The sequence below is a fragment of the Actinoplanes derwentensis genome (genome assembly GCF_900104725.1).
In the GTDB taxonomy this organism is placed as follows: Bacteria; Actinomycetota; Actinomycetes; order Mycobacteriales; family Micromonosporaceae; genus Actinoplanes; species Actinoplanes derwentensis.
In genome coordinates, this window is sequence record NZ_LT629758.1 from 2,055,079 (window position 1) to 2,168,292 (window position 113,214).

Annotated in this window: 112 protein-coding genes, 1 pseudogene and 1 riboswitch (2 of these 114 cut by a window edge); of the genes and pseudogenes, 69 read left to right on the plus strand and 44 right to left on the minus strand. The window is 70.1% G+C overall.

Features of this window, described 5'->3' with window-relative positions; translation table 11 throughout:
* Both atzF and BLU81_RS09385 read left to right on the plus strand, forming a co-directional pair.
* Positions 1-961, plus strand: the 3' portion of a protein-coding gene (gene atzF, locus BLU81_RS09380) for an allophanate hydrolase (RefSeq protein WP_092543474.1). 689 nt of this gene lie to the left of the window's left edge; only the last 961 of its 1,650 coding nucleotides appear in the window; its start codon lies beyond the left edge, outside the window; it ends in the stop codon at positions 959-961.
* Entirely contained in the window at positions 958-1,527 is a 570-nt protein-coding gene (locus tag BLU81_RS09385; protein ID WP_231954334.1) for a biotin transporter BioY, read from the plus strand. Before atzF ends, BLU81_RS09385 begins: the two co-directional genes overlap by 4 nt.
* Positions 1,528-1,578: 51 nt before the next feature.
* On the opposite strand, the gene BLU81_RS09390 is transcribed toward BLU81_RS09385, so the two are convergent.
* The 5 genes from BLU81_RS09390 to BLU81_RS09410 form a co-directional block, all read right to left on the minus strand.
* Positions 1,579-2,193 (minus strand): hypothetical protein, encoded by a 615-nt coding sequence (locus tag BLU81_RS09390; RefSeq protein ID WP_092543476.1) that lies wholly within the window; start codon positions 2,191-2,193, stop codon positions 1,579-1,581.
* Between the two features lie 99 nt (positions 2,194-2,292).
* Positions 2,293-2,559, minus strand: a complete 267-nt coding sequence (locus BLU81_RS09395) for a GlsB/YeaQ/YmgE family stress response membrane protein (protein WP_092543478.1) — start codon at positions 2,557-2,559, stop codon at positions 2,293-2,295.
* A 131-nt stretch (positions 2,560-2,690) separates the two neighbouring features.
* A complete protein-coding gene (locus BLU81_RS09400; protein WP_092543480.1) occupies positions 2,691-3,716 on the minus strand; it encodes a hypothetical protein in 1,026 nt (341 codons plus the stop codon).
* A gap of 84 nt (positions 3,717-3,800) precedes the next feature.
* A complete protein-coding gene (locus BLU81_RS09405) occupies positions 3,801-3,974 on the minus strand; it encodes a CsbD family protein (protein WP_092543482.1) in 174 nt (57 codons plus the stop codon).
* Between the two features lie 70 nt (positions 3,975-4,044).
* Positions 4,045-5,097, minus strand: a complete 1,053-nt coding sequence (locus tag BLU81_RS09410; RefSeq protein ID WP_157751432.1) for a hypothetical protein — start codon at positions 5,095-5,097, stop codon at positions 4,045-4,047.
* Positions 5,098-5,289: 192 nt separating this feature from the next.
* Between BLU81_RS09410 and BLU81_RS09415 the strand changes: the two genes are divergently transcribed.
* Positions 5,290-6,006, plus strand: coding sequence for a CPBP family intramembrane glutamic endopeptidase (locus BLU81_RS09415; protein WP_092543486.1), 717 nt, complete (start codon positions 5,290-5,292; stop codon positions 6,004-6,006).
* A 33-nt stretch (positions 6,007-6,039) separates the two neighbouring features.
* Here BLU81_RS09415 and BLU81_RS09420 read toward each other — a convergent pair whose 3' ends face one another.
* The gene (locus BLU81_RS09420) at positions 6,040-6,621 is read right to left on the minus strand and encodes a helix-turn-helix domain-containing protein (RefSeq protein WP_092543488.1); all 582 of its coding nucleotides are present in this window, start codon (positions 6,619-6,621) and stop codon (positions 6,040-6,042) included.
* A 151-nt stretch (positions 6,622-6,772) separates the two neighbouring features.
* Between BLU81_RS09420 and BLU81_RS09425 the strand changes: the two genes are divergently transcribed.
* The 19 genes from BLU81_RS09425 to BLU81_RS09520 all read left to right on the plus strand — a co-directional run bounded on the left by BLU81_RS09425 (position 6,773) and on the right by BLU81_RS09520 (position 29,020).
* The gene (locus BLU81_RS09425; RefSeq protein WP_092543490.1) at positions 6,773-8,308 is read left to right on the plus strand and encodes a purine-cytosine permease family protein; all 1,536 of its coding nucleotides are present in this window, start codon (positions 6,773-6,775) and stop codon (positions 8,306-8,308) included.
* Positions 8,309-8,317: 9 nt separating this feature from the next.
* Complete coding sequence (gene speB / locus BLU81_RS09430) at positions 8,318-9,286, plus strand: agmatinase (protein ID WP_231954335.1); 969 nt, start codon at positions 8,318-8,320, stop codon at positions 9,284-9,286.
* Entirely contained in the window at positions 9,283-9,657 is a 375-nt protein-coding gene (locus BLU81_RS09435) for a YybH family protein (protein ID WP_092543492.1), read from the plus strand. Before speB ends, BLU81_RS09435 begins: the two co-directional genes overlap by 4 nt.
* Positions 9,654-10,982, plus strand: a complete 1,329-nt coding sequence (locus BLU81_RS09440; RefSeq protein WP_092543494.1) for an NAD-dependent succinate-semialdehyde dehydrogenase — start codon at positions 9,654-9,656, stop codon at positions 10,980-10,982. The genes BLU81_RS09435 and BLU81_RS09440 overlap by 4 nt, the downstream gene beginning before the upstream one ends.
* Before the next feature lie 349 nt (positions 10,983-11,331).
* Entirely contained in the window at positions 11,332-12,498 is a 1,167-nt protein-coding gene (locus BLU81_RS09450) for an NAD(P)/FAD-dependent oxidoreductase (RefSeq protein ID WP_092543498.1), read from the plus strand.
* On the plus strand, positions 12,495-12,749 hold the full coding sequence (locus BLU81_RS09455) for a (2Fe-2S)-binding protein (protein WP_092543500.1): 255 nt from the start codon (positions 12,495-12,497) through the stop codon (positions 12,747-12,749). The genes BLU81_RS09450 and BLU81_RS09455 overlap by 4 nt, the downstream gene beginning before the upstream one ends.
* On the plus strand, positions 12,742-14,151 hold the full coding sequence (locus BLU81_RS09460; RefSeq protein ID WP_092543502.1) for an FAD-dependent oxidoreductase: 1,410 nt from the start codon (positions 12,742-12,744) through the stop codon (positions 14,149-14,151). The genes BLU81_RS09455 and BLU81_RS09460 overlap by 8 nt, the downstream gene beginning before the upstream one ends.
* Positions 14,148-15,077, plus strand: coding sequence for a dihydrodipicolinate synthase family protein (locus tag BLU81_RS09465; protein WP_092543504.1), 930 nt, complete (start codon positions 14,148-14,150; stop codon positions 15,075-15,077). Before BLU81_RS09460 ends, BLU81_RS09465 begins: the two co-directional genes overlap by 4 nt.
* A 1-nt stretch (position 15,078) precedes the next feature.
* Positions 15,079-16,080 carry a proline racemase family protein gene (locus tag BLU81_RS09470; protein WP_092543506.1) on the plus strand — a complete coding sequence of 334 codons (1,002 nt, stop codon included), beginning with the start codon at positions 15,079-15,081 and terminating at the stop codon, positions 16,078-16,080.
* 11 nt (positions 16,081-16,091) lie between these two features.
* Positions 16,092-17,462 carry an aldehyde dehydrogenase (NADP(+)) gene (locus BLU81_RS09475; RefSeq protein ID WP_092556826.1) on the plus strand — a complete coding sequence of 457 codons (1,371 nt, stop codon included), beginning with the start codon at positions 16,092-16,094 and terminating at the stop codon, positions 17,460-17,462.
* Positions 17,463-17,529: 67 nt separating this feature from the next.
* The gene (locus BLU81_RS09480; RefSeq protein WP_092543508.1) at positions 17,530-18,198 is read left to right on the plus strand and encodes a GntR family transcriptional regulator; all 669 of its coding nucleotides are present in this window, start codon (positions 17,530-17,532) and stop codon (positions 18,196-18,198) included.
* Positions 18,199-18,472: 274 nt separating this feature from the next.
* Complete coding sequence (locus tag BLU81_RS09485; protein ID WP_092543510.1) at positions 18,473-20,167, plus strand: ABC transporter substrate-binding protein; 1,695 nt, start codon at positions 18,473-18,475, stop codon at positions 20,165-20,167.
* Positions 20,168-20,174: 7 nt separating this feature from the next.
* Entirely contained in the window at positions 20,175-21,128 is a 954-nt protein-coding gene (locus BLU81_RS09490; RefSeq protein WP_092543512.1) for an ABC transporter permease, read from the plus strand.
* A gap of 1 nt (position 21,129) precedes the next feature.
* On the plus strand, positions 21,130-22,116 hold the full coding sequence (locus BLU81_RS09495; protein ID WP_092543514.1) for an ABC transporter permease: 987 nt from the start codon (positions 21,130-21,132) through the stop codon (positions 22,114-22,116).
* On the plus strand, positions 22,113-22,925 hold the full coding sequence (locus BLU81_RS09500; RefSeq protein ID WP_092543516.1) for an ABC transporter ATP-binding protein: 813 nt from the start codon (positions 22,113-22,115) through the stop codon (positions 22,923-22,925). The genes BLU81_RS09495 and BLU81_RS09500 overlap by 4 nt, the downstream gene beginning before the upstream one ends.
* Positions 22,922-23,761 carry an ATP-binding cassette domain-containing protein gene (locus tag BLU81_RS09505; RefSeq protein WP_092543518.1) on the plus strand — a complete coding sequence of 280 codons (840 nt, stop codon included), beginning with the start codon at positions 22,922-22,924 and terminating at the stop codon, positions 23,759-23,761. The genes BLU81_RS09500 and BLU81_RS09505 overlap by 4 nt, the downstream gene beginning before the upstream one ends.
* On the plus strand, positions 23,758-25,044 hold the full coding sequence (locus tag BLU81_RS09510) for an alpha/beta fold hydrolase (protein ID WP_092556828.1): 1,287 nt from the start codon (positions 23,758-23,760) through the stop codon (positions 25,042-25,044). Before BLU81_RS09505 ends, BLU81_RS09510 begins: the two co-directional genes overlap by 4 nt.
* Positions 25,041-26,393 (plus strand): aminopeptidase P family protein, encoded by a 1,353-nt coding sequence (locus BLU81_RS09515; protein WP_092543520.1) that lies wholly within the window; start codon positions 25,041-25,043, stop codon positions 26,391-26,393. Before BLU81_RS09510 ends, BLU81_RS09515 begins: the two co-directional genes overlap by 4 nt.
* Positions 26,390-29,020 carry a beta-L-arabinofuranosidase domain-containing protein gene (locus BLU81_RS09520; protein WP_157751433.1) on the plus strand — a complete coding sequence of 877 codons (2,631 nt, stop codon included), beginning with the start codon at positions 26,390-26,392 and terminating at the stop codon, positions 29,018-29,020. The genes BLU81_RS09515 and BLU81_RS09520 overlap by 4 nt, the downstream gene beginning before the upstream one ends.
* Positions 29,021-29,038: 18 nt before the next feature.
* Here BLU81_RS09520 and BLU81_RS47785 read toward each other — a convergent pair whose 3' ends face one another.
* Genes BLU81_RS47785 through BLU81_RS09530 form a run of 3 tightly spaced genes read right to left on the minus strand, consistent with a single transcriptional unit; the run spans position 29,039 to position 32,249 of the window.
* Positions 29,039-29,209: a hypothetical protein gene (locus BLU81_RS47785; protein WP_157751434.1), complete on the minus strand. Its 171-nt coding sequence runs from the start codon at positions 29,207-29,209 to the stop codon at positions 29,039-29,041.
* Positions 29,210-29,217: 8 nt separating this feature from the next.
* The gene (locus BLU81_RS09525; protein ID WP_092543524.1) at positions 29,218-31,485 is read right to left on the minus strand and encodes a putative bifunctional diguanylate cyclase/phosphodiesterase; all 2,268 of its coding nucleotides are present in this window, start codon (positions 31,483-31,485) and stop codon (positions 29,218-29,220) included.
* Positions 31,486-31,544: 59 nt separating this feature from the next.
* The gene (locus tag BLU81_RS09530) at positions 31,545-32,249 is read right to left on the minus strand and encodes a hypothetical protein (protein ID WP_157751435.1); all 705 of its coding nucleotides are present in this window, start codon (positions 32,247-32,249) and stop codon (positions 31,545-31,547) included.
* Between the two features lie 131 nt (positions 32,250-32,380).
* Between BLU81_RS09530 and BLU81_RS09535 the strand changes: the two genes are divergently transcribed.
* The gene (locus BLU81_RS09535; RefSeq protein ID WP_157751436.1) at positions 32,381-32,935 is read left to right on the plus strand and encodes a BON domain-containing protein; all 555 of its coding nucleotides are present in this window, start codon (positions 32,381-32,383) and stop codon (positions 32,933-32,935) included.
* Here BLU81_RS09535 and BLU81_RS09540 read toward each other — a convergent pair.
* The 5 genes from BLU81_RS09540 to BLU81_RS09560 all read right to left on the minus strand — a co-directional run bounded on the left by BLU81_RS09540 (position 32,924) and on the right by BLU81_RS09560 (position 40,016).
* A complete protein-coding gene (locus BLU81_RS09540) occupies positions 32,924-34,597 on the minus strand; it encodes a sensor histidine kinase (protein ID WP_092543530.1) in 1,674 nt (557 codons plus the stop codon). The genes BLU81_RS09535 and BLU81_RS09540 overlap by 12 nt on opposite strands.
* A gap of 193 nt (positions 34,598-34,790) precedes the next feature.
* Positions 34,791-37,427 (minus strand): DUF7824 domain-containing protein, encoded by a 2,637-nt coding sequence (locus BLU81_RS09545; protein WP_092543532.1) that lies wholly within the window; start codon positions 37,425-37,427, stop codon positions 34,791-34,793.
* Between the two features lie 10 nt (positions 37,428-37,437).
* Entirely contained in the window at positions 37,438-38,463 is a 1,026-nt protein-coding gene (locus BLU81_RS09550; protein WP_092556830.1) for an NYN domain-containing protein, read from the minus strand.
* A gap of 38 nt (positions 38,464-38,501) precedes the next feature.
* Positions 38,502-38,852, minus strand: coding sequence for an STAS domain-containing protein (locus tag BLU81_RS09555; protein WP_092543534.1), 351 nt, complete (start codon positions 38,850-38,852; stop codon positions 38,502-38,504).
* 186 nt (positions 38,853-39,038) lie between these two features.
* Positions 39,039-40,016, minus strand: coding sequence for a pectate lyase family protein (locus tag BLU81_RS09560; protein ID WP_092543536.1), 978 nt, complete (start codon positions 40,014-40,016; stop codon positions 39,039-39,041).
* A 242-nt stretch (positions 40,017-40,258) separates the two neighbouring features.
* Between BLU81_RS09560 and BLU81_RS09565 the strand changes: the two genes are divergently transcribed.
* From BLU81_RS09565 to BLU81_RS09580, 4 genes are all read left to right on the plus strand, one after another.
* Positions 40,259-43,162, plus strand: coding sequence for a helix-turn-helix transcriptional regulator (locus BLU81_RS09565; protein ID WP_092543538.1), 2,904 nt, complete (start codon positions 40,259-40,261; stop codon positions 43,160-43,162).
* Positions 43,163-43,228: 66 nt separating this feature from the next.
* Positions 43,229-44,320: a hypothetical protein gene (locus BLU81_RS09570; protein WP_157751437.1), complete on the plus strand. Its 1,092-nt coding sequence runs from the start codon at positions 43,229-43,231 to the stop codon at positions 44,318-44,320.
* 88 nt (positions 44,321-44,408) lie between these two features.
* Positions 44,409-44,897, plus strand: a complete 489-nt coding sequence (locus BLU81_RS09575) for a hypothetical protein (protein ID WP_157751438.1) — start codon at positions 44,409-44,411, stop codon at positions 44,895-44,897.
* A gap of 65 nt (positions 44,898-44,962) precedes the next feature.
* A complete protein-coding gene (locus BLU81_RS09580) occupies positions 44,963-45,391 on the plus strand; it encodes a PPOX class F420-dependent oxidoreductase (protein WP_092543544.1) in 429 nt (142 codons plus the stop codon).
* Here the strand turns inward: BLU81_RS09580 and BLU81_RS09585 are convergent.
* Complete coding sequence (locus BLU81_RS09585) at positions 45,386-46,456, minus strand: hypothetical protein (RefSeq protein ID WP_092543546.1); 1,071 nt, start codon at positions 46,454-46,456, stop codon at positions 45,386-45,388. The two genes, BLU81_RS09580 and BLU81_RS09585, sit on opposite strands and share 6 nt — an antisense overlap.
* 87 nt (positions 46,457-46,543) lie before the next feature.
* Between BLU81_RS09585 and BLU81_RS09590 the strand changes: the two are divergent.
* Positions 46,544-46,738 (plus strand): annotated as a pseudogene (locus BLU81_RS09590) (hypothetical protein); the annotation flags it as partial.
* Between the two features lie 101 nt (positions 46,739-46,839).
* Here the strand turns inward: BLU81_RS09590 and BLU81_RS09595 are convergent.
* A complete protein-coding gene (locus BLU81_RS09595; protein WP_157751439.1) occupies positions 46,840-47,172 on the minus strand; it encodes a hypothetical protein in 333 nt (110 codons plus the stop codon).
* Positions 47,173-47,205: 33 nt separating this feature from the next.
* Here BLU81_RS09595 and BLU81_RS09600 point away from each other — a divergent pair, with 33 nt between their 5' ends.
* A complete protein-coding gene (locus BLU81_RS09600) occupies positions 47,206-47,478 on the plus strand; it encodes a hypothetical protein (RefSeq protein ID WP_157751440.1) in 273 nt (90 codons plus the stop codon).
* Positions 47,479-47,623: 145 nt separating this feature from the next.
* Here BLU81_RS09600 and BLU81_RS09605 read toward each other — a convergent pair whose 3' ends face one another.
* Both BLU81_RS09605 and BLU81_RS09610 read right to left on the minus strand, forming a co-directional pair.
* A complete protein-coding gene (locus BLU81_RS09605) occupies positions 47,624-48,265 on the minus strand; it encodes a nucleotidyl transferase AbiEii/AbiGii toxin family protein (protein WP_092543554.1) in 642 nt (213 codons plus the stop codon).
* Positions 48,262-48,606, minus strand: coding sequence for a hypothetical protein (locus BLU81_RS09610; RefSeq protein ID WP_092543556.1), 345 nt, complete (start codon positions 48,604-48,606; stop codon positions 48,262-48,264). The genes BLU81_RS09605 and BLU81_RS09610 overlap by 4 nt, the downstream gene beginning before the upstream one ends.
* 202 nt (positions 48,607-48,808) lie before the next feature.
* On the opposite strand from BLU81_RS09610, the gene BLU81_RS09615 reads away from it, so the two are divergent.
* The 5 genes from BLU81_RS09615 (at position 48,809) to BLU81_RS09635 (ending at position 53,687) form a co-directional block, all read left to right on the plus strand.
* A complete protein-coding gene (locus tag BLU81_RS09615) occupies positions 48,809-50,188 on the plus strand; it encodes an FAD-dependent monooxygenase (RefSeq protein WP_092543558.1) in 1,380 nt (459 codons plus the stop codon).
* A 101-nt stretch (positions 50,189-50,289) separates the two neighbouring features.
* A complete protein-coding gene (locus BLU81_RS09620) occupies positions 50,290-51,378 on the plus strand; it encodes a glycosyltransferase (RefSeq protein ID WP_092543560.1) in 1,089 nt (362 codons plus the stop codon).
* Complete coding sequence (locus BLU81_RS09625; protein ID WP_197686163.1) at positions 51,375-52,622, plus strand: lanthionine synthetase LanC family protein; 1,248 nt, start codon at positions 51,375-51,377, stop codon at positions 52,620-52,622. Before BLU81_RS09620 ends, BLU81_RS09625 begins: the two co-directional genes overlap by 4 nt.
* A 63-nt stretch (positions 52,623-52,685) precedes the next feature.
* Positions 52,686-53,225: an HAD domain-containing protein gene (locus tag BLU81_RS09630; protein WP_092543561.1), complete on the plus strand. Its 540-nt coding sequence runs from the start codon at positions 52,686-52,688 to the stop codon at positions 53,223-53,225.
* 51 nt (positions 53,226-53,276) lie between these two features.
* Positions 53,277-53,687 carry an SRPBCC family protein gene (locus BLU81_RS09635; protein ID WP_092543563.1) on the plus strand — a complete coding sequence of 137 codons (411 nt, stop codon included), beginning with the start codon at positions 53,277-53,279 and terminating at the stop codon, positions 53,685-53,687.
* 32 nt (positions 53,688-53,719) lie between these two features.
* On the opposite strand, the gene BLU81_RS09640 is transcribed toward BLU81_RS09635, so the two are convergent.
* Both BLU81_RS09640 and BLU81_RS09645 read right to left on the minus strand, forming a co-directional pair.
* A complete protein-coding gene (locus BLU81_RS09640; RefSeq protein ID WP_231954341.1) occupies positions 53,720-54,301 on the minus strand; it encodes a pentapeptide repeat-containing protein in 582 nt (193 codons plus the stop codon).
* Positions 54,298-55,305, minus strand: coding sequence for an aldo/keto reductase (locus tag BLU81_RS09645; RefSeq protein ID WP_092543567.1), 1,008 nt, complete (start codon positions 55,303-55,305; stop codon positions 54,298-54,300). Before BLU81_RS09645 ends, BLU81_RS09640 begins: the two co-directional genes overlap by 4 nt.
* Positions 55,306-55,612: 307 nt before the next feature.
* Here BLU81_RS09645 and BLU81_RS09650 point away from each other — a divergent pair, with 307 nt between their 5' ends.
* Positions 55,613-56,080, plus strand: coding sequence for a Panacea domain-containing protein (locus BLU81_RS09650; RefSeq protein ID WP_092543569.1), 468 nt, complete (start codon positions 55,613-55,615; stop codon positions 56,078-56,080).
* A 10-nt stretch (positions 56,081-56,090) separates the two neighbouring features.
* Positions 56,091-56,411 carry a hypothetical protein gene (locus BLU81_RS09655; RefSeq protein ID WP_092543571.1) on the plus strand — a complete coding sequence of 107 codons (321 nt, stop codon included), beginning with the start codon at positions 56,091-56,093 and terminating at the stop codon, positions 56,409-56,411.
* Between the two features lies 1 nt (position 56,412).
* On the opposite strand, the gene BLU81_RS09660 is transcribed toward BLU81_RS09655, so the two are convergent.
* The 3 genes from BLU81_RS09660 to mgrA are packed head-to-tail and all read right to left on the minus strand — an operon-like array spanning position 56,413 to position 58,852.
* A complete protein-coding gene (locus BLU81_RS09660) occupies positions 56,413-57,162 on the minus strand; it encodes a nucleotidyltransferase domain-containing protein (RefSeq protein ID WP_092543573.1) in 750 nt (249 codons plus the stop codon).
* Positions 57,159-57,833, minus strand: coding sequence for a nucleotidyltransferase domain-containing protein (locus BLU81_RS09665; RefSeq protein WP_092543575.1), 675 nt, complete (start codon positions 57,831-57,833; stop codon positions 57,159-57,161). Before BLU81_RS09665 ends, BLU81_RS09660 begins: the two co-directional genes overlap by 4 nt.
* Before the next feature lie 17 nt (positions 57,834-57,850).
* Positions 57,851-58,852: an L-glyceraldehyde 3-phosphate reductase gene (gene mgrA / locus BLU81_RS09670; RefSeq protein ID WP_373873294.1), complete on the minus strand. Its 1,002-nt coding sequence runs from the start codon at positions 58,850-58,852 to the stop codon at positions 57,851-57,853.
* A 53-nt stretch (positions 58,853-58,905) separates the two neighbouring features.
* Positions 58,906-58,995, plus strand: a riboswitch (glycine riboswitch).
* A 76-nt stretch (positions 58,996-59,071) separates the two neighbouring features.
* On the opposite strand from mgrA, the gene gcvP reads away from it, so the two are divergent.
* Entirely contained in the window at positions 59,072-61,882 is a 2,811-nt protein-coding gene (gene gcvP, locus BLU81_RS09675) for an aminomethyl-transferring glycine dehydrogenase (protein ID WP_092543579.1), read from the plus strand.
* A gap of 83 nt (positions 61,883-61,965) precedes the next feature.
* Here the strand turns inward: gcvP and BLU81_RS09680 are convergent, their stop codons facing one another.
* Positions 61,966-62,166: a DUF5999 family protein gene (locus BLU81_RS09680; RefSeq protein WP_092543581.1), complete on the minus strand. Its 201-nt coding sequence runs from the start codon at positions 62,164-62,166 to the stop codon at positions 61,966-61,968.
* Between the two features lie 119 nt (positions 62,167-62,285).
* On the opposite strand from BLU81_RS09680, the gene BLU81_RS09685 reads away from it, so the two are divergent.
* From BLU81_RS09685 to BLU81_RS09700, 4 genes are all read left to right on the plus strand, one after another.
* On the plus strand, positions 62,286-63,521 hold the full coding sequence (locus tag BLU81_RS09685; protein ID WP_092543583.1) for a chorismate-binding protein: 1,236 nt from the start codon (positions 62,286-62,288) through the stop codon (positions 63,519-63,521).
* A 202-nt stretch (positions 63,522-63,723) separates the two neighbouring features.
* Entirely contained in the window at positions 63,724-64,209 is a 486-nt protein-coding gene (locus BLU81_RS09690) for a sigma-70 family RNA polymerase sigma factor (protein WP_092543585.1), read from the plus strand.
* 96 nt (positions 64,210-64,305) lie between these two features.
* Positions 64,306-64,797, plus strand: coding sequence for a peptide deformylase (gene def, locus BLU81_RS09695; protein WP_092543587.1), 492 nt, complete (start codon positions 64,306-64,308; stop codon positions 64,795-64,797).
* Positions 64,778-65,512, plus strand: a complete 735-nt coding sequence (locus BLU81_RS09700) for a class I SAM-dependent methyltransferase (protein WP_231954348.1) — start codon at positions 64,778-64,780, stop codon at positions 65,510-65,512. The genes def and BLU81_RS09700 overlap by 20 nt, the downstream gene beginning before the upstream one ends.
* 46 nt (positions 65,513-65,558) lie before the next feature.
* On the opposite strand, the gene BLU81_RS09705 is transcribed toward BLU81_RS09700, so the two are convergent.
* Entirely contained in the window at positions 65,559-66,173 is a 615-nt protein-coding gene (locus tag BLU81_RS09705; protein WP_092543591.1) for a TetR/AcrR family transcriptional regulator, read from the minus strand.
* Between the two features lie 90 nt (positions 66,174-66,263).
* On the opposite strand from BLU81_RS09705, the gene BLU81_RS09710 reads away from it, so the two are divergent.
* The 4 genes from BLU81_RS09710 to BLU81_RS09725 all read left to right on the plus strand — a co-directional run bounded on the left by BLU81_RS09710 (position 66,264) and on the right by BLU81_RS09725 (position 70,908).
* Entirely contained in the window at positions 66,264-67,841 is a 1,578-nt protein-coding gene (locus BLU81_RS09710; protein WP_092543593.1) for an amidohydrolase family protein, read from the plus strand.
* Between the two features lie 124 nt (positions 67,842-67,965).
* Positions 67,966-68,586 carry an acyl-CoA-like ligand-binding transcription factor gene (locus BLU81_RS09715; RefSeq protein ID WP_092543595.1) on the plus strand — a complete coding sequence of 207 codons (621 nt, stop codon included), beginning with the start codon at positions 67,966-67,968 and terminating at the stop codon, positions 68,584-68,586.
* A gap of 196 nt (positions 68,587-68,782) precedes the next feature.
* On the plus strand, positions 68,783-70,282 hold the full coding sequence (locus tag BLU81_RS09720) for an FAD-dependent monooxygenase (protein WP_092543597.1): 1,500 nt from the start codon (positions 68,783-68,785) through the stop codon (positions 70,280-70,282).
* Entirely contained in the window at positions 70,279-70,908 is a 630-nt protein-coding gene (locus tag BLU81_RS09725) for a DinB family protein (RefSeq protein WP_307833791.1), read from the plus strand. Before BLU81_RS09720 ends, BLU81_RS09725 begins: the two co-directional genes overlap by 4 nt.
* 17 nt (positions 70,909-70,925) lie before the next feature.
* Here BLU81_RS09725 and BLU81_RS09730 read toward each other — a convergent pair whose 3' ends face one another.
* Positions 70,926-72,782, minus strand: a complete 1,857-nt coding sequence (locus tag BLU81_RS09730) for a glycoside hydrolase family 5 protein (RefSeq protein ID WP_092543599.1) — start codon at positions 72,780-72,782, stop codon at positions 70,926-70,928.
* Positions 72,783-72,828: 46 nt separating this feature from the next.
* Here BLU81_RS09730 and BLU81_RS09735 point away from each other — a divergent pair, with 46 nt between their 5' ends.
* Positions 72,829-73,473 (plus strand): GNAT family N-acetyltransferase, encoded by a 645-nt coding sequence (locus BLU81_RS09735; RefSeq protein ID WP_092543601.1) that lies wholly within the window; start codon positions 72,829-72,831, stop codon positions 73,471-73,473.
* Positions 73,474-73,478: 5 nt separating this feature from the next.
* Here the strand turns inward: BLU81_RS09735 and BLU81_RS09740 are convergent, their stop codons facing one another.
* Both BLU81_RS09740 and BLU81_RS09745 read right to left on the minus strand, forming a co-directional pair.
* Positions 73,479-73,958, minus strand: a complete 480-nt coding sequence (locus BLU81_RS09740) for a hypothetical protein (RefSeq protein ID WP_157751441.1) — start codon at positions 73,956-73,958, stop codon at positions 73,479-73,481.
* Positions 73,959-74,221: 263 nt separating this feature from the next.
* A complete protein-coding gene (locus tag BLU81_RS09745; RefSeq protein ID WP_092543605.1) occupies positions 74,222-75,130 on the minus strand; it encodes a TIGR03564 family F420-dependent LLM class oxidoreductase in 909 nt (302 codons plus the stop codon).
* Between the two features lie 83 nt (positions 75,131-75,213).
* Between BLU81_RS09745 and BLU81_RS09750 the strand changes: the two genes are divergently transcribed.
* Complete coding sequence (locus BLU81_RS09750; protein ID WP_092556837.1) at positions 75,214-75,786, plus strand: TetR/AcrR family transcriptional regulator; 573 nt, start codon at positions 75,214-75,216, stop codon at positions 75,784-75,786.
* Here the strand turns inward: BLU81_RS09750 and BLU81_RS09755 are convergent.
* From BLU81_RS09755 to BLU81_RS09765, 3 genes are all read right to left on the minus strand, one after another.
* Entirely contained in the window at positions 75,777-76,211 is a 435-nt protein-coding gene (locus BLU81_RS09755) for a hypothetical protein (protein ID WP_092543607.1), read from the minus strand. The two genes, BLU81_RS09750 and BLU81_RS09755, sit on opposite strands and share 10 nt — an antisense overlap.
* A gap of 67 nt (positions 76,212-76,278) precedes the next feature.
* Positions 76,279-77,022, minus strand: coding sequence for a hypothetical protein (locus BLU81_RS09760; RefSeq protein WP_092543609.1), 744 nt, complete (start codon positions 77,020-77,022; stop codon positions 76,279-76,281).
* 45 nt (positions 77,023-77,067) lie between these two features.
* On the minus strand, positions 77,068-79,050 hold the full coding sequence (locus tag BLU81_RS09765; protein ID WP_092543611.1) for an endo-1,4-beta-xylanase: 1,983 nt from the start codon (positions 79,048-79,050) through the stop codon (positions 77,068-77,070).
* A 116-nt stretch (positions 79,051-79,166) separates the two neighbouring features.
* On the opposite strand from BLU81_RS09765, the gene BLU81_RS09770 reads away from it, so the two are divergent.
* The 4 genes from BLU81_RS09770 (at position 79,167) to BLU81_RS49510 (ending at position 81,583) form a co-directional block, all read left to right on the plus strand.
* A complete protein-coding gene (locus BLU81_RS09770; RefSeq protein ID WP_231954349.1) occupies positions 79,167-79,577 on the plus strand; it encodes a GNAT family acetyltransferase in 411 nt (136 codons plus the stop codon).
* 199 nt (positions 79,578-79,776) lie between these two features.
* Positions 79,777-80,331 (plus strand): fluoride efflux transporter FluC, encoded by a 555-nt coding sequence (locus tag BLU81_RS09775; RefSeq protein ID WP_231954350.1) that lies wholly within the window; start codon positions 79,777-79,779, stop codon positions 80,329-80,331.
* Complete coding sequence (locus tag BLU81_RS09780) at positions 80,331-80,693, plus strand: fluoride efflux transporter FluC (protein WP_373873295.1); 363 nt, start codon at positions 80,331-80,333, stop codon at positions 80,691-80,693. The genes BLU81_RS09775 and BLU81_RS09780 overlap by 1 nt, the downstream gene beginning before the upstream one ends.
* 464 nt (positions 80,694-81,157) lie before the next feature.
* Positions 81,158-81,583 carry a hypothetical protein gene (locus tag BLU81_RS49510; RefSeq protein WP_197686491.1) on the plus strand — a complete coding sequence of 142 codons (426 nt, stop codon included), beginning with the start codon at positions 81,158-81,160 and terminating at the stop codon, positions 81,581-81,583.
* A gap of 41 nt (positions 81,584-81,624) precedes the next feature.
* Here the strand turns inward: BLU81_RS49510 and BLU81_RS09790 are convergent, their stop codons facing one another.
* A complete protein-coding gene (locus BLU81_RS09790; RefSeq protein WP_092543617.1) occupies positions 81,625-82,743 on the minus strand; it encodes an FAD-dependent oxidoreductase in 1,119 nt (372 codons plus the stop codon).
* Positions 82,744-82,796: 53 nt separating this feature from the next.
* Here BLU81_RS09790 and BLU81_RS09795 point away from each other — a divergent pair, with 53 nt between their 5' ends.
* From BLU81_RS09795 to BLU81_RS47790, 3 genes are all read left to right on the plus strand, one after another.
* Positions 82,797-83,489, plus strand: a complete 693-nt coding sequence (locus BLU81_RS09795) for a TetR/AcrR family transcriptional regulator (protein WP_092556841.1) — start codon at positions 82,797-82,799, stop codon at positions 83,487-83,489.
* A gap of 289 nt (positions 83,490-83,778) precedes the next feature.
* Positions 83,779-83,970 carry a hypothetical protein gene (locus BLU81_RS09800; protein WP_092543619.1) on the plus strand — a complete coding sequence of 64 codons (192 nt, stop codon included), beginning with the start codon at positions 83,779-83,781 and terminating at the stop codon, positions 83,968-83,970.
* Between the two features lie 358 nt (positions 83,971-84,328).
* Positions 84,329-84,469: a hypothetical protein gene (locus tag BLU81_RS47790; protein ID WP_157751442.1), complete on the plus strand. Its 141-nt coding sequence runs from the start codon at positions 84,329-84,331 to the stop codon at positions 84,467-84,469.
* On the opposite strand, the gene BLU81_RS09805 is transcribed toward BLU81_RS47790, so the two are convergent.
* Positions 84,466-84,813, minus strand: coding sequence for a peptidase inhibitor family I36 protein (locus BLU81_RS09805; protein ID WP_157751443.1), 348 nt, complete (start codon positions 84,811-84,813; stop codon positions 84,466-84,468). The two genes, BLU81_RS47790 and BLU81_RS09805, sit on opposite strands and share 4 nt — an antisense overlap.
* Before the next feature lie 132 nt (positions 84,814-84,945).
* Positions 84,946-85,371 (minus strand): hypothetical protein, encoded by a 426-nt coding sequence (locus BLU81_RS09810; RefSeq protein ID WP_092543623.1) that lies wholly within the window; start codon positions 85,369-85,371, stop codon positions 84,946-84,948.
* A 520-nt stretch (positions 85,372-85,891) separates the two neighbouring features.
* On the opposite strand from BLU81_RS09810, the gene BLU81_RS47795 reads away from it, so the two are divergent.
* The gene (locus BLU81_RS47795) at positions 85,892-86,287 is read left to right on the plus strand and encodes a hypothetical protein (protein WP_157751444.1); all 396 of its coding nucleotides are present in this window, start codon (positions 85,892-85,894) and stop codon (positions 86,285-86,287) included.
* A 392-nt stretch (positions 86,288-86,679) separates the two neighbouring features.
* On the opposite strand, the gene BLU81_RS09820 is transcribed toward BLU81_RS47795, so the two are convergent.
* Entirely contained in the window at positions 86,680-87,558 is an 879-nt protein-coding gene (locus BLU81_RS09820; RefSeq protein ID WP_092543627.1) for an alpha/beta fold hydrolase, read from the minus strand.
* Positions 87,559-87,606: 48 nt separating this feature from the next.
* On the opposite strand from BLU81_RS09820, the gene BLU81_RS09825 reads away from it, so the two are divergent.
* On the plus strand, positions 87,607-88,266 hold the full coding sequence (locus BLU81_RS09825; protein WP_092543629.1) for a TetR/AcrR family transcriptional regulator: 660 nt from the start codon (positions 87,607-87,609) through the stop codon (positions 88,264-88,266).
* Positions 88,267-88,521: 255 nt separating this feature from the next.
* Here the strand turns inward: BLU81_RS09825 and BLU81_RS09830 are convergent, their stop codons facing one another.
* Genes BLU81_RS09830 through BLU81_RS09840 form a run of 3 tightly spaced genes read right to left on the minus strand, consistent with a single transcriptional unit; the run spans position 88,522 to position 90,838 of the window.
* The gene (locus tag BLU81_RS09830; protein ID WP_092543631.1) at positions 88,522-89,700 is read right to left on the minus strand and encodes an MFS transporter; all 1,179 of its coding nucleotides are present in this window, start codon (positions 89,698-89,700) and stop codon (positions 88,522-88,524) included.
* A complete protein-coding gene (locus BLU81_RS09835; RefSeq protein ID WP_092543633.1) occupies positions 89,697-90,260 on the minus strand; it encodes a TetR/AcrR family transcriptional regulator in 564 nt (187 codons plus the stop codon). Before BLU81_RS09835 ends, BLU81_RS09830 begins: the two co-directional genes overlap by 4 nt.
* Before the next feature lie 8 nt (positions 90,261-90,268).
* Positions 90,269-90,838, minus strand: coding sequence for a sugar O-acetyltransferase (locus BLU81_RS09840; RefSeq protein ID WP_231954352.1), 570 nt, complete (start codon positions 90,836-90,838; stop codon positions 90,269-90,271).
* A gap of 33 nt (positions 90,839-90,871) precedes the next feature.
* On the opposite strand from BLU81_RS09840, the gene BLU81_RS09845 reads away from it, so the two are divergent.
* Positions 90,872-91,765: a phosphotransferase gene (locus tag BLU81_RS09845; RefSeq protein WP_092543635.1), complete on the plus strand. Its 894-nt coding sequence runs from the start codon at positions 90,872-90,874 to the stop codon at positions 91,763-91,765.
* Positions 91,766-91,914: 149 nt separating this feature from the next.
* On the opposite strand, the gene BLU81_RS09850 is transcribed toward BLU81_RS09845, so the two are convergent.
* From BLU81_RS09850 to BLU81_RS09860, 3 genes are all read right to left on the minus strand, one after another.
* Positions 91,915-92,484 (minus strand): hypothetical protein, encoded by a 570-nt coding sequence (locus tag BLU81_RS09850; RefSeq protein ID WP_092543637.1) that lies wholly within the window; start codon positions 92,482-92,484, stop codon positions 91,915-91,917.
* Between the two features lie 238 nt (positions 92,485-92,722).
* A complete protein-coding gene (locus tag BLU81_RS09855; RefSeq protein ID WP_092543639.1) occupies positions 92,723-93,883 on the minus strand; it encodes a DUF6745 domain-containing protein in 1,161 nt (386 codons plus the stop codon).
* A 249-nt stretch (positions 93,884-94,132) separates the two neighbouring features.
* Complete coding sequence (locus BLU81_RS09860; RefSeq protein ID WP_092543641.1) at positions 94,133-94,312, minus strand: hypothetical protein; 180 nt, start codon at positions 94,310-94,312, stop codon at positions 94,133-94,135.
* 272 nt (positions 94,313-94,584) lie between these two features.
* Here BLU81_RS09860 and BLU81_RS09865 point away from each other — a divergent pair, with 272 nt between their 5' ends.
* From BLU81_RS09865 to BLU81_RS09875, 3 genes are all read left to right on the plus strand, one after another.
* The gene (locus BLU81_RS09865; RefSeq protein WP_092543643.1) at positions 94,585-95,322 is read left to right on the plus strand and encodes a GNAT family N-acetyltransferase; all 738 of its coding nucleotides are present in this window, start codon (positions 94,585-94,587) and stop codon (positions 95,320-95,322) included.
* A gap of 1 nt (position 95,323) precedes the next feature.
* A complete protein-coding gene (gene infA / locus BLU81_RS50410; RefSeq protein WP_092543645.1) occupies positions 95,324-95,548 on the plus strand; it encodes a translation initiation factor IF-1 in 225 nt (74 codons plus the stop codon).
* Between the two features lie 126 nt (positions 95,549-95,674).
* Positions 95,675-96,862, plus strand: a complete 1,188-nt coding sequence (locus tag BLU81_RS09875) for a cytochrome P450 (RefSeq protein ID WP_092543647.1) — start codon at positions 95,675-95,677, stop codon at positions 96,860-96,862.
* 24 nt (positions 96,863-96,886) lie between these two features.
* On the opposite strand, the gene BLU81_RS09880 is transcribed toward BLU81_RS09875, so the two are convergent.
* The gene (locus BLU81_RS09880) at positions 96,887-98,056 is read right to left on the minus strand and encodes a glycosyltransferase (protein WP_092543649.1); all 1,170 of its coding nucleotides are present in this window, start codon (positions 98,054-98,056) and stop codon (positions 96,887-96,889) included.
* Positions 98,057-98,060: 4 nt separating this feature from the next.
* Positions 98,061-98,930, minus strand: a complete 870-nt coding sequence (locus BLU81_RS09885; RefSeq protein ID WP_092543651.1) for a TauD/TfdA dioxygenase family protein — start codon at positions 98,928-98,930, stop codon at positions 98,061-98,063.
* 161 nt (positions 98,931-99,091) lie between these two features.
* On the opposite strand from BLU81_RS09885, the gene BLU81_RS09890 reads away from it, so the two are divergent.
* Both BLU81_RS09890 and BLU81_RS09895 read left to right on the plus strand, forming a co-directional pair.
* On the plus strand, positions 99,092-100,126 hold the full coding sequence (locus BLU81_RS09890) for a methyltransferase (protein ID WP_231954354.1): 1,035 nt from the start codon (positions 99,092-99,094) through the stop codon (positions 100,124-100,126).
* Positions 100,127-100,136: 10 nt separating this feature from the next.
* A complete protein-coding gene (locus BLU81_RS09895) occupies positions 100,137-101,309 on the plus strand; it encodes a glycosyltransferase (RefSeq protein WP_092543653.1) in 1,173 nt (390 codons plus the stop codon).
* Here BLU81_RS09895 and BLU81_RS09900 read toward each other — a convergent pair.
* On the minus strand, positions 101,295-105,224 hold the full coding sequence (locus BLU81_RS09900; RefSeq protein WP_092543655.1) for a non-ribosomal peptide synthetase: 3,930 nt from the start codon (positions 105,222-105,224) through the stop codon (positions 101,295-101,297). The genes BLU81_RS09895 and BLU81_RS09900 overlap by 15 nt on opposite strands.
* Before the next feature lie 304 nt (positions 105,225-105,528).
* Here BLU81_RS09900 and BLU81_RS09905 point away from each other — a divergent pair, with 304 nt between their 5' ends.
* The 7 genes in view from BLU81_RS09905 to BLU81_RS09935 are tightly spaced (at most 22 nt apart) and all read left to right on the plus strand, a layout consistent with a single transcriptional unit that may run on beyond the window.
* The gene (locus tag BLU81_RS09905) at positions 105,529-106,515 is read left to right on the plus strand and encodes a polyprenyl synthetase family protein (protein WP_231954356.1); all 987 of its coding nucleotides are present in this window, start codon (positions 105,529-105,531) and stop codon (positions 106,513-106,515) included.
* Positions 106,516-106,520: 5 nt separating this feature from the next.
* On the plus strand, positions 106,521-107,480 hold the full coding sequence (locus tag BLU81_RS09910; protein ID WP_197686165.1) for a UbiA family prenyltransferase: 960 nt from the start codon (positions 106,521-106,523) through the stop codon (positions 107,478-107,480).
* A 22-nt stretch (positions 107,481-107,502) separates the two neighbouring features.
* Positions 107,503-109,176, plus strand: a complete 1,674-nt coding sequence (locus tag BLU81_RS09915) for a prenyltransferase/squalene oxidase repeat-containing protein (protein WP_092543661.1) — start codon at positions 107,503-107,505, stop codon at positions 109,174-109,176.
* The gene (locus BLU81_RS09920; protein WP_092543663.1) at positions 109,173-110,432 is read left to right on the plus strand and encodes an FAD-dependent oxidoreductase; all 1,260 of its coding nucleotides are present in this window, start codon (positions 109,173-109,175) and stop codon (positions 110,430-110,432) included. Before BLU81_RS09915 ends, BLU81_RS09920 begins: the two co-directional genes overlap by 4 nt.
* On the plus strand, positions 110,429-111,430 hold the full coding sequence (locus BLU81_RS09925) for an aminotransferase class I/II-fold pyridoxal phosphate-dependent enzyme (protein WP_231954362.1): 1,002 nt from the start codon (positions 110,429-110,431) through the stop codon (positions 111,428-111,430). The genes BLU81_RS09920 and BLU81_RS09925 overlap by 4 nt, the downstream gene beginning before the upstream one ends.
* Positions 111,427-112,743: a glycosyltransferase family 2 protein gene (locus BLU81_RS09930; RefSeq protein WP_092543664.1), complete on the plus strand. Its 1,317-nt coding sequence runs from the start codon at positions 111,427-111,429 to the stop codon at positions 112,741-112,743. The genes BLU81_RS09925 and BLU81_RS09930 overlap by 4 nt, the downstream gene beginning before the upstream one ends.
* Positions 112,744-112,747: 4 nt before the next feature.
* Positions 112,748-113,214: the 5' portion of a nucleotide disphospho-sugar-binding domain-containing protein gene (locus tag BLU81_RS09935; RefSeq protein ID WP_172890517.1), read on the plus strand. 727 nt of this gene lie beyond the right edge of the window; the window shows 467 of its 1,194 coding nt (coding positions 1-467); the start codon lies at positions 112,748-112,750; the stop codon falls past the right edge of the window.

Here is a 113,214-nt window from a genome sequence, read left to right on the forward strand (position 1 = left end):
GCCGTCGCGCGACGAACTGGCCGGGATGTCACCGGAGTGGCTGGACGCCTTCGAACAGGTCGCCAAAGACCTGGAGACCGCGGGCGCCGTGCTGCGGCCCCTGCGGCTCGCACCGTTCCTGGCGGCGGCGAAGCTGCTGTACGACGGCGGTTTCGTGGCCGAACGGTACGAGGCCGTCGGCGCGTTCGTCACCGAACACCTCGCCGACGTGGACCCGACCGTCGGCCGGATCATCGCGTCGGCCCGTGACATCCCGGCCCACGTGCTGGTCGCCGACACGGCCCGGCTCGCCCGGCTGCGCGACGAGGCGATGGCCGAATGGGGTGACGCGGACGCGCTGCTGCTGCCGACCGCGCCGCTGCACCCGTCGATCGCCGACGTGCTGGCCGACCCGGTCGGGGTCAACTCGCGAGTCGGGACGTACACCAACTTCTGCAACCTGTTCGACCTGGCCGCCGTCGCCGTACCCGCCCCCGGCCTGGGTGTTCAGGTGATCACCCGGGCGCACGCGGACGCGGTCGCCGCCGGGATCGCCGCCCTGATCGTCGGTGAACCGGCCCCACCGTCCGCCGCCACCGGGCTGCCGCTGATGGTCGTCGGCGCCCACCTCAGTGGTCAGCCGCTCAACGAGCAGCTGACCGCAGCCGGAGCGCGGTTCACCGCAACGGTCACGACGGCGCCGTCGTACCGGCTGCACGCGCTGCCCACCACCCCACCGAAACCCGGCCTGACCAGGGTGGACAGCGGCGGGGCCTCGATCGAGGGCGAGATCTGGGAGATGCCGCCCGCCGCTCTCGGACCGTTCCTGGCCGCCCTCGGTGAACCGATGACCCTCGGTAAGGTCCGGCTCGCCGACGGCACCAGCGTCACCGGCTTCCTCAGTGAGGCCGCCGCCCTGGCCGGTGCCCCGGACATCACCCACCACGGCGGGTGGCGTGCCTACCTCGCGGAGAACTCGTGAACAACCTGACACTTCATGCGCCCCGGTACGTCCTCGGGGACCTGATTCTGACCCGGCTCAGCCCGTACACCCGCAGTGTCCTGCTCGTTCTCGGCGGAGCCGTCCTGATCGGGGTGTCCGCGCAGATCGCGGTGCCGGTCCCCGGAAGCCCGGTCCCGGTCACCGGGCAGACCCTGGCGGTCCTGCTCACCGCGGCAGTCCTCGGGCCCTGGCGCGGCCCGGCCGCGTGTCTCACCTATGTGCTGGCCGGCCTGGCCGGCGTCTCCTGGTTCGCCGCCCCGAAAGCGGTCACGTTCGGTTACCTGCTGGGGATGCTGCTGGCGTCCGTCGTGGTCGGTGAGCTGGCCCGGCGCGGCGCCACCCGCACCCCGTGGCGGGTCGCCCCGACGATGATCCTCGGCAGCCTGCTCGTCTACGCCGTCGGCGCGCCGTGGATGGCGCTCTCCCTTGGCCTGGACGCGGCGACCGCCGTCCACACCGGCGTCCTGCCGTTCCTGGTCGGCGACGCCCTGAAGGTGCTGATCGCGACGGCTGTCCTCGCGCTGCTGCCGCGTCCCGCACGGTGATCCCGCCGCTGCTCGGGGAGGCGGCAACACCATCTCCCCGAGCAGCGGGAATCATCCGACGGTCTGCTTGAGTCTGGTCACGCCGGCGGTGACGGCGCTGGTCAGGGCCGCGCTGTCGGCGGCGTCGGCGGTGAAGGTGGCCAGGACGTCGCCGTGCGACACCACCACCGTGATCACCTTCTCGGTGGGTTCCTCGGGCTGCTCGATCGTCACCAGGAAACCGACGGTGGGGACACCGACCTGAGGGGCCTGCCAGCGGGAGTACGTGACACCCTTCGTCACCGTGGGGCAGCTGTCCAGCACGGCCTGGTGGCGTTTGAGCTGGTCGGCGGCGAGTTTCGCACCGATCGCGTTGATCGCCTCGGTGATGACCGTGCCGTCCCGGCCGCCCTTCTGGAACGAGACGGTGACGGATCCGCCCAGGCTGTCCACGAACTTCGGCGCGGCTGTCGTCTTGCAGGGTTCGGGGACGGTCTCCGGGACGACCGACGAGGCCATCACCATCCGGCTGTGGAACACGAAACCCGATGGTGCCTGTGCGGGGGCGAGCAGCGCCTGTTCCAGTTTCTCGACCGGCGGCACGGCCGCGGACGCGGGTGCTGCGGTGAAGGCGATGGTCGGCATGGTCAACGCGATCGACAGAACAGCGGCGATTCGGTTACTCATGGCGCCACCCTATGACGCTTAAAGTCCTGTCTGTCCGATAAAACGCCGAAAGACCGGCTCCGGCCACCTGCGGGTGATGACCGGAGCCGGAAGTGGGTCTCAGGGCTTGCGCCGCCAGGTGCCGGCGATGATCGCGACGCCCACCGCGGCCAGGCCGATCTGCAGCGCGATCTCGATCCAGTCGATGCCGGGGGTGTCGTCGACGCCGAGCAGTGCGGCGACGAAGGTGCCGATGACGGCGGCGACCACACCGATCAGCAGCGTCACCCACAGCGGGATGCTCTGCCTGCCGGGGATGACGAGCCTGCCGAGCGCGCCGATTACCAGGCCGAACAGGATGGCGGTGAAGAATCCGGTGACTTCCACGTTCTGCTCCTCGAGGGGTTGTACCTGAGGAGCGGGTTCCCGGCGCGGGGCACCGGGCAAACGCGGCGGCGGAGCATGTCACGCGACTGTCATGGCGGGACCGTCATGACAGGACTTTCATGACAGGACCGTCACGGCAGGCCGGCGAGGCTGTCCTTCTGCAGGAAACCGGCCAGGTAGTTGACGACGCCGAGCACCAGCGCGCCGATCCCGGCATAGAGCCCGAGCGTGAGCAGCGGCGTCCCCATTGGTGCGTCCGGGAAGTACAGGACCCGCCGGAGCAGAGTGGCGCCGGCGCCGGGTGGCAGGGCCTGGCCGAAGTCGTGCCAGAACACCGGCATGAGTGGCCCGGCGGTGGCGGCGCCGCTGATCGGTGCGCCGATCAGGAAGTAGAGCAGCCCGCCGACGGCCGCACCGGCCGACCCGACCAGGGACACCAGCGCGCTGGTGGACGCGGTCGCGGCCAGGTTGATCAGGGCCAGGCTGAGGGTCAGGTGTAGGAAGTCGACGTGGTCGCCGACCCCGAATCCCCTGGCCAGGCCGGAGATTCCAGCGCCCACGCACAGCGCGTACAGGACGAGGAACAGCAGCGGGAGTTCGCCGCGCGCCCACTTCGCGCGATACCGCGGGACGAGCCGGCCCAGCCCGATCGACCCGATGGTGCCGCCGAGAATCACCACCTGCAGCATCACGCCGAGGCCGCCGCCCGCCGAGTCGCCGGCCGGTAGGGGGGTGGCCTCGGTGACCGTCGGCGTGGCGGTGCCGGCGAACGCCTTGGTGACCAGGGCGGTCAGGGAGGCCGCCACCTGCGGGGACGCGGCGGTGGACTTGAGGAGTTCTACGCCGGTGTCGGTGACGATCAGCGCGCCGTAGACGTCGAGGCGGGCGATTCCGGTGAGGGCGGCGTCCCGGCTCTCGTAGTCGGTGATCTCCAGGGCGCTGCCTGCCTGCGTGCTGAGGGCCTGGCGGGTGGTCTCGGCGCCGACGTAACCGACCGGGATGTGATGCGGTGCCGGGGCGTGCGAGATGCTCAGCAGGGTCGCCCCGAGCAGGGCCACCACGGAGACCCCGAGAATCGCGAGCGCGATGGCCCGTACCCAGAAATGGTGTTCGCGTTTCCGCTCCTCGGCGGCCGGCAGTTCCGCCTCGGTCTCCATGGGACCGATTTTTCCAGACAAAACGAGAACTTTTCGGCGATACGAGAAACCCCCGGCCGGAACGGCCGGGGGTCACGGACGTGTTCAGGACTTGAAGACGTCCTTGATCTTCTCGCCGGCCTGCTTGAGGTTCGAGGCGCGCTGGTCGGCCTTGCCTTCGGCTTCCAGACTCTCGTCGTCGGTCGCCTTGCCGAGGCCTTCCTTCGCCTTGCCGCCGATCTCTTCGGCCTTGTTGTCGACCTTGTCGTCAAAAGCCATCAGACACCTCCACGTCGAATTCTGTACGTGTCAGTACCCGTCGCCCGCCGTCCCAACCGGACTGACCGTGTCAGTCCCGGGTGATCTCCAGGGAACCCAGTCCGGCCTCGGCGTCGATGTCCAGTCCGGGCCGCTCGGCGAGGTCACCGACCTGGACCGTCAGGCCCTCACCGACGCCGCCCTTCGGTCGCCCGTAGACCTTGACGTCACCGGCCCCGCTGGTGAACGCGATCTCCACCGGCACCTCGTCGGAGGTAATGATCCGCCACTTCTCCACCCCACCGGCCATCAGGATCGGCAGGATGCCGTCGAGGTTGCCGAGTTCGATGTCGATGGTCTGCGCGCCACCGATCAGGTCGATGTCGCTGACCGTGCCGCCGCCCATGTCCAGCGACGCCCGCCGCACTCCGGCGGTCATCCGCAGCCGCCACACGATGTCTTTGCTGAGCAGCACGTCGACCCGGCCGGAGCCCTTCACCGTGCCGTCCGGTTCGGCGCTGACCTTCAAGGTCTCGCCGGTGAACGCCGCGGTGACGTCCAGCCCGGAGTTCTTCGGCGTGGTGACCCGGAAGTTCTCCCCGTCCAGGTCGGCGGTCTTCACGTTCAGTTCGGTGACCCCGGTGACCAGGTCGAACCGGGCGGTGGTGATCGCGGCGGCCGGTGGCGTGGATTCCACCGGCGCGGCCGAGGCGGAGGCGGGCGCCGCAGCGGACGCGGAGACGGGCGCGGACGCCGAGACGGAAGGTGCGAGTGCGGAGACGGACGGCGCGGGTGCCGCGGGTGCGGCCGTGTTCTGCGGCTCCCGGTCGCCGGTGGGACGCATCAGCAGCAGGGTGCCGACGGCGATCGCGCCGACCAGCAGCCCGCCCACGACGGCGGTCCGCCCGCGCCGGGAGCGTTCCGGTGGCGGCTCCCCGAAGTCCGCGAAGTCGGGCGGTGTGCCACCGTTCCGTGGCCGGTTCGCGGTGTCCGGCCAGTAGTCGGCGATGTTGGGCAGGTTGACCTGCTGCGACCGGTCGCCGGGCTCGTATTCCGAGCCGGCCACGGGTTCCGCGTGCCCCGGCACGTACCCGCCGATCCGTAGTCCTGGGCGCTCGCGGTCGGCGCCGTTACTCTCCATCACACCCGTCTCCTGCCGGCCCCTCGATGTGATTCCCCGTGCAACATACGGACACGTAGCGTGGAGAGTTCAACCGGCGGTGAATCTCCTCGGACGGTGAGCAACTTACACGTTTCGTACAGCGGCGAGTTGTACGTCACACGCCGTCACGTTCATCCGATTTGTCGTACCGGAACCGGATAAGGTCTTGTCCTCGTGCCCCTCTCCCGCTCCCGCTTGACCCTGGTGTTCGGCGCCGTCGTCGTGATCCTGATCGCGGTCAATGTCGCCAACAAGTTCGGCCCGCACGGCACCGGCCTGGTCGCCGGCCCGCTGGTCGCGTTGCTCCTCGTCCTGCTCGGGCGGCGCGCCGGTCTCACCTGGCACGATCTCGGCCTGTCCCGCCGCACCCTGCTGCCCGGCCTGAAGTACGCGGTCGGGGCGATCACCGTGGTGGCCGTGGTCTACGCGGCCGGGGCGGCACTGCCGTTCACCCGGCCCGCCTTCCAGGACGTCCGTTACCACCTGCACTTGAGCGCGGCTCTGTTGACCGCGTTCGTGGTGGTCCCGCTCGGCACCGTCCTGCTGGAGGAGGTGGCGTTCCGGGGCGTGCTGATGGGCCTGGTCAACCGGCACCGTGGCGCGGTCTGGGCCAGCATCACGTCCTCGGTGCTGTTCGGCCTCTGGCACATCCTGCCGTCCCTGCGCCTCAACGAGGCCAACGGTGCGGTCGGTTCCACCGTCGGCACCGGTTCGACCGGGCAGGTCCTGGCGGTGGTGGCCGCGGTGGCGTTCACTGCCCTGGCCGGGCTGCTGCTGTGTGAACTGCGCCGCCGCAGCGGCAGCCTGCTCGCGGCCGTCGGCCTGCACTGGGCCACCAACGGCCTGGGCCTGCTGATCACCGCGGGCTTGGCCGCGGCCCAGCTCACGTAAGGCGCCGCAGCTCACCTGGAGCGACTGAAGCGCCTAGGGCGCCGGGGCCAGCACCCAGACGACCTCGCACGTGCCGTTCTCGTCGGCGTTGGACCAGGTGTGCGGCTCGCGGCCGGGGAAGGTGAAGGCGTCGCCGACGGCCAGCAGTACGGTCTCGGTGGCCAGGCGCAGTTCGAGGCGCCCGCGGATCACGTAGACGAACTCGACCTCGCAGTCCAGCGTGTACAGCTCCTCGCCACCGCTGCCGCCGGGTTCCACCGTCGAGTGGATGACCTGCAGGTGGCTCTGGGTGCCGGGGGTGAGCAGCAGTTCGCCGACCTTGCTGCCGCCGAAGTTGATCGGACGGCCCTCGCCGGCCCGGACCAGGGACGTGGCGGGCGGTTCGAACAGCTCGCCGACCCGGATGCCGATCACCTCGCAGATCGACACCAGCGACGCGACCGAGGGGGACACCTCGTCGCGTTCGAGCCGGCTGATGAAGCCCTTGTTGAGGCTTGTCGCGTCGGCGACCTGCTGCAACGTCAGCCCGCGGGCCTGCCGGGCGGCCCGCAGGCGGCCTCCGATCGCGGCACCGGCGGCCGGCGGCTGGGCCACCCGGCGTACCTGCCCTGCCATTACTCCTCCAGCCGGGTCGTCCTTCATCGAACATTCTCCAGGGTTGTCCGCCCGCCCTGAGCGCCGGGGTGTTAATTCCAAGCAACAAAGGTTGCGTGACAGGAAACTCGGCCCTAGTGTCGCCGCATCAGGTCTCACCTAAGGAAGCCCCATGACCGATAACCCGGCCGTCATCGCGCGGCCCAAGGTCACCGAGGTCGAGCAGCACGGCATCGACACCATCCCGGCGTCGCACCGGCACTCCCGGCCCATCGACCTGTTCCGCATCCAGTTCGGCGGCGCCAACACCTTCGCCACCGTCATCCTCGGCACCTTCCCGATCCTGCTCGGCCTGTCGCTCTGGCAGGCCGTCGCGGCCACCGTCACCGGTCTGCTCGTCGGCACGCTCTTCCTCGCCCCGATGGGCCTGTTCGGGCCGCTGACCGGCACCAACAACGCGGTCGCCTCGGGCGCGCACTTCGGGGTCCGCGGCCGGATCGTCGGATCGTTCCTGTCCCTGCTGACCGCGATCGCCTTCTACTCGATCTCGGTCTGGGTCAGCGGCGACGCGGTGGTCGGCGCCCTGGTCCGGCTGGCCGGGGTACCGGACTCCGACCTGCTGCGCGCGGTGGTCTACGCGGTGCTCGGCGCGATCGTGATCGTCGTGGTGATCTACGGTTACGCGTTCATGCTGCTGGTCAACAAGATCGTGGTGTTCGGCAACACCGCGCTCATGCTGCTCGGCATCCTGGCCTTCAGCGGCAGCCTCGACCTCGGTTACGACCCCGGCCCCGGCGCGTACGCCCTCGGCTCGTTCTGGCCCACCTTCGTGCTCTCCGCACTGATCGTGATGGGCAACCCGATCTCCTTCGGCGCCTTCCTCGGTGACTGGTCGCGGTACATCCCGGCGGGCGCCAAGCCGTCGCGGGTCCTCGGGGCCACCTTTGCCGCCCAGCTCGCCAGCCTCGTGCCGTTCATGTTCGGTGTCTTCACCGCGACCCTGGTCGCCGATCAGGCCGACTACGTCATCGCCCTGATCAACACCGCACCGGCCTGGTACGCGGTGCTGCTGATCGTGGTCGCGTTCCTCGGCGGCCTCTCCACCGGCATCACCGCCCTCTACGGCACCGGCCTGGACTTCTCCTCGGTCTTTCCGCGCCTGAACCGGGTGAAGGCGTCGTTGTTCATCGGCACGCTCGCGTTCGTCTTCATCCTCGTCGGCCGGCTCGCCTTCGACATGCTCGCGAGTGTGAACGCGTTCGTCGGCGCGATCGTCATCTGCACCACCCCGTGGATGGTGATCATGACGATCGGATGGTTCGTCCGCCGTGGCCACTACCGGGAGGCCGACCTCCAGGTCTTCAACCAGGGCCGGGAAGGTGGCGCCTACTGGTTCGACAAGGGTGTCAACTGGCGCGGCATGGCGGCCTGGATCCCGGCCGCGATCGCCGGTCTGCTGTTCGCCAACTACCCGCCGCTGATCGAAGGCCCGTTCCGCAACGCCGCCGGGGGAGTGGACATCAGCCTGCCCGTCTCGATCGGCCTGGCCGCGGTCCTCTACCTGGGGATGCTGTTCCTGTTCCCGGAGCCCCGCTACGTGTTCGGCCCGGACGGCCCGCGTCTGGTCCCGGCGCGAGACGCGGAGATGCCCGCCGTGGTCGACGATCACACCGCCTCCGAGCACCGCGTCAAAACCCGTACCAGCTAAGGAAAGATCTTGTCCGTTCCCCGTATCGTCCAGGACGGTCGTGTCGGCCAGGTCGACGCGACCGTGGTCCCCCGGTTCGCCGGGCCGGCCACCTTCGCCCGGCTGCCCCGCATCGACGAGGTCTCCGACGTCGACGTGGCAGTGCTCGGTGTGCCGTTCGACGCCGGAGTCTCCTACCGTCCGGGAGCCCGGTTCGGCCCCGCCCACGTCCGCGAGTCGTCGCGCCTGCTGCGGCCCTACAACCCGGCCGCCGACGTGTCCCCGTTCGCCAGCCAGCAGGTCGTCGACGCCGGTGACCTGGCGGTCAACCCGTTCTCCCTGGACGAGGCGATCGCTGCGATCGAGGCCGGCGCCCGGGACCTGCTGGAACGGGCCGGGCGCCTGGTCGGCATCGGCGGCGACCACACCATCGCGCTGCCGCTGCTGCGGGCCGTCGCCGCGAAACACGGGCCGGTCGCCGTCGTGCACTTCGACGCCCACCTGGACACCTGGGACACCTACTTCGGGGCCGCGCACACCCACGGCACCCCGTTCCGGCGCGCCTCCGAAGAGGGCCTGATCGACACGTCCGGCTGCCTGCACGTCGGCACCCGCGGCCCGCTCTACTCCAGCAGCGACCTGGCCGAGGACAAGGAACTGGGCTTCCACGTGGTACCCAGCGTGGAGATCGACGACCTGGGCGCCCGCGGTATCGCCGAGCGCATCCGCGACCGGGTCCAGGACCGCCCGGTCTACCTGTCGATCGACATCGACGTGCTCGACCCGGCGTTCGCACCCGGCACCGGCACCCCTGAGGCCGGTGGCATGACCAGCCGGGAACTGCTCGCCGTGCTGCGCAGCTTCGGCACGCTCAACCTGGTCGGCGCGGACGTCGTCGAGGTCGCACCGGCCTACGACCACGCCGAGATCACCGGCATCGCCGCGGCTCACACGGTTTACGAGATCCTGTCCGCCCTCGCACCCAGGAGTGCCCGGTGACCCCACAGCAAGCCGCCGACCGGCTCCTCGCCGCGTTCGCCGCCCACGACACCGCCGGCTATTTCGCCTGCTTCGCCGGGGACGCGACGTTCCTGTTCCACACGACGCCGGGGCTGTTGCGGTCGCGGTCCGATTACGAGCAGTTGTGGTACGGGTGGGAGAGTGACGGATTCCGGGTCCTGTCGTGCACGTCCTCGGACCAGGACATGCGTGTCTACGGCGATACCGCGATCTTCACCCATAGCGTACGAACGATCGTGTTCTCCGACGGTGCGGAGCAGACCCTCACCGAACGCGAGACGATCGTCTTCCGGCACGACGGCGACCAGTGGCTCGCCGTCCACGAACACCTGAGTGGAGATCCGTCGTGAGCAGCTACGAAGTCGTCGACCCGGCGACCGGGGAACTAGTCGCGTCGTTCCCGACCGCCTCGGACGCCGAGGTCACCGCGGCCGTCGGGCACGCCCATGACGCGTTCGTGACGTGGGCCCGGACCGTGCCCGTCGCCACCCGGGCCGCACTGATCGGCCGGGTCGCCGCCCTGCACACCGAACGGCGCCAGGAACTGGCCGAGGCGATCCGGCGGGAGATGGGCAAACCGCTCGACGACGCCCTCGGTGAGGTCGACTTCTCCGCGTCGATCTACCAGTACTACGCCGACAACGCCGCGTCGTTCCTCGCCGACGAGCAGATCGAACTGCTCGAGGGTGCGGGTTCGGCGGTCGTCCAGCGGCGCCCGCTCGGCGTACTCCTCGGGATCATGCCGTGGAACTACCCCGCCTACCAGGTCGCCAGGTTCGCCGGACCGAACCTGGCGGCCGGCAACACCATCGTGCTCAAACACGCCCCGCAATGCCCCGCCTCGGCGACCCTGCTCGCCGACATCTTCCGGGACGCCGGTTTCCCGGACGGCGCCTACGTCAACGTGTTCGCCACCAACGAGCAGATCGAGCAGGTCATCGCCGACCCCCGCGTGCAGGGTGTCTCGCTGACCGGTTCGGAACGGGCCGGGGCGGCGGTCGCCGAGATCGCCGGCCGGCACCTGAAGAAGGTCGTCCTGGAACTCGGCGGCTCCGACCCGTTCATCGTGCTGAGCAGCGACGACCTCGACGCCACCGTGGCGGCGGCGGTGGCCGCCCGGCTCGACAACACCGGGCAGGCCTGCAACGCCGGCAAGCGGTTCATCGTGCACCGGGACCTGTACGACGAGTTCCTGCCCCGGTTCACCGCGGCCGTGCTGGCCACCCCGCCCGCGCCGCTGTCCTCGGCGGCCGCCGCGTCCCGGCTGGAGTCGCAGGTCGCCACCGCGGTGTCCGGCGGGGCCACGCTGGAGACCGCCGGCTCCCGGGACGGCGCCTGGTACCCGCCGGGTGTCCTGACCGGTGTCACCGACTTCCCGGAGGAACTGTTCGGGCCGGTCGCGATCGTCTACCGGGCCGCCGACGAGGCGCAGGCCGTGGAGATCGCCAACGACACCCCGTACGGCCTCGGGTCCTATGTCTTCACCACCGACCCGGCGCAGGCCCTGCGGGTCGCCGACCACCTCGACACCGGCATGGTCTTCATCAACGGTGTCGGAGCCGAAGGCGCCGAACTGCCCTTCGGCGGTGTGAAGCGCTCCGGTTTCGGCCGCGAACTGGGCCGCTTCGGCATCGAGGAGTTCGTCAACCGCAAACTGATCCGCACCGTCGGCTAGAGCCGGTCCGGGTCACCGCACCGAAGACCATGCGGTGAGGGTGGGGACGCAGCGGTCGGCGAAGGCCTCGGCGTTCGGCTCCCATCGTGACCGCCCCGTATCCGTGGTCGGTCACCAGGATCTCCCCGCCCGGCGGAAGGTCGACGCTGCCCAGGACGGCGCTCGCACCGGCGCTGGCGTTCGGCACCAGGGCCAGCCGGTGGTGCGGGACGCCCATCGGGGAGTTGAAGCACAGTGAAATGTTACAGACGGGCTTCCTGTGCGGGAAGAAACCCAGGTGGCAACTGCGAACGGGGGTGAATGGGCGCTATCCATTCCCTGTAGCGAAGGCATGTGACATAGTACAGCGGTGTCCACTGCTCCTCAGGTTCTCGTCGTCGGGGCCGGCATCGTCGGTGCTGCGATCGCCCGGGTGCTGGCCCGCGCCGGTTGCGGCGTCGTCGTGGTCGATCGCGGCGCGACGGCGGGCGGCACCTCGGCGAGCGGGGAGGGCAACATCCTCGTCTCCGACAAGGGTCCCGGCGCCGAGTTGCGGCTCACCCAGCGGTCGCTGACCGCGTGGGACCGGGTGCGCGAAGAGCTGCGTGACGAGCTGCCGGCCGGGTTCCCTGATCTGGAGCTGGACCACAAGGGCGGCCTGGTCGTGGCCACCACCGGCACCGGCGCGACGGCGCTGCTGGAGTTCGCCGGGACCCAGCGTGGTGCCGGGGTGACCGCCGAGGTCGTCGACGACGTCCGGGCGCACGACCTCGAACCCGATTTGACCCGTGACCTCACCGCGGCGGTCTTCTACCCGCAGGACGCCCAGATCCAGCCGGTGATCGCCACCGAGGCCCTGCTCGCCGCGGCCCGCCGGCATGGCGCCGAGGTCCGCCAGCAGGTCGAGGTCACCGGCGGCATCGTGACCGGCGGTCGGCTGACCGGCGTGCGGACCACCGGCGGACCACTGCACGCCGACCTGGTGATCGTGGCGGCCGGTCCCTGGTCGGGCGCGGTCGCCGACCGGATCGGGGTGACGCTGCCGGTCCGCCCGCGCCGGGGCACCGTGCTGGTCACCGCACGGATGCCGCACCGGATCCACCGCAAGGTGTACGACGCCGACTATGTGGGCGCGGTCGGCTCGGGATCGGCCGACCTGCAGGTCTCCAGCGTGGTCGAGTCCACCGCGGCCGGCACCGTCTTGATCGGCTCGTCGCGCGAGCGCCGCGGGTTCGACGACCGGATCGAGGCGCGGGTGCTGTCCGTCCTGGCCGCCAAGGCCCTGCTGCTCTTCCCGTTCCTGGCCGACGCCCAGGTGATGCGGGCCTACGGCGGGTTCCGCCCGTTCGTGCCGGATCACCTGCCGATCATCGGGCCGGACCCGCGGCTGCCCGGACTGTGGCACGCCACCGGTCACGAGGGCGCCGGCATCGGCTTGAGCCTGGCCACCGCCGACCTGATGGCGGACCTGATCTTCGAGAGAGTCACCGAGAACGAGTTCCGGCTCGACCGGCCCGCTCTGGAGGGAGAGCTGTGAACATCCGAGTTCAGGTGGCCGGCGAGCAGGTCGAGGCCGAACAGGGCCAGACCGTCGCCGGAGTGCTGATGTCCGGCGGCCGGATCGCCTGGCGCACCAGCCGCAGCGGGAAGCCGCGCGGGGTGTTCTGTGGCATCGGCGTCTGCTTCGACTGCCTGGTGGTGGTCAACGACCTGCGGGACGTTCGCGCCTGCCAGCGCCGGGTGGCCGACGGCGACCGCATCGAGTTCCAGGAGGACGACCATGCCTGAGACGGTCGTCGTGATCGGTGGTGGCCCGGCCGGGATGGCCGCGACGCTCGCCGCGCGCCGCCGGGGCGCCCGGGTCGTCCTGATCGAGGCGGGCGACGACGTCGGCGGACAGTACTGGCGGCACCTGCCGGACTCCCGGGCCACCGCCGACGAGCACACGCTGCACCACGGCTGGGAGAAGTTCCGGACCATGCGGTCGGCAGTGCGCGACGATCCCGGCGTGGAGCTGATCCTGAACGGTCACGTCTGGTCGGTGGACCGGCGGGACGGACAGCCGCCGCTGGTGCACGTGATGATCGGTGCGGCCGACGGGCAGCGCCGGGTGGCAAGAACGTTCGTTCCGTCAGCTCTGGTCATCGCCACGGGGGCGCATGAACGGACGCTGCCGTTTCCGGGCTGGGACCTGCCCGGTGTCTTCACCGCGGGCGCGGCCCAGGCCCTGGCCAAGGGCGAGCGGGTCACGGTCGGCAAGAACGTGCTGGTGGCGGGCGCGGGCCCGTTCCTGCTACCGGTCGTCTCCAGCCTGGTCCGGGTCGGCGCGCGGGTCGCCGGGGTGGTCGAGGCGGCCGGATGGGCGCAGATCAGCCAGGGTTGGGGCACCCGTGGGTGGCGACTGGCGCAAGCGAACGCCAAAGCGGCCGAGCTGGTCGGATATGTCGCCGACCTGGCCAAGCATCGGATTCCTTACCGGGTGGCGAGTGCCGTGATCGCCGCGCACGGCACCGACCGCGTCGAGGAAGTCACCGTGGCCAGGCTGAACCCGGACTGGTCCCCGATCCCCGGCACCGAGACGAGGATCGTCACCGACGCGCTCTGCGTCAGTCACGGCTTCGTCCCCCGCACCGAACTGGCGATCTCCGCTGGCTGCGCGCTCGCGGGCGACATGGTCGAGACTGATCGGAATCAACAGACCAGCGTCCCCGGTGTGTTCAGCGCGGGTGAACTCACCGGCATCGGCGGCGTCGACCTGGCCCTGGCCGAAGGGGAGATCGCCGGGGCCGCGGCCGCCGGGAGACAGCCCCCACCGGCGGCGGTCCGGAGACGAGCCGTCTTCCGGGAGTTCGCCGGGCGGCTGGAGGCCGCCCATGGCATCCGTCCCGGCTGGCAGGCCTGGGTGGACGACACCACAGTGGTCTGCCGTTGCGAGGACGTCACCGCCGGAGAGCTCCGCGACACCGCCCGGATGACCGGGTCCCGCGGACTGCGCTCCCTCAAACTCACCACCCGCGCGGGCCTGGGCATCTGCCAGGGCCGCACCTGTGGACGGTCCGCCGAGGAGATTCTCGAGCAGGCCGTCCCGGGACCGGACGGCCTGCTCGACGCCGGCCGGACCGCTAACCGCCCCCTCGCGGTTCCCCTCAGACTGGGGGAACTCGCCATCACCGGAGAGGACGCCGGATGAGCCCCGAGCCCACCGATCTTCGCGGAGTCATCGTCGCCACCGCGCTGCCCTACAAGGAGAACCCGTCCGCGCCGGCCGGTCTCGAGGTCGACTACGACAAGTTCGCCGAGCACTGCGACTGGCTGATCAGCAACGGCTGCCGCGGTGTCGGCCCGAACGGCTCGCTGGGCGAGTACTCGTCGCTGACCGACGCGGAGCGCCGCAAGGTCATCCAGGTGGCCGTGGAGACGGTCGGTGATCGCGGTGTCGTGGTCGCCGGTGTGCACGGTCCGGGCTGGCACCAGGCCAAGCACTGGGCCGAGCTGGCCGCCGAGGACGGCGCGCACGGTCTGCTGTCGCTGCCGCCGACCATGTACCGGGCCAACGACTCGCAGGTCATCGAGCACTACGCCAAGCTCAGCGAGGTCGGCCTGCCGATCATGATCTACAACAACCCGATCGACACCAAGGTCGACCTGCGTCCCGACCTGGTCGCCGAGATCGCCAAGCTGCCGAACATCTCCGCGATCAAGGAGTTCAGCGGCGACGTCCGCCGGCTCTTCGAGATCAAGGAACTCTGCGACATCGACGTGGTCGCGGGCGCCGACGACGTGCTGTTCGAGCTGATGGCCGACGGTGCGGTCGGCTGGTTCGCCGGCTTCCCGAACGTCTTCCCGGCTGAGTCGGTGGAGATCTACGAGCACATGCTGGCCGGCCGGTTCCTGGAGGCCCGCGAGCTGTACAAGCACCTCGTAGCGGTGTTCCGCTGGGACTCCCGGGTCGAGTTCGTACAGGCCATCAAGCTCAGCATGGACCTCGTCGGCCGGTACGGCGGCCCGTGCCGCCCGCCGCGCGGCCCGCTGATCGCCGACCACCACGCCCAGGTCACCGCGGACACCGAACGGGCGGTCGCGGCACTGGAGAAGTACCGAGCGGTGGCGGCCTGACATGCGGGCGGCGCGGCTGTTCTCCGCCGTCGACTCGCACACCGAGGGCATGCCGACCCGGGTCGTGACCGGCGGTTTCGGCGTCATCCCCGGTGCGACCATGAACGAGAAGCGGTTGCACTTCATCGAGCACCTGGACCATCTGCGCCGCCTGCTCGTCACCGAACCCCGCGGGCACGCGGCGATGAGCGGGGCGATCCTGCAACCGCCGACCCGCCCGGACGCCGACTTCGGCGTGCTCTACATCGAGGTGTCCGGGCTGCTGCCGATGTGCGGGCACGGCACCATCGGGGTGGCCACCGTGCTGGTGGAGACCGGGATGGTCGAGGTGGTCGAGCCGGTCACCACGATCCGCCTGGACACCCCGGCCGGTCTGGTGGTCGCCCGGGTCGCGGTCAGCGACGGGCACGCTGACAGCGTCACCCTGGAGAACGTCCCGTCGTACTGCGAGCGCCTCGACGTCACGGTCGAGGTGCCCGGCTACGGCACGGTTCCGTACAGCCTGGCGTTCGGCGGCAACTTCTACGCGATGGTCGAGCTGGACGCGCTCGGCCTGCCGTTCGACCGGGCGCACAAGGACGAGATCCTCAAGGCCGGTCTGGCGATCATGGACGCGATCAACACGACCGCGCCGCCGAAACACCCGACCATCGACGGGGTGGACCAGTGTCACCACGTCGAGTTCCTCGCGCCCGGTTCCGACGCCGTCCTGTCCCGGCACGCGATGGCCATCCACCCGGGCTGGTTCGACCGTTCGCCGTGCGGCACCGGCACCTCGGCCCGGATGGCCGAGCTGCACGCCCGCGGTGAGCTGCCGATCGGCGCGGACTTCGTCAACGAGTCCTTCATCGGCAGCCGGTTCACCGGCCGTCTGGTGGGGCAGACCACGGTGGGCGACATCCCGGCGGTGCTGCCCACCATCACCGGCCGGGCATGGGTGACCGGGATCGGGCAGTACATGCTGGACCCGACCGACCCGTACCCGGCAGGTTTCGAGTTCTAGAAGGAGTGTTCATGACGATCGCGGCCGCACACGCCGCCCGTGTCCCCCTGCGCCGGTCGACCCCGGAGCAGCGAGCGGACTGGCTGGAAGCGGTGGCCTCGGCCCTCGACGCCGCGGCCGAGGAGCTGATCGGCATCGCGGCGGGGGAGACCCACCTGCCGCTGCCGCGGCTGACCGGGGAGCTCAAACGCACCACGTTCCAGGCCCGGCTGTTCGCCCAAGGTCTGCGGTCCGGGGAGCTTCTTCCGGTACGGATGGACGAAGCGGACCCGGAGTGGGGCATGGGCCCGCGTCCCGACCTGCGCCGCACGGTCGTGCCGATCGGCCCGGTGCTGGTCTTCGCGGCGAGCAACTTCCCGTTCGCGTTCAGTGTGTTCGGTGGGGACACCGTCTCGGCGCTGGCCGCGGGTTGCCCGGTGGTGGTCAAGGCACATCCCGGACATCCGCTGCTCTCCCGTCGTACGGCCGGGGTGGTTGTCGAATCTCTTGCCGAGGCCGGCGCCCCGGACGGCGCGTTCGCGCTGATCGAGGGGGTGGAGGCGTCACTGGAGGCGCTGCGGGACCCGCGGATCAAGGCGGTCGGGTTCACCGGCTCGACCAAGGGCGGCCGGGCGCTGTTCGACATCGCGGCGGCCCGTCCCGAGCCGATCCCGTTCTACGGTGAGCTGGGCAGCGTCAACCCGGTGGTGGTCACACCGGCCGCCTGGGCCGAGCGGGGCGCGGCGGTGGCCGAGGGCTGGGTCGGCTCGCTCACCCTGGGCGCCGGGCAGTTCTGCACCAACCCGGGCGTGGTGCTGGTCCCGGACCCGGACGGCTTCCTCAAGGCGGTGGACCTGCCGGTCCCCGGCCGGATGCTGACCACGGGCCTGGAGGAGGGTTTCGCCGCCGCGGTGGCCGAGGTGGGTGCCCACCAGGGGGTACGGGTGGCCGCCGAGAGCCCGGCCAACGACCAGGGGGTCCGGTCCAGCGTGCTGAACGTGGCCGCCGCCGACGTGATCGCCGATCCGGCGGTGCTGGACGTCGAGATGTTCGGCCCGGCCGGTCTGGTGGTCGGCTACACGTCTCAGGACGAGCTGCTCGAGGTGCTGCGACGTGTTCCCGGCCAACTCACCGGCACCATCCAGGGCCACAGCTCGGGAGACGACGCGGTGGCCGTGGAGGTCGCCGACGTGCTCGCCGACACGGCCGGCCGGATCGTCTGGAACGACTGGCCGACCGGGGTGACGGTCTCCGGCGCCCAGCAGCACGGTGGCCCGTACCCGGCCAGCACGGCACCGGCGTCGACGTCGGTCGGCCTGGCGGCGATCAGCCGGTGGCAGCGGCCGGTCGCGTTCCAAGGGGCACCGGATTCGGTACTGCCGCCGGAATTGCGGAACCGCTGAGTGCCGTACTCTGTGTTCGCTGAGCGAATCTGCGCAGTGTGACATTTTACAGATGGAGGGGTAGCCGGTGAGTTCGTCGGTCATCGGGCCGGTCGATGTGGGCGTCAGCCTGCGGGGCACCGTCGAGGACGCGGTCTCGGCCGCGATCGTCTCCGGAGAGCTCGCGCCGGGCACCCTGGTGACCGCGCCGACGCTCGCCGCCCGGTTCGGCGTGTCCGCCACGCCGGTCCGGGAAGCGATGCTCAACCTGCAGAAACGCGGGTTCGTCGACGTGGTGCGCAACAAGGGTTTCCGGGTCACCGAGGTCAGTGAGCAGGACCTCTGGGAGATCGTGCGGATCCGGCAGCAACTGGAGAGCCCGCCGATGCGGGAGATCGCCCGGACCCTGCAGCCCGAGCAGGCCGCCGGGCTCCGGGTGAAGGCGCAGGACATCGTGGACGCCGCGGCGGCCGCCGACCTGTCCGGTTACCTGGCCGCCGACCTGGTCTTCCACCTGCGGCTGCTCGATCTGCACGGCAATCGGCGGCTGGTCGAGCTGGTCAAGGACCTGCGGCAGCAGACCCGGATGGTGGGGCTGGCCGACATGATCGGGACGGCCGAACTGGCCCGGTCGGCAGCCGAGCACCACAGCTTGATCGACCTGCTCGAAGCACGGGACGGCCGGGGTGCCGAAACACTGATGAACGCGCACATCGGGCACGTGCTGGGCTGGTGGAGCGGGCGCGCAGAGGACTGAAACCCCTGGTCAGAAGGTCGGTCACCGTCACGGTGACCGGCCTTCTCGCTGTTCGGGCACCGTACCGCCGCAAGAATTTGATCTCCAGTAGGTAAAAAGTCTCGCGGGACCTTTCACGAGCGATGTGTGACATACTACTGTTCACTTCCAGTGACCGGGGTCGCAATGATCCGGCACTTCCGCCGGCTGGCGAACGCGCCGCCGCGGACGGTCCGACCCCGCATGGTGCGCCCACGATCCGTCGTCTGCGCCCTCTGAGGAAGGCAGAACCCCCTTGAAGCGAACCAAACCCCCGATCGCCCTGGCCGGGCTGACGGTCTCCGTTCTGGCCCTGCAGGCCTGCTCCGGCGGCGCCTCGCCCTCCACCAGCGGCAACGCGTCGGGTGGCACGGCGGTGAAGGGCGGCACCGTCACCGTCCTGCAGACCACCGACTTCTCGTACCTCGACCCGGCCCGCGGTTTCGACGGCGGCGTCAACGCGTTCTACCGCCTCGTCTACCGCACGCTGATCACCAAGGCGGCCAACGACGCCGCCGACCCCAACGCGATGGTGCCCGACCTGGCCGAAGGCCTCGGTCAGGTGTCCGCGGACGGGCTGACCTGGACGTACAAGATCAAGGACGGGGTCAAGTTCGACACCGGCGCACCGATCACGGCCCAGGACGTCAAGTTCGGCATCAGCCGCGCCTGGGACCCGGAGATCGGCATCGGCGCGCCCTACCTTCGCCAGCTGCTCGCCACCCCGGCCACCTACCAGGGCCCGTACCAGTCCGGGGAGAACCCGGCCATCGAGACCCCGGACGACAAGACCGTGGTCTTCAAGCTCAAGGCGCCGTTCCCGGAATTCGACGCGGTCCTGTCGATGCCCAGCGCGGTGCCCTTCCCGGTCGGAACCGGTGCCGGCACCACGTTCATCAACGACATCGTCGCGTCCGGGCCGTACGACCTGGACACCTTCACCCCGGGCAGCACGATCAAGCTCAAGCGCAACCCGAACTGGGACGCCGCCACCGACACCGAGCGCAAGGCCTACCCGGACGCCTGGAACTTCGCGATCGGCATCGACGGCGCCACCATCGACGAGCGACTGATCGCCGGTCAGGGCGCCGACGTCAACGCGATGGCCGGTTCGGTGCAGACCGCCACCATCGCCCGGTTGCAGACCCCGCAGCTGCAGGACCGCGTGGTCAAGGCCCCGTCCACCTGCCTGACCTATGTCGGCCTGAACACCAGTAAGAAGAACCTCAGCGACGTCCGCGTCCGGCAGGCCATCAACCTGGCGGTGGACAAGACCTCGCTGCTCAACGCCACCGGCGGCAACCAGTTCGCCACCATCGCCTCGACGATCATCCCGTCCAACGTCTCCGGGCACGCCGACTACGACCTGTACCCGAGCACCGGGAACACCGGTGACATCGAGAAGGCCAAGGCGCTGCTCACCGAGGCCGGGCTGCCGAACGGCTTCACCCTGACCCTGGACATCCGGACCCGTCCGGTGGCACAGGCCCAGGGCGAGGCGATCCAGCAGAGCCTCAAGCGGGTCGGAATCGACGTCAAGCTCAACGTGATCGACGCCGCCACCTACTACGAGACGATCGCCACCCCGTCGCAGCAGCACGATGCCGCGATCACCGGCTGGTGCCCCGACTGGGCGTCCAGCGCGTCGACGTTCCTGCCGCCGCTGTTCGACGGCCGGCAGATCACCGACAAGGGCAACCAGAACCTGGCCCAGCTCAACGACGTCACGGTGAACGCCGAGATCGACCGGATCAAGGCGCTCACCGACCTCGCCGAGGCCAACAAGGCCTGGGGCGAACTGGACCAGAAGATCATGGAGCTGGCGCCGGTCGTCCCGGTCAACGTGGAGAACCGGATCTACCTGCCCGGATCGAACGTGGCCGGTCTGGTGGCGCCGCAGGGCGACCAGGACTACGCCATCATCGGTCTCAAGGACGCGTCGAAGGGCTGACCTGACCGTGTCGATATCGTCCACCGAACTGGAAGCCGCGGGAGCGCCGGACACCGGCGCCCTCGTGGCGGCCCCGGACCCCCGCCGCAGCGTCTGGCACGTCCTGCTGCGCGACCCGTCGGCCATCGCCTGCCTCACCTACATCGGCATCGTCGTCCTGATGGCGCTGTTCGCGCCGCTCATCGTCCGCGTCAGCGGCTGGGGACCGTACGACTTCGATCAGACCGCGATCGACCCGAATCTGGGCGGCATCCCGCTCGGGCCGGCCGGTGGCATCTCCGCGGAGCACTGGCTCGGCGTGGAACCGCAGAGCGGCCGGGACATCTTCGCCCGGATCGTCTACGGCGCCCGTGCCTCGATGCTCATCGCGGTGAGCGCGACGGCGTTGACGACCGTGCTCGGGGTGGTGTTCGGCCTGCTCGCCGGATACTTCGGTGGACGTACCGACATGGTGATCTCGCGGCTCATGGAGTTCCTGATGGCGTTCCCCGCCCTGATCTTCATGATCGCGGTGCTCTCCGCGCTGCCCGCCGACAACCGGCAGTACCTGTTGGTACTGGTCATCTCGGTGTTCGGCTGGCCGTACCTGGCCCGGATCGTGCGGGCGCAGACCATGTCGCTGAAACAGCGCGAGTTCGTCGAGGCCGCCCTCGCCTCCGGGGCATCCCGGACCCGGCTGGTCTTCACCGAGATCCTGCCGAACCTGCGCTCCACCATCCTGGTGATGGTCACCCTGGCGGTGCCCGGTTACATCGGCACCGAGGCGGGACTCTCCTTCCTCGGTGTCGGCGTGGTGCCGCCCACCCCGTCCTGGGGACAGATGATCTCCAGCTCGGTCGGCTGGTACTCCGTCGTCCCCAGCTACTTCCTGGTGCCGGGCACGTTCCTCGCCCTGCTGGTGCTCTCCTTCATGGTCCTCGGTGACCGTGTGCGGTCGGCTGTCGATCCCGGAGGGCGCTGACATGACCCGCTACCTCGTTCACCGGGTACTCGGGATGCTCTTCGTCCTGTTCATGGTGTGCCTGTTCACCTACATGGTCTTCTTCCTGCTGTCGCCGGACCCGGCGGTGCAGATCTGCGGCAAGACCTGCACCCCGGAACGGATCGACCAGATCCGCGCCAACCTAGGCCTGGACGATCCTTTCCTGGCACAGTTCCTGCACTTCCTGCAGGGCCTGTTCACCGGCCGTGACTACGGCGCGGTGCACTGCTCGGCGCCCTGCCTGGGCTACTCGTTCCAGAGTTCGCAGGTCGTCACCGACATGATCGTGCAGCGCCTGCCGGTGACGGCCGTGGTGGCCGTCGGCGCGGCGGTGCTCTGGCTGCTCGCCGGCGTGATCGGCGGTCTGATCAGCGCGGTCCGGGAGGGCCGCTTCGCCGACCGGTTCATCACCGCGCTGACCCTCGGCGGCATGTCGGTCCCGAACTACGTCCTCGCCCTGGCCCTGCAGTACGTCTTCGTCGTTCAGCTCCAGTGGCTGCCCTTCCCGCAGGCCGTCCCGTTCGCCGACGACCCGGCCCAGTGGTTCCTCAACTTCATCCTGCCGTGGACCGTCCTGGCCGTCGGGTACGCCTCCTCCTACACCCGGCTCACCCGGGCCAACGTGATCGACACCCTGAGCGAGAACTTCGTGCGCACCGCCCGGGCCAAGGGCCTGCGACCACACCTGGTGTGGCGGCGGCACGCGCTGCGGCCGGCGCTCACCCCGATCGTCACCATCGCCGGCATGGACTTCGCCGGCCTGCTCGGCGGCGCGCTGATCACCGAGACGGTCTTCGGCATCAACGGCGTCGGCAAACTTGCCGCCGACTCGATCACCAAGAACGACCAGCCGGTGATCATGGCGGTCACCCTGCTCGCCGCGTTCTTCGTCGTGGTCGGCAACATGGCGGTCGACCTCCTCTACTCCGCGATCGACCCACGGGTCCGGGCAGGAGCGACATCATGAGCCTTCTGCGGGTGAACGGCCTGACCGTGAAGTTCGGCGACACGACAGTGGTCGACGGGCTCGGTTTCGAACTGCCGAAGGGCGGCTCGCTCGGCATCGTCGGCGAGTCCGGCTCCGGCAAGTCGATGACCAGCCTCGCCGTGATGGACCTGCTGCCCAAGGGCGCGCGGCGCACCGGCAGCATCGTCTTCGACGGCATCGAACTGCGGGGCCTGCCGGAACGCCGGATGCGGACGATCCGCGGCGACCGGATCGCGATGATCTTCCAGGACCCACTGTCGTCGCTGAACCCCTACTACACCGTCGGCACCCAGATCGCCGAGGCGTACCGGTCGCACCGCTCCGGCGTGAGCCGCCGCGCCGCCCGCCGGGTGGCGATCGAGGCGATGGAACGGGTGCACATCAAGGAGGCCGGGCGGCGCGTCGACGACTACCCGCACCAGTTCTCCGGCGGCATGCGGCAACGCGTGATGATCGCGATGGCGCTCAGCACCGAACCCGAGCTGATCATCGCGGACGAGCCGACCACCGCCCTGGACGTCACCGTGCAGGCCCAGATCCTCGACCTGCTCGCCGAGGTCCGCCGGGACACCGGCGCCGCCCTCATCATGATCACCCACGATCTGGCAGTGGTCAGCGAGGTCGCCGACACCGTCGTGGTGATGCGCTACGGCGACGTGGTCGAGACCGGCACCACCGAGCAGATCTTCTCCGATCCCCGGCATCCCTACACTCAGGCGCTGCTGGACGCCGTCCCGCGCATCGACGACACGATCGGCGACCTGCGTACCCTCGGAGGACACCCATGACCGGCGAACTCCTGCTGAGCGTCCGCGACCTGGTCAAACAGTTCCCGGTGGCCGGCACGGCCGGGCTGTTCACACCCGCGAAGCTGTTCACCGCGGTCGACGGCGTGTCCTTCGACCTGCACGCCGGACAGACCTTGGCCCTGGTCGGCGAGTCCGGCTCCGGCAAGTCGACCACCGCCCGGCTGGCCGCCCGGCTCCTCGACGTCACCTCCGGCAGCATCCAGCTGGACGGCCAGGACGTCACCACCCGCAAAGGCAAAGACCTCGCCGGAGTACGCCGGACCGTGCAAGTGGTCTTCCAGGACCCGTTCTCGTCACTGAACCCCCGGCACACCGTCGAGCGCATCGTCACCGCTCCCCTGCTCTACCAGCAGCGGGACATCCCGGGCGGGTCCCGCGACTTCACCCGGTCACTACTGGACCGCGTCGGCCTCAACCCCGACTGGCTCGACCGTTACCCGGCCCAGTTCTCCGGCGGGCAGGCCCAGCGCATCGGCATCGCCCGCGCCCTGGCTATCGGCCCCCGGGTGCTGGTCTGTGACGAGGCGGTCTCCGCCCTCGACGTGTCGGTCCAGGCACAGATCATCAACCTGCTGCGCGACCTGCAGGCCGAGGAGGGCTTCGGCTGCCTGTTCATCGCCCACGACCTGGCCGTGGTCCGGCAGATCGCCACCTCGGTCGCGGTCATGACCGCCGGTAAGATCGTCGAGGCGGGGGAGCGGGACGCGGTCTTCGGCGATCCGAAACACGAGTACACCCGCAGACTACTAGCCGCCGTCCCGCGGATCCGCCCTGAGTGGGAGGCCGCACGGCGGGCGAAAGCAGCAGCCCGATGACCATCGAATACCCCATTCCCGGCGCATGGGTCCGGGAGTACACCGTGCCGGTCCCGCTGGACTGGTCGGACGAGACAGCCGGGACCATCGAGGTCTTCGTCCGGGAACTGGCCGACCCGGACCGACGCCACGACGACCTGCCGCTGCTCACCTACCTGCAGGGCGGCCCCGGCGGCGCCAACCCGCGACCGCCCGCCGTGAACGGCTGGCTCGCCGAAGCCCTGCCCGACTACCGCGTGGTCCTGGTCGACCAGCGCGGCACCGGGCGCAGCACCCCGATCGACGGCACGGTGATCGCCGAGTTCCCGACCGGGGCGGCGGCAGCGGAATACCTGCTCAAGTTCCGTGCCGACTCCATCGTGCGGGACCTCGAGCACGTCCGGCGTACGAGCTACGGGTCGAAGAAGTGGGCGACGCTGGCCCAGAGTTACGGCGGATGGCTCACCCTGACCTACCTTTCGGTCGCGCCGGAGGCACTGACCGCGTGTTACGTCTGCGGCGGCATCCCCGGCCTGCCCCCCGACCCCGACGAGGTCTACCGGCGCACCTTCACCCGAGCCGCCGACAAGACCGCCGACTTCTACCGCCGCTACCCGCAGGACGTGGACACCGTGTCGGCCATCGCCGACCGGCTCGCCGCCGGCGACGTGCTGCTGCCCGACGGATCGCCGCTGTCGGTCCGGCGCTTCCAGACTCTCGGCGGTGACCTCGGCTTCGGCGGCGGTCACCTGCGCCTGCACTGGCTGGTCGCCGAGGCGTTCTCGCCCCGCGGGCACCTGACCGGCGGCTTCCTGGAGAGTATTCTGACGAAGACGTCGAACGAGGCCAACCCACTGTTCTGGACCCTGCAGGAGAGCATCTACGGCGACGGCGTCAACGGCCCGTTCCGCTGGTCCGCGCAGCGCGAACGCGACCGTCGTCCGGAGTTCGGCACCGACCGCCGACCCCTGTTGTTCACCACCGAGATGGCCTTCCCGTGGATGTTCCAGGAGGTCCGGGCCCTGCGGCCGTTCGCCGCCGCGATGGCCGAACTGGCCGAGATACGGACCTGGACATCGCTCTACGACACCGAACGGCTGGCCGACAACGAAGTCCCGCTGGCCGCGGTGGTCTACTTCGATGACGTGTTCGTTGACGAGGGACTGCAACTGACCACCCTCGCCCGCCTCGGCAACAGCCGGGCCTGGGTGACCAACGAGTTCGAACACGACGGCATCGGCAGCGGACGGGCCTTCACCCACCTGCGCGAGATGGTCCGCGACCGAGGAGGAGAACGACAGTGACGCAGCCCCGCCCCGCCTGGGCCGGAACCAAGCCGCCCCGCCTGGCCGACGACAGCCCCGGATTCCTGGCCTCGATCGGTCAGGGCTGGGCGGCCCGGAACGTGCCCGCACCGGTGGACGCCGCAGCCGCGAAGGCCGCCGCCGACCACCGGGAACGGCTCAGCGCCGCACTGCCCGGCGAGACGATCGTGCTCGCGGCCGGGACGGCGAAGAACCGCAACGGCGACGCCGACTACGCGTTCCGGGCCGACAGCGACTTCGTCTGGGCCACGTCCTGCCAGGTCGAGGAGTCGATCCTGGTGATGACACCGCGGTCCGGCGGCCACGACGCGGTGCTCTACATGCCGCCGCCGGCCCGGCCCGGCGAACGGAACTTCTTCGCCAGCGCCGCGTACGGCGAACTGTGGGTGGGACCGTCGGCCGGACTCGACGACTGGTCGTCGGCGCTGGACCTGCCGGTGCGGGACCGGGAGGCGTACGCGGAACCGTCCTCGTTCGTCACCGGCGGAACGGCCGCCTCCGGCCTGCGCATGATCAAGGACGACTGGGAGATCACCCAGATGCGGGCGGCGGTCGACGCCACCGTGGCCGGGTTCGCCGCGGTCGCCGGCGAGGTGCCCCGCGCGATCCGCGACAACCTCGGCGAACGATGGCTGCAGGGCACCTTCGACCGGTACGCCCGCACCTTCGGCAACGGCCCCGGCTACAGCACCATCGTCGGCTCCGGACCACACGCGCCGATCCTGCACTGGGTGCGCTGCGACGGCCCGATCCTGCCCGGCGAGACGCTGCTGCTGGACATGGGCGTGGAAGCGCGGTCGCTCTACACCGCCGACGTCACCCGGACCATCCCGGTCGGCGGCGGATTCACCCCCGCACAACGTCGGGTCCACGACCTGGTCGAGGCCTCCCACCGGGCGGGCATGGCCCAGGTGCGCCCCGGAGCGCAGTACTCGGACTTCCACTTCGCCTCGATGGAGGTCCTCGCCAAGGGCCTCGCCGACTGGGGACTGCTCGGGGTCTCGGTCGACGAGGCGCTCGCCCCGGCCGGGCAGCAGCACCGCCGCTACATCGTCTGCGGGATCGGCCACCACCTGGGACTCGACGTGCACGACTGCGGCGCCTCGGGGTACGAGGACTACCAGGGTGCCGCACTGCGCGAGGGCATGGTGCTGACCGTCGAGCCTGGGCTGTACTTCCACGCCCACGACGAGACCGTCCCGCCGGAGCTGCGCGGCATCGGGGTGCGGCTGGAGGACGACCTGCTGGTCACCGCGAACGGCCATGAGGTGCTGTCCGGCGCACTGCCGATCGACGCGGCCGGCCTGGAGCAGTGGGCCGCACGATGACCTTCTTCACGCTGGGCGAGGTCGGCCTGCACGACGGTGTGCACGCCCGTGCCCAGGAGCAGATGCTGCACCTGGCCCGGGTGTACCCGGTGGACCGGGTGCTCGCGGTGTTCCGCGCCAACGCCGGTATGGACACCCGGGACGCGCTGCCGCCGGGTAACTGGGAGGACTTCGGGCATCCCGAGGAACAGCCGTGGTCCGGGTCGGACTATCCGGGGGCGGGCGTGGCGCAGACCGCGTCGCTGCTGCGTGGCCACTATGCCGGGCACTTCCTGTCCATGCTGGCCATGGCCCACGCGTCCACCGGATCTTCGCTGTTCCGCGAGAAGTCCGATCATCTGGTGGCCGGGCTGGCGGAGGTCCAGGAAGCGCTGGCCGCCACCGGGCGGTTCAGTCATCCCGGCTTTCTGGCCGCGTACGGCGAATGGCAGTTCACCAGACTTGAGGACCTCGCGCCGTACGGGGAGATCTGGGCGCCCTGGTACACCTGCCACAAGATCATGGCCGGGTTGCTCGACGCCTATCAACACACCGGCAACAAGCAGGCCCTCGATGTGGTGACCGCGATGGGTCACTGGGCGGCGCGCAGCATCCTCGCCGTCGACCGGGTCCAGCGGCAGCGGATGTGGTCGCTCTACATCGCCGGTGAATACGGCGGCATGAACGAGAGCCTGACCGTCCTGCACCGGATCACCGGCGAGCAGACGTTCCTGGACGCCGCCGCGGCCTTCGAGATGGACACGTGGCTGGCCGGGGCGGTTGCCGGGCACGACGTGCTCGACGGCATGCACGCCAACCAGCACCTGCCGATGCTCGTCGGGCACCTGGCCCAGTACGAGGTCACCGGCGACCGGCGCTATCTGGACGCGGTGCTGAACCTGTGGGACCAGATCGTCCCCGGCCGCACCTTCGCCCACGGCGGCACCGGCGAGGGCGAACTGTGGGGCCCGGCCGGGGCGGTGGCCCGTTTCGTCGGCCGCCGCAACGCCGAGTCGTGCGCCACGTACAACCTGCTGAAGATCGCCCGCGGGCTGTTCACCAACACCCGGGACGTGAAGTACGCCGACTACGCCGAACGCGCGTCGCTCAACCACATGGTGGGCTCCCGCGCCGACGTCGTCTCGGACAGCAGCCCCGAGGTCGTCTACATGTACCCGGTCGACCCGGGCGCGGTCCGCGAGTACGACAACGTCGGCACCTGCTGCGGCGGCACCGGCCTGGAGAGTCACGTCAAACACCAGGAGTCGATCTGGTTCGCCGGCCCCGGCGAACTGTACGTCCTGCAGTACGTGCCGTCCCGCCTGAGCTGGGCGGACGTCGACGGCGAGGTGGTGCTGGACACCCGCTACCCGCGGGACGGCCAGATCACCCTGGAGATCGGCTTCACCGCGTCGATCGCACTGCACCTGCGGATCCCGCCGTGGGCGCGGGACGGAGCCGTGGTCCAGCTCAACGGATCGCCCCGGCGGATCACCGCCGACGACCGGGGGTTCGTGACGATCCAGCGCGAATTCCGGGCCGGTGACACCGTCACACTGGTCCTGCCGATGCCGCTGCGGCTCGTACCCACCCCGGACGATCCGGCACTGGTCAGCCTGGAACACGGTCCGACGGTGCTACTGGCCCGCGACGACGCGACGACCACACTTACGGTGGCGCCGGCCGGTGCCCGGCTGCTCGACGGCAGCATCACCGGGTTCGAGACCGACGGCGACCTGGTCACGGTGCTCGGGCACACCTTCGAACCGGCCTGGTCCGGCGGCGACCACCGCTACCACGCCTACCTGCGCCTGGACGACGCGGACATCGTGTTCCACGGCAGCGACCCCGGGGTGCCCAACCGGCGCGACCAGGACGGCTGGTCGGTGATCGGCGCGCTCTGGGCCGACGGTGGCCATGCCACCATCGATGACTTCTTCACCGCGGTCCACCACAACGTGGTGCGGGCGGCTCGGGGCGGGCTGCTCAGCCGTTCGGAAGCCGAGGCGGTGCTGATCGCCGCGTCGTCGAGCACGGTGGACGGCGTCTCCCGGAACGGCCTGGTGCGCACCGGCGATCATGGCGTGACGGTCCAGGGAGACCGGGTCGTCTGGGAGCTACCGGCCGACGCGGGTGCGGAATCCGCGGCTCCGGTGATCAGAATCGACGTGACGGGTTCGCGGGCGTCGTCGGGCTGGTACACCTCGCCGCCGACCTGCACGGTCACCGTGGTCTCGCCGGGCCCGGGCCTCACGTCCCTGGAGACCTCCCGCGACGGCATCGAATGGACACCGGCGGACCTGACTCTCGGTGACGGCCGGCACCGCCTTCGGGCCCGGGCCACCGACGTGTCCGGCCGCGTGGTGCACGTCGCCCGCGAGATCGACGTCGACACCGCCGCGCCGCGGGTGTCGGCGCGGGTCCGGTCGCTGGGCCGCAGTGTCGAGGTGACCCTGGACGCGGCCGACGAGGTGTCCGGCGTGGACCGTGTCCAGTGGCGTACGGCGGAGACGTTCTGGGGTGTCTTCCAGGAGCCGTTCACCCGGGCGCTGCACGACCAGCCGCAGACCCTCGAGTTCACCGCCACCGACCGGGCCGGCAACACCACAGCGGTCCAGACCGTGACCCTGCCCGCTCTCACCGGGTGACGGCCGGCCGCCGGTGGATCAGGTCCGGTTCTGCGCGGGCAGCACGTCGATGATCCAGATGGCCAGGAAGGCGGCGGCCGCCAGCGCGACCGTCGCCAGGCCGATCATCAGCAGGAACGAGCGGGACATCGCCGCCAGCCGGTTCTTGTCACGCGGGGCTTCGGTGGTCTCGTCCTCGAACTCGAACATGCCCGAAACTATAGTTTCGCCCGCTCCGCGGCCAGGACGTGGGCGGCCCGGTCGGGTGGCATCGGGCGGTGGAAGTGGTAGCCCTGCCCGACGGTGCAGCCCATGCCGGTGAGCAATCGGGCCTGCTCGGCGGTCTCGACGCCCTCGGCGACGACGTACAGGTCGAAGGCCAGGCCCAGCCGTACGATCGCCTCGGCGATCCGCCGGTCCCGTTCGTCGTCGGCGATGCCCCGGATGTACGAGCGGTCGATCTTGAGGATGGTGACCGGCAGTTGCTGCAGGTAACTCAGGGCCGAATAGCCGGTGCCGAAGTCGTCGACCGCGAGCCGGATCCCCAGGTCCCGTAACGCCTCCAACCGGGCGATCGTCGGCGCGTCCGGTTCCAGCACCACCGACTCGGTGATCTCCAGGACCAGCCGGTCGGCCGGGAACCCGGTCTCGGCCAGGATGCCGGTGACCGCATCCACCAGGTCGGCCTGTTTGACCTGCTGCGGGGAGAGGTTGACGCTGAGGGTGATCCGTTCGGCGCCGGCGATCCCGGCCTGCCACTCGGCGACCTGCCGGCAGCCCTCGCGCAGCACCCACTCACCGAGCGGAACCACCGCGCCGGTCTCCTCGGCCAGGCCGATGAAGGCGCCCGGCATCAGCAGACCCTCCTCGGGGTGCTGCCACCGGACCAGCGCCTCGACACCACGGATCGAGCCGTCGGTCATCGTCACAGCCGGTTGATAGTGCAGCACCAGTTCGTCGTCGGCGATCGCCTGCCGCAGCCGGGCGTCCCGGGTGCCGGCGTCCAGTTCCGGGGTGTAGAGCTGGTAACGGGACCGGCCGGAGCGCTTGGCCGTGTACATCGCCAGGTCGGCCCGCCGCAGCAGTTGGTCGCCGTCGACCTGGGCGCCGTGACCGAGGACGGCGACGCCGATGCTGGCCTCCACCGACAGCACCAGATCCCCGAAGATCACCGGGGTGCGCAGGGCTTCGGCGACCCGCTGAGCCACCCGTTCGACGGCCGGCACGTCCGGCAGGTCACGCAGGATGACGGCGAACTCGTCGCCACCGAGCCGTCCCGCGGTGTCCCCGGTCCGGATCACCGACCGCAGCGCCACCCCGGCCGCCTGCAGGACCGCGTCACCGGCTTCATGACCGTACGTATCGTTGATGGGTTTGAACCGGTCCAGGTCGATGAGCAGGACCGCGCAGCACCGGCCGGCCCGGGGTGGCTGGGCGGCCAGCGCGGCGACCCGCTCGTTGATGCGGGTGCGGTTGGCGAGCCCGGTGAGCGGATCGGTGACGGCCAGGTCGTGGTTCTCCCGCAGCACGTACATCTGCCGGGCGATCACCAGCGCGGTCAGCAGGATGGCCCCGAGGATCATTCCACCGAGCGGGTAGATGCCCTGTTCGCGGGCCATGTAGCCGAGGATGCCGTAAGCCAGGGCGATGGCGCCGTACGGCAGCCAGTTGACCGTCGCCCGGCGAGCCGCCGGATCCGGCGGATTGTAGGTCTGCCGATAGGTGCGGTGCGCCGCCAGGACCAGCAGGAACCCGCCGCAGACCCAGAACAGGTCCGGCCAGGACCCGCCGGAGTAGCCGCTGTGCAGCTGCAGATACCCGTAGGCGATGTCGGCGACCACGAACAGTGTCACCGCCGCCACCAGCATGATCAGGGCGTGATCGACGACCCAGGAGCGGCGCAGCAGCAGCATCGCCAGCGCCAGCACCAGCAGCAGGTCGCCGACCGGCAGGGCGGCCGAGAAGAGGCTCTGGTAGAGCGACACCCCCTTGTTGACCACGAGCGGGCCGATCAGCAGGTACCACAGCACGATGAACGCGCTGGCCGCGACGATCAGCGCGTCGAGCGTCAGTTTGATCCGGTCGATGCGGGACCGCCGGTCGGCGGGCATCATCATCAGGCCGGTGAACATGAACGGCACGAACGCGATGAACCAGTGGTCGGCGAAAGCCGGGAATCTCGGGTGTCCCAGGACCGAGTCCTCGATGAACCAGGACGCCTGCGCGACCAGCCGGCAGAAGAACGCCGCCGTGATGAACGCCCACGCCCGGCGCACACTGTGCGACCGCCCGCTGCGGAGCACGATCCGCAGGCCGACCGCGGTGTACATCAGGGCGATCGGGATGTGCACGAGATTGGTCAGGAACTGGCGCTTCCCGTCGGTCCCCCAGTCACCCAGGTAGAACACGAGGAACGCGCCGACCAGCACCCCCGTGCCGCCGACCGCCGTATCGGCGATCCGGTCCGCCAACCTGTTCTCGGCCATCCTCCACCCTTCGGCAGCGTGCCCGCCGGGCTTAGGCCAGTGCCGAAACCGCCGCCACGCTACGGAACCGGGGGTGCACCAGCAGGGCCAGCGGGGCGATGATCGGGCTCGGTGTCATCCGGCCCGGATAGACCGAGCCGAGAAGCAGCAGAGGGATCTGTGGTTTCACGCGACGTTCCTTCCTTCTCTGGTACGAGGGGAGAGCTAGCTTTCGGAGCCAGCTCGCGGTCGACGCCGGCCAGCACGACACGCAACCTGCCACGGAACCAGTCGATCGGGTCGGCCCGGATCGCCAGGGACAGGTCGTCGACGCCGCGCCGGTTGTCGACGGCCAGGCCGAAGACCAGGTCGACGGCGAGGACCGCGTCGGCCGGCCGGAAACCGTGGCCGATCAGCATCACGCCGAGCTGGTCGGCGAGCAGCAGCACCGCATGCGGCACCACCCCACGGTTCATCTCGGCGGTCGCGCCGGGATAGCGGGCGTAGGTGTGCCAGGCGGCGAGCGCCCACTGTTCGAGAACCTGCCGCCACGGCCCCGCAAGACTCGGCCAGGTGACCCGGCTGACGGCCAGGTCGAGCCCGAGACGGACCGGCTCGTCGCGGTTGGCGGCGTGCCGGTAGAGGGTGGCCTGACCGATCCGCAGGTGGGCGGCGACCGCGGTGAAGGTGAGATCCCGGAACCCGACGGCGAGCACCGCGGCGGCGATCTCCGCCGTGTCCACCTGAGCGGGACGGCCCGGCCCACGACCGCTTCGCCTGTTCACCACTGCACCGTACCTGATTATGAGAGTGCACTCTCATAATCACGAACCTGTCATCGGCCTGTCATGAAACCGTGGTCCGATCGCTACGCCCGCCGACCAGACTTCGCCGCCGAGACCGCCGGCAGTACGGAGTGAGCAACGTGTGGCCCCAGCCCTTCGACGACGCCTGGCAGGACCGGCGGCCCCGGCCCGCCAGCAGCCCCGACATCCGGCTCACCATCGAGGTGTTCGAACGGATCCTCGATGATCCACGGCTCGAACGCGAACTCGTCCTCGTCGAAGTGCAGAACCGGGTCGCCAACCTGATCGGCACCGTCGGTTCCCTGCACGCCCGGATCACCGCGGCCGAGATCGCCCGGACCACACCCGGCGTCACCGACATCTGCAACCGTCTCACCCTGGCCCGGGCCGCCGACGTCACCGCCACGATGGAACAACCGGACCCGTTCGACGATTTGATCGCCCACTGGGACGAACCCCGCCGGCCGGCCACCGCACCCGGCGGCCGGCCAGCCGCCTCATCCCGGCGGGAGGTGTCCCTGAAAGGCGCCGCCGTCGTGATCGCGACCGTCGCCGTACTGGTCGGGGTCCTGCTCTACCCCCGGCTGGGCGGTGCCGGGGCACTGCTGCTGGCGGTGCCGTGGCTGGCCGTCGCCACGGCACTCGCCGTCCAGTCAGCTCTCTGAGGCCGTCGCCACTTCTGTCCCGGCCTTCGTCTCCGGGTTCTCACCGGCTTCGGATGCCCCGGCGGCCGCCGACTTTCCAGTGGCTCCGGACGCCCCGGCGGTCGGGGGTTCCTCGTCGGCCCGGGGTTCCACGCCGGCCGGGAGGGTGAGCCAGATCGACGTGCCCTCCTCGACGTCCAGGTCCAGCCAGATCCGGCCGCCGTGGTACTCGACGATCTTCTTGACGATGGCCAGGCCGATGCCGGTGCCCTCGTACGCGTCCCGCGGATGCAACCGCTGGAAGATCACGAAGACCTTGTCGGCGAACTCGCGCTCGATGCCGATGCCGTTGTCCCGGACGTTGATCCGCCAGTGGTCGCCGTCGCGTTCCGCGGTCGTCCGGATCACCGGCGGCACGTCCGGCCGGCGGAACTTCAGCGAGTTCCCGATCAGGTTCACGAACAGCGTGGTGAGCAGCGGTTCCTCGCCCTCCACCACCGGCATCCCGGCCCAGCTGATGTCGGCGTCGTCACCGGCCCGGGCCTCCAACTGCGACGCCACCTCGGGCAGCACCCGGTCCAGGTCGACATCCTTGAACCCGGCGGTGATCCGGCCGATCCGGGAGAACGCCAGCAGATCGTTGATCAGCCGCTGCATCCGCTGGGCGCCGTCGACGGCGAAACTGATGTACTGGTCGGCGCGCTCGTCCATCTGCCCCGCGTACCGGCGCTGCAGCAACTGGCAGAAACTGGCCACCTTGCGCAGCGGCTCCTGCAGGTCGTGTGACGCGACGTAGGCGAACTGCTCCAGATCACGGTTCGACCGGGTCAGTTCCTCGGCCTTCGCCTGCAACTCCAGGTTGATCGCCTCGACCTGGGCCCGCGCCTCCCGGACCACGGTCAGCTCGGCGGCGATCTGCCGGCGCATACCGTCCACGTCGGCCGCCAGCCCGCGCAACTCCGGCGACCCGGAACTGGTGATCGCCCGCTCGTAGTCCCCACCGGCGACCTTGCGCACCTGCTCCGCGAGATCGGTGACCGGCCGGTTGATCAGCCGGTCGAGCAGCAGCATCAGCACGACACCGGCCACCACGACGATGACCGCGGTGGCGACCTGCAGGGCGATCAGCAGGGTCGAGGTGTGGCGGGCCGCGTCGACGGCGGCGTTGCGCAGGGTGAGGATGTCGGCCTGCAACAGGTTCACCGACTCCCGCAGGGCGTCGAACTCGCGGGTCCCGATCCCGGCCGCCGCCGGTTCGCCCCGCTCGACGGAGACGATGATCGGCTCGGCCACCGTCCGCCGCCAGGCGTCCGCCCGTTCCCGGACCACCCGCAGGTCGGTGCGGATCCGGGCGTTGCCGTTGGCGTCGTTGAGGGTTTCGAGCTGGATGAGCAGGTCCTGCTCGGTCTGCAGACCGGCCTGGTAGGGCTGCAGGTTCTCGGCCTTGCGACTGAGTGCGTACCCCCGGATACCGGTCTCCTGGTCCAGGTACGCGGCACTGAGGTCCTGGCCGGCCAGGCGCATCGGGCCGGTCTTGTTCAGGATCACGTCCAGGTTGTCGTTGCTGTCCACCGCGGTCACCACGGCCAGCAGGCCGACACCGGACAGCAGGATTCCCGCGACGGTGAACAGCACCGCTACCCGGCGCCGCAGCGACCAGGAAACCAGCCGGGCCCGGCTCATCGACTCTCCTCGCATGATGCCCCAGTTACCGGAAACGCCGCCGATCCTGCCCTGCCCGGCGACGCGATGCGCCACCGGGCAGGGGAACACCCGGCGGCGACAACCCGCCAATCCCCGGATCCGTGCCGGACGGGCACGACCCCGGAGGTCAGCGAGACACCGAAGTATGTCGCACCCACCGCAGCCCCGCGACTCAGCCCGCCAGCATCGTCCGCAACCGGCGGGCTTCCTTCGTCACCCGGGAGGTGCCGGGCCTCGCGGCGACCTCGGCCAGGCCCGGGATCTCGTCGTGGGCACCGATCCGGCCCGCCACCAGGGTGGCGAGTTCCAACAGGTCGGGCAGCCCGCGCGGGGCGACCGGCAGCAGGACCGGCAGGGCCGCGGCCAGGACATGCCACACCGCGTGCGAGGCACCGCCCTGATGCGCGTCGGTGAGACCGGGCAGCACCCGGGTCAACTTCAGCGTGCCGTCGGCGCACAGGTCACCGATCTCGGCGCCGACGGCGGCACCGAACGGTTCGCCGCTCACGGCCAGGACCTCGTCGCCGGCGGCCAGGATCAGGAACGCGTCCACGGCGGCCAGCCGGTCGGCCTCGTCCCGGGCACCCAGCACATAGGCCACGGCCAGGGCGACGGCCGGCCCGACCGGGCCCGCGCACTCGGCGATCAGCGGCAACGCCTTGCCCGCACCGCGCTGATCGATGTCGGCGACCGAGGCCAGGGTCGGCAGGGCCCAGGCGGCCAGGACCTCCCGGTGATGCGGCAGCGCCGCGGCGGCGATGTCGGCGGGTTTGGCGAAGTCACCCGAGTACCACTCGATCTTCGGGCCACGGGTCAGGCCGAACAGGCGGTCCGACAGCGGGAACCGGTCGCCGCCACCGGCCGGCTCCAGCTCGGCCACCACGCGGCGGCCGGTGGGGGGAGTGCCGCCGTACCCGTACCGCCCGTCCTTGGCGTTCTGCACCCGCCGGGTGCTGACCGGATCGGGCAGGCCGCCCTCCTTCAGCCACGCCGCGAACCGCAGCCCGGCGACCGAGGTCAGCTCCGCGGCACCGGTCAGCACGTCCACACCGGTCTCCCGTGGCACCCGCAGCAGCGCCTGCTCGAAGTCGACCGGCCACGGTTTCCGGTCCGCGGCCTCCAGCCGGGCGAGGCGCTCCAGCAGCACCGCGGCGTCCAGGCTGCCGTCGACCCGGGTGGGGGTGGCCAGCAACTCGGCGGTCGGCTCGACGGTGATCCGGTCGGCGATCTCCTGCAGCCGCAGGACGAGGACGCCGCTCGGGCCGGTCGGTTCCTTGATGGTGTTCGGCCGTTTGATGACGGCTCCCGGGGTCATGACCCGCCGGAGCACGTCGCCGAGGTGACCGGGGCGCCGGAAGGTGCCGTACCAGTAAGTGTTGTTGAGATCGCCCTCGTGCCGGTCGAGGACGGGCTGCAGCGCCTCGGACAGGCCGTCGGCGGGCAGCGCCACCAGCGCGGCCATCACCCGCTCCCAGCCGACCGACGTCTCGCTGTGCAGCAGGGCGACGATCTCGGTGGCCAGCTCGGCGGCGGTGGTGATCGGCGGCGGCATCGCGGCGGCCGGTGCCGGAGCGGCCAGCGCCACGACCTCCGGCTCTGCTTCCGGCGCGGCCACCCCGAACAGCTCCGCGGCCCGCGCGGGCAGGTCGCCGGTGAGCACCACTGACGCGTCGGCCAGCCGGGCCACGGTCGCCGCGTCGAGGCGGCGGATCTGCCGGCCGATCAGGGTGAGTGCCCGCTCCTGCACCTCCAGCGCCGGATGCCCGAACGCCAGGGCGACCGTCTCCAGCACCTCGCCGGCCCGGTCGGGCTGTCGGCGGGCGACTTTCTCCAACCAGGACAGCTGGGTTTTGACCAGCCCTTTCTCGGTGCGCTGCAGGGTGGTGCCGCTCGTCTCCAGCAGAGTCTCGACGTCGAGGCGCCCGGCGTCGTCGACGGCCCGCAGCGAGCGCTGGGCCATCGCGGCGATCGGCGAGGGCGCCCCGGCCAGCAGCCCGGCATAGTCGCCGGCGGCGGCGGTGTGCTCGTCGAGGGTGGGAGCGAGGGCGTCGTGCAGCTCGGTGAACGGCCGCAGCCAGGCCGGCCGGTCGCCACGGACCAGGCGATCCAGGGTGGCGGCGAGAATCGTGGCCCGGTCGAGGCGGCCCTCGGTCACCAGCTCGACGACGGCCTCGGGGAAGGGCGCTTTCGCCACCCAGCCCGCCGGGGTCCACTGGCCGCCGGTCAGCGCCCCGCCGAGACCGTCGATCTCGAACACCGCGGGCAGCAGCACGTCCAGGTAGGGACTGGACCGGAGCTTGCCGGCCAGCGGATTGCACTTGCCGTGACTGTCGTGCAGCGTCACGAGCCAGCCCCGGACGAACCCCTCGGTCGCCGGCGCCAGCTCGGGGGTGGCGTCGAGCATCCGGGCGACGAACCGCCAGTCACCGGCCCAGGCCTCCTTGGCCGGCAGTCTCGCCGCGAGCCGCACCCCGAGGTCGGGCAACCACTCCAGGTCACGGGCCTCGGTGAGCTGCCGCCAGAACCGGTCGGGCACGCTGCCCCACCGGTCCCGCATGTCGCGGCGGTTCAGCAGGGCAGCGGCCCGGGCGGCGGTGGGCATGCAGGCGATCACGGCGAGGGCGAACCCGACGGCCGGGTCGTCGCCCTGGTCCCACCAGGAATCACCGCGGAGTCCTTTGACGCCTTTCTCGATCTCCGGGGCGAACGCCAGGCGCTCCTGCTCGGTCATCGACAGGAGGATTTCGGTGATCCGCGCGTATGCCGAACGCCGCGCCAGTTGCTCAAGATTCGCCCAGGTCAAACTCATGGCCGAGAATCTAGGACCCGGGTACGACATTTTCTCCCGGGGCGCTCAACAGGTAATCGTCGGCGGCCGTGTCCCACCGCAGATCGACCGCCCCGACCGCCGCCGCGGCCTTGCAGAACTGCAGGAAGCTGCGGTAGCCGAGCTTCTTCTCGCTGAAGCCGGGTGCGGCCTTGCGCAGCTGGTTCTTCAGCCCGGACAGTGCCGCCGGTCCCGGCTGGACCGTGGAGGCGAGCAGTTCGAACGCGGTCTCCCGGTCGCCGCGCTCGGGCAGGCCGATCTCCGGGTCGCCCTTGGCCGCCCGGTCGGCCAGTTCGATCACCGATTTACCGGCCAGGTGCCGCAGCAGCTCCCCGAAGGCCCGGAACCCGAAGTCGGCCTCGTTGAAGGTGGGGTCCTTGCGCAGCAGCGTGCGTTTGAGGACCGACGCGGTGACCGTGCCGCTGGAGCTCTGCTGCAGACCGGCGACGGTCTGCGCGACAAGCGCCGCGAGCGTTTCCAGGTCCCGTGGGGTCGGCGCGGGCGCCGTCTCGGGCTCGGGTGCCACCGGCTGGGCGGGTGTCTCCACGCCTTCGAGCCGGTCGTAGAAGAGGAACTCGTCGCAGGCCGGCGGCAGCAGGGCGGAGGTGGTCCGCTCGACACCGACGCCGATCACCCGTTTGTTGAGTTCGCGCAGCTTGTGGACCAGCGGGGTGAAGTCGCTGTCGCCGGTGCAGAGCACGAAGGTGGTGACGTACTCCCGCTCGAAGGCGAGCACCAGCGCGTCCACGGCCATCTTGATGTCGGCGGCGTTCTTGCGGGACGCGCCCATCTTCTGCGGGATGTCGATCAGCTCGACGTGCGACCGGGTGAGCATCCGGCGGTCCTCGTCGAAGTAGGACCAGTCCGCGTACGCCCGGCGGACCACCACCCGGCCTCGCTCGGCGAGCGCGTCGGTGACCGGCCGCAGATCGAACCGCATGCCACCGAGATGGTCACGCGCCCCGATCGCCAGGTTCTCATAGTCAAGGAACAGGGCGATACGTTCTTCCAGATCCACAACGCCACCGTACGCCTGGTCCGTCGCGCCGGGCCGGTTCACGCGGCCTGCCGCAGTGCGCTCCCGGTGGCGGCGTGCCGGATCCGCTGCCCGGGGACACCGGCCGCGGTGAGGTGGTGGGCGAGACCGGGTGTCGCGTTGTCGACGAGGACCAGCACGTGATGGTCGTCGCCGACCCCGCACGCGGCGGCCAGGGCGCCGAGGTTGAGGGCATCCAGTTCGTGGACGTCGGCCAGGTCGAGGATCAGCCGCACCGGCCGGGTGTGCAGGATCGCGTGGATCAGGGCCCGGCGCAGGCCGATGGCGTCGTCGGCGTCGAGGTCGCCGTGCGGGTGGATGACGAGGGTGCCGTCGGGGCTGCTGCTGACGTCGACAGTGCTAGCGCTCATGGCGAACGCCTCCCGTTTACCGGAACGACCGGGTGCGTAAACGCTAAGGCTTCCGGGAGTTCGCCGTCGAGGGGCTTTCGCGAATTTCCCCTGCTCACAGCTAATTCATAGACTTCCAGATCGGGCCGGACACGGCAACGGTGCCCGCTCGTGACCGAGCGGGCACCGTTCGTACCGGGAATGGATCTAGATCTTGCCGGTGCCGGCGCCCGCGGTGACGGTGGCCTTGACCGTGCTGTTGGCCTCCGGGGTGTAGGAGTAGGGGATCGCCGCGACGCTGGCGCCGTTGCGGACCACCTCGGTGCCCGAGTTGACCTTGTAGTTGTTGAGGACCTTCAAGTTGCCGGCGTCCGAGTCACCCGTCTGGGTGATGGTCGGGTTGGCGACGTTCTCGAAGTAGTTGCGCTCGACGAAGACTCCGGCGTTCTCGGTCGAGGCCACCCCGTACGAGCCGATGTTGCTGTAGTAGTTGTTCAGCACGTGCACCGGGTTCGCGAACCGGACCCGCGGGTGACGCTGGCCGGTGCCCTCGAACCAGTTGTGCACGTAGGTGACGCGCAGCTTCCCGGTGTCCTGGGAGGCGTTGTCGTCGCTGTGGCCGAGCAGCATCGACTTGTCGTGGTTGTGCAGCCGGTTCCACGACACGGTGATGTAGTCCGAGCCGCGCTTGATGTCGATCAGGCCGTCGTACCCGTTGGACAGGTCGTTGTGGTCGATCCAGATGTTGGTCGACCCCTCCTGGACGTTGATCGAGTCGTCGTTCGCGTTGCGGAACACCAGGTTGCGGATGATCACGTTCCGGACGCTGTTCAGGTTGAAGCCGCCGCCGGTGACGCCGGAGCCGGAACCGACCCCGATGATCGTCTTGTTGGAGGCGACGCTGTACATGCCGGAGATCGAGATCAGGCCGGACACCCGGACCGTCTGCGACGTGCCGGAGCTCAGCGCCGACGCGAGCGCCGACGCGGTGGTCACGGTGACCACGGTGGACGCCGAACCGCCGGAGGTGCCGCCGTTGAGGCTGGCGAAACCGACCGGGCTGGTCTCGTAGGCCAGCGCCGGGGACGGGGTGGCGACGGCCAGGCCGCCCGCGGCGATGACACCGGCGGACAGCGCGGCCAGGACGGTGCGGCGACGGGCGCGGGGACGGGGCTCGTGGGACATGCGGGGATTCCCTTCCGTTGGGGGACGGATGCCGTCCGGGGAAGACGGCATGGGTGTGCCGGAAGCGCTTGGGGATACCTGCTAGCGCGCGGCCAGATCGGTGGGTCCGGCCGTACGCTGCGGGTAAGCGCTTTCCTCGGCCGACCGTAAGCGCTGCAATCGACATCTGTCAATGGTGATCTGGGGGCGTTCTCCAGTCGGTTAGGCGACGTGCTCGTTCCCGCCACGTCACCCGTCGGCCTATGGTCCGCATCATCGCGACCAACCGGGCACCTCGTCTGCGCCTCGGTGGCCCGATCGTCGGCCGCCGCCCCGAACAGGACCTTCTCCGAGCCGCCGTGGCCGCCGCCACCACCGGTTCCGGCGGCGTTCTCCTGCTCGTCGGTGAGGCCGGCATCGGCAAGACCCGCCTGGCGGCCGAGACGTCCCGATGGGCCCGCGACACCGGCATGCGCGCTCTCCGGGGACGGGCGACATCCGGTACGGACCACTACCGCCCGCTCCGGGAAGCCTTCATGGCGGCCCTGCGCCGCACCGGCCCACCCACCGACGAGCGGCTGACCCCGTACCGGGCGGCCCTGTCCCGCCTGCTCCCCGAATGGCGCCACCCGGACCAGGGGGCCGCCGGGCCCGACGAGTCGCCGGTGGTCCTCGCCGAGGCGGTGTTGCGGCTGCTCACCGCGTTCGCGGTGGACGACGGGGCGACCGTGGGGTGCCTGATCGTGCTGGAGGACCTGCACGACGCCGACGCGGAGACCCTCGCCGTGCTGGACTACCTGGCCGACCACCTCGCCGATGAACCGGTCGTGCTCGTCGGAACCGCCCGCCCCGGAACCGCCCTGGTCCGCGAACTGTCCCGGCGGCGCGCCGCCACCGTCCTGGAGATCACCGCCCTCACCGGCGACGAGGTCGCCACCCTCGCCGGATCCTGTCTGGGCACCACGGCGGACCAGGTCCCCGGCCCGGTGCTGGACCGGTTGCGCGACACCGCCGACGGCATCCCGTTCCACGTCGAGGAACTGCTCACCGGCATGGTCCTGGACGGCGCGATCACCGTCGACGGCGACGGCTGGCGCCCCCGTACACCGTGGCGGGCGACCATCCCGGCGTCGCTCGCCACGATCCTGGCCACCCGCGCCGACGGTCTCGGCCCGCAGACCCGGGAGTTGCTGCGGGTGGCGGCCCTGTTCGGTGTCCGGTTCCCGGCCGAGGTCGCCGCCGAGGCGGCCGGGATCGACGCCGAGACCCTGACCCGATGCCTGCGCGCCGCCGGCGACGCACACCTGATCATTGCCGACGGCGAACCCGGCGGGTACGCCTTCCGGCACGCCCTGACCGCCGAAGCCCTGCGCGCCGGCCTGCTCCCGGCCGAGACCGCGGAGCTCTCCCGCCGGGCCGCCAGCTCGATCGAACGACGGCACCCCGGCCTGCCGCAGACCTGGGCAGACCTGGCCGCCGACCTCTGGTTCCAGGCCGGCCACCCCCGGCGTACCGCCGAGATCCGGACCGTCCTGGCCGAACGCGCCCGTCTGCAGGGCGCCGTCACCACCGCGATCACCCAGGCCGAACGCGCCCTGTCCCGGCTGGTGGACGGGGACGTGCCGGAGCCGGTCATGACCGGGCTGCGGGCGGTGCTGCTGGACGCGCTCATCGACGCCGGGGAGATCGAGCGGGCCGCCGCTCTCGGCACCTGGCTGGACCTGCACGCACCGTCCGGGCAGCGGGCCGCCGTGCACCTGCGCCTGGCCCGCGCCGCCGGAGCCGCCGGCCGCTGGGCGGAAGGGCTGCGGCAGACCGCCGGGGTCCGGGAACTCGGGCCCGGCCCGGAGATCGCCGCCGAAGTGGACGCCGTGGAGGCGTTCCTGGTGTTCGGGCATCCGGCGCCGGACCGGATGGCCCGGGCGCAGCGCCTGGCCGCCACCGCGCTGCGCGACACCCACCGGCCGGAGGTCGCCTGTGCCGCCCTGGAGGTGCTGGCGAGCTGCGCCCGCGCCCGGGACCTGGACGAGGCCCGGGAACTGTGTGACCGGGCGCTGGCCCTCGCCGACGAGCACCACCTCACCACCTGGCGGGTCCGGATGCTGTTCCACCTGGGCGTTCTGGACGTCATCCACCACGTGGACCCGGCCCGGTTGCGGCTAGCGCACGAGACCGCGACCGTCGCGGGCGCCGTCGTCACCGGGCTGGTGATCGAATGCGAACTGGCGGTCGCCCATCTGACCCGCGGCGAGTTCGCCGAGGCGGAGCGACGGGCCGGGCACGCCGAACAGACCGCCGCCCGGCTCCGGCTGACCGCGACCCGGCTGATCGCCCTCGCGCTGCGTGTCTGCGTCGCCGCCCATTCCGGGTCCAAGTCCGAAACCGATCAGCGGTACGGGCGGTACCGCGCGCTCGGCGGCGAGGACGTCGATCACGCGGCGGCCGTCTGGGGACTGGGACTCGGCTTCGGGGCGCTGCTCGACGACGACCGGGAACGCGCCTGGCATCTGCTGGACCGGGCGGTCGCCAAGGAGGACGACCTGCCACCGCACTACCTGTCGTTCAACCGTGGCCCGCACCTGCTGCTCGCCGTGCTGACCGGCAAGGCGGGCCGCGCCGAACACGACGGCCTGGCCGATTCGGCGCCCGGCCGGGCCCGCTGGAACCGGCAGTTCGTCCTGCTCAGCCGGGCCGTTCTGGACGGCCGTGCGGGTGACGGTGCCGGGGCCGCTGCGGCGGTCGCCGAGTTCGAGGAGCTGTCGGCGCCCTACCCGCTGGCCCGGCACCTGGGGCTGCGGCTGATCGGCGAGGCGGCCGCCATCGACGGCTGGGGCCGGCCGCGGGAGTGGCTGACCACGGCCGAGAACCACTTCCACCGGACCGGGGCGGTACGGGCGGCGGCCGCGTGCCGGGAACGGCTGCGGGCGATGGGCGTACCGCTGCGGCAGCGCCGCCGGGGCAGCGACCGGATCCCACCCGACCTGCGCCGTGCCGGAGTTACCGTGCGTGAGTACGAGGTTCTGCAACTGATCGTCGAACGGCTCGGCAACAAACAGATCGGCGCCCGGCTGTTCCTGTCACCGCGAACCGTCGAGAAACACGTGGCCGGGCTGCTGCTCAAGACCGGGCTGCCGGACCGGGGCGCGCTCGCCCGCGAATACGGGTAGTCCGGCGGCGAACATGGGTTGATCGACTTCGTCGTCTACGGGCCGGCCGGCCACAGACTGCGGAGCATGAAATCACTACTGGCAGTGATCATCGCTGCTTCTCTGGTGGAGCCGTCGTCCGCGTGGACCGTGGTGTCCACGCCCAGCCCCAGCCGGTCGTCGAACCTGCTGCGGGGTGTCGTCTCGGCCGGCCCGGACGCGGTCTGGTCGGTCGGGACGTTCACTCCGGACGGCAGCGGCTACCAGCGGGCTCTCACCCAGCACTGGAACGGGACGCAGTGGCGTACCGTCGCCGTCCCGAACTTCTCCGGCGACCACGACACACTGACCGCGGTGGACGCGGTGTCACCGGGTGACGTGTGGACGGTCGGCCTCACCTCCACGGGCGTCTTCGACCCCGCCCTGCCCGCCTACCCCTCGGGCGCGCGGCCGGTCGTCGCCCACGGGGACGGCGTCTCCTGGACGGTCACCGAACTGCCCGGCGACGGGTACCTGACCGCCGTCGACATGGTCTCCGCCCGCGACGGCTGGGCGGTCGGCTCCACCGGCGGGCAGGCCCTGATCCTGCGCTGGAACGGCACCACCTGGACCGCCGTGCCGGCCCCGGACCTGGGCACCCGGCCGGTCCACCTGACCGGGGTGCTCGGGGACTGGGCGGTCGGCTACACCGGGGCGCTCGGCGGGCCGGCCGAGGCGGTGATCCTGCACTGGGACGGGCTCGGCTGGCAGCCGGTGCGGCTCGACATCGACCGGACCGTGCAGACCGCGCTGTTCAGCGTCGCGGCGGTCACCGATCAGGACGCGTGGGCGGTCGGGTACAGCTGGGCGGCCGGGAAGCGGGCCGGGTTCGCGCTGCGCTGGAACGGGCGCGACTGGGTCCGGGTGCCGGTCGACGTACCGCAGGAGGGCACCCAGTTGCGCAGTGTGGTGGCCGTTCCCACCGGCGTGTGGGCGGTCGGCTACCACATCGTCGACGGTGTGGACAACGCGCTGGTCATGTCGTACGACGGCAAGGGTTTTGTCAAGGATCCTCCGCCCGGCCTGCCGCAGAACGTCGCCGGAACCGCGATCACCGGGGTGGCCGCCACCCCGGCCGGTGAACTGTGGGCGGTCGGCTGTCTCGGCGGGGCGACCCGGGTGCTGCGGCGGATGACCTGAATCCGGGTGGCGGCCACCCATGTGGGCGGGGTGCGGTCGCTGGCAGCGTTCCCGGCATCCGAGTAACCGATCCGATGGGAGACCGACAGTGAGATTGTGGAGAACGATCGCCGTCCCGGCGGTGACCGCGGCCCTCGCCCTGGCCACGACCGCCGTACCCGCCCAGGCCGCGCCGGTGCGGGCCTGCGCCGGCCAGGCCGGAGTCTTCAACGCCTGCCTGACCATCGAGGGCACCCTCACTCCCAACGTCTGGCGGGTCACCGCCGGCCTGGACCGGTACATGTCGCAGGCGGCGTGTGAGGCGATCCTGCCGGTCGGTGAGTTCGGTGGCGCGCTCTACTCCAACGACGACGGGTTCCTCGACGAGCTGACCCTCGCGTGGGTGGCGTGCGGACCCGCCGGGCTCGGGGTCGAGTTCGTCGAGGACGAGCCGTACTACGTCCTGGACGAGGACACCGACGGCAAGGACGAGCTGTACGCGAAGATCAACTACTTCAACCCGACTACCGGCCGATCCGAGGTCTACCAGACCGGGCTGGTCCAGAAGGAGTTCCGCAAGGGGATCCCGGTCGACTGAGACGACACGGGCCGGCCGGGTGGGTTCACCGGGCCGGCCCGCACCCACCGGGGGAGAATGCGGGCATGGCGACGAAGATGACCGAGACCGAGGTTCGTGACTTCCTCACGGCCGGCACCCGGACCGGAAAACTGGCGACGGTACGCGCCGACGGCTCCCCGCACGTGGTGCCGATCTGGTTCGTGCTCGACGGCGACGACCTGGTGTTCAACACCGGCGCCGACACCGTCAAAGGCAAGGCGATCCTCCGGGACCCGCGGGTGGCGATCTGTGTGGACTCCGAGATCGCCCCGTTCGCGTACGTCACCGTCCGCGGCACCGCCACCGTCAGCACCGACCTGCCCGACATGCTGATCTGGGCCACCCGGATCGCCCACCGTTACATGGGCGCTGACCTGGCCGAGCAGTACGGCACCCGCAACGCCGTCGACGGTGAACTGCTGGTCCGGGTCCGGATGGCGAGGATCCACGGGTTCACCGGCGTCGCCTCATGACCGGGCGTCCACCCCGACCCGACGGTTCATCGCCGACCGCAGCCGGTGCCGCACCGTCAGACTCGGCGTGAACGAGCGCGGCTCCCGGATCCGCCGGTTCCCGATCTTGCGCCAGAACCGTTCCGGGCACTCGCCGCGCAGACTGCGGAAATCGGGGTACGGCACCGGCGTCAACTCCAGCGACAGCCACGCGTCGGTGGTCAGCACCCGGTGCCACTCGGCCAGCGGCATCCGCAGGTAGTGCTCCGGCTTCGCCGACTTGTCCACCGACGTGACGGTCAGGACCTTCACGTAGCCGGGCGTCCGCTCCCACACCACCACCGGCCGGTCCTTGTGGTTGTCGTCGTCGTGGATGATCGCCGCGTTCCACACCTGACCCGGCTCCGGCGGCCAGCTCGCCAGCCCCGGCGGGCGCGGCCAGAACGGCGGCCCGTGCCGCAGCCACCGCCGCAGCCGCCACCCACCGGTCAGCACCGCGACCAGCCCGGCCGCCGCGAGCACCACGATCAGCAGCGTCACCGCCAGCTCCCGAGGATCGGTGCTCCGGGTCGCGAACGGTCCCGGCCCGAGCGCGGCCGCACCGGCCACCACCAGCAGGATCACCCCGTCCCGGATCAGCAGCACCGGCCAGTACCCGGTGTCCAGCACCCGCCAGCACGCCAGATAGCCGGCCGTCACGATCGCCGACACCAGCCACGCCCGCACCAGCGAGGTCGTCCCCGCGGTCGACAGCTCGGCCCCCACGACCAGCGTCACCAGCAGCGCCGCCCGCACCGCGATCCACCCGGACGACGACTTCCACCAGGCCGGGCTCACCCACCGCGTCACCACGAACGCCGCCACCGGTGCCAGCCCGGCGGCCACGAAGTCGAGCACCGTCAGCGAACGACCGAGGTCGACGATCAACAGCACCGGCGCCGGTACGATCAACGACCCGGCCGCCACCACGAACGGCGCCGCGAACCCCGCCGACGGATAGCCCCGTCGTCTGCGCCAGTGGAACCGGTTGCCCGGCCCCGGCGTGACCAGCGCGCCCAGCAGAACCGGGACCAGGATCAGAAGCATCCGCGAATGGTGCCGTCGTCGATGCGCCACCCGTCGGACAGCCGGTACGCCGATCACGGTCCTTCGCCCGGATAGCCGTCGTACGGCTATCAGCTGCGAGCCGCCCTGCAACTGGCGCTCGGCCCGATGGCCGACGCCCTCAAAGAGAGCAAGGTCTACGTCACTCTCACCCGGCTGGAGCGCGCCGGCCTGGTCAGCTCCGAGCGCAAGGTCTGCGCGCTCACCGCTGCCGGGTGGCAGCGGGGTGTCGACTGGCTGGAGGCCTGCGCCCCATTGCTGTAAGGCAAGGGGTTCAGCGGCACGTCACCGCGATGGTTGCCCGCAGAACCCTGACAAGCGGCCGCCCGCACCAGCGGACGGCCGCTTGTCAGACCTGTCCGGGCTTACGCGAGTTCGGTCGTGGCGCCCAGGATGTAGCCGTGCGAAGACGGGCACTGCGCCGCGGAGGGCAGCTGGGTCTGCGGGGCGAACCAGTACCCGTAGAAGTAGGTTCCGCCGGAGGTCGGGCTCGGGGCGCAGGTGATCCGGACCCGGTAGTAGCCGGTCCCGATCTGGCACCGCGTCCAGGACGACATGTTCGACCAGTTGATGTTCTTGGAGGCGATGGTGCAGAGGTTCGGCTTCGCCGCGGCCGGCGTGGCGGTGGCGGCGACAACGGTGCCGGCCGCCAGCGGCAGCATGGCGGCGCCGATCAGGGCCCTTCGCAGACGAGACATCGGTGTTTCCTTCCCCGTGTGGACAAAGCGACGATGATCATTGCACGAGCGGTTCGCCGGTGGGAATGGGTGGACGTGCTGGAGAGGGACGCCGCGGACTACGGGCTGCCGGTGCGCCGCCGGCGACAACATGCCTCAGCCCGGGAGATCGGAAGTCTGGTGTCTACGGCGAGCCGGTTGCCCCCGGAACAGGTCGAACTCCTGATCGCGCAGGCCCGGAGCGGTGACCCGGCGGCCGCCCATGCGGTGGGCGTCGTCAGGACGCGCCTGCCGGGACTGATCCGGGGTGGGCGGCCGGGAGCGTAGGTGATGGGCACGATGGCAGCCGGTCAGTCCGGGCCGCCTCCGCCCGGCGGCCGCGCCGACGGCCTTGCCGGTACGCCTGTCTCGCGCGGACTCTCGCGATCGGCCATGCACTGCGGTCGGTCGCGGTTTCTGTCGTACCCCCGCGTTATGTTCGTGGCCAGTCGGACAACCGGGAGCGGAGGGCGGAGATGGCGGCGCGGTCCAGTCCGTAAAGGGTGAAGCGGGCGTCGTCGAGGCGGTCGAGGTAACGGCCTGCGTCGGCGATGTCCTCGGGGTCGAGGGCCGGGTCGGCGGCGTGGGCGAGTTCCAGGACCCGGGGGAGGGGGTAACGTTCGAGAGCTGCGGCGACGTCGATGTAATCGCGGACTTCGCGCCGGTTGACCAGGGCGGCGACCTTCGTGGCGACCAGGTCGTCGAGGTGCATGACCGGGCCGAGGTCCATCACCACGGGGGCTCGGTTGCGGTCCAGGCGGCACAGGGTGAGGCGTAGGGCGCGGTGTTCGCCCGCGACCAGGAACTCCTGGATGTCGGCGTTCATGCCTTCGAACAGTTCGTCGGCTTCCTCGGGGACCACACGGTAACCGGCGGCGGTCAGTGCGGACGTCACCTCGCCGGCTGCGGCGGCCACCGCTCCGGCCGTGTCGGTGAACAGGTCGAGGTCTTCGGTGGGGCGGGCCACCAGGCCGTTGACCAGCCAGGCGACGCCGCCGCCGAGGACGAAGCCGTGTTTGTCGGCGACGTTGAGGGCGATCCGGGCGATGTCGCGGTAGAAGTCGTCGACGCTCACGCGGCGATGGCCAGCGCGCGCAGCCGGGGGTGACGTGCTTCCCAGGCGGCGCGGACTCCACGGGGGAGGTTGAGTTCGGGCCACAGCCGGATCAGGACCGTGCCGTTGACGTATTCGCGCAGCTCGTCGACGCGGATGGCTTCGCGGAGCACGTTCTCATACATCCACAGCAGCATGGTGTGCTGGCTCAGGTCGAAGGCCCGCTGCGGCTGCCACCAGAGGCGCAGCGGCAGCTCGACGATCCCGGTGGCAGGGCCGTGCAGCTCGCCGAGCGTCCCCGCCACGACCACGGGCCGGTGCGGCCGGGCGAGGTGTGTGACCGGGGCGGTACTCACTGACATGTCATCAGCCTAAACCGACACACCGTACAGAAGGCAAACAGCTAGGTTCCTAGGATGGTCTAGCGGGTGTAATGTGGCCAGCATCGTCGATGTCAGCCGAGGGAGGTGAGACCCCATGAACGCAGTGATGAGGGTGCTCCCCGGTCGATCGGCGTAAGTGCCGCCGGGGAGCACGAGGCACTCCCCGAAAGGCGACACCGCCATGTTTGACGTGATCATCACCGGGTGCGGCCCGGTCGGCGCGATGCTGGCCGCCGAACTCCGCCTGCACGACGTCCGGGTCCTGGTCCTGGAGCAGGACACCGAACCCGTGTCGTTCGCCCGCATCGTCGGCCTGCACATCCGCAGCATCGAGCTGATGGCGATGCGCGGCCTGCTGGACCGTCTGCTCGCGCACGGCCGCCGGCGTCCGGCCGGCGCCTACTTCGCGGCCATCGACAAACCCGCACCCCAAGACCTTGATTCGCCGTACGCCTACCTGCTCGGGATCCCGCAGCCGGTCGTCGTGCGACTGCTCGAAGAACACGCGGCCACCGCGGGCGCGAGCATCCGGCGCGGTGCCGCCGTGGCCGGTTTCGATCAGGAAGCGGACGGGGTGACGGTCGAACTGGCCGACGGGGAACAGCTGCGCACCCGCTATCTGGTCGGCTGCGACGGCGCACACAGCACGGTTCGGCGGCTGCTCGGTGTCGGCTTCCCCGGCGAACCGACACGCAACGAGACGCTGATGGGCGAGATGGCGGTGACCACACCACCGTCGGGACCGCTCGATCGACGGGTCGACATCCGTCCGGTGGGCGACGGGCTCTACCGGGTCATCGTTCCGGCGGCCACCACCGGGGAGCCGCCCACCCTCGACGACTTCCGCCAGCAGCTGCGCGTTCTCACCGGCACCGACTTCGGGGTGCACTCGCCGCGCTGGCTGTCCCGGTTCGGTGACGCCACCCGGCTGGCCGACCGGTACCGGATCGGCCGGGTGCTGCTGGCCGGTGACGCCGCCCACATCCATCCGCCGATCGGCGGCCAGGGCCTGAACCTGGGCCTGCAGGACGCGGTCAACCTGGGCTGGAAACTGGCCGCCCAGGTCCACGGCCGGGCGCCGGGCACGTTGCTCGACACCTACCAGACCGAACGCCATCCGGTCGCCGCCGACGTACTGGACAACACCCGCGCCCAGCGGGAACTGCTGTCCGACGAACCGGGCGCGCAGGCGGTCCGCCGGCTCCTGATCGAGCTGATGGACTTCGACGAGGTGAACCGCCGTCTGCTGGAGAAGATCACCGGAATCGGTGTCCGCTACGACTTCGGTCCCGGCCCGGACCTGCTCGGCCGCCGGATGCCCGAGATCAAGACGCGGCAGGGCGACCTCTACGGGCTGCTGCACCGGGGTCGTGGCCTGCTGCTGGACTGCACCGGTCACCTGAACACCGGCGGCCGGGCCGACCACCTCGCGGATCCGTCGCTGGCCCTGGACGCACCCGCCGTCCTGCTGCGCCCGGACGGCCACGTGGCTTGGCTCGGCGACGACCAGCAAGACCTGGACACCCACCTCACCCGCTGGTTCGGCGAACCCACCGGCTGACGCCCATCTGTGTGGTGACTTCGGGTGCGAATCGCACCCGAAGTCACCACACGAGCCTGGCGAACCGGAGCCGGCGGCGGATCTCTGATAGAACGGCTTCCATGCGCATCATGTTCGTTTCGGTTCCGCTGCAGGGTCACCTGCTGCCGTTGATCCCGTTCGCTGCCGCGTGCCGGGATGCCGGGCACGACGTGATCCTGGCGTCCGGTGGGTTCCCGCCCGATGTCCTCGGTCTGCGGTCCGAGGACATCGGGGCCGGCTTCGACCTGCCGCGCAGTGCGCTGCGCACCACCGTGGGCAATCCGCGTCTGGCCCTTGCCGAACTGCGCGGGGCCGCTGGTCACTCCATGGTCGGGGAGATCTTCGGCCGGGCCAACCTGGCGCTGGTGGAGCCGCTGACGGCCCTGGCCGAGCGGGAACGCCCCGACGTGATCGTCTTCGAGCCGCTCAGTGAGGCCGGGGCGATCGTGGCGGGGCGGCTGTCGATTCCGTCGGTGCTGCAGGAGAACACGCTGTGGCCCGCCGACGAACTGTTCCGGTCGGTGACGGCCAGCAGCTCCTTCGCCGGTCTGACAGTGCCCGCTCCGAGCCTGACGATTTCGGTCATCCCGCCGAGTCTGCGGGCCGGTGCCATCGTGGGCGCGGTGACGATGCGCCCGGTGCCGTCCTCGGGCGGCGGCCCGATCCCCGGCTGGCTGCGCACTCCCGGTGACCGGCCGCGGGTCCTGGTCAGCCGCAGCACCCTGCAGGGCCCGGCGCCGGGCGATCCGACGGCCGCGGTGATCGCCGCCGCTACGTCGGTGGATGCCGAGTTCGTGCTGGTCCGAGCCAAGATCAAGAGAAGATTGCCGGCTAACGTACGGCCGGTCGGGCGCGTCCCCATCGCCGAGGCACTGCCGTTCGCGGCCGGGTTCATCCACCACGCCGGGGCCGGCAGCATCCTGGGTGGCCTGGCCGCCGGAGTGCCGCAGTTGGTGGCACCCGGCCCCGGCGACCGCACCCACAACGCCGGCATGCTGGCCGGAAGCGGTGCCGGCCTCTCGGTCGCCGCGAAATCGATCACCGCCGCCGACCTGACCCGGCTGCTGACCGATCCGGCGCTGCGGGCCGCGGCCCGGGACGTGGCGGCCGAGATCGCGTCGATGCCGTCCCCGGCCGAGGTGGTTCCGGCCCTGGAGCGTCTGGTGTGAGCGTCGACCAGCTGACCATGCCATTGGAGAACCTGGCCGCGGGAGCCGTCGACTGGATGATCGGGGCGGCACGCAGCACCGGCGGCGGCTTGACGTGGGCGAGTACCGCGACCGGCGATGAGGCTGACCACACGCTGTACAGCGGCGGGGCGGGGATCGTGCTGGCACTGCTGGAAGCCCAGCGTCACTTCCGGGACGACCGCTACGGCGACGCCGCTGTCCGTGGCGCGGCAGCGATGGCCGCCGCTGTCGACGACGAACAGGACTGTTCGTTGTATTTCGGTCTGTCCGGGACCGCGGTGACCCTGCGCGCGGTACACAACCTGCTCGGCGATCCCGCTGCGGACCGGGCCGCCGTACGGGCGCTGAGCCGGGTGCGCTCGCGTTTCGACGGCCGGCGCTGGGGTGACATGTTCGAGCTGCTCTTCGGCAACGCCGGCATCGCGCTGGGTGCGCTACACGCCGGTGACCTGGATCTCGCGGTCCTGGCCGTGGAGCCCTACCTCGACACCGCGGACCGGACTCCCGGCGGGGTCAACTGGGCGGTTCGCCCCAGCCCGCCGCGTTCGCATCACATCGCACACGGCACGCTGGGCATCGTGTCCGCGCTTGCGGCCGTGGGCGCCGCCGCCGGCCGCGACGACCTGATCGAACTGGCCCTGGCCGGGGCCGCCGACGTGGTGTCGCGTGACGAGGCGGGACCGGCGGGTTTCCTCGTTCCGCATTCCGACCCGCCGCACCGGCCCGACCTGATCGAGCGCTACAGCTACGGCTGGTGCAACGGCCCGGCGGGCGACGCGCAGGTCTTCCGGCTGCTCGGTGCGCTCACCGGGGACGCCGCCTGGACCGTGCTGGCCGACCGGTGCTGGCACACCGTCACTCACTGCGGACTTCCGCGCCGTGTGCGCCCCGGTTTCTGGGACAACAACGGCCGGTGCTGCGGGACCGCCGGAGTCCTGGCGCTGGCCTGCGACCGGCATGTCGAGCAGGGGGAGTCGCTCGACTTCGCCGGCGTGCTGGTCGACGACCTGGTCACCCTCGCGACCGTCGACGCCGACGGGGTGCGCTGGTCGAATCACGAGCACCGGGCGACACCGAGCACGCTCGAACCCCACGTCGGCTGGGCGATGGGTAATGCCGGCATCGTCCGTGAACTGTTGCGGTTCGCCCGGGTCGCTGCCGGGGCGGATCCCGCGTACGCGGTGGCCTGGCCCGACCAGCCGACGGCGTCGCGCCGCACGTGAGTTTCGGTAGAGTCGGCCGGCGGGGCACGGTGCCACCGCCGTCACCACGAGAGGCGGAGTTCGGTGAACCGGCCGGTCTGGTTGCTCGACGTCGACGGTGTCCTCAACGCCACCCGGCCCGGGTGGAGCGCCGCACCTCGCAACGGCACCGCCTACGGCGACGGCCACCCGTACCGGCTGCGCTGGGCGCCGGCCCTGATCTCCCGCATCCGGGCCCTGCATCGCGCGGAGAGTGTCACCGTGCGCTGGTGCTCCACCTGGTGCGCCGACGCCGACCAGGTGGAGCGCCTGTTCGCCCTGCCACCGCTGGAACGCGCGTGGACCGGCCCGATCGATCACCGCGAGGCACCCGCGGCCAAACTGGCCGCCGCGCACGCCGTTCTGGATCAGGGCCGGCGGTTGATCTGGACCGATGACGACGCCGTGCCCACCAGCGGACCGGTGTACGACGAACTCGTCGCGACCGGCCGCGCGCTGCTGATCGCACCCCGGGCCAACCGTGGTCTGCAGCCCGGACACCTCGACACGATCGAGGCCTTCGTGTCGGCCACCGGCGTGCTGGACCGGGCCGATGCGGCGCCCCGGTCGACCGGTACTGCCTGACGTCCGATTCGTTCAAGCAGGTTTCGCAGCCGGCTGGGTACCTTGACGGTCATGGCTACTGCGACCTCTTCACATCGGCATCTGGCCGCGCAGATCGACCGTCCGGCCAAGGACGTCTACGACTACGTCTCGGACCCGGCGAACCTGCCGGAGTGGGCGCCAGGGCTGGGCAGCACGATCGAGCTGGTCGGCGGCGAGTGGATGATGGACTCGACGCTGGGCCGGATCACGGTCACCTTCGCGCCGCGCAACGAGTTCGGCATCCTCGACCACCATGTGCGGCTGGAGTCGGGGGAGACCTTCTACAACCCGGTCCGGGTGATTCCCGACGGCGACGGTTGCGAGGTGGTGTTCACGGTTCGCCGGGCGCCCGCGACCAGCGACGAGGATTTCGAACGTGACGTGCGGGCGGTGTCGTCCGATCTGGCCGGCCTGAAGCGTCTGCTGGAGAGCCAGGGATGAGTGCGGTCGCGACCCGGCCGTAGGTGTTCCGGTCAGGCGTCGCGGATCTGCAGGCCGAGGGCCATCGCCAGGACGATGGCCTGGTCGGCGGTGATGATCGCGTCGCGGAGTTCGGTGGTGCGCGGGTCGACGGCGTGCAGGTCGGTGCCGCGCAGGTCGCAGCCGGTGAAGTCGGCTCCGGTGAGCTGGGCGGCGGACAGGTCCAGGCCGCGCATCGTGCCGTTGCGGCAGCGGGTGCCGGTCAGGTCGGCTTCGCGCATCCGGACGCCGGTGAAACTCGCGGTGCCGAGGTCGGCGCGGGGGAGTGAGATGAACGACCAGTCGCCGCCGTCGACGGTGGTCAGGTCGAAGGTGCAGCCGTCGAACGAACTGCCGACGGTCTTGCAGTTGGTGAACGTCGCGTCGAAGAAGTTGCAGTTGACGAAACGGCAGTTCAGGTAGGCGACGTCGACCTGCTGGGAACAGTTGAACCGGGAGTCGTAGAAGACGCAGCCGGAGAATTCGACGCCCTCCAGGTCGGTCTCGCACAGGTCCAGCGACGAGAACCGCACCTCGTCATGCTTGCGTTGCTTGCCGGCGGAGGCGTCCCAGTCCCGGGTGGTGATCGTCTTCACGATCGGCGCCGTGGGGATCGGGCCAAGTAGCCGTGCGGGTACGGCAGCGGCTGGTCACCGGCGGCCGTCAACTGGTCGAGGTGTTTCTCGTCGAGGGTCCAGCCGGTGACCCCGAGGGTGTCGGTCAGCTGGGCGACGCTGCGGGCGCCGACGATCGGCGCGGTCACGCCGGGCTGCTGCGACACCCACCGCAACGCGACCTGGGCCGGGCTGTGGTCCACCGCGGTGGCGACGTCGATCAGGGTGTCGGTGACCCGCCAGACTCGTTCGTCGACGCTGTTCTCCCAGTTGCCGAGCCACGGCTGCTGGTCGCCGTCCCAGCGGGCGCCGGCCGGGGCGGCGGTCATGCCGCGCCGGTACTTGCCGGTCAGCCAGCCGCCGCGCATCGGCGACCAGGGGATGATCCCGACGCCTTCGTTGCGGCACACCGGCACGTGCTCGGTCTCGATCTCCCGGTCGATCAGGTTGTAGAGGGGCTGCGACGCCACGAACGGTTCCCAGCCGCGGAAGCGGGCCACGTCCACCGACCTCTGCAACTGCCACGCGGCGTAGTTGCTGACCCCCAGATGCCTGACCTTGCCGGTACGAACCAGCTGGTCGAGCGTGGACAGCGTCTCCTCGACGGGTGTCGTCTCGTCGAAACAGTGCAGCTGGTACAGGTCGATGTAGTCGGTGCCGAGCCGCCGCAGGCTGTCGTGCACGGCCGCGATCAGGTGCTTGCGCCCGGACCCGTGGTCGTTGGCGGCGTCGCCGGTGCCCCAGAACCCCTTGGTCGCCACGACCAGCGAGTCACGCCGTTGCCGCCCGAGCCACCGCCCGACGATCTCTTCGGAGACCCCGCCCGAATACACGTCGGCGGTGTCGATGAAGTCACCGCCCGCCGCGACGAACGTGTCGAGGATCGCGTGCGACTCCGCCTCGTCCGCTTCCTTGCCGAACGTCATCGTCCCGAGGCACAGCTCACTGACGCGAAGTCCGCTGTGCCCGACATTCCGGTACTCCATTCCTGAATCCTTTCAGGGGCGACCGTGATCGGCCACCCCGACACGGTGTTCGCGATCAGGTCCGGCCGCCGGGAGGGCCTGATGTCGGGCGACATCGGCGGAGTTCGCAGATGAAGGGATGATGACCAACCCTGAGCAGTCGCCGATCCGACAGCAGAACTGTAGTTGCATCGATACCCTTCGTGATGACGGCAGTTCACGCGGGCGGATCCGGTGATCGGAACCGCGGTATCGGTCATCAGGCCCGTCCCCGGTGGCCCGGACAGAGGAACGCACATGATCTTCAGGGAGCCAGTAGCGTGCCGCCGTGACTACGAATGCCGACTCGGTTCTCGCTGCCATCGATCGTGAACGTCCCGGCCTGCGGCTCGGCAAGAAGATCCTGCTGTTGTTCTTCGTTCAGGGGCATCATCTGGCCGACACCGGTGAACCGCTGTTCGCCGAACCCATGTATGCCACCGGCAGTGGTGTCGACGTCGACGACGTCACCGGCGAACCAGCCCCGCTTCCGGCCGATGACCTGTACCTGGAGTCCATCGGCTACGCCGTCGAACGCTATGCCGCCCTGGTCCCCGCCGACCTGCGGGCCTTGATCCAGGTGTCCCAGCCGTGGCAGGCCGCGACCAAACCCGGCACCGGATCACGCATCGAATGGGCGCATCTGCGTGACTGGTTCCGTCGGCCCGACGAGACCGACGACCCCGACGACGAACGACCGAACCGGGCCGCCGGCGCCCGCGCCGAGACCCTGTGGGCGGACCGCCGGCCGGAATGAAGGGGGATGCGTGACCGAATCTCGCACGACCGGCTCCTGGACGTTGTCCGGCTTCGCCGAGAAACTCGAAGCCTGGCGTGCGCAGACGCACCCCCCTGACTACGCGTATCAACAGGTGCGGGGCTGGTGGCCCAGCCTCCAGCATCAGCCGCGCGCTGTCGGCGTGGTCGTCCCCGGCCAGCCGGCCGTACGGTTCGCGTGGGTGCCGCATTGCCACCTGCCGGACCTGGGCGAGGGGATCCGGGGCGTGCAGTGCCACTACCGGGTCACCGGCGGCCGGGTGATCTGCCAGTTCTTCGTGACTGCCCCACTCGATCGGGACATCGAGTAGGTCAGCGGGCCAGGCGGGTGCGGACGACCAGTTCGTGCAGGGCGGCGACGGCGGCCGGGTCGGCGTGTGCGGGCAGGGTGGTCTCGTCGCGGGCGTCCTCCAGTTCGGCGCGCAGTGCGGGGACGTCGGCGGCCAGCCACGCCGCGGCCTGGGCCGGGAGCGGGCCGTGTTCGGCTTCGCGTTTCGCGGCGATCAGTTCCGGGACGTAGGGCAGGCGGGCGCCGAGCACGCGCAGGTCGCATTCCAGTTCGCCGGTGCGCATCAGGTGGATGCCGGTCAGCAGCACACGCAGCGTGTACAGGGCGGGCTTGAGCTGGCCGGTGCCGTGGTAGAGGCGTTCCTGGGTGCGGGCGAACCCCAGGTAGTGGTGGGCGTGGTTGCTGGTGAGAAGGCCGGGCGCCAGTGCTTTCAGTTCAGCGTGCACGTCCGTGGTGACGACCGTCAGCGGGGACAGCAGTTGCTCCAGGACGTAGCCGTTGCGGCTGTTCAGGAGCTTGGCGAACTTCAGCAGGTCGTGGCTGACGATGTCCAGTTCGACGCCGTCGCGGACGCCGGACCGTTCCAGGGTGCCGGGGCCGGTGCGCAGGCCGACCACCTCGTCCGGCGGCAGCACGTGGGCGGCGCGCAGGTCGAGGTCGGAGTCGGTGGAGGCGAAACCGTACAGGTGGGCGCCGCTCACGGTGGCGAAGAGCAGGGGATACGGCAGGGCGGTGGCGGCGTCGGCGGCCCACGGCGGCACTACGGTGGTCACTTCAGGTTCCTTTCTCGTACGGCCACCAGCACCCGGTCCACCGCGGCTCGATCAGGGTGCTCGGGCAGTGCCGTGGTGGCCGCCGCGGCGGCGAGTTCGTCCTGCAGACGGCCGGCCCAGGCGGTGACCTGCTCCCACGGGCGTTCGCCCCGGCGTACCGCGAGCAGGTCGTCTCGTAGGTCTGTCACGTCGACCAGGACATCGCCGGTGCGCAGCACGTGTGCACCGGCCAGCAGCAGACGGATCATGTGCATGGCCTGCTTGGTGTTCACCTCGCCGGTCCGCTCGCGCCGGGACGCCACCTTGGCGAGTTGGTCACGGGCGTACGACCCGTAGGTCTGGGCGACCCGCCGCGACAGGAACGCCTGCCGGGTCGCCAGCAGCAGCCGCCCGTCCTCGTCGACGGACTCGACGATCGGTGACCACAGCACTTCCAGGACCGTCGGGTTCGCCTGCAGAGCGAGCGCGCAGAACCGTTCGATCTCCCAGGAGAACTGCTCCTCGGCCGGCCCGTCCAGGTGGGTGGGCGGCTTGTCGAGGGTCCAGAAGGCGCGGGTCGGGGCCACGAACACACCCCGCCGGTCGTGGTCGGATCCGGGCCCGTGGAGACCATAGGCGCGGGAGCCGACCACGACCGCCAGGGCGGTGTGCCGTTCGACGAGGTCGATCATGAGACGGGAGGGTACGGCTACGCGTCCAGCAGCGTCGCGTCGATTTCGTCCAGGTCGCTCTGGTCGAGGGCCAGGTTGCCGAGCGCGGCGATGTTGTTCTCCAGCTGCTGCACGCTGGACGCGCCGATGATCAGGCTGGTCATCCGCTCGTCGCGCAGCGCCCAGACCAGGGCCAGCTGGGCGAGGGACTGGCCGCGCCGCTTGGCGATGTCGTTGAGCGTGTGCAGCCGGCCCAGGGTCTTGGTGTCCAGGGCGTCCTCGTTGAGGAACACGCTGGTGCGGATCCGCGAGTCGTCCGGGATGCCCCCGAGGTACCGGTCGGTGAGCAGGCCCTGCTGCAGCGGGCTGAACGCGATGCAGCCCGCGCCGGCCGTCTCCAGGGTGTCCAGCAGGTTGTCGTCCTCGATCCAGCGGTTCAGCATCGAGTAGGACGGCTGGTGGATCAGCAGCGGCGTGCCCAGTTCCCGCAGGATGCGGGCGGCCTCGGCGGCCTGCTCGCTGGAGTAGTTGCTGATGCCGACGTAGAGGGCCTTGCCGGAGCGGACGATCGCGTCGAGCGCGCCCATCGTCTCCTCCAGCGGCGTCTCCGGGTCGGGCCGGTGGTGGTAGAAAACGTCGACGTAGTCCAGGTCCATGCGCTTGAGGGACTGGTCCAGCGACGACACCAGGTACTTGCGGGAACCCCAGTCACCGTAGGGGCCGTCCCACATGGTGTAGCCGGCCTTCGTGGAGATGACGATCTCGTCGCGGTGCTGCTGGAAGTCGGCTTTCAGGATGCGGCCGAAGTTGGTCTCGGCACTGCCGGGCGGCGGCCCGTAGTTGTTGGCCAGGTCGAAGTGGGTGACCCCGAGGTCGAAGGCGCGGCGGACGATGTCGGCCTGACGGTCGCCGGGCCGGCCGTCGCCGAAGTTGTGCCAGAGGCCCAGGCTGATGGCGGGAAGTTTGAGGCCGCTGCGACCAGCACGCCGGTAGATCATTTCGGCGTAGCGGTCGGCGGCAGGGAAGTACGTCACAGGCACACCCTAGGACTCCCGATCATGGGCGTGTGCGCTGGTAGGTTGGTCCTGCCAGTAATACCCATGCGGGAGAGACCCTGTGCACAGGGCGCCGAAGGGGCAAATCCTCCCCGGAACCTCTCAGGCAAAAGGACCGCGGTGGCTAGGCGCTCTGAAGTGCCCGATTCTGGGTACGACAGAGGGGGAGGTTGTTCCTCGACCTTCTCACGCTTGGAGTCGCCCATGACGTCCTCCCCGTTCGTCTCCCGCCACATCGGCCCGGACAACGACGAGCAGGCCCAGATGCTCAAAGCCGTCGGGTACGGGTCGGTCGAGCAACTCATGGACGCGGCGATCCCGTCCACGATCCGCTTCGACGGTGTCCTCGACCTGCCGGCCGGGATCTCCGAAGAGCAGACGATCGCCGAGCTGCGTGCCATCGCCGACCGTAACGTGCTGGCCACCCCGATGATCGGGCTCGGCTACTACAACACGTTCACCCCGGCCGTGATCAAACGCAACGTCCTGGAGAACCCGGCCTGGTACACGGCGTACACCCCGTACCAGCCGGAGATCAGCCAGGGCCGCCTCGAGGCGCTGCTCAACTTCCAGACCATGGTCACCGACCTGACCGGTCTCACCACGGCGAACGCGTCGATGCTCGACGAGGCCACCGCGGTCGCCGAGGCGATGACCCTCGCGCGGCGTTCGTCCAAGAGCAAGAGCAGCGTGTACGCGGTGGACGCCGACACGTTCCCGCAGACCCTGTCGGTGCTGCGGACCCGGGCCGAACCGCTCGGGATCACCGTCACTATCGTCGACCTCGACGGCGGGGAACTGCCGGAGGACTACTTCGGGCTGCACCTGCAGTACCCGGGCGCGTCCGGCACCGTCCGGGACCACTCTGCCCTGGTGGAGGCCGCCCACGCCAAGGGTGCCCTGGTCACCGCCGCCGCCGACCTGCTCGCGCTGACGCTGCTGCGCGCGCCGGGCGAGATCGGCGTCGACATCGCCGCCGGCACCACCCAGCGTTTCGGGGTGCCGCTCGGCTTCGGTGGCCCGCACGCCGGCTACCTGGCGGTCCGCGCCGGCCTGGAGCGGTCACTGCCCGGCCGCCTGGTCGGTGTCTCCAAGGACGCCGACGGCGACCGTGCCTACCGCCTCGCCCTGCAGACCCGTGAGCAGCACATCCGCCGGGAGAAGGCGACCAGCAACATCTGCACCGCCCAGGTACTCCTCGCGGTGATGGCCGGTATGTACGCGGTCTACCACGGTCCCGCCGGTCTGAAAGCGATCGCCAAGCGGGTGCACGGGCACGCCCTGACCGTGGCCGGATCACTGTCGGCGGCCGGTGTTCCGCTCGCTGCGGACGCCTTCTTCGACACGGTGACCGCGATCGTTCCCGGTCGCGCCGCCGCCATCGTCGAAGCGGCCGCGTCCGCCGGCATCGATCTGTACCCGGTGGACGCGGACCGGGTGTCGATCTCCACCGACGAGACCACCACCGACGCGCACGTCGCCGCGGTCCTGGCCGCCTTCGGTGTCCCGGTCGCCGCTGCCGCCGAGTGCGGCGCCAAGCCGCTGGGCCGCACCACCGACTACCTGGTCCACCCGGTGTTCAACACCCACCACTCCGAGACGAGCATGCTGCGCTACCTGCGCAGACTCTCCGACCGGGACTACGCCCTGGACCGCGGCATGATCCCGCTGGGCTCGTGCACGATGAAGCTGAACGCCACCACCGAGATGGAAGCGGTGACCTGGCCGGAGTTCGCGAACATTCACCCGTTCGCGCCGTCGTCACAGACCCAGGGCTACGAGCACCTGGTCGCCCAGCTCGAAGCCTGGCTCGCCGAGATCACCGGCTACGACGCGGTCAGTGTCCAGCCGAACGCCGGTTCCCAGGGTGAACTGGCCGGTCTGCTCGCGATCCGCGGCTACCACCGCTCGCGTGGCGACGAACACCGTGACGTGTGCCTGATCCCGTCGTCGGCGCACGGCACCAACGCCGCCAGCGCGGTGATGGCCGGCATGCGGGTCGTCGTGGTCGCCTGCGACGCCGACGGCAACGTCGACCTGGCCGACCTGGACGCCAAGATCGCCAAGCACCGGGACACGCTGTCCGCGATCATGGTGACCTACCCGTCGACACACGGCGTGTACGAGACGTCGATCGCCGACCTGTGCGCGAAGGTGCACGAGGCCGGCGGCCAGGTGTACGTGGACGGCGCGAACCTGAACGCGCTGGTCGGCTACGCCCGGCCCGGTAGGTTCGGGGCCGACGTGTCGCACCTGAACCTGCACAAGACGTTCTGCATCCCGCACGGTGGCGGCGGCCCCGGCGTGGGCCCGGTCGCGGTCGGCGCGCACCTGGCCGGCTTCCTGCCGGGCAACCCCCTCGAAGAGGGCGATCACCACGCGGTGTCGGCGGCGGCGCACGGTTCGGCGGGCATCCTGCCGATCTCGTGGGCGTACATCCGGATGATGGGCCCGGACGGTCTCGCGGCGGCGACCGCGTCAGCGGTGCTGGCGGCCAACTACGTCGCGGCGCGACTGCGCGAGCACTACCCGGTGCTGTACGCGGGGGAGGGCGGCCTGGTCGCGCACGAGTGCATCCTCGACCTGCGGCCGATCACCAAGGCCACCGGAGTGACGGTCGACGACGTCGCCAAGCGGCTGATCGACTACGGATTCCACGCGCCGACCATGTCGTTCCCGGTCGCCGGCACCCTGATGGTGGAGCCGACCGAGAGTGAGGACCTGGCCGAGCTGGACCGCTTCATCGCCGCGATGATCGCCATCAAGGGCGAGATCGACAAGGTCGAGGCAGGGGAGTGGCCGGCTGGCGACAACCCGCTCGCGAACGCGCCGCACACCGCAGCGGCCGTCATGGCGGATGAATGGAATCACGCCTATTCACGCTCCGTGGCCGGTTTCCCGGCGGGCGTGGACCGCACCGCCAAGTACTGGCCGCCGGTTCGGCGGATCGACGGGGCGTTCGGCGACCGGAACCTGGTGTGTTCCTGCCCGTCGCCGGAGGCGTTCGAGGACTGAGTCCGTTGCGCAGGTCGCGGTCGTCTCTGATCGCGGCCTGCGCTGCTTTCCGTAGTCCCTTGGCGTTGACTCTGTGTTGCTTCTCAGGCTGCCAGGGCGTGCACGGCCGGGCCACGGTGCGGCTCGATCATCGTGCCGTCCGGCAGCAGCTCACCGGTGTCCTCGAAGACGATGACGCCGTTGCAGAGCAGGCTCCAGCCCTGCTCCCGGAAGGTCGCGATGATGCGCGCGGCCTCACGGTCGGTGGCGTCGGCGGAGGGGCATGGGTTCAGGTGCTGGCACATCGATCTACTCCGGTTGGGGGCTGTGTGAAGGTTCACATTTACAGTGGCGAACGTTACCTCACATCGAACGACAGCGGTTCAAGGCGGTGACGGCGTCGGCACATGAGTCCTCGCCCTCCATGCTCCACGCCGAGACGGCCGTCGACCACTCTCCGCGACCTCCGTTCGGTCCTGCGCCGGGTGCGCCGGCCGCCTGCCAAGCCCGTCACCACCCGTTACGGGCGTTTCGATGGCATCGGGGTGATCCCGGTGACCCTGCCGAGCTTGTGGCGGCATTTCTCGCCCACAACGGACTACCGGTGCGAAACCTTGGCCGAACGGATGACAAAACTAATCCGATCGGTGATGGCGCCGTTTGCGGGGCAGCACTCTACGTATCCGCGGATGCCGGTTCCGTGATGGCCGGAGGGACGGTCGGCGCGCCCTCCCCGGTTCCCGGCATTCCGGACGTCTACGCCGTGGTCTACGCCCACGGGCCGATCGGGGAACCACCGTCGCCGGGCCGCTTCGCACTCGGCCCCTGGCGGGAGAGCTGGACACGCGACCAGCATGCCGCCGCCGTACAGCAGGTGCGGGAATCCATCGGGCGCGGCGACGTCTATCAGGTGAACGTCGTCGGGCACGCCTGCGCGCCCTACACCGGTGACCCGTCGGCCGCTTTGCGCCGGGTGGCCGGACTGCCGGGAGCCCGGTACGGCGGTGTCCTCGGCGGCGACGGGTGGGCGATCGCCACCGCCTCCCCGGAGACCCTCGTCGAAGTACGCGACGGGCGGGTCATCACCCGGCCCATCAAAGGCACCCGCCCCGCCACCGCCGACGGCCGCCGCGAACTGCTCGCCTCGGCCAAGGAACGCGCCGAACACGTCATGATCGTCGACCTGGAACGCAACGACCTGGCCCGGCTGCCCGGCACCGGGCCGGTGCGGGTCGACGAGCTGTTCGCCGTACGCCGCTGGTGTGGTCTGTGGCAGGCGGAGTCGGTCGTCTCCGCCCACCTGGACCACGACGTGGGTCTCGCCGACCTGCTGCGAGCCGTCTGCCCCGGCGGCAGCGTCACCGGCGCCCCCAAACTGGCCGCCCTGCAACAGATCGCCGCACTGGAACCGGCCGGCCGCGGCGTCAGCATGGGCGCGCTGGGCTGGATCGGACACGACCACCTCGACCTCGGCCTCACCATCCGTACCGTCGCCGTCGACGGCGCCCGCGCCCACGTCTGGGCCGGCGGCGGCATCACCGCCGACAGCGACCCGATCGCCGAAGTCGACGAGGCCGCCGCCAAGTCCGCCCCGGTGCGAGCCGCCCTGCTCGGCTCTCGTCCGGTCGCCGGTGCACAGCCTCTTGATAGCGCACTCTGAGCCGTCTCTACCGAATGCGTGCCACTGTCGGCATCCGCCCCCACGGAAGGGGGCTGAGCGCGTAATTTGACCGACGCGCGGCACCGAGACGCTCCACAGTGGCACGGCCAAGTGCCGCGATGGAGTCAAGAGAGGCGAGATCGCGGACATGCTGGACATACTCGAACACGCGACCGTTCGGACCGATCGGTCAGGCCTCCGCATGCGGGTGGATTTCACGCACTTCGCCACCGCTTCCACGGCCCGGCTGCACAGCAGCGCGTTCCAGCTCTGCCGGGACTGGCACCTGGCCCAGGACCTCACCCAGGCCACCCTGGCGAAACTGTTCCTGAGCTGGGAACGGGCCGTGGACAGCGACAATCTGTCGGCGTACGCGCAGAAGGTCCTGCTCCGGGTCTATCTCGACCATCGGCGGCGCCGCAGCTCCACTGAGACCGTCCCCGGCGACCTGCGTGAACCCGAGTACTCGATGAGCCCCGAACTGCACCTGACCCTGCAGGAGGCCCTCGCCAAACTGCCGGTCCGCGACCGGGCGATCGTGATGCTGCGCTACTACGCCGACCACAGTGTGGAACAGGTCGCCCAAGAGCTGGACGTGCCGATCACCGTGGTCAAGAGCCAGACCCGGCGCTCCCTGATCAAACTCCGGCACATGCTGCTCAGCGAGCGCCCCACCCTGTTCGCCTGACCCTTCCTGTTCCGCTTGTCCCTGGCCTCTTGTCGCTGGCTGCTTGTCCCTGGCCTCTTGTTCTGCGGCTGAATCCCGGCGGATAGCCTTCGGGGCATGACAGTGAGGCCCATCCGCATCTACGGTGACCCGGTTCTGCGCACGCCCGCCGACGAGGTCACCGCCTTCGACGCCGCCCTGCGTGACCTCGTCCGCGACCTGGAGGACACCGTCCGCGAACCCGGCCGGGCCGGTGTCGCCGCCCCGCAGATCGGCGTCGGTCTGCGCGTGTTCTCCTACAACGTCGGCGGCACCATCGGGCACCTGGTCAACCCGGTGCTCAGCGATTTCGACGGCGAACAGACCGACGAAGAGGGCTGCCTGTCCCTGCCCGGCCTCGGCTACGACACCACCCGATCGGCTTCGGTCACCGCCAGCGGCTTCGACCAGCACGGCGAGCCCCTGGTCATCAAGGGCGACGGCTTCCTGGCCCGCGCCCTGCAGCACGAGGTCGACCACCTCAGCGGCCGCCTCTACATCGACACCCTCACCGGCGACGTCCGCCGCCAGGCCCTGCGCGAGCTCCGCCGTGTCGTCCCCCGCCGCTGACCCTGCCGCTGCCGGTCCGGACGGCGCCCGCGGCCCGGATACCGGTTCGGCCGCCGCGTCCCTTGTGGGTGGGGCGGCGGACGCCCGTCGCCTCGCCGCCGATTCTCTCGCGGCCGGCGACCCCACCGGGTGGTTCGAGACGTTGTACGCCGCATCGCGTGCCGGGAACGCCGTCGTCCCGTGGGACGTGGCCGAACCCAGCGCCCGCCTGCGCGCCCTCGACCTGCCGCCCGGTGCCGGCCGCCGCGCGCTGATCGTGGGCTGCGGACCCGGGCGCGACGCCGAACACGTGGCCGCCCTCGGCTACACGACGACCGCGTTCGACATCTCGGCCACCGCGATCGACCTGGCCCGCGAACGGCACCCCGGCAGCCCGGTCACCTACACCGTCGCCGACCTGCTCGACCCGCGACCGGACTGGCGGCACGCCTTCGACCTGGTCCTGGAGAGCAACAACGTGCAGGCCCTGCCGACCGGGATCCGGGCCGCGGCGATCCCCGCCATCGGTGGTTTCGTCGCCCCCGGCGGCACCCTGATCGTGCTGGCCGCCGCCACCACCCGCATCGACAGCGACGGCTCCGGCCCGCCGTGGCCGCTGACCCGGGCCGAGATCGACGCGTTCGCCATCGGTGGCCTCCGACCGGTCTCCGTCGATCAGGTGAACGCCGCCGGAACCACCCTGCCGACCCGCTGGCAGGCGATCTACCGGCGCTGACCGGTCTCCCCGAGTGGATCCGAGCTGTGCCCCGGAATCGCCGTGATCAACGGGCCGACCCTGCCGAAGGCAGACTCAGCAGCCGCAGGACAGCGTGGGCGAGCACGTCGGCGGCTTCGGCGGTCTCGGCGGGTGAGAGCGAGATCGTTCGCCGGAGAACGGCCATGATCGCGCCGAGGGCGACGGTGGCGAGGATGTCGAACTCGAGCGTTTCCGGGACCGCGCCGCCCGCTGTCATCGCGGCGCGGACATCCGCCCGGATGCTTCGTCCGCGCGGATCGTCGCCGTCATCGAGCAGTGCGAGGCGACGGGTGAGGATCGCGGCTATCCGTGGTTGCTCGAGAGCCAGCCGGCCGGTCTGGCGCACGTTCTCGATCAGACGAGTAACCGGATCGACGCCGTCGGGCAGGCGCTCGGCGAGCCAGCGCAGGTAGTCGTCGACGGCCGCGGACGCCGCCGCTTCGAAGAGCTCCTCCTTGGAGGAGAAGTAGTTGTAGAACGAGCCGAATCCGACATCGGCCAGCTCGGTGATCGCCTGGATGCTGGCGTGCGCATCCGCACCCTCCGCGAGGAGGTGCTGTGCCGCTGCGATGAGAGCCGCACGCGTGCGTTCCTTGCGGCGGTCCTGCCGGGCAGGAGGCGGTGAGCCGGGGGCTGACATCCTTCGACTCTACCAGTCTCCATCAAAGTTGATGATGTCATCAGTAGTGGTGATACGGTCAACTCGGCGACTGAGCAGAGGATGAAGTAGATGCCTGAGAACACCGACGACCAGGGCTCCGAACAGGTGAAGTCCACCCGGCGGACCTTTTTGAAACGCGCGGGATGGGGTGCCGCCCTGGTGGGACTCGGGGTGGCCGCCGACGAGACCATCAGGAGCGCGACAGCACCGGTGGTGCCGCCACGAACCACCGTCACCGCAGCGGACGGCGTCCGGATCGACGACGTGACAGTCATCGACCCGGTCGACGGCAGCCGCCGTGCCGGTCAGTCGATCTTCGTGCGCAACGGGCGCATCGCCGAGGTCGTGCCGACCGCGTCGGCGCCGGTCGAGTCATCCTTGCGTGTCATCGACGGCGCGGGGCGCTTCGCGGTCCCGGGCTACAACGACATGCACACCCACCTGCTCCAATCGCCCGACACCGAGCTCGGCTTCGCACTGATGCTGGCCCAGGGCATCACCGGGATCCGCCAGATGGAGGGTTCCGAGGAGCTTTTGACCAGACGCGCCGAGAACCGGCTCGGGCTGAACGAGACCGCCCCGCGGCTCCTGCACCTACCGGGCGCGCTGCTCTTGCCGTTCAACGCGAACAGCGCCGACGACGCCCGAACCGAGATCGCCCGCCAGTGGGATCAGGGTGCCGACTTCATCAAGATGGTCCTGACCGACCGGGACGTCTTCTTCGCCGCCATCGACGCGGCGCACGAGAAGGGCCTGCGCATCGCGGGTCACCTGCCGCCGCCGGTGCACATCGACGCCGCGGCCGAGAGGGGCCTCGACTCCATCGAGCACCTCGGGACCGGTTCGAGCGTCTTCCTCACGCTCTCCACCGAAGCCGACGAACTCTGGGCGCAGACCCCGTCCACCCTGCCCTTCCCCACCTGGGCCGCCGGCATCCCGTTCGCCGGCTGGGCCTTCGACACCTTCCTGAAGAAGAACTTCCTCGGACCGGCCACCAGCACCACGAACGCCGCCCAGCTCGCCCTGCTGAAACAGGCCTTCGCCACCTACTCCGAAGACCGTGCGGCCGAGCTCGCCGGAACCTTCATCGAGAAACAGACCTGGAACATCCCGACCATGGCCAACATCAGGAGCAAGTACGTCCTCGACGATCCGGAGTTCCGTGACGACCCCTGGCTCCAGCGACTGCCCGCCGAACAGCAGCAGGAACACCTCGCCGCCGTCGAGTCGTTCCACTCCACCCCATCGGCCGACCTCGACATCCTCCACGAGTACTACGAACGGACCCTCCAGACCGTGGGCATCTGGGCGAAACAAGGGGCGCCGATCATGACGGGAACCGACGGCAACGGTCGCGGGGTCGGCAACAGCTTCGCGATCGAGTTCCGTGAACTGGGGCGCGCAGGCCTCACCCCGCTCCAGATTCTGCAGGCCACCACCAGTCAGCCGGCGAGCTACCTGCGCCGCACCGACCGGATGGGCCGGATCGCGGCGGGAATGGACGCCGACCTACTCCTTCTCGACACCGACCCCCTGGCCTCGATCGAGGGCCTGAGCTCCATCTCCCTCGTCATGCGCGACGGACACGACTACACGTCCGCCGATCTCGAAGCACGCATCCAGCGACTCATGACGGCAACGGACTGACCCTCCGCAGCTCGCCGCCGGCCTGCATCTCGGCCAGACGCCGGTCGATCAGCCGGCCGGCGTCTGGAAAAAATTGCGTGCCACGCAATCTTGCGTGCCACGCAAATAGTGCTAGCGTGTGGGTATGACGGGGCTCCGGGAGCGCAAGAAGGCCGAGACTCGGGCAGCGCTCGGCTGGGCCGCCATTCACCTGGCCGCCGAGCGCGGCTACGACAACATCCGCGTCGAAGACATCGCCGAGGCGGCCGGTGTCTCCCCGCGCACCTTCAACAACTACTTCGCCAGCAAAGCCGAGGCGATCGCCTCCCGCCACCTCGACCGCAGCCTGCGCACCGCCGCCGCCCTGCGCGAGCGCCCCGCCGGCGAGCCGCTCTGGACGGCGCTCATCGCGGCCGCGTTGGAACAGTTCACCCGCGGCCCCGAGGTCGAGGCGATGCCGTCCCCGGCACACGCCCAATGGGCCGCCGGGGTCCGCACCATGCTCGCCGAGCCCGCGTTGCAGGGCGAGCGGCTGCGCGCGGTCGCGGTCGCCGAGGCCGAGCTGGCCGCCGCAGTCGCCGAGCGCACCGGCACCGACCTGGCCACCGACATGTACCCGAAACTGGTCGCCGCCGCCGCCAGCGCCGCGGTGGCCATCGCCATGCAGCACTACCTCGACAGCCCCGACCCACCCACCCCGATCGAACACCTCCTCACCGACGCCTTCACCCAGATAGCCGCCGGCCTCCCCGCCCCACCCCGCTGAGGTCCTCGGTCCGTCCGCTCGCCGGTGATCCCGCCTCACCCCAGTGTTCAGTCGCCCTGCTGTGGACCTCGTTTCGGTGGTTCGACTGAGGTCCCGCCTTCATCTCTGTCTTCAGCCGCGTCGCGCTTCCGCGGCGGGCCCGGCCGTGTGCCGCGCCCGCCGCGGCGATGGCGCACGCCCCGAAAGGATCACGATCATGATCGATGTCCTCATCGTCGGTGCCGGTCCAAACGGCCTGATGCTCGCCTGCGAGCTGGCCCTCGGCGGCGTCCAGCCCGTAGTCCTCGAACGCCACACCGCACCCACCGGCGAGCCCCGTGCCAACGGCCTCGTCGGCCAGGTCGTCCGCCTGCTCGACCGGCGCGGCCTCTACACGCGGCTCAGCGGTGACGACAACCCGCCGGTTCCGCAGCCGTCCTTCGTGTTCGGCGCGTTCCCGCTGGACCTCACGATGCTCGCGGACAACCCGCACTACGTGCTCGGCGTGCCACAGGCCCAGTTCGAAGCAGGCCTCGCCGCCCGGGCCGCCGAACTCGGCGTCGACGTCCGCCGCGGCCACGAGGTCGTCGATCTCCATCAGGGTTCCGACGGGGTCGAGGTCCTTCTCGCCGACGGTACGCGGCTCACCTCCCGTTTCCTCGTCGGCGCCGACGGCGGCCACAGCGCGGTACGCCGCCTCGCCGGCATCGACTTCCCCGGCGTCACCGACGACCGATCGGTCTCCCGGACCGCCACCGTGACCGTCCCCGAGTCCTTCCGCGACCCGGAGACCGGCGGCCTACTGGTTCCCGGCTACGGCGTCGTCCCGCCGTTCCAGCACACCCGCACCACACGCGGCCTGATCGCCTGGGCCCCGTTCCCCGGCCGCCCGGCGATCCTGACCACAACGGAGTGGCCCAGCGCGCCGGTGGGTGACCAGGCCCCGATGAGCCTGGCGGAACTGCGTGCCAGTGTCGCCCGCGTGCTCGGCGCCGACCTCGTCGTCGGCGCGCCCGACGGCCCCGGCCTGCTGCGACGGCTGAACGGCAGCAACACCCGGGTCGCCGCCCGCTACCGCGACGGCCGGGTGCTGCTGCTCGGCGACGCCGCGCACGTCCATCCCGCCATGGGCGGGCCCGGCCTGAACCTGGGCCTGCAGGACGCCGTCAACCTGGGCTGGAAACTCGCCGCCACGGTGCGGGGCTGGGCGCCACAGGGCCTGCTCGACACGTACGAGACCGAACGTCGCCCGGTCGCCGAACGCGTCGTCATGTCCACCAAGGCACAGGCGGCGCTGATCAGCCCCGGCGACGACATCACCGGCCTGCGGGAACTCTTCGCCGAACTACTGCGCAGACCGGAGGTGACCGGCCACATCGCGGCGCTGATGTCCGGCGCGGACGTCCGATACCCCGCTGACCCGGCCGATCCGCTGGCCGGTCACTGTGCTCCCGACGTGGTCGTGCTCGGTGATCGCGGACCGGTCCGCCTCGCTGAACTGACCCACACCGCCCGGCCGCTGCTGTTGGACTCCACCGGGACCTACACCGAGGTCGCCGCGCCGTGGCGGGACCGGGTCGACATGGTCACCGGCACACTGCAGGGCACAGCCGCGACCGCGTTGCTCGTACGCCCCGATTGCTTTATCGCCTGGTCCGCCGGTGATGCCGGGACGCTGCGCGCCGCCCTCACCCACCATTTCGGTCACCCCCGGTGACGAGCAGGGGCAGCGGCGGCAGCACCGCCGGTGAGATTCTGGGCGGCATGACCGATCTGGACCCCAAGGCGAACCTTCACCGGTACGTGAAACAGGCGCGTGAGGCGTTGCTCGGGAAGCTCGACGGCCTGGCGGAGTACGACGTGCGACGCCCGCTCGTGCCGACCGGCACCAACCTGCTCGGGCTGATCAAACACACCTCCGCGGTGGCCGCCGGATATTTCGGCGAGGTGTTCGACCGGCCCTTCCCCGAACCGAACCCGGCCCTGGACGAGGGTGTCGAACCGGACGAACACCTGTGGGCCACCGCCGACGAATCCCGTGACGACATCATCGGGCGGTGGCATCGGGTGTGGGCGCACGCCGACGCGACGATCGACGCGCTCCCCGTCGACGCGCCCGGCTCGGTCCGCTGGTGGGGCGACGTACCGGTGACGTTGCACCTGATCCTCGTGCACATGCTCGCCGAGCTGTCCCAGCACGCCGGCCACGCCGACATCGTGCGCGAGCTGATCGACGGCCGGGTCGGCTGGCGGAGCCCCGGCGACAACGTGATCGAGGGCGACGAGGCGTGGTGGGCCACCTACCGCGAGAAGTTGGAATCCACTGCCCGCACATTCACCTGAAGCCTGAAGACTGCTGGTCAGAGGCGTCGGCAGTAGAGGGCGTCCGGGGTGCGGGAGGAGAACAGGCGGCCGGTCCAGGCGATGCCCGCCGCGTACTCGTCGTCGGCGCACTGGCCCTTGAGATGGCCACTGGCGAACTCGCCGCCGGGGTTGCCGGACGGGCGGTTGTCGGTGCGGTCGAACCACACGGTGCGGCCGGTTCCGGCCACCGGAGTGGTCGCGGTGGCGCACAGGGCGCTGGAGACGGCGGCGCCCCGGACGGCGTACCCGATCAGGAAAGCCCCGGAGGGGCACTGGAACTTGGTGTAGCCGGAGGCCCAGTCGCTGGTCACATGGCGGTCGTCGGTGATCACCTGATGGGTGGTCCAGGTGGCGGCGGTGACCGTGTCCGTGCACAGGCCCCGGTTGCCGGTGTGACTCATCCCGATCAGGCGCTGGCCGTCGGCGCAGACGGCTTTGCGGGCACCGTTGTCCCAGTCGCCGGCGGCGCGCATCCGGGTCGAGGCGACGAAATCGCCGTGGTCGGGGCTGAGCATGGACCGGGACGGGACCGGGGTGACGTACCCGCGCAGTCCGCTCGTGGTCAGTCGCCGCCAGGCGTCGTCGCGCCAGTCGCCACCGTCGGTGATCCCGGTGCGGGTGCCGGAGCGGTCCCAGAACAGCAGGCCCCAGCCGTTCGTGGTGCGGCGCTCGGCCCAGCCGACGACCGGCCAGTACGCGAAGTCGGCGTCACTGCTGATCAGGAAGTCGGTGAACGCGGCGAACCAGTCGCGCTGCTTCGAGCCGGCCGGCGCGTTGCCGTCCACCCCGAACTCGCTGATCCACACCGGGGCGGTGAAGTGCCGGCCGGTCTCGGCGGAGACGAAGAACGCGTCCCGGTTCAGCACCGCGAACAGGTCGGCGCGGCTCAGGTCCCGGTAGCGCGGGTCGGTGGTCTCGCCGGTGCCGGTGGCACCACTGTGGTTCGGGCCGGTGTAGTCGTAGAAGTGCGCCGCGTAGACCAGCTTCCCCGAGGTGGTGAGCGTGTGCGACAACGTGCGCACCGGCTTGAGGGTGGGCCGTTCGTGAGCGAACCCGTCTACCGGGATGCCGGTCCAGTTGATCCCCTCCACGATGATCAGCAGGTTCGGGTTGGCCTCGCGCAGGATCCGGTCACCGAGGCGCTGGGACGCGGCGAACCAGTCACGGTCGTCGCCCCAGCCCCAGTTCGGGTCGTCCAGGACGTTGCGGCGCACCTCGTTGTACAGGTCGGCGCCCACCACCCGCGGATTGCCGGCGTACCGGCGGGCCATCGTCAGCCAGGCGTCCTCCCACTGCGCGGCGGTCTGCGAGGTGTTCCAGCGTTCGTTGCCGTCGACACCGCAGCACCAGCGGGTCGTGGTGGTGTGATTGTTCAGGATCACCGCCAGCCCGGCGTCGGTCAGCGCGGTCACCACCTTGTCGTACACCTGCAACGGGGTCAGGCCGCGCCACTGCGGGTTCGCGGCCACCGCCGAGTCGGCCACCGGCCGGGTGTCGCGGACCAGTTCGCTGGAGAACGGCAGGCGCACACTGTTCAGGCCGATCGCCCGGAACCCGTCGACGATCGCGGCCACCGGCGCCCGGTCCAGGCCGAGCGGGGTCCGGCCGGCGTTCTCCCCGGCGTGATGCTCGGCGTCGTCGGTGTCACTGCCCGAACCGTTCCAGGTGCCGCTGGCGCCGTGCCAGTTCCCGGATCGCAACTTGAACCGGTTCCCGTCGGCGTCGACGATGTACCGGCCGCGGGTGCTCAGGGGCGCGGTCCACCCCGGGTCGTCGGCGGCTTCAGCGGGGACCGCCGGCAGGATCAGCGCGGCGATCAGGGCGAGGGCGAGGGTTCGGCGCACGACCGTCATTCTAAAAACAATCCTTCCCATTTGGTACGGGGATATCGTGCGCCCCGTGGCTCACACCTATCCACCCCTGAACGTCGAGGTCCGCACACCCCGGCTGACGCTCGCCGGCGCCTCCGACGAACTGCTGGAACGCCTGGTGCCGCTGGTCCGGGCCGGAATCGCCGACACCGAGCCGTGGCCGTTCGACGACCCGATCTCGTTTTACGCCGACAGCCCCGACCGTGAATGGCGCTGGCTGCGCGGTATCTGGACCGGCCGGGGCCGGGTCACCCCCGACGCGTGGCGGCTGTACTTCGCCGTCCTCGTCGACGGCGAGCCGGTCGGCATGCAGGACCTGATCGGCCGCGACTACACCCGATTCGGTACGGTGACCAGCTTCTCGTGGCTGGCCCCCGGCGCCCGCCGTCAGGGCCTCGGCCGGGAGATGCGCGCGGCGATCCTGCACCTGGCGTTCGCCGGGCTGGGCGCCCGCGAAGCAGGCAGCGACGCTTTCGTGGACAACGAGGCCTCCAATCGCATCTCCCGAGCCCTCGGTTACGAACCCAACGGCACCGACTGGGATACCCGCCGCGGCGAACCGGCCCGCATCCAGCGTTGGCGCCTCGACCGACCCACCTGGGAACCGACCCGCCGCGCCGACATCACCCTGACCGGAGTTGCGGAATGCCGCCCAGTACTGGGCATCGTCTGACGCACCTACTTGACGTCGCCGGTGATCACTCCGTTCGGGTGGAGGACGATTTCGTAATGCATTCTCAACTGCCCGGGATTCCAGCCGATCTTGTTCTTGTACGAGACGGTGGGGTCGACCCACATGTCACCGTAGATGGGAAGTGTGCTGCCGCCGTTTCCGGTCCGGGGCTGACAATCTGACGACCGGGCCGGGACGCGCACGAAAATCGGTTTGGCGTCCGAGACGTCACAGCGGAGCACCCAGAACTTGGTCACCCGGCCATTCTGCCCGCACCACTTCACCGTGTAATTCCCCTTCCACAGCGTCATCCCGACGCTCTTGTAGGGATTGCTCTTGCTCCACTGCCAGCAGGCTTCCCCAGCTGCGGCCGCCGGTCCACCACCGGTGACCGTCATGACGCCGGTAGCGATCGCAGCGACCGAGAACACGGCCGCGATACGCCTTTTCACATTCCAGTTCACAGTGATCAGATTCCTTGCCATCAGAGTTTCGTCATTCCCGTCTTTTCGTGGATTCCGGGAATGCCCATGTCGACGACAAGAACGATGGCATTCTCCGATGAATGATCGAAAGGCTTCTTGGGGTGGACCGAACATTCGTGGAACACATTCGGCCGAGGAGCGGCTTGGGCTGAACTGGATGGCGGAACCTGAAAGGAGTAGCGACCGGCCGCCTCCCGCCGCACGGGTCTGTGTGGTGACCTCGGGTTCGAATCGAACCCGAGGTCACCACACTGGAACGGCACTCACGCCTTGGGCGGCGAAGCCAGGTGGCGGAGCAGGGCGGTGGTTCGTTGCTGTTCGGCCGGCGTTCCGGCGGGTGCTGCGGCGAACTCCGTGATGCCGGTTTCCGCGAGGCGGCCGATGGCGCCGGACACCGTCTCCTCGTCGCCGATGAGTGCCACGTCCTGTGGGGCGGTGACGCCCTCGAGGTCGAGGACCCGCCGGTACTCCGGCACCTGGGCGGCCATCCCGAAGCGGTCGGCGATCCTGGCCCGCGCACCGGACGGATCGCCGGTCACACACACCGGCAGACCCGCGACGATCCGTGGTGCGGGTCGGCCTTGAGCGGCCGCGATGACACGCGGTACGACGTGGGACTCCAGGGTGCGCGCGCCGGTCATCCAGGTGACGGCGCCGTCCGCGACCGAACCGGCCAGCCGGAGCATGGCCGGGCCCAACGCGGCCAGCAGCACGGGTGGTGGCTCGGCGCCGGGGACTTGGGTCGTACCGCGAATGGTCAGGAAATCGCCGGCGACCGCGACCGGCTCGCCGTGCAGCAGTGGCAGCAACCCGGCCAGGTATTCGTGCATGAAGGCGGCCGGCCGGTCGGTGGGCAGGCCGAACATGCCGCCCACCATGACGCCGACCCCCGCGCCGATGCCGAGGGTGAGCCGGTTGCCGGTGGCGGCCTGCACGCTGAGCGCCTGCCCGGCGAGCACGAGCGGATGCCGCTGGCGCACCGGGACGACGGCGGTGCCCAGCCGGACGTGCGGTGCGTGCGCGCCAGCAAGGGTGAGGGCGGTGAGCGCGTCCCAGCCCAGCGCCTGCGCCGACCACAGGGTGTCCACCTCGCTCGCGGCGGTGACCTGGTCTTTCAGGCCGTCGGCGGTGACCGGCCCGGCCACTTCGCCGATCATGATGCCGATCCTCATGTCGTGCCCCCTATCCGGAGAACTTCTCCGCTTGATGGGCGGTAGCATACGGAGAGGTTCTCCGGATGACAATGGGAGGTTCCGTGCGCAGCGACGCGTCCCAGAACCGCGACCGGGTGCTCGCCGCCGCCCGCGCGGAGTTCACCGCCCACGGCGCGGCCGCCTCGCTGAACAAGATCGCCCAGCGCGCCGGGGTCGGCCCCGGCACGCTCTACCGGCACTTCGCGTCCGCCCAGACCCTGTTGGTCGCGATCATCGCCGAGGACGTGGACACCCTCGTCTCCACCGGCCGTGACCTGCTGCGACACCCCGACCCGGCGGAGGCGCTGCGCCTCTGGCTACGGGCCGTAGCGGTCCACGCCAGCACGATGCGCGGCCTGGTCGCCACCGAACTCCTCAGCGCCGACACGGACTCCGCGCTGGCGGCCTGCCACGACAAGATCCACGACACAGGCACAGACCTTCTGGCCCGTACGGGAAACCCCGCCCGCCTCGACATCACCGACCTGCTGACCGTGGTCAACGCGGTGGCCTGGGCCCACGAACGCCTCCCCACCGACCCGGCCCGCCTCGACCGCCTCCTGCACATCGCCACCAGCGCCCTGCCCGGACCGGCGCCCCGGGTCGTCGGCGTCCGCGATCACGGTCAGCGGTAGGGGAGGTAGTGCGTGGTCCGGGCCCAGCGTGGCCAGAGCGGTAGTGGTAGCAGGGCGCCCAGCCCGTCGTAGCCGGTCTCGGTCTGAGCCGAGCCGTCGCGAAGTGTGACGGTGACGCGTGAGCGGCGGTAGGCGGCCACCTCGGACACCCGGCCGGCGATCACCGACGTGACGAGGTCGTCCAGGAACGTGAGATCGGTGGGCTCCGCGGTCAGCTCCCATCGGCCGCCGATCTCGCCGGCCTGCACGATGATCTCGGTACCCAGGTCGAGCCAGATGACTTCGCGGGCGCCACTGCGATGCGGAGTCAGCCGGACCGTCAAGCCCGGACCGGTTCTGCTGATCTCGACCTCGGCGGCACCGGCAAGATCGGCCGCGAGCCGGTGTGCCAGCGGCAGGGTTCGTTCCTCGGTCGGATCCGGCACGGGAATCTGCTCCTTCCCAGGTGTCCATGCCCGGGTGCCGCGGCGAACGGTGTCACCGATACGGACGTCACTCGGTCAGTTCGAAGGTCAGGGTGCTGCGGCGGGGGACGGCGCGCCAGAGAGCGTACAGCTGGGGGAGGCTTTTGATCGTCGCCCGGATCTGGGCCAGGGCCGCCGCTCGGCCGGGGCCGACCGGGGTGAAGTCGAGGCCGGTGTCGCCGGTCGGGAGGGTGTGGAAGCCGGGGAAACGCATGTCCAGGCTGACCTGCCAGCAACCGGGGCCGTCGTCGGTGAGCAGGGCGAGCCGGCGGGTGAAGGTGAGCGCGGCGGTCCGGTCGATCCACGAGTAGCGGCCCCACTGGACGATGAAACCGTCGGCCTCGGTGGTGGCGGCCGGGTCCAGGTGATCGATCTCGGTCTGGGTGAACTCGGTGAAGGCCAGCCACGCGGATTCCACGTCGCCCAGGTTCTCCGGGTGAACATGGTGGTTGAGCAGGAGCCGGTCGAAGGTCTCGCGAGGGTTCTCCGGCCGGACGGCGGCGGCGGCGACCCGGAACGTGTCCCGGCCCCGCTGGTCGGTCAGGCCGTACCGTAGCCGGACCACCACGGTGTGGTCGTCGTCGTGGCTGACGACGTCGCAACGCAGGTCGAGAGGCATCGGCATCCGGGAATCGCGCAGAGCCCCCGCGTTGAGCAGGGGCGCCCGCCCGAGGATCACGGCCTCATCGCCGTTCACCTCGGGCAGACGAACCTCGATCAGGGCCGGCTGGTTACCGATCCAATCGATGGCTGTAGCCGTCACGTAGTGCACGCGCCGTATGCTGCCCTACCGCGCCAAAGAGGATCATTCGGGGGGTCATAGCACGGAACAGGCCGTTCCGTTGAGGCTGAACGCCGTTGGTGCCGGGTTGGTACCGGTCCAGCTCGACAGGAAACCGAACGACGTGGAGCCGCCGGCGGGCAGATTGCCGTTCCAGGCCGCGTTACCGACGGTGACAGCAGTTCCGGATTGGCTGTGGGTGCCGCCCCACAGTTGGCTGATCTGCTGGCCGCCGGTGAACTGCCAGGCTACGTTCCACGAGGTCAGCGCGGTGGTGCCGGTGTTGGCGACTTTCACCTCACCCTGGAAGCCGCCGGTCCAGCTGCCGGTGACCCGGTAGGTGACGGCACAGGCCCCGGTGGGCGCCGGCGGACTGGGGCTGGTGCTGGTGCTGGTACTCGTACTCGTACTAGGACTGGGATTTGTGCTCGTGCTCGTGCTTGTGCTCGCGGACGGGGACGCCTCGATCTTGCTCGGGTCCACGACACCCCAGTACGCCGATTTCGCCTGCAACCTGGTGTCGAACAGCAGCGGCGCGTCCTTGCGAGTGACCGGGAACGTGTCCAGCCAGGTGTTGTCGTCGGCCAGTCCCCACAGCGTGACCGAGGTGATCTCCCCGGGGTACTGGCGGAACAGCGCGAACATGTCCCGGTAGACGTACGCCTGCTTGAGAAGCCGGTCCGCCGGAGGCGTCGGGAAGTTCTCGCTGCTCGCGGTGTAGATGCTGACGTCCATCTCGGTGACCTGCTGGTCGATGCCGAGCGGCACGAACTTGTCGATCATCGCCTTGGACTCGGCGATCGTCGGCCAGTTGACGTTGATGTGCACCTGGTGCCCGACCCCGTCGATCGGCACCCCCTCCGCCTTCAGCTGCTGCACCAGGCCGAACAGGAAGTCCCGTTTGGCCGCGACGTTGGTGTTGTAGTCGTTGATGTAGAGCTTCGCGTGCGGTGCCACCTCGCGGGCCACCCGGAACGCGGTGCGCAGGTAATCCAAACCGGCCACGTTGTACCAGTTGCTGCGGCGCAACCCGTCGGACTGGCTCTCGTCGATCACCTCGTTGACCACGTCCCACACGCCGATGTCGGTGCCGTAGTGGGCGGCCACGTTGCGGATGTGGTTGTCCAGGCGGGCCAGCAGCAGCGCCTTGTCCTCAGCGGTGGCGGTCATCGGCTGTCCGTCGGCGCCGGTGAAGACCCAGGCCGGGGTCTGGTTGTGCCACACCAGCGTGTGACCCCGGACGGCAAGACCATGTGCTTTCGCGTACGCCAGCAAAGGGTCGGCTTGGGTGTAGTTGAAAGTGTTCTCGGTCGGCTCGGTCGCGTCCCACTTCAAGGCGTTACCGGGGGTCACGCTGTCGAAATGCTTGGTCAGCAACTGTCCGTGCTCGGCGAGGATCTCCGCACCGGTGATCGCCGCACCGACCGGGAACTCGGTGATCACGTCCTTCACCGACGGGATGCCGGTCTGGATCGGCAGCGCCGGGACGTAACTGGCGGTGACGTCGTCGAGGTGGATCGGGTTCGTCGCCGACGCGGTCTCCACGTAGATCCGCAGGAACTCGACGTCGGTGGACAGGGTGTAGCGGCCGGTCAGGTTCACCCAGGCGCTGCTGGTCACTGCGGTGTTCCCGACGACCTGATCGTAAGCGGCCACCCCGCCGGTGCGCCGTTCCACACTGAGGCGCGCGTTGTCGGAGCCTTCGGCCAGACGGACCCAGACCGAGACGGTGTACGCCGTACCTTTGGTGAACGTGGCCAGCACATCCAGCGACGGTCCTTGCCAGGTGGCGGTTCGTCCGCTGGTCAGCAGGCTGCCGGTGCCGCCGTGGGCTTGGGCGGTGCTGTGCGCGAGGGTCTCGGCGGATCGTCCCGCGAAGCCCTGGACGGTGCCGTCCTCGAAGTCCTTGGTCAGCACGGTGATCGGGGTGGGGTCGTCGGCCGCACTCGCGACCGCGGCGACGGTGGCCAGCGGGACCGCCACCAGCAGGGCGGCCAGCAGGCGGGGGAGAGCGCGCATCCACGGGCTCCTTCTATTACGGGTTCTACTACCAGGGATAGAGCGACATCGTTACATGGGAGCGCTCCCATTTCAACGGTGTTAAATCGGTGGCTCTCATGGGTGATGATCATCCAGTGATTCGACAATTCGCATGGACCGATTACGACGATGTCGTCGCGGTATGGAAAACGGCCGGCCGGGACGTGGTTCCTCGCGCCGAAGTGGAGAACAAGCTGACCCGTGATCCCGAGTTGTTCCTGGTGGCGGCGGGTGAGCCGGGCATCACCGGCGTGGTGATGGGAACCTACGACGGCCGGCGCGGCTGGATCTTCCGGCTCGCCGTCGACCCGTCCCGGCGGCGGCAGGGGATCGCCACCCAGCTGGTGGCCGAACTGGAGAGGCGCTTGCTGGCGCTCGGCTGCCCCCGGGTGAACCTCCTGGTCATGCCGGACAACGAGGCGGGCCTCCGATTCTGGCAGCGCCTGGGCTACCTACCCTGCCCCGACGTGCTCTGCACCAAGCCTCTGGCACCATCTTCATCCTAGGATGCCCTAGGCGATGTGCGGCAAGCCGCACCCCTGAAACGACGGCTTCGCCGAAGAACACGATTTCTGGTACGCCCGGCCCGGTCTAGTCGGGGGATCACGCGACCCGGCCGGGCCGGTCGGTAAACTGCCCGGACCGTGGCCGTGATCGTTTACTGGTGCGTCCACGCGTGGCCCCTCCGCTAGGAGACCCGATCCCATGCGACCCGATCACCGCGACACCGGCTCGATGAGTGAGCCGCTCGTGCCGGATTCCGCCCCCGATTCCAGCCCTGATCCCGGCCTTGAATCCGGCCTCGATCCTGGCTCTGGCCCGGCGCCTCGGCAGGCGGCCGTCCTAGCCGTGGTCGCGGCTGGGGGAGTCCTCGGCGCTTGCGCCCGCTACGGCGCGACCCTGATCTGGCCGGCCACCCCCGGCGCGTTCCCGTGGACCACGTTCGGGATCAACGTCTCCGGTTGCGCGCTGATGGGCGTCCTGATGGTCCTGATCACCGAGCGCTTCACCGTCCATCCGCTGGTCCGGCCGCTTCTCGGTACCGGCGTTCTCGGCGGCTACACCACCTTCTCCACCTACGCCGTCGACGCCCAGCACCTCGTCGACACCGGCCATCCCGGCATCGCACTGTTCTACCTGGTAGCCACGCTCAGCGCAGCGCTGCTCGCGGTCTGGGGCGCGGCGGCACTCACCCGGTACGTCGTTGCCGTGGCTCGTGTGGTTCCTCCTTCTCCGGAGGCCGGCGCGTGGACTGGTTGATGGTCATCCTCGGAGCCCTGATCGGCGCTCCGCTGCGCTACCTGATCGACAGCACCGTCCAGCGCCGCCTGGGCACCGGGTTCCCGTGGGGAACCTTCGCCGTGAACATGGCCGCCTGCACCGGACTCGGCCTGCTGACCGGTGCCGCCACCGAGATCACCGTGCCCGAAGCCCTGCAGCACCTGATCGGGCCCGGCCTCTGCGCGACCTTGAGCACCTATTCCACGTTCTCCTTCGAGACCATCCGCCTGACCGAGACCAGCGCGAAGCTGCTGGCCGCCGCCAACGCCATCGGGAGTGTCCTGGCGGGACTGGCCGCCGCCTACCTCGCCGGCCACCTGGCCGCCGCGCTCGTCGGCTAGCCCTCACGGCCCCGACGATCGTCAGGAGCCGGTAGGCGGTCTCGACACCACTGGTCCGGCTCGTCGTGGACCTACGAACAACCCGCGAGTTCCCTGCGGTAGCTCGGCCCCTGGCGACGTCCTGGCCAGGGGCTTTCTCTCGCAGATCCCTCGATCGAGCGGGTCGACGTAGCTTCAGGATTCCTGAGCCGTTGTCGTTATCAGCGCCGGTTTTCCGACTCTGGTGAAGGCGAGGTGGCTCGGGTTGGCCCTGGCTGTGGTGTGGGACCTGCGGCAGGCGCGGCGGCCCGCGACAGCCGACGAGATCGAGGCCTTCGAGACCGACGTGCTGGCCCGGTCGGCGGCCGGGCTTTCCGACGACACGATCCGCGGCGACGTCAGTCATCTGGACCAGGTACGTACCTGGTTCGGTCGTCCGCTGTGGGAGATGGAACCGTCCGACGGCCGACGCGTACTTCGGCAAGGTGCTGCGCGACGACGGCGACCTCGGCAACCGGCGCATCATCATCGCCGGCCGGATCCGGCCCCTGGACGACCTCACCCACCAGCTCCTGCGCCAATGGCTGGATCATCGACAACGCCGCTGGCCGCGCACTACCAACCCGTATCTGCTGATCAACCAGCAGACCGCGACCGAGACCGGCCCGGTCAGCACCTTCTGGACCAAGAACGCGCTCCGCGGCCATGCCGCCACCCTGGAACGCCTGCGCCGCGACCGGCAACTCGAAGAAGCCCTCACCCACGGCGGCGACCCGCTGCACCTGGCCGCGGTCTTCGGCATCGACGCCAAGACCGCGATCCGCTACGCCACCACCGCCCGCCAACTCCTGGAGTCAGCCGCCGAGCGGTATGACACGGTCCGGGACCCTCGAAGCCACGGCCAGCCGTAAATCTAGCCGATCATCCTCGCTGGTGCTTTTGCTCCTGGCGGTCAGGATGGCTGGACTTGCTCGAAGAGGGCGAGGGCTTCGGCGGGGTCCGGGCTCACGAGGCGTTCCAGGCCGGCCGTCGTGATCTTCGCCCACTTGCTGGCTCGTGCCCACATTTGTTCCTCGAAGGCGCGGACGGCCTTGTCCAGATCTTCCGGCCCCGCGGCGATGGACGCGGCGAGCTCGGCCCCGTCGAGCATGGCGAGGTTTGCGCCGGCACCCAACGGCGGCATCAGGTGGGCGGCATCGCCCAGGAGCGTCACCCCGTGGACGTGGGCCCAGATGTGGGATTCGGGCAGGACGTAGATGGGGCGGTGGACGAAAGCGGTGCCGTGGCTGAGCAGGTCGAGCACGGGAGCGGCCCAGCCGTCGAACAGGGCCAGAAGGCTCGATCGCACGGCTTCGACGTCGGCCAGATCCAGGCCAGCGTGCCAGTCCCGCGGCGCGCGGAACTTGGCGTAGACCTTGACATGACCGCCGCTGTTGCGCTGGGCACCCAGGGATCGGTTCACGCCGTACACGGCCACCGAACCGTCGCCGATCAACCGGGCGAGATCAGGATGGCTGTTGTCGACGTCGTCCAGGGAAGTCTCGACCGCGGTGACGCCGGTGTACTGCGGTGTCACCGGCGAGACCGCCGGGCGAACCCGGGACCAGGCGCCGTCCGCACCCACCACCAGATCGAACGTCTCCTGTCGCCCGTCCGCAAAATGAACCAGGGGGCCATCGCCGGTCCTTGGTACCACCTGCGTCACCTCCCGTCCCCACCTGACGTCGAGAGGACCGAGTAGCAGGTCACGCAGTTGCCCGCGGTCGATCTCGGGATTGGCCCGCTCATCCGGGTGGGGTCGCCAGTCCCTCAGAACAGTTCCAGCGGTGTCCAGGATGCGCATGGCCTGTCCCTCGGGCCGAGAAAGCGTCTGAAACTCCGCCAGCAGACCTGCCTTTTCCAGTGCCAACTGGCCGAGCCCTTCGTGCAGGTCCAGCGTGCCGCCCGGGGGACGGGAGTCGGGGGCGGGATCGCGTTCGAGGACGGCGACGGGGTAGCCATGCCGGTGCAGGACACGGGCGAGGGTCAGGCCCGCGGGGCCGCCACCGACTACAGCGATACGATGTCTCATGGCGATACACCGTATTTCGATCGTAGGATGTCTCGCAACAGCAGGGAGTGACCGTGACGGTGTGGGATCGGCCGGAGCCGCCGAATGCCCCCGTGCCGCTCGACCGGGAGCGGATCATCGCCGCCGCCGTCGCGCTGGCCGACGAGGGCGGGCTGGAGGCGGTGTCGGTGCGCAAGGTCGCCGCCCGGCTGAACGCGGGCCCGATGCGGCTGTACGGATACATCTCCGCCAAGGACGACCTGTTCGACCTCATGGTCGACGAGGTCAACGCCGAGATTCTCCCCGGGGAACAGTCCGGTGACTGGCGGGAGACGCTGCGCGTCCTCGCCCACCGCACCAGGCAGGCCGCTCTCCGCCACGAATGGCTGGCCGACCTGCTCGGTGGCCGCCCTACCCTGGGCCCGCACGGCCTCGCCGTGACCGAGGCCAAGCTCGCCGCCCTCGACGGCCTCGCCGACATCGACACCGTCATGCGCGCCGCGGAGACCGTCGGCGCCTACGTCACCGGCGCGATCCGGCGCGAGATTGCGAACCTGCGGGCCGAACGCGCCACGGGCCTGTCCAAGCGCGACTGGCAACGGGACTTCGGCCCGCATGTGACCAGAATGTTGGCCACCGGGCGCTTCCCGTCTCTGGCCAAGGCCGTACACGACGGCACGGACATGGACGCCGCGGAATCCTTCGCCACCGGCCTGGACTGGGTCCTCGACGCCATCGCCGCCAAACTCACCCGGCCACCGGTGTGACGCTCAAGTCTTGCCGAATGCGATCCTTCTCCTCTGCGGCTTGCCGGAGCGTCGGGAGTCCCCGGGCCAACACTGGGGGTTCACCGCGAACCCAAGGACGGAAACCATCCAACAGGCATGAACCCGCTTGAGTTCCAGCTGAAGAACCTTCAGTTCGCCTGAACTCGCGGAAGTCTCGGTCCTCGACTGACGATCTCGTGAAAACTAGCGGTAAGGCTGGTCAGAGGCCCGGCGGCGGGTAGTTGCCGACCGGGTGCGATCCTTGTTGGTCACCGGTTGACTCACCCCTATGCCGACCATCGTGAAGGTGCTCGGGCGCTTCTCGGTGAACATGGCGCTGGTCTACGCCCAGATCAGCGGCCAGGAGGTACTCCGCGACCACAAGACCGTCTTGGCGCCCGGCGCGATCATCGCCGGCCCTGCCGCCATGGACATCAGGTCCGGCGTGCTGGCGGTCGAGGACGTCGAGATGAACTACTGATAGTGCCTGCGGATGGCCGGTGCGGCGAAAGACTCCACGGGGCGCGCGTCATCTGCGGCAGAAGCGGACGATCGGCTTGGCAACCGCTTTGCGATCATTGATTCGTGTCCCTGCGAGACAGCTGTGGAAGCCGCTCGACAACTGCTCGAAGACCGTGGGGGGAGTTGGTCCATGCACGGTGACGTACTGGTTTGCGACAACGAGTATGCGGCTCGGCGGCTGGGTGGGCTTCCGCCCGAAGATCTGCTCAACGTCACGCGGGCACTTCAGTAAAGACGGGTGGCTGACCTCCGCCGGCCATCCCGAGGCTCATCAGCGCTCGACGCGATCCGGGCCGAGGACAAACCCGCGGCAGCGGATGACCGCTCTCGTCTCCGAGCCGGCGGCCCGGCCGGCCACCGCCGACCTGTCCGCGCGGGGCCGTTACGTCCGGGTGTGGCCGGCCGGCACGGCCCCGAGTGCACTCACCATCGCCGAAGTGGAGGTGTTCGGCCGTTAGCAGTCGTTACGAGCCACCCACGCCCAGATCTTCGCCGGCCGCATGTCACCGTTCTGCCGGTACGGGCCGAGTTTGAACGTCCCCGGCCCCTGCCCGGTCACCTTCACCGGGTAGGCGTTGTTGTTGAACACCGACTTCGTCTTGATCGCCGGGATCTCCTTCGGATCGCAGATCGGCGACAGGCCGGAGACCACGACCATCCGGCCGTCGCCGTCGGTCTGGCCGTAGAAGCAGACGGAGTTCTTCGGGCAGTCGTTCCAGGCCAGGTCGCCGGCTGCTGCCGGGGCGCCAGATCCGGCGATCAGCGCCCCGGCGATGCCGAGAACGATTCCGATTCTGTTCACCAGTGTTTCCCCCGTATCAGTGGAGTGCTAAGGAGGATCACAGTAGGGACATAAAGTCCCTTTGGTGACAAGTTGGTCGCCGGATAATCCGAGCGGGCGGTCACGAATCCGGCGGATCGGGGTCGACAGAGCCTACGGTTGCGCGGGCTGGCCTCGGCGTGACGCCCGACGGTCGCGGATGCCGAACATGATCGCCGAGACCACGCCGGATGCCATGCCCACACCCAGGAACACCAGGACCGCGCCGACCGCGAACAGGCCGGACTCGTCCTTCCGGGCCGCATCGATGGTGAACACGACGGTGAACCCAAGGGTCAGGGCGGTGGCCGCCGGCACCTCCCAGGCCCCGGCCAGTACCGCGGTGACCAGGAGGACCAGCAGTGTCACGGCGCAGCCGGAGATCTGCCCGGCCTCATACGGGCCGCTTTCCACGCCGGTGGCCGGATCGAGCTGGTACTGGTCATCCCAGCCCAGCCACGCGTACCACGTCAGGGCGGACAGCGCCGCCACCAACACAGCGGCGGCTGTTTGAAACAGGAAGCCGCGCTTCTTCGCCATGGGGTGTCTCCTCGAACGTGCCGCGAATGTCGCCGCGAACCCGGCGGCGCCCGGGACCCGGTGCCGATCCGGTCATGCCGGCCCGGCATCACAACCTAGCGGCGTCACCCGAGTAGTACTTAACGGAGCCCGCGGCCGTGCCTTCGGCACTACGGTCGTCATCCGGGGTCGCATGCTGGCCGCCAGCCACAGCCCATCGTCCGACTGCTCAATCTTCTCGATGCTGAGCGTGTCGAGGTGGCTGGATCGTCGCGTCACACAGCAGGGCAACAAGCCATCAGCGATAGTCAATCACACTTTCTGTGCCAGAACCGAGGTTCGGGGCCAGGTGTCGCTGAGTCGTTGGAGCCAGCGAGATCTTGTAAAACTCGATGTTTGCGAGTTTCGGAGCCACCGGCCGACTCGGTAGCGCCTCACCCGCAGACAGAGCTTGTGATGACGCATGGTGACTGCCGGGATGGGAAGGGCGCGATGTCGGCGGCAGATCCAGATGACGTTAGCTGTCATGCCATGATGCGGCATGGACATTCAGCACGAGGAACCTCTGCCGTTCGCTGATCGAGGTAAGGCAGCAAGTTCCGAGGCCGCCGACCTGGTTCACGGAGACGGAGCGTCGCCTTCTCCTATCAGAGACCGTCACTGGGACGACGAAGAGGGCATCCGGTGGCATATGAGTGGCCGCCCGATAGAAGCCTATCCCGCCGCGGTACGACGGCAGTTGCAACGAACTGGCCTGCATGTTTTGTATGCTGACGGCTCCGCACCCCGCGAGGTGTTCGGCGAACAACGTAGAGCGCTGATCGAACGAGTGCAGCGGTCTGTGGTCAGCGGCGCCGAACCTCCGAGCGATTTCTCGCTGGCCGATTTCCGCACGGGAGATCATCGAGTCATGCTGGTTATCGAAGAGGTCTATTGATGGTGGTAGCTGGCCTTCTGGCATGACCGATCGCACTCTCGCCGGCATGAGTGCGCATTGCCCCGTCGTTCGCGGTTGACCCAGGGTGTAACGGTAAGTGACTCAAGGGCCCGCACTGGCCTCGCTGCGTACTCCGTCTTGATCAATGAGTGGCGCTCGTTCTCATGAACATCCGGGCGGGGTGGGCCGGCGAGGCGGCTCCGAATCTCACCGACATCCGGCCACCGTTGTCGCTGACGAATCAGCAGGGGGACTGTCTTGCCTGGTTCCCGGTCAGGTGTCCTTTGCCATCGAGGTCTGTCCGCGTGCCGGCGAACTTCGTCCCGGCGATGGTTTCGCCACTCGAGTTTGTCCGTGGCTGGATGCCCTTGGAGAATCGCCGCCACATGATGTCAAGGGCGGGCCGGGGTGTCCGCGGCGAACTTGATGATCCGGGCGGCGAGTTCGTCGGGATGCCAGAGGACCAGGTCGTGGCTGGCTTCGGGGATGATTTCGGCGACAGCGCGCGGCATCCGGGCGGTGACTGTGGCGGCGACCTCGCGTGCGTTGTACAGCTGGCTGTGGCCGCCGACCAGCGTCAGCGTGGGCGCCGTGATCCGTTCGAGTTCGGCGTCGGTGATCGGGGTGGGCGGGATGTGTCTGCGTCGGAAGCCGAAGGTGGCTTTGACCAGGGGCATGGCCTCGTCGTCGCGTAAGGCGAGGTTGCGCAGCGGCCGAGCCAGCGCGTGCCGGATCGGCCTGGGGGCGAAGCTGGTCAGCCCGCACGCGATCACCCAGGCCAGGAACTTCGGACCGACCTTGCCGAAGCCGGCGGGGTCGAGCAGCGTGAGGCTCGCGACCGCGTCCGGTGATCGCAATGCGTGGCGCAGGGCGATCCAGCCGCCATACGAGGTGCCAACCAGGTGGGCTTGGCCGACGTCCAGCGCGGTAAGGACCTCGTCGAGCCATCGGGACCATTCGTCGCCGTTGTCGATGGCGCGGGTCTGGACCGACGGGCCGGGCTCGCCGACGGGGTCGATCGCGATGACCGGTCGGGAGATGGCGAGCCGGCCGACGTACGCGTGCCACATCAGCGACGGCCCGCCCGCACCCGGTAGCAGCACGAACGGGGTCTGCTCGCCGACACCGAGGCGGTGGACGCGGGTGGTGCCGAAGCTGGTGACCACGTCGGACTCGGCGGACGGGGACGGCCAGAGCCGTTCGACCAGATCGTTGTAGACGGTGAAGAAACGGTCGCGGGCCTGATCATTGCGAAACTCGCCGACTGGCATCGTGGCCTCCGTTCAACGCTTTTTATGATACGAACGTATCATGAAGGGATGCCGAAACGGGTAGACCACGAGCCACGACGACGGCAGATCGGCGAGGCCCTGCTGCGGATAGCGAGCACACGCGGCCTGCAGTCGGCCACCATGCGCGAAGTGGCCGCCGAAGCCGGGGTGTCGCTCCGGCTCGTGCAGTACTACTTCCACACCAAGGAACAGCTGCTGCTGACTGCGCTCGCCTACCTCGCCGACCAACTCACCGAACGGGTGTCGGCGAGCATCCGCGCACTCGGCCCGGTCACCTCACGCACCGTCGTCTACGGCACCCTCACGGCGGTCCTGCCGACCGACGAGGAGAGCGTGCGGCTGACGCGGGCCTACACCGGCTTCTACACCTTGGTCTTCAGCAGCGAGGCGGAGATGGCCACCCGGCACGGCGCTACCTACCCCGACAAACTGGAATCGCTGCTGGCCACACACATCGCCGCCGCCCAAGAGGCGGGCGAGGTCGCCGCCGACGTGGCCCCGGCACTGACCGCGGCCGCGCTGCTCGCGCTGACCAACGGCCTGGGCTCGAGCGTGCTGGGCGGCCAGCGCGACGGCGCTGGCGCGCTACGGATCCTCCACGACCAGCTTGGTCGGCTGTTCCACACCGGGGAGCCGTCGATCCCTGCCCGAGTCCAAACGCCTGCTCACCGTCGCGGACAGACTTGAGTGGCAGAGACCATCGCCGGGACAAGGTTCGCTGGCACGAGGACAGGCCTCGATGGCCAAAGAACATCAGGCGCTGATGGCCTGGCCCATCTCGCTAGCTGACGCCGGGACGGGTAGCGACAGGTGACGCATCCGGGCCGCCAGGTCGGTGACGTCCGCTCCGGGCAGGAGACAGTCCCACACCGCCTCCAGAAGTGTGGTCTCGCCTCCGGCGGTCCAGGCCAGCAGATGGTGGGGAGGTCGACCGGCTACGGGTTATGTCGAAGAGGGACGGTTCACCAGGACCCGGGCCAGGACGACGGTGATCAGGCCGGCTGCTACGACGGTCAGCAGGCCGATGCGGAGGCTGGACTGGTCGGCCAGAAAGCCGACCAACGGTGGGGAGATCAGGAAGCCGGCTCTCAACAGCCAGCTGACGACCGTCAGGCCGGTGCCGGGGGACAGGCCGGGGATTTCGTCGGCGGTGTGCATGGCGGCCGGTACCAGAGTCGCGACGCCCAGTCCGGCCAGGGCGAAGCCGGCCAGGGCTGTCGCGACCGTGGGGTAGGCGAGGGCGGCGGCCATGCCGAGGGCGGTGAGGGTGGCTCCGGTTCGGACCACGGTTCGCTGGCCGAAGTGGTCCACGGCTCGGTCTCCGGTCAGGCGGCCGATGGTCATGGCCGCCTGCATGGCTACGACTGCGAGGCCTGCGGTGGCGGCGTCGGTGTGGAGTTCGTCGGTGAGGAAGATGGCTCCCCACGAGGCGCCGGCGTCTTCGACCAGGGCGCCGCACGCGGCGAGGATGCCCAGGGCCGCTAGTAGACGTACGGCCGCGGACTTGATCGGCTTTTGATCTGTCTTCGTGGTGGGGGACGTGGGGGACTCGTCGGGGCCGGGGAGCAGGAACCGGTAAGCGGTCAGGGCCACGGCGCTGAAGATGACGGCGGAGATGGTCAGGTGCAGGGTCAGGGGGAGGTTCAAGCCGGCGGCGGTGGAGCCCATCAGGCCGCCGAGGACCGCGCCGATGCTCCAGACGCCGTGCAGGGAGTTGACGATGGAGCGGCCGTAGAGGCGTTGGACGCGCAGGCCGTGGGTGTTCTGGGCCACGTCGATGACGGCGTCGACGGTGCCGAACAGGAACAGGGCGGCGGCCAGACCGAAACCGTTGGGGACGAAGGCGATCGCCAGGGCGGTGACGGTGGTCAGGGCCACGCCGAAGGCGGCCAGGCGGGCCGACTGGTAGCGGCGGATCAAGGGGGCGGCGAACAGGCCGGCCAGCAGGGCGCCGACGGGCATGGCGGCGATGGCGGTGCCGAGGGCGACGTTGCTGAGGTGCAGGTCGTCGCGGATCTGGGGGAAGCGGGGGACGACGTTGAAGAAGACGGCGCCGTTGGTGAGGAAGAGGGCGGCTACCGCGGCTCGGGCGTGGCGGGCCTGCTGGGTGGGGGTGGTCACGGTGCTGACTCCGGGTCTGGGCGCAGGTGACGCTCGATGGCGTGCCGGATCTGGGCCGGTGTCATCGGGGCGGTGGAGAGGGCGCTGTGCAGGGTGAGGCCTTCGATGAGGGCGTCGACCTCGCGGGCGGTGGTGGGGTCGAAGTGTTGTTGCAGGGCGTCGCGGCTGCGTTGCATCCAGGCTTGGGTGACGGCGCGCAGGGCGGGGTTGCGGGCGGCGGCGACGTAGAGCTCGACGGTGAGTACCAGGTCGGTGGCGGGGCTGAGCAGGTCGTCGGTGACCAGGGTGATGACGGCTTCGACGGCTTCGGCACGGGTGTGGGCGGCGGCGAGGCGGGCGTCGAAGACCTCGGCGATGCTGTTCGCGTGGCGGGTGAAGGCTTCGGTGAGGATCTCGTCGAGGTTGGTGAAGTGGTAGGTCATCGAGCCGAGGGGGACGTCGGCTTCGCGGGCGATCTCGCGGTGGGTGGTGCCGGCGACGCCGTGCTGGGCGATGACGGTGAGGGTGGCGTCGATGAGACGGTCGCGGCGGTGCGGGTCGTGGCGTCGGGGGCGTTTCATGCCGCTGTTTATTCGACGGTGCGGATGATGCGGGCCGGGTTGCCGACTGCCACCACGCCGGCCGGCAGGTCCTTGGTGACGACGGCGCCTGCTCCGACGACGGTGTCGTCGCCGATGGTGACGCCGGGCAGGACGATGGCGCCGCTGCCGAGCCAGACGTTGTTCCCGACGGTGATGGGTTTCGCGGCTTCCCATTTGTCGCGGCGGGGGCCGGGTTCGACGGGGTGGGTCGGGGTGAGGAGCTGGACGTTGGTGCCGATCTGGCAGTCTTCGCCGATGGTGATGGGGGCGACGTCGAGGGCGATGAGGCCGTAGTTGGCGAAGGTGCGGGCGCCGATGCTGATGTAGCGGCCGTAGTCGACGCGGAACGGGGGCCGGATGTCGACGTCGTCGCCGAGGTGGCCGAGGAGTTCCTGCAGGATGCGGCGGCGTTCGGTGGGGTTGCGGGCGCTGCTGGTGTTGTAGGCGTCGGTGAGGTCCTGGGCGTGCAGCAGGGCTTCGCCGAGTTCGGGGTCGTCGGCGATGTAGAGGTCGCCGGCTTGCATGCGTTCGCGCATGGTGCGGGTGTCGGAGCTCATGTGTACGAGCGTACATAACGTGGAGGGGTTCGGGTGACGGTGCACGACGGGGAGATCGCGATCGGTGAGCCGCTGGTGCGGGAACTGCTGGGGGAGCAGTGCCCGCAGTGGGCCGGGCTGCCGTTGCGGCAGGCCGGGGCGGGCACCGAGAACGTCATGTTCCGGCTCGGTGACGGATTACTGGTGCGGTTGCCGCGGACCACGGACCGGTCGGGCGCGCTGCGCAAGGAGGTGCGGTGGCTGCCGCGCCTCGCGGCGCGTCTGTCGTCGCGGATTCCGGCGGTGTCGTACGTGGGGACGCCCACCGCCTCCTACCCGGCTGACTGGGCGGTGTTCGGATGGATCGACGGTGCCGAGGCGGGGCCGTCGACGGTCGGCGACTGGGCGGTGTTCGGTGCGGATCTGGCCGGGTTCGTGCGGGAACTGCACACGGTACCGCTCGACGGTGCGGAGCGTGGCGGGGATCTGAGCTGGTATCGGGGCGGGCATCTGGCGCCGTGTGACGAGTGGGTCGGCCGGGCGCTGGCCGAGTGCCGTCCGCTGATCGGTGGCTCGCAGGTGGACGCCCTGGCGCGGGTGTGGCGGGCCGGGCTGGCGCTGCCGGAGTCCGGGGCCCGGCACGTGTGGCTGCACGGGGACCTGAAGCCGACGAATCTCCTGGTCACGGGCAGGCGGCTCGGTGCGGTGATCGATTTCGGGGCGTTGTCGGTGGGGCTGCCCGATGCCGAGCACGCGACGGTGTGGGATCTGCCGGGGGCGGCGCGGGAGGCGTACCGCAGCGGGCTCGGTCTTGATGAAGTGACCTGGATGCGGGCGCGGGCCTGGGCAGTCGCGGTGGCCGTCAGTGGGATCGCCTATTACTGGGCGACGTTTCCGGAGTTCGTGGCGGAGTGCCGGGCGCGGGTTGCTTTCATTCTAGAGTCCTAGGATGCCTTAGGCGCAGAGCGCCCTGCCACCCATGAAGGACGGCTTCGCCGACAACACAAAAAGATCAAAGACCGATTGCCGGTACGGGCGCCTCGCCGCTGATCTTCACCAACAGCGGCGAGGCACAGTTCGGTGGTTGCGGTCTGGTGTCAACGGCTGCCGGCGGGGATCAGTGAGCGGTCGCCGCCGCGCAGGGGGTGCAGGGCTGCGAGCATCAGCAGGCCGGTCAGGGGCATCAGGTTCAGGTCCACCAGCGGGAGCAGGACGGCGACGAGCATGATCGCGGGGCTCCACCAGGGCAGGTTGCCGGCTGCGGCGGTCAGGGCGGCGATCGCGACGATGCCGAGGAAGAACAGGATCGGGCCGACGTCGTAGAAGGCGAGACGTACGCCGGGGATGTCGGAGAATCCGTGTTGGAGGGTTTTCAGTTCGTCGCGGTCGGCGGCGGCCAGACCGAGGATCATGTCGGCGCTGAACTGGACGATCGTGGTGGCCAAGCCGAGCAGGGTGATGCCGGTGAGCAGAGTGCGGCCGGTTCTCATCAGTGGCCGTAACGCCAGGATGATCGGGATGAACAGCAGCATGCCGGCGAGTCCGAAGAGGTGGGCGAGCTGCCAGTCGAAGCCGGGTCCGTAGTGTCCGTCGAGGCGGCCGATGATGCGGGTGACACCGTAGGCGGTCATCGCCAGGGGCGCGGCCAGGAGCGCGATCCTTGTCATATCGACGATCCTGGTGGTGTGGTGGCCGGTGCCGCCTCCGGGCGGTGTCCTGAGTCTTCCCTGAGATGGTGGCGGGTGTGTCTCAGGGTTCGTTTCGGCTGATCCGGTACTTCACGTTGACTGGTGCGGACGAGGCGTTCGTGCGCCGGGAGGCACCTGCTTTCCGGCCGGCGGTGCGCCGAGCTGGACCTGCCCCTGGTTCCGGATGCCTATCTCGGCCGGACGGTGGCGTGACTGGTTACGAGGCCGGGTCGTGGTCGGCGCCCCGATACCGTCCCGCCAGATAGGACCCGACTTCCAGCGGGCCGTGGTGAAAGCCGGTGACCTCCATGCTGAACCGGCGGCCGCCCTCGCCCAAGACCAGGACACGTACACCGCCACGCCGGGCCAGGTCCTCCGGCACGTCGTAGAGCGCCAGGGTCCGGCCCGGCCGACTCGGGTCGGGTATCGGCGGGGTCGTCGGCTGCAGCCCGGTCGCGTCGAGGAAACGGTGCCAGCCGAGGCGTTCGATGGCGCAGCGCCGTAGTTCCGGGTCCCAGGTCTCGTGCAGCAGCCGTTCGGCCGTCCAGCCCTCTTCGATCAGGCTCTCTGGAACCGGCACGCCTCGCCATGCGTACCTGGTCCAGCCGTCGAGGAAGGTCATGGCCGGGCCGTCGGCGCGGTGCGGGCGGACGGCCGGGCTGTGGGCGCTCGCGACGTGCTCGGTCGCCATCTCGACCGGCCGGAGGGAGATCACACACCGGTCCCGGAACGGCCACCACCAGCCGGCGCCGGAGTCGGCCAGCGCCATCAGCGCGTCGAGCCGTTCCTGTGCGGCCGGCCAGTACTCGATCAGCCCGGCCTGGCCGATCGCGTCGTAGAACCCGACCCAGTACGCCGTCAGCCAGGCGTCGTGCCCGGCTCTGACCGACCGGTCCGCGAACACCGTCGCCCGGATCGCGCTTGCCGAGGGTGACAGGGTTCCGTAGCCGTGGTTCCCCTCCACCGGGGGTGCGTACCACGATTGCAGTTCTGTACCCATCAGTTTCGCGACCAGGGCCAGTGCGGACTCGTCCACCTCGTCGCCAAGGGTCCAGCCGATGCCTTCGATCAACCATGATTGGCCGGGCATCGGGTCCAGGCCGTCGATGCCGTACAGGCCGGACCGGTAACCCTCTGCTGCGGGAAGCATTTCACCGGCGTCGCGCAGCAGTTCGGTGGCGGCACCCGGGGAATCCACCCACACCACCGGGGGCATCGGCACGTTGAGGAACTCGTACATCCTGGTCAGCGCCGCTTCGGCCGCGGCCGGATCGACGGGGTGGTGCGGCTCGAGCGGGCGGCGCCAGCGGTTGGCGGCGAACAGAAGCTTCGTCTCCTGCCCCACCGTCAGCCGGCGGAGCGGTTTCTCACTGTCCATGTCCGCACGATATCCATCGATCGCACACGGGTTTCGACTCGGCCTTTCGCTGAGGTTCCGGTCGGGCACCCCGCGGGGAGACGGACATGTCAGGTCCGCGATTTCAGGTATTTGGCCGCCTCCGGCCCGGGCAATCCGGTCTGCATGATCGCGGCTTTCACCGGATCCTCGACGAGGGGTAGACCTGCTTGCCGAAGCGGCGGCCGCGTTCGCTCCAAACCAGGACGCGCACGTTCCCCACCCGCCGGGTCAAGGCCGCCCGGCCGGAACGGGTCGGGCACCGGCGGTGTCCTCGGCCGCAGTCCCGGTCGCGTCGAGGAAGGCCGGCCAGCCGACTGGATCCTCGGCGTCGTCGCACCGGACTGGCCGCACCACCGTGTGCTGCTCTCCGACGACGGCGGCCTTTATCGAGGCCTTACTGGCAAGCATTGGTGGCACATCTTCCATGCGAACTATTCGGAAAGGACCGGAGGCAGAAATGATCCTGCCGGTCGGGCGGCCCTGGATGGTCAGCGTTCATGACGGGGGCCTCAGCTCGGGTTTTCGCGGAGGGCGTTGGTCTGGTAGCTTTCTGTCGCCGTGACACTGCTGTGGGGAGGTGAGACCCGTGAACGTTATCGACCGGGTGCTCCCCCTGTCGTCACGCGCCGGCCACTGAGGTAAGTGCCGGGAGCGCCTTCTCTGTCTGTGGAGGGGCAAGCATGGTGGTTCCTGTTTCGCGGATCGGTGCTGGTTTGTGGCATGCCTTGGAGGACGACCTGGTGGTCGGCCGGGGTGAGGTCTTGTCGCGGGCTGATGGGCGGATGTTCGTGAGTATCGACGCTTGGCACGGTGCGGCTTTCGGTCGGCTGGCTGAGGTGATGCTGGCGGTGTTGCCGCGGCCGTTGCATACGGTGGTGGCCGAGGATGACGCTGATCTGGCGGGGTGGTGGCGGCAGGCGGGGTTTCGGGCGCGGCGGCGGGAGTGGGAGTTCGTGGTTCCCACTGATCCTCAGGTGACCGGGTTGGGTTCGGTGGTGGTGCCGCCGGGGGTGTCCGTCAAGGGTTTCGGTACTGCGGTGGAGGGGCCGTTGCGGGAGTTGGACGGGGTCGTCCGGGGTGAGGTGTCGTGGCCGGACATGCCGGCTGAGGTGCTGGTGCGGCCGGTGTGGGATGTGTCGAAGTTCGCGGTGGCGGCGGCCGGTGACGGGTATGTGGGTTTGTTGCGGGTGGCGATGGTGACGCGGAGGCCGAGGATCGGGCTGGTGGCGGTGCGGTCGAGTCATCGGCGTCGTGGGGTGGCGCGGGCGTTGTTGGCGCATACGTTGGGTGCGTTGCATGTAGTGGGTAAGGAGTCGGTGGCGGCGGAGGTCGTCGAGTCGAATGTGGCGGCGACGGCGCTGTTGGAGGGCGCCGGTGGGCGGCGGTCCGGTAGCAATCTGGAATTGGTGGTGGGCTGACGTGGTGAAGTCGTCGCACGGTATCGAGCTTGAGGGTGTGGTGATGGAGTGTCTGCGGAATGCGACGTTCCGGGTGGAGTTCCCGAACGGGCATCAGACTCTTGCGCACATCAGTGGGAAGATCCGGAAGAACTACATCAAGATCCTGCCGTTTGATCGGGTGTTGGTGGAGTTGAGTCCGTATGACCTGACGCGTGGGCGGATCGTGTTCCGGTACCGCAACTAGTGGGGTGGGCGGAACTGGGGGCGTTCGCTCCCAGTTCCGCTGGTCAGGCGGCCGTGCTGGTTTCTATACTGTGGACATTCCGGAGCCGGGTGATCACCCGGCTCGCGTTGTCTTTGGCGGGAGCCGATGGTCATCGATCAGCAACCCCGGTCTTATCCCTTCGAGGTTTTTCAGGGCGAGCTTCCCGACGAGCTGCTGGACATGGTGGAGCGGCAGCCGGTCAGCCGGGTGGTGTTGCCGGACGGGCGGGCGGCTTGGTTGGTGCTCGGGTTCGCGCAGGTGCAGGTGGTGCTCTCCGATGCGCGGTTCGTGCGTGGGGTGCCGGCCGAGGAGCCGGTGGGGGAGTCGGCGGGTTGTCCGGTCACCGGCCGGACCCGGGAGCTGAGTATGAACGGGGCGGATCACACGTCGTTGCGGCGGCTGGCGTCGCGGGCTTTCACGGCGCGGCGGATCGAGTCGTACCGGCCGCGGGTGCAGCAGATCGCGGACGAGTTGGTCGAGGCGATGGCGGCGGCTGGTCCGGGTGCTGATTTGATCTCCGGGTTCGTGGCGCCGTTGCCGGCTTTGGTGATCTATGAGGTGCTGGGTGTGCCGGCCAGTGATCGGGGGCGGTTCGACGAGTGGATCGCCGAGATCAATTCGATCACCGCGTACGGGAATCCGGACTCGGTGCGGGCGGCGGCGGAGCTGCGGGAGTATCTGGCCGGGCGGCTGGAGGTCAAGCGGGCCGAGCCGGGGGATGATCTGATCTCGGCGTGGCTGGCTGAGCAGCGGACGGCCACGCTCACCGATGAGGAGATCATCGGGTTGTGTCTCGGTGTGCTCATCGGTGGCCGTGAGATCAACTCGATCAGTGCGGGGATGCGCGCGTTGTTCCAGCATCCGTTGCAGATGGCGATGTTGCGCGATGATCCGTCGTTGTTGCCGGGTGCGGTCGAGGAGATTCTGCGTTTCACGTCGGTGAGCAGCATGTTCCTGGTGCAGACGGCCTTGGCCGATGTGGAGCTGGGTGGTGAGTTGATCCGGGCCGGTGATGCGGTGATGGCGTTGCCGTGGGCGGCGAACCGGCATGGTGAGTTCTTTGCCGATCCGGGTGTCTTCGACATCACCCGGGCGCACAATCCGCATCTGACGTTCGGGCACGGGCCGCATTTCTGTCTGGGTGCGGCGCTGGGTCGTCTGGAGTTGGAGATCGCGGTCGGTACGTTGTTGCGTCGTTTCCCGGGTCTCGGGTCGGGGGTGCCGATCGACGAGTTGCCGTGGCGGCAGGAGCGGATCAACTGCGGTATCCGGGAGTTCCCGCTCACCTGGTGAGCGGTGCGCGTGCCGGCGGGCCGGTCAACCGTGGTGGTTGACCGGCTGGGGCAGGGCCGCTTCGATCTGGACGGCGGCAGTCGTGGCGCCGTCGGTGACGTCGGCGGGTCCGGGTGCCGGTCTGGACAGTACGTCGCGGATGGCGGTGGCGATGGCGGTGGTCGTCCACTGTTCGCGGGGTAGCCATCGGGCGTGGCCCAGGGCGGCGAGTCGTGCGGCGTTGTCGGGCCGGTCCAGTCCGTCGGCGAGGACCACCTGCCGGGTGCCGGCGGCCAGGGCGCGGGCGGTCGTGCCGATGCCGCCGTGGTGGATCACGGCGGCGGTGTGGGGTGCGATCTGCGGGAACGGTAGCCGCGGGTACCAGCGGATGCCGGGTGGCAGGGTGGCGGGGATCAGGTCGCGGTGGCGGGCCACGAGTAGTGCGGGGTGGCCGACGTCGGCGAGTGCGGCGATCAGGTGGTCGTAGTAGTCGCGGTCCAGGAGGCGGCCGGTGCCGCCGGTGACCAGCAGGGGTGCGCCGTCGGTGAGGCCGGGTGGGGGCCGGCCGGTGGCGGTGCCGTCGGCGAGGACGAATCCGGCGAGTTGGATGTGGTCGGGTGCGGGGTGGGTGGCGTGGTCGAACCAGGTGGGCCAGAGGCCGATGTGCCGGTCGGCGGACCACATCCATCGGGTCCAGTCGCCGACCGGTGGCAGGCCGGCGTCGGCGCGGGCGGTGGTGATGCGGTCGGCGAGGACCTGTTCGTACAGCCAGGCGACTTTGGGGAGGTGGCCGACCTGCCAGGGGGAGTGGAACAGGCAGACGGCTGGTGCGTGCAGGGCTTCGGCGGCGATCAGGACCGAGTGGATGGCGAGGGCGGTGCCGACCAGGACGGTGTGGTGGGGTTCGTGGCGGCGGGTCAGTTCGGCGACTTCGTAGCGTAGTTGGGTGAAGAGTCCGGTGCGGTCGTAGTGGTGGCGGAAGTCGCGGATGTCGGTGGAGTGGTGCTGGCGGGCGGCGTCGGCGAGGTGGGCTTCGTATTCGTCGACGGTGTCGATGGGGACGAAGTCGAGGCCGGCGGCGGTGACGGTGGTGCGGTAGTACTCGTGGGTGAGGATGACGGCCCGGTGGCCTCGCGTGTGGAGTGCGTGACCGATCCGGACCACGGGGTGTACGTCACCGTCGGTGCCGTGCACCACGAACAGGAACTGTGTCATGGGGTCAGTAGTTCTCCACGGCGTTGACCCGGGTGGGCCAGTAGCGCTGTCCGGGTGGGGCCTGGTAGTGGGGCCAGCGGGGCGGGTTGCCGGTGGGGGTGTCGGCCAGGACGGTGACGCGCTGGCCGCGGCGGGGCCGGTCGTAGTCGTTGACGGCGTAGTGCATGGTCACCCGGTTGTCCCAGACGGCGATGTCGCCTTCGTTCCAGGCGTAGCGGCACATGAACTGGGGTTGTTCGGCGAAGGTGAACAGGAAGTCCAGTAGTGCGTCGCTCTCGTTGCGGGTGAGCTGGGGGATGTGTGAGGTGAAGAGCCGGTTGACGTAGAGGGAGCGTCGGCCGGTTTCGGGGTGTACACGCACGACGGGGTGTTCGGCGCGGCTGCTGAATTCGGTGCCGATGCGGATCATGTGGACGGCGGTGAGGCCGTCGAGTAGTTCACGCATTGGGGTGGAGAGTTGTTCGTACGCCAGGTATTGGTTGGTCCAGATGGTGTCGCCGCCGCTGGGTGGGCAGGTGACGATCTGCAGGATGGACGCGAGTGGCGGGTGGTCGTGGAAGGTCATGTCGGTGTGCCAGATGTCGACTTTGCCGCCGGCTTCGGAGTCGATCACCACGATTTCGGGGTGACCTTCCAGCCGGGGCAGGTAGGGGTGCAGTTCGACGTCGCCGAGGCGGGCGGCGAAGCCGATGTGTGCCTGCGGCGACAGTCCGGTCTGGCCGGGCAGGAAGATGACCAGGTGTTGCAGTAGGAGCCGGTGTAGTTCTGCGAATCCCTCGTCGGTGAGGTTTTCCAGGTCCACGCCGAAGATCCGGGCGCCGAGTGCGCCGGTGACCGGCTGAACGTCGAAGAGGGTGCTGGCAGAAACCGTCATCAAGGCCCTCCAGAGGGGCTGCTGGTGTCCTGCCGATGGAGTATTGCAGATCCGGATCGGTGGTCCGCAAGGCCGGATGGTGTTCCATTGTCGACCTTGACTGGCCTGTCTGGACACTGGGAGCATCGGTGTGATCTTCGATGTGCAGGGAGTGCGAGCTGATGAGCGCCGATCGCCCGATTGTCACCGACGAGTCGCCGATGGCGCGGCTCGGACGGCTCACCGACCTGGCCACCCCGTTCGCGGTGCGTGCTCTGGCGTCGTTGCGGGTTCCGGATCTGATCGCGTCGGGGGTCACCGGTCTGGAGGCGCTGGCGACTGCGGCGGGTGCTGATCCGGATGCGTTGGGCCGGTTGTTGCGGTACCTGGCGCATCGGGGTGTGGTGGTCGAGCCTCAGTCGGGTGTGTTCGCTTTGACCGAGGTCGGTGAGTTGCTGCGTGATCATGGTCCTGGTGGTCAGCGGGGCTGGCTGGATCTGGACGGGCTGGGTGCCCGGATGGATCTGGCGTATGCGGGGTTGCCGCATGCGATCCGGACGGGCAAGCCGGCGTACGAGACGGTTCACGGGCGTGACTACTGGGCGGAGCTGGATGCGGAGCCGGGGTGGCGGGGGTATTTCGACGCGTTGATGCTGAGCCAGCAGCATGTGACGGCGCCGCAGGTCGCTGGGTTGTACGACTGGTCGGCGGCCCGGCACGTGTTCGACGTCGGTGGTGGCAGTGGGGAGTTGCTGATCCGGGTGCTGAGTACGCATCCGCATCTGCGGGGCACGTTCGTCGACCGGCCGATCGCGGCTGCCGCGGTCGCGGGCCGCCTCGCCGAGGCCGGGCTGGCCGATCGGGCGGTGGCGGTCACCGGTGACTTCTTCGCGCCGTTGCCGTCCGGTGGTGACGTGTATGTGGTGTCGCGGGCGTTGACCGACTGGTCCGACGAGGATGCCACGATCATTCTGCGGCGTTGTGCGGTGGCGGCCGGGACGGGTGGCCGGGTGCTGATCGTCGAGGTGCTGCCGACCGAGCCGCATGTGCCGTATCTGGCGCCGTTCGATCTGCAGATGCTGGTGACCGTCGGTGGTCGCGAGCGTGGTCTCGACGATTTCCGGCGGCTGGCCGCAGGTGCGGGCTTGGACGTGGCGACGGTGTTGTCCGGCAGGGACGGGCTGGTGCTCGTCGAATGTGTGCCGTCGGCTACCTGACCGGGGCGTCGTGCGTCTGCTGCTGACTGCTCAGCCGATCTACTCGCATCTTGTTCCGGCGGTGATTCCGCTGGCGCGGGCGGCGATGGCGGCGGGGCACGAGGTGGCGGTGGCCACGGCGGGTTCGATGTCCGGGTTGTTGTCCACGTACGGCGTCGCGCATGTGATTCTGCCTGGTCTTCCGGATCAGGAGGCGTTGCGTGCCGATCCGGCGCTGGGGGATGCGTTCGGTATGCCGCGGGTGGTGTTCGTGCCGGGTTCACGCACGGTGTTGCCGGGGGTGTGGGAGCAGATCGCGGCCGCGTACGCGGGCCGGATGGCTGATCAGGCGGCTGCCGACCTGGTCGAGGTGGCCGGTTGGTGGAAGCCGGATGTGATCGTGCGGGAACCGGCCGAGTACGGGGGTTATCTGGCGGCGGAGCGGCTCGGTGTGCCGCATGCCCTGTTGGACATCTCGCCGATGGCGGCCCGCGACATGCCGGTCGTCGCCGGCCTGCTGCAGGCGCGGCTGGGCCGGGCGGGGCCGGTGCAGGGGCAGTTGCGGGCGGGGCTGGTGCCGGAGCAGTGGTATCCGGAGGATCTGCGGACGCCGCAGGGCCGCTCGTACCGGTTGTCGCCGCCGGTTTCCCGGGTGGATGCGTGTTGTGCGGTGTTTCCCGATGATCGGCCGCTGGTGGTGGTCAGTCTCGGTTCGCTGATGCTCAGCCTGCCGGGTGTGGACGCCATGCTGCCCACCCTGGTCGCGGCCTTGGACCGGCTGGGTTGTACGGCGGTGCTGTCGTTGGGTGGGCGGCCGGAACTGGCCGAACTGTTGCCGGACGTACCGGCGTCGGTGCATGTGATGCCGTTCATCGCGCAGCGGGCGCTGTTGTCGACGGCGGATCTGTTCGTCACGCACGCGGGGTTCGGTGCGGTGGGTGAGGCGATCGCCGCGGGGGTGCCGATGGTGGCGTTGCCGTTGCTGGCCGACCAGCCGGGCAACGCCGACCGGTGTGCCGAACTGGGACTCGGGCTGCGACTGGGCGCCGATGTGGCCACGGCTGGGGAGATCGCGGACGCGTGCGCGGCCGTACTGGCGGATCCGGGGTATCGGTGGCGGGCCGGGGCCATGCAGCGGCGGATGCTCGCCGACCCCGGCCTCGACGTACTGGTGGACGACCTGGCCGCCCTAGCCCGCCGATAGGCCTCCGGCACGGCGGTAGCCGGCGACCACGGGGCCGATCTCGGCCACCACGTGGGGGCGCAGCATGTGTTCGTGGCGTGCGTCGATGTCGTGGTTGATGATCCGGCCCCGGACGTGGGGCCGCCAGTAGTCGATGGTCTGCAGGTTGATCGGCACACTCTGGGTGGCGGTGAAGAAGAGCAGATCGCCGTCGTACGGGCCGGGCCGGTAGGCGCGGGCGGCCCGCAGTTGGTGGCCGGTGACCCGGATCAGCGCCTCGATGCGTTCGACGTTCCAGTCGGCCAGTGCGCCGCCGGCCGCCTTCAGCAGGCCGGCCACGTGGGCGTCGGCGAGGGGTTGTCCGTCGAGCATGGCCGGGTCGTAGCCGAAGTCGGTGAGAACCACGTCGAGCATCACCCGGCGGTGTTCCTCGGTGTGCAGCAGCGGGTCACTCGGGTAGGCGTCGAGCAGTGCCACCATCGGTACGGTGTGTCCACGCCGAGTCAGTTCGGCAGCGGTCGCGTAGGCCAGGAGTCCGCCGAACGACCAGCCGAGCAGATGGTACGGGCCGTCGGGGAAGGCGGCGGTGATGGCGTCGGCGTGGTCGGCGGCCATCTGTTCCATGGTGCCCAGGGGTGCGCCTGGTTCGCCGATGCCACGTGCCTGTAGGCCGTACACCGGGTGGTCGGGGTCGATGTGTCGTAGTAGTACCGAGTAGCACCAGCTCAGGCCGGTGACCGGGGGCAGGCAGAACAGGGGGATCCCGGTGCCGCCGGTGCGTAGTGGCAGCAGGGTGTCGAGGGCGCCGTCGGGGCCGGTGGGGGTGGATTGCAGGCGGGTGGCGAGGCGGGCGACGGTGGGGTGTTCGAAGATCGTGCGGAGGTCGAGGTCGGTGCCGAGGACGGTGCGGATGCGGCTGGCGAGGCGGGCGGCGTGCAGTGAGTGGCCGCCGAGGTCGAAGAAGTCGTCGTCGATGCCGGCGCGGGGCACGGTCAGGACTTCTTCGACCAGGCCGCAGAGGACGACTTCGAGTTGGTTGCGGGGTACCCGCCCGGCTGGTGCGGTGGCGGGGTCGGCGTCCGGGAGGGCGGCTCGGTCGACTTTGCCGCTGCTGTTCAGTGGCAGGGTGTCCAGGGTCATGATGGTGGTGGGGATGGTGGCTTCGGCTAGTCGTGTCTGCAGGTAGGCGCGTAGTGCCGCCGGTGCCGGGATGGTGGTGCCGGGGGTGGGGACGAGGTAGGCGATCAGGTGTGGCTGGCCGTCGCCGTCGGGGCGGGCCACGACGACGGCTTGCCCGATCGTGGGGTGTCCGGTCAGGGTGGCTTCGATCTCGCCGAGTTCGATCCGGTTGCCGCGGATCTTGACCTGGTCGTCGGTGCGGCCGAGGAACAGCAGGGTGCCGTCGGGGAGTCGGCGGGCTCGGTCGCCGGTGCGGTACATGCGGTCGCCGGGTGCGCCGAACGGGTCGGCGGGGAACGCGGCGGCGGTCAGGTCGGGGCGGTTGAGGTAGCCGGTGGCGATCTGGGTGCCGGCCAGGTACAGGTCGCCGGGGGTGCCGGGTGGGACGGGCTGGCCGCCGGTGTCGAGGAGGTAGCAGCGGGTGTTCCAGCCGGGCCCGCCGATCGGTACGCCGTCGGCCGGGTCGTAGCCGGTGTCGCAGTCGAAGCCGGTGACCGCGACGGCGGCTTCGGTCGGTCCGTACAGGTTGTGGAGTCCGGGGCCGAGGGTGCGGCTGTATCGGGCGGCCAGGTCGGCGGGCAGGGTTTCGCCGATGCACAGGGTGCGGCGGATCGTGGTGCAGGCCTTGGTGGCGGGTTCGTCGAGGAATTCGCGCAGCATCGACGGTACGAATCCGACGGTGCTGACCTGGTGGCGGGTGATCAGGGCGGCCAGGTAGGCGGGGTCGCGGTGGCCGCCGGGCCGGGCGACGACGATCGTGGCGCCGTGCAGCAGGGGCCAGAAGTATTCCCAGACCGACACGTCGAAGGTGGCCGCGGTCTTCAGCAGGACCCGGTCGTGACGGTCCAGCCCGAAGACGCCGCTCATCCAGGCGAGGTGGTTGATCAGGGCCCGGTGCGGCAACACCACACCTTTCGGCCGGCCGGTGGAACCGGAGGTGTAGAGCACGTACACCGGGTCGCCGGGTCGCAGCGGCCGGGTGCGGTGGGTGTCGGTGACCGGTGCGGCAGGCTGCCGGGCGACGGCGGTGGCCGTGGCGGGGTCGTCGAGGATCAGTGCCGTGGGGGTGGCGGGCAGGTCGGTGTAGCGCAGCCGGTCGGTGATCAGCAGGGCCGGGCCGGCGTCGGCGAGCATGTAGGAGACGCGGGCCGGGGGAGAGGTGTCGTCGAGGGGCAGGTACGCGGCGCCGGACTTGAGGACGGCGAGCAGTGCGGTGACCTGGGCGGCCGAGCGGGGCAACGCGACCGCGACCAGTTGGCCGGGGCCGGCGCCGCAGCTGATCAGGTGCCGGGCCAGACGATTAGCGTCGGCATCCAGGTCGGCGTAGGTGATCTCGCCGTCTTCGGTGATCAGGGCGACGGCGTGCGGGGTGGCTGCGGCCTGCGCGGCGAGCAGGGTGGGCAGTACGTCGTCGGGTACCGGCCGGTGGGTGTCGTTCCAGTCTTCGAGGACTTGCCGGCGTTCGTCCGGGCTGAGCAGTGTGGCGTGGCCGGCGCGGGTCTGTGGTGCCTGGGCGAGTTGCAGGAGCAGGCGGATCAGCCGTTGCTGGTGGGCGTCGACGTCGGCGGCGGTGTAGCGGTCCGGGTTGGCGGTGACGTCGATGCGCAGGACGTCGGTCAGGTCGCCGCGCAGTTCCAGTGACAGGTCGTCGATCGGCCCGGACTGCAGGGCGCGGCCTTCGACGGTCAGGCCGGCCACGGTGGCGCGGTAGGTGAACGGCATGACGTTGACCGACGGCCCGAAGACGCGGTGCCCGGCGGGGAACACCTCGCGGACCTCCTCCAGGGCGAACCGCTGGTGGCGCAGCACCTGACGCAGTTGCTGGCCGGCCTGGTCGACGAGGTCGGCGAACACCGTGTCGGGGGTGACGTGCAGGTGTACCGGCAGGGTGGTCATCATCATCCCGGGTGTGACCTTGGCGGTTCGTCCCCACCGGCCGATGACCGGCACGCCCAGGACCGGGTCGGTGGTGCCGGTCATCCGGTGCAGGTAGACGGCGGTCACGGCGAGAGTGGTGGCGGCCCACGCGGCCGGGGTGATGGCGGCCCGCAGCCGGGCCATGTCGTCGGGTCCGGGTTCGACACGGCGGCGCAGGACATGATGTGCCGGCCGTGCGGGGCCGGGGATACGGGCCAGGGTGACGGCCGGGGGTGCGCCGGCGAAACGGGTCCGCCAGTAGTCGCGGTCGGCGGCGTACGCCTGCCCGGCCCGGTAGGTGTCCTCCTCGGCCCAGTACTTCTCCAGGGAGCCGATGGTGTCGTGCGGCAGGTCACGGTGTTCGAGGGCGGCGGCGTAGGTCTCGACCACGCGGGCGGTGACGAGCTGGAACGCGTAGCCGTCCAGGGCGACGTGGTGCATGCGCAGGAAGAACAGGTGCAGGGTGGGGGAAACGGTGATCAGGGCCGCGCTCACCAGTTCGTCGTGCATCCGGACCGGCTCGTCCAGGCGCGCCCGCATCCACGCGTGCGCGCGGGAATCAGCGTCCGGATCGCTGTCGAAAGCTATCTCAGTAAATGAGTATCTTGTTTCTTCGGCGATTCTCTGGAATGGTTTTCCGTCTCTTTCGCAGAACTCCAGACGGGCTGCCTCGGTTGCTGTCAAGGCGCGGTGAACGGCGTCGGTGAAAAGGTTGTCGCGCATGTCGCCGCGGATCTCCAGGTAGCCCGCGACACTGAATGCGGGATTCTCTGGATCCAGCTGCTGGCCGAACCAGATGCCGGACTGCGTCGCGGACAAGGGCCGCCAGTCTCGGGACATGAATCTCCCACCTCTAAGTGCGGCACGGCCGCCTGGCGGCGGCGATACCCGACGATACTGGGCAGCGGAGGGCCGCCGCGTCAAGCCTGGCAGTCGATGTAACACGCTGGCAATAGTGGCTTCCGTAGTGGATTTTTGGCCTGCCGGCGACTCTGTCTGGATCGACTCTTTACAGTGGACCTTGGGCCGGTGTACCGTGCTGACAACTGACCGTAGGCAATGCGAATATCAATTTCCACAATAGGGCCTCCGCGATCGGAAAAAAGCAATGTCAATCGTTGCCGGACCTGATTCCCGCGATTTCATGGAAACCCTCACCGCGAGCAGTTCCTGGCAGCTTCTGCATCAGGAGATGCAACGCCGCTGGCCGGTCACCCCGGACGAGCTGGACGCGATCGTGCGGTACGCGCTCCTGCCCGCCGGCAAGATGATCCGGCCGATCATGACGCTGCACTGCGCGGCGGCCGTCGGCGGCGATCCGGAGCCGGTGCTGCCGGCCGCGCTCGCTTTGGAGTACGTGCACGTCGCCACCCTGGTGCACGACGACATCATCGACAACGACGACGTGCGCCGCGGTCGTGCGTCGGTGCCCGCCGCCTACGGGGTACCGAACGCGATCATCGCCGGTGACCAGCTCATCTTCGACGCGTTCGCGGCCATCACCGGCAGCCAGCACGCCGGGCTGCCGGCCGGAGGTGTCGTCGCCGCGGTCTCCGCACTGGCCGAAGCCGGCGCCGCACTGTGCCGGGGCCAGTCGCTGGAGTCCCGGCTCGCCGGTGACCTCAGCGTCGGCGTCGAACCGTACCTGGAAGTCGCCCGGCTCAAGACCGGTGCCCTGTTCCGGGCCGCCTGTCAGGTCGGTGCCGCGCTCGGCGGCGCGGACCCGGCCACGATCGGGGCGCTGGCCGACTACGGCGAACAACTCGGCATCGCCTTCCAGATCCGCGACGACCTGCTGTCGTACACCGAACAGCCGGACCTGATCGGCAAATCCACCACCAGCGACCTCAGCAACGGCCGGGCCACCCTGCCGGTGCTGCTGGCCTGGGCCGCCAGCAGCCCCGACGGGCGCACCGCACTGACCGGCGCACTACGCGACGGCGCCGCCAGCCAGGCCGCTGTCACCCTGGTCGCCGACGCGGTCCGCGCCACCACCGCGTTGGAACGCTCCTACGCCCTGGCCGACGAGTACGCCGGGCGCGCCCACCGGCAGCTGGCAGTGTTGGCGCCGTCGGCCAGTACCGACGTGCTCGCCGCGGTGCCGGGCTGGGCGACGGCCCGCCGATGGTGACCTTGGTGGTTCACCTGCGTACCTGGCGGCCGTACACGCTGTGGTACATCGGCCTGGTCGGGCTCGCCGGCGCCGCCCTGGCCGGCACCGGCGAATGGTGGCGGCTGGCCGCCGCGTGGGCCGCGCCGACCGTCGGCTGGATCGGCGGGCACTATCTCAGCGACTGGTTCGACCGCGATCTCGACGCCATCGCCAAACCCCACCGGCCCATCCCGTCCGGCATGCTCCCGGCCCGCACCGCACTGGCCTGCGGCATCGGCTGCCTGACCGCGGTGGTGGTGCTGTCGATCGCGGGCGGCTGGCGCACCCTGGCCGTCGCGGTCGCCGCCGCGGCCGCGATCGTCTCCTACGGCTACGTCCTGAAAGCCCGCGGCATCGCCGGGAACCTGGTCCGCGGACTGCTCGGCGCGCTCACACTGCTCTACGGCGCGGCCCTCGGCGGATCGCTGAGCGGCTGGCCACTGGCCCTGCTCACGGCGGCGTTCTGGGCGCACGACACCGCCTCCAACCTGGTCGGCACCCTGCGTGACATCGACGGTGATCGGGCCGGCGGCTACCGCACGGTGCCGGTCCAGTTCGGGATCCGGGCCGCGTTCACCATCGCCGTGGCGCTCTACGCCGTCACCGTGGCCGCGGCCCTGGCCGCCGGTCTGGCCGCGGACCCCGGGCCACGCCAGTCCGCGTTCCTGTCCGGGCTGGTGCTGACCGCGCTGGCGGGCGCGGCCGCGTTCACCGTCGCCGGCCGCCGGCGGCACCCGCTGACCGCCCGGGCCGCGCTGCGCGCCCACGAGATCCTGGTGCTCGAGCGGGTCTGGTTCGCGGCCACCGTCGTCGCGCTCGGCCTCGGCATCGTCCCGGCACTGATCGCCGTCATTCCCCTGCTGATGCTCACCTGGTGGACTCAGGGCGTCATGCGCAGCGGATACGAGTTCGGCACCCGGGCACCCGCACCCGCGCACCGATAGCACGTCGAAAGGAAACACCGGTATGTCACCAGTTCTCGCCGACCGCGTCGGCCGGGCCATCGCGGACGGCGCCGAAGAACTCTTCGGCCGGCAACGCGGCGACGGCGCGTTCACCGACGACCCGCCCGGCTCCACCCTCGGCACCGCCGGTGCGATCACCGCCCTGCACGCCGCCGACCCGCAAGGGTCCACCGCACTGATCGACGGCGGCCTGACCTGGCTGCGCGCCCGGCAACTGCCCGACGGCGGCTGGGGCGGCGTCGACGGCGCCCCCGCCGAAACCGTCGCCACCGCGGTCGCGGTCGCGGCCCTGCACCGCATCGCCCCCGCGGCCAGCAGCGACGCGGTCACCGCCGGCCGCGGCTGGCTCGCCGCCCACGGCGGCGTCGAAGCGGTCACCGACCCGGCGGTCAACCACCTCTGCCGCCAGTTCCTCGCCCTCGCCGGGCTGCCCGAAGCCGGACAGCTACGCCGCCTGCCGCTGGAAGTGGTTCACTCCGACGCCATCCGCCGGCGGCGCATCTCGTTTCGGACCGCACCGTTTCTGGCCCTGGCGCTGCTGCAGCACGCCACCGCACCACCCGGCACGCTGCGCCGGATCACCCAGCGCTCCGCGATCCCGGCAGCGCTGCGGCTCCTGCAATCCATCGACGCCCACGAACAGCACACCGGCGACTTCAGCGAGGACCCGTGGCCGGCCGCGCTGGTCTGCCTCGGACTGACGATCTCCGGGCATCTGAGCGAGGTCGCCGCCGGCACCGCCGGATTCCTGCGCCGCTCGGTACGCCCCGACGGCGGCTGGGACGCGGTCACCAACCTCGACCTGACCCGCTCCGCGTTCGCCGCCACCGGCCTGATCGCCGCCGGATACGCCACCGACCCGCGCCTGCACACCACCCGCGACCTGCTGCACCGCACCCAGCAGACCAGCCCGTTCGCTGTTCTCGGTGTCCCCGCCGGCGGCTGGAGCTACTGCTGCGGCCACGGCTGGCCGGTCACCCTGGAATCCGCTGAGATCCTCACCGCCCTCGCCGGACTACCCGACGCCGGCACCGACCCGGTCCTGCGATCCGGCCTGGACTGGCTGATCGGGCGCCAAGACACCCGCGGCTCGTTCAGCCTGTGGGTCCGCGACACCCGCCTGGCCAACGACGGACCCTGCCCCGCCATCACCGCCCAAGCCATCACCGCGCTATGCGACGCCGGCCACGACACCACCAGCGCCCCGGTGACCGCCGCCGCCACCTGGCTGTTCACCCAGCAGAACCCCGACGGCACCTTCGAGAACCTGTGGTACCGCGACCACACCTCCGGCACCGCCATGGTCCTGGACGCCCTCGTACACGCCGGGCACACCAGCCACCCGGCCGCCGGCAGAGCCCGCGACTGGCTCCTGCGCACCCAACTCGCCGACGGCTCCTGGGGACCCGGCGACGGCACCCCCGGAACCGTCGAGGAAACCGCCTGGGCCGTGCACGCACTGCTGTCCGCCGGACAACCCGCCGGCCCCGGCACCCCCGCCGCCCGCGCCGTCGACTGGCTGATCGACGCGCAGACACCCGGCGGCGGCTGGCCCACCGCCCGGGTCTGCGCCTACATCCGCCACCACATGCACTACCCGAACGGCGCCATCACCCGCGCCCTGGCCCTGCGCGCCCTCGCCGCGTTCCGCCGCACCCAGCAGGCCGCCGCATGACCGACACCGACGTGCTCATCTGCGGCGCCGGAGTCGGCGGCCTCGCCACCGCCCGCGCGTTCGCCGCCGCCGGCCTGCGCGTGATCGTCGCCGACCGGCGCACCACGCCACCACCGGTGGCCAAAGGCGAACTGCTGCAACCCGAAGCCGTACGACTCCTCGACCAGTGGGGGGCACTGCCCGAAGCCGTACCCGTCGACCGGCTCGCCATCCGCGACCCGCACGGCCGGATGCTGCTGCCGCTCGACTACTCCACCCTCGGCGGCGACCACCGGCAGATCCTCTGCGCCGACCACCCGGCCATCCTCGCCGCCCTCGCCCACGAACCCGGACCCGGCATCGACCTGCGACTCGGCGTCGCGATCCAGGGCCTGCTGCGTGATGCGGGCGGCCGGACCCGCGGTGTGCAGGCCGGCGGCACCGAGATCACCGCCGGGCTCGTCGTGGCCGCCGACGGCGTCTCCTCCACCTTGCGCACCGACGCCGAGATCGAGGTCCAGCGCACCCCGTACCCGCACCGGCTGGTCGCTTTCGAACTACCCGCCACCACCGTCGCCCCCGAAGTCACCGCCTACCTGAGCGGCCGCGGCCTGCGCCTGGTCTACCCACTGCCCGGCGGTAGGGCCCGGCTCTACGTCCAGGTACAGCCCGACGAACTGCGCGACGGCGCGTTCCGCGACCCCGACGCCTGGATCAACACGCTGCTGGACGAAGTGCCCGCCCTGACGGCGATCGGCCCCGCCCTGCGCGCCCACCTGGACCGGCGGCAGAACCTCGCCGTCCAGCGGCTGCGGACCCCGCGGCTCACCGCACCCGGCCTGGCCCTGGTCGGCGAATCCGCGCACGTCGTACACCCGATGGCCGCCCAAGGCATCAACAGCTCACTGGCCGACGCCGCCGTACTCGCCGACCTGTCCGCCGGCGCACTGCACGCCGGCGACACCGCCGCCGTCGACCAGGCGCTGCTCGCCTACCAGCGGCAACGACTTCCCCGCCTCGACCACACCGCGACCGTCAGCCACAACGCGGCCCGCATGCTCACCACCACCGGCGGCGCGGCACGGCTGCTCGGCCGCCGGATGATGCGGCACACCGCCACCAACCCGCGGCTACTGCGCCTGACCACCGGCAACATGTCCGGCGTCGAACTGCAGCCACTACGGACCGTCGACCGGCTCTACCAGTTCGGCCTGCTCACCGACCGGCACGCCGGCACCGCACCCGCACACCCCGCCACGAAGGGCGCAGACCGATGACGGCGACCACCGCGGACCTGTCCATGAACGAGACGCCCTACCCGCCGCCCCCGGCCATCGCCGCACTGATCACCGCGGACACTCACCGGCTGCACCGCTACCCGTCCAACACCGTGGCCCCGTTGATCGGGGCACTGGCCGGGCGGCTCGGCGTCCCGGCCGGCCAAGTCCTGGTCGGCCCCGGATCCGCGGGCCTGATCCAGCACCTGATCCAGTCCCTCGGACCTGCCCGCACCGACGTGATCGTCCCGGCACTGTCGTTCGAGGCATACCCGCTGCTCGTCGCCAACGCCGGCGCCCGGCCCGTCCCGGTGGCGATGGCCGGCCTCGACCAGGACCTCGACGCGACCGCCGCCGCGATCACCGGCAACACCCGATGCGTGCTGCTGTGCAACCCCAACAATCCCACCGGTACGGCACTGCGCCGCGACGCCCTGCACCGCTTCCTCGACCGGGTCCCGCCCGACGTGCCGGTCATCCTGGACGAGGCCTACCGCGAATTCGTCACCGACCCGGACGTACCCGACGGGGTGGAACTGGCCCGCGGCCGCGACAACGTCTGCGTCACCCGCACCTTCTCCAAAGCCTACGGACTGGCCGCCCTGCGCATCGGCTACGCCGTGGCACCGCAGCACCTCGCCGGCCCGGCCCGGATGACCGGCGCGGTGTTCTTCCCGAACACGTTCGCCCAGAACGCCGCCCTGGCCTGCCTCGACGCGGCCGTCGAAGCCGAAGTCACCGCCCGCTGCACCGCCGTCACCGGCGAACGCGACCGGCTGACCAGCGAACTGACCGCCCGCGGCATCCCGGTCGCCGGCAGCCAGGCCAACTTCGTGTGGCTGCCCCTGGGCGACGGCGCCGACGCGTTCACCGCCCGCTGCGCAGAGGCCGGCATCCTGGTACGCGGCTACCCCGGGGTCGGCGTGCGCGTCACCGTCGGCACCACCGCCGACAACGACCGGCTGCTGTCCACCGTCGCGGCGGCGGTGCCACGATGACCACCCCCGTACTCAGCGTCTGCATTCCGGCGTACGGCAACGGCCACCTGCTGACCCGGACACTGGACGCCCTCACCCGGCAGACCCTGCCCACCACCGCGTTCGAAGTGATCGTGGTCGACGACGGCAGCGACCCACCGCTGGAACCGGTCATCAGCGCGTTCCTGGACCGGCTGCCACTGACCCACCTGCGCCAGGACAATCAGGGCCGCTCCGCCGCCCGCAACCGGGCCATGGCCGCAGCCCGCGGCCGGGTGATCGTCTTCCTCGACGCCGACCAGGCCGCCGACCCCGGCCTGCTGCGCGCCCACCACGACTTCCACGCGACCCGCGGGTTCGGTCCCGCCGTCCTGCTCGGCCGCGCCGTCACCGCGGACTGGGCGGCCATCGGCGAGATCAGCCACGGCCGCACCCCCACCCCGGCGATGGCCGACGACAACCGCGCCGACGTCCGCGACTACATGCTGCACCAGCCGCACTACCGGGCCGGACTCGGGCGGGCGCCGTGGATCTGCGCACACACCAACAACGCCTCCATCGACCGGGCCACCGCCGACGCGGTCGGCGGCTTCGACGAGGCACTGACCACCTGGGGCGGTGAGGACAACGAATTCTTCTACCGCGTCTTCACCCACCACGACCACGACCCGAAACTGTTCGGCGTCGGCGACGACGCGATCAGCTACGACCTGCCGCACTTCCGGATGTGGCCGCTGCTGATGGCACAACTCGCCGGCAACGTCCGGCACATCTTCACCAAACATCCCCGGTACGACATCGAACTGTTCACCCTGCCCGGACTGTGGACCACCACCCTGCGCCGGATCACCTGGTTCGAGGACTCCCTGACCGCCGCCCGCGCCCACCACCTCGGCCGCGCCGACCAACTCCCCGGCGCACTCACCGACCGGCTGCGCGGCACCGACGCACTCGTCATCGGATTCGGCGCGAACCGCCTGCACCTGGGACCCGGCGCCGCCGTCTTCGACCACGACGCCCCCGCCGACACCCGTAACCGGCACCTCGCCGGACTCGCCGTCCCCGAACCCGACGGCCGGTACACCGGTGTCGTCGCCGTCGACCTGTGGCGATTCCTGCCACCGGAAGACCTGAGCATCCTGGTCATGGAATCGCTGCGCATCGGCGGCCGCGTCGACCTGGTCGCCACCGGCACCCCCGTGCCCGCCGCCGACCTGCTGCCACTACCGTTCGCCGACGACCTCGACTACCTGCGCGACACCGTCACCGGATACCTGCCGGTACACCTCAGCGACCACGGCGACACCCGCGTGCTCACCATCGGCGGCGAGTGACACCGTGCGCGTCCTGATGGTCACCTGGGGCTGGCGCACCCACTTCCTGCCACTGGCCCCACTCGGCTGGGCACTACGCGCCGCCGGCCACGACGTCCGGGTCGCCTGCCAGCCCGGCCAAGTCGCCGCCGTCACCGAAGCCGGACTGCCCGCCGTACCGGTCGGGCCGCCACTGGGCTTCGCCGACGTGTTCCGCGGACAGGTCGGCAAAGTGGCCAGCCGTGAAGCGTTCGACACCGGCACCGACCTGGACGGGCTCGCACCCCAGGTCACCGAAGACGGCGGCACCCTACGATTCGCCGACGTGATGGTCGACGACCTGATCACCTACGGCCGCCACTACCGGCCCGACCTGGTGCTCTACGAACCGTTCAACATTGCCGGAGCGATCGCCGCGGCAGCCCTCGGCGTACCCGACGTCCGACTGCTGTGGGGGCCGGACTCCACCACCGAACTACACCTCGACGAGGA

Excerpts from the sequence above, each read along its gene's own strand:
- BLU81_RS09890 (WP_231954354.1), top strand. The coding sequence starts at position 99,092 with ATGAGCGCCGATCGCCCGATTGTCACCGACGAGTCGCCGATGGCGCGG.
- BLU81_RS09690 (WP_092543585.1), top strand. The coding sequence starts at position 63,724 with ATGCGGGTGGATTTCACGCACTTCGCCACCGCTTCCACGGCCCGGCTG.
- BLU81_RS09500 (WP_092543516.1), top strand. The coding sequence starts at position 22,113 with ATGAGCCTTCTGCGGGTGAACGGCCTGACCGTGAAGTTCGGCGACACG.
- BLU81_RS47785 (WP_157751434.1), bottom strand. The coding sequence starts at position 29,209 with ATGTTCGAGTTCGAGGACGAGACCACCGAAGCCCCGCGTGACAAGAAC.
- BLU81_RS09600 (WP_157751440.1), top strand. The coding sequence starts at position 47,206 with ATGATCATTGCACGAGCGGTTCGCCGGTGGGAATGGGTGGACGTGCTG.
- BLU81_RS09745 (WP_092543605.1), bottom strand. The coding sequence starts at position 75,130 with ATGAGGATCGGCATCATGATCGGCGAAGTGGCCGGGCCGGTCACCGCC.
- BLU81_RS09510 (WP_092556828.1), top strand. The coding sequence starts at position 23,758 with ATGACCATCGAATACCCCATTCCCGGCGCATGGGTCCGGGAGTACACC.
- BLU81_RS09665 (WP_092543575.1), bottom strand. The coding sequence starts at position 57,833 with ATGATCGACCTCGTCGAACGGCACACCGCCCTGGCGGTCGTGGTCGGC.
- BLU81_RS09595 (WP_157751439.1), bottom strand. The coding sequence starts at position 47,172 with ATGTCTCGTCTGCGAAGGGCCCTGATCGGCGCCGCCATGCTGCCGCTG.
- BLU81_RS09635 (WP_092543563.1), top strand. The coding sequence starts at position 53,277 with ATGGCTACTGCGACCTCTTCACATCGGCATCTGGCCGCGCAGATCGAC.
- gcvP (WP_092543579.1), top strand. The coding sequence starts at position 59,072 with ATGACGTCCTCCCCGTTCGTCTCCCGCCACATCGGCCCGGACAACGAC.
- BLU81_RS09885 (WP_092543651.1), bottom strand. The coding sequence starts at position 98,930 with ATGACGGTTTCTGCCAGCACCCTCTTCGACGTTCAGCCGGTCACCGGC.
- BLU81_RS09465 (WP_092543504.1), top strand. The coding sequence starts at position 14,148 with ATGAGCCCCGAGCCCACCGATCTTCGCGGAGTCATCGTCGCCACCGCG.
- BLU81_RS09710 (WP_092543593.1), top strand. The coding sequence starts at position 66,264 with ATGCCTGAGAACACCGACGACCAGGGCTCCGAACAGGTGAAGTCCACC.
- BLU81_RS09875 (WP_092543647.1), top strand. The coding sequence starts at position 95,675 with ATGGTCATCGATCAGCAACCCCGGTCTTATCCCTTCGAGGTTTTTCAG.
- BLU81_RS09570 (WP_157751437.1), top strand. The coding sequence starts at position 43,229 with ATGAAATCACTACTGGCAGTGATCATCGCTGCTTCTCTGGTGGAGCCG.
- BLU81_RS09835 (WP_092543633.1), bottom strand. The coding sequence starts at position 90,260 with ATGAAACGCCCCCGACGCCACGACCCGCACCGCCGCGACCGTCTCATC.
- BLU81_RS09400 (WP_092543480.1), bottom strand. The coding sequence starts at position 3,716 with ATGGAGACCGAGGCGGAACTGCCGGCCGCCGAGGAGCGGAAACGCGAA.
- BLU81_RS09905 (WP_231954356.1), top strand. The coding sequence starts at position 105,529 with ATGGAAACCCTCACCGCGAGCAGTTCCTGGCAGCTTCTGCATCAGGAG.
- BLU81_RS09390 (WP_092543476.1), bottom strand. The coding sequence starts at position 2,193 with ATGAGTAACCGAATCGCCGCTGTTCTGTCGATCGCGTTGACCATGCCG.
- BLU81_RS47790 (WP_157751442.1), top strand. The coding sequence starts at position 84,329 with ATGACCGCTCTCGTCTCCGAGCCGGCGGCCCGGCCGGCCACCGCCGAC.
- BLU81_RS09850 (WP_092543637.1), bottom strand. The coding sequence starts at position 92,484 with ATGACAAGGATCGCGCTCCTGGCCGCGCCCCTGGCGATGACCGCCTAC.
- BLU81_RS09930 (WP_092543664.1), top strand. The coding sequence starts at position 111,427 with ATGACCACCCCCGTACTCAGCGTCTGCATTCCGGCGTACGGCAACGGC.
- BLU81_RS09740 (WP_157751441.1), bottom strand. The coding sequence starts at position 73,958 with ATGGCAAGGAATCTGATCACTGTGAACTGGAATGTGAAAAGGCGTATC.
- BLU81_RS09765 (WP_092543611.1), bottom strand. The coding sequence starts at position 79,050 with ATGCGCGCTCTCCCCCGCCTGCTGGCCGCCCTGCTGGTGGCGGTCCCG.
- BLU81_RS09790 (WP_092543617.1), bottom strand. The coding sequence starts at position 82,743 with ATGAGACATCGTATCGCTGTAGTCGGTGGCGGCCCCGCGGGCCTGACC.
- def (WP_092543587.1), top strand. The coding sequence starts at position 64,306 with ATGACAGTGAGGCCCATCCGCATCTACGGTGACCCGGTTCTGCGCACG.
- BLU81_RS09820 (WP_092543627.1), bottom strand. The coding sequence starts at position 87,558 with ATGCCAGTCGGCGAGTTTCGCAATGATCAGGCCCGCGACCGTTTCTTC.
- BLU81_RS09585 (WP_092543546.1), bottom strand. The coding sequence starts at position 46,456 with ATGCTTCTGATCCTGGTCCCGGTTCTGCTGGGCGCGCTGGTCACGCCG.
- BLU81_RS09920 (WP_092543663.1), top strand. The coding sequence starts at position 109,173 with ATGACCGACACCGACGTGCTCATCTGCGGCGCCGGAGTCGGCGGCCTC.
- BLU81_RS09865 (WP_092543643.1), top strand. The coding sequence starts at position 94,585 with ATGGTGGTTCCTGTTTCGCGGATCGGTGCTGGTTTGTGGCATGCCTTG.
- BLU81_RS09825 (WP_092543629.1), top strand. The coding sequence starts at position 87,607 with ATGCCGAAACGGGTAGACCACGAGCCACGACGACGGCAGATCGGCGAG.
- BLU81_RS09705 (WP_092543591.1), bottom strand. The coding sequence starts at position 66,173 with ATGTCAGCCCCCGGCTCACCGCCTCCTGCCCGGCAGGACCGCCGCAAG.
- BLU81_RS09460 (WP_092543502.1), top strand. The coding sequence starts at position 12,742 with ATGCCTGAGACGGTCGTCGTGATCGGTGGTGGCCCGGCCGGGATGGCC.
- BLU81_RS09775 (WP_231954350.1), top strand. The coding sequence starts at position 79,777 with ATGCGACCCGATCACCGCGACACCGGCTCGATGAGTGAGCCGCTCGTG.
- BLU81_RS09900 (WP_092543655.1), bottom strand. The coding sequence starts at position 105,224 with ATGTCCCGAGACTGGCGGCCCTTGTCCGCGACGCAGTCCGGCATCTGG.
- BLU81_RS09475 (WP_092556826.1), top strand. The coding sequence starts at position 16,092 with ATGACGATCGCGGCCGCACACGCCGCCCGTGTCCCCCTGCGCCGGTCG.
- BLU81_RS09715 (WP_092543595.1), top strand. The coding sequence starts at position 67,966 with ATGACGGGGCTCCGGGAGCGCAAGAAGGCCGAGACTCGGGCAGCGCTC.
- BLU81_RS09420 (WP_092543488.1), bottom strand. The coding sequence starts at position 6,621 with ATGGCAGGGCAGGTACGCCGGGTGGCCCAGCCGCCGGCCGCCGGTGCC.
- BLU81_RS09505 (WP_092543518.1), top strand. The coding sequence starts at position 22,922 with ATGACCGGCGAACTCCTGCTGAGCGTCCGCGACCTGGTCAAACAGTTC.
- BLU81_RS09810 (WP_092543623.1), bottom strand. The coding sequence starts at position 85,371 with ATGGCGAAGAAGCGCGGCTTCCTGTTTCAAACAGCCGCCGCTGTGTTG.
- BLU81_RS09720 (WP_092543597.1), top strand. The coding sequence starts at position 68,783 with ATGATCGATGTCCTCATCGTCGGTGCCGGTCCAAACGGCCTGATGCTC.
- BLU81_RS09545 (WP_092543532.1), bottom strand. The coding sequence starts at position 37,427 with ATGAGTTTGACCTGGGCGAATCTTGAGCAACTGGCGCGGCGTTCGGCA.
- BLU81_RS09555 (WP_092543534.1), bottom strand. The coding sequence starts at position 38,852 with ATGAGCGCTAGCACTGTCGACGTCAGCAGCAGCCCCGACGGCACCCTC.
- BLU81_RS09540 (WP_092543530.1), bottom strand. The coding sequence starts at position 34,597 with ATGAGCCGGGCCCGGCTGGTTTCCTGGTCGCTGCGGCGCCGGGTAGCG.
- BLU81_RS09580 (WP_092543544.1), top strand. The coding sequence starts at position 44,963 with ATGGCGACGAAGATGACCGAGACCGAGGTTCGTGACTTCCTCACGGCC.
- BLU81_RS09620 (WP_092543560.1), top strand. The coding sequence starts at position 50,290 with ATGCGCATCATGTTCGTTTCGGTTCCGCTGCAGGGTCACCTGCTGCCG.
- BLU81_RS09685 (WP_092543583.1), top strand. The coding sequence starts at position 62,286 with ATGCTCCACGCCGAGACGGCCGTCGACCACTCTCCGCGACCTCCGTTC.
- BLU81_RS09880 (WP_092543649.1), bottom strand. The coding sequence starts at position 98,056 with ATGACACAGTTCCTGTTCGTGGTGCACGGCACCGACGGTGACGTACAC.
- BLU81_RS09680 (WP_092543581.1), bottom strand. The coding sequence starts at position 62,166 with ATGTGCCAGCACCTGAACCCATGCCCCTCCGCCGACGCCACCGACCGT.
- BLU81_RS09645 (WP_092543567.1), bottom strand. The coding sequence starts at position 55,305 with ATGGAGTACCGGAATGTCGGGCACAGCGGACTTCGCGTCAGTGAGCTG.
- BLU81_RS09800 (WP_092543619.1), top strand. The coding sequence starts at position 83,779 with ATGCCGACCATCGTGAAGGTGCTCGGGCGCTTCTCGGTGAACATGGCG.
- BLU81_RS09855 (WP_092543639.1), bottom strand. The coding sequence starts at position 93,883 with ATGGACAGTGAGAAACCGCTCCGCCGGCTGACGGTGGGGCAGGAGACG.
- BLU81_RS09610 (WP_092543556.1), bottom strand. The coding sequence starts at position 48,606 with ATGTCAGTGAGTACCGCCCCGGTCACACACCTCGCCCGGCCGCACCGG.
- BLU81_RS09915 (WP_092543661.1), top strand. The coding sequence starts at position 107,503 with ATGTCACCAGTTCTCGCCGACCGCGTCGGCCGGGCCATCGCGGACGGC.
- BLU81_RS09560 (WP_092543536.1), bottom strand. The coding sequence starts at position 40,016 with ATGTCCCACGAGCCCCGTCCCCGCGCCCGTCGCCGCACCGTCCTGGCC.
- BLU81_RS09520 (WP_157751433.1), top strand. The coding sequence starts at position 26,390 with ATGACCTTCTTCACGCTGGGCGAGGTCGGCCTGCACGACGGTGTGCAC.
- BLU81_RS09860 (WP_092543641.1), bottom strand. The coding sequence starts at position 94,312 with ATGCTTGCCAGTAAGGCCTCGATAAAGGCCGCCGTCGTCGGAGAGCAG.
- BLU81_RS09615 (WP_092543558.1), top strand. The coding sequence starts at position 48,809 with ATGTTTGACGTGATCATCACCGGGTGCGGCCCGGTCGGCGCGATGCTG.
- BLU81_RS09925 (WP_231954362.1), top strand. The coding sequence starts at position 110,429 with ATGACGGCGACCACCGCGGACCTGTCCATGAACGAGACGCCCTACCCG.
- BLU81_RS09565 (WP_092543538.1), top strand. The coding sequence starts at position 40,259 with ATGGTCCGCATCATCGCGACCAACCGGGCACCTCGTCTGCGCCTCGGT.
- BLU81_RS09495 (WP_092543514.1), top strand. The coding sequence starts at position 21,130 with ATGACCCGCTACCTCGTTCACCGGGTACTCGGGATGCTCTTCGTCCTG.
- BLU81_RS09780 (WP_373873295.1), top strand. The coding sequence starts at position 80,331 with ATGGTCATCCTCGGAGCCCTGATCGGCGCTCCGCTGCGCTACCTGATC.
- BLU81_RS09525 (WP_092543524.1), bottom strand. The coding sequence starts at position 31,485 with ATGGCCGAGAACAGGTTGGCGGACCGGATCGCCGATACGGCGGTCGGC.
- BLU81_RS09405 (WP_092543482.1), bottom strand. The coding sequence starts at position 3,974 with ATGGCTTTTGACGACAAGGTCGACAACAAGGCCGAAGAGATCGGCGGC.
- BLU81_RS09840 (WP_231954352.1), bottom strand. The coding sequence starts at position 90,838 with ATGAGCTCCGACACCCGCACCATGCGCGAACGCATGCAAGCCGGCGAC.
- BLU81_RS09470 (WP_092543506.1), top strand. The coding sequence starts at position 15,079 with ATGCGGGCGGCGCGGCTGTTCTCCGCCGTCGACTCGCACACCGAGGGC.
- BLU81_RS09425 (WP_092543490.1), top strand. The coding sequence starts at position 6,773 with ATGACCGATAACCCGGCCGTCATCGCGCGGCCCAAGGTCACCGAGGTC.
- BLU81_RS09730 (WP_092543599.1), bottom strand. The coding sequence starts at position 72,782 with ATGACGGTCGTGCGCCGAACCCTCGCCCTCGCCCTGATCGCCGCGCTG.
- BLU81_RS47795 (WP_157751444.1), top strand. The coding sequence starts at position 85,892 with ATGGACATTCAGCACGAGGAACCTCTGCCGTTCGCTGATCGAGGTAAG.